Source organism: Collinsella sp. AM44-11 (assembly GCF_003467145.1).
In the GTDB taxonomy this organism is placed as follows: Bacteria; Actinomycetota; Coriobacteriia; order Coriobacteriales; family Coriobacteriaceae; genus Collinsella.
In genome coordinates this window covers 57672-173014 of the sequence record NZ_QSFE01000003.1, presented here as the reverse complement: position 1 = coordinate 173014, position 115343 = coordinate 57672, and the positions used below count along the sequence as shown (strand labels likewise).

At 61.2% G+C, this 115343-nt stretch carries 87 protein-coding genes, 4 tRNA genes, 1 other RNA gene, 1 pseudogene and 1 riboswitch (2 of these 94 cut by a window edge); of the genes and pseudogenes, 74 read left to right on the top strand and 19 right to left on the bottom strand.

Annotated features, from left to right (window positions below):
- Positions 1–58, bottom strand: the start of a protein-coding gene (locus DW943_RS03325) for a DUF47 domain-containing protein (RefSeq protein ID WP_055251695.1). The gene continues 566 nt to the left of window position 1, outside the view; only the first 58 of its 624 coding nucleotides appear in the window; its start codon is at positions 56–58; its stop codon lies off the left edge, out of view.
- A 67-nt stretch (positions 59–125) separates the two neighbouring features.
- Entirely contained in the window at positions 126–1175 is a 1050-nt protein-coding gene (locus DW943_RS03320; RefSeq protein ID WP_055251696.1) for an inorganic phosphate transporter, read from the bottom strand.
- A 250-nt stretch (positions 1176–1425) separates the two neighbouring features.
- Here DW943_RS03320 and DW943_RS03315 point away from each other — a divergent pair, with 250 nt between their 5' ends.
- From DW943_RS03315 to DW943_RS03295, 5 genes are all read left to right on the top strand, one after another.
- Positions 1426–1764 (top strand): hypothetical protein, encoded by a 339-nt coding sequence (locus DW943_RS03315; RefSeq protein ID WP_117757010.1) that lies wholly within the window; start codon positions 1426–1428, stop codon positions 1762–1764.
- 80 nt (positions 1765–1844) lie between these two features.
- Positions 1845–2540, top strand: a complete 696-nt coding sequence (locus DW943_RS03310; protein ID WP_117757011.1) for a Bax inhibitor-1 family protein — start codon at positions 1845–1847, stop codon at positions 2538–2540.
- Positions 2541–2680: 140 nt separating this feature from the next.
- Positions 2681–3814: a TIGR02452 family protein gene (locus DW943_RS03305; RefSeq protein WP_117862182.1), complete on the top strand. Its 1134-nt coding sequence runs from the start codon at positions 2681–2683 to the stop codon at positions 3812–3814.
- A gap of 78 nt (positions 3815–3892) precedes the next feature.
- A complete protein-coding gene (locus tag DW943_RS03300; protein WP_158566081.1) occupies positions 3893–4552 on the top strand; it encodes an SGNH/GDSL hydrolase family protein in 660 nt (219 codons plus the stop codon).
- A gap of 79 nt (positions 4553–4631) precedes the next feature.
- Positions 4632–5243, top strand: coding sequence for a pentapeptide repeat-containing protein (locus tag DW943_RS03295; protein ID WP_117757012.1), 612 nt, complete (start codon positions 4632–4634; stop codon positions 5241–5243).
- A 145-nt stretch (positions 5244–5388) separates the two neighbouring features.
- Here DW943_RS03295 and thiD read toward each other — a convergent pair whose 3' ends face one another.
- Both thiD and thiC read right to left on the bottom strand, forming a co-directional pair.
- A complete protein-coding gene (gene thiD / locus DW943_RS03290; protein ID WP_117757013.1) occupies positions 5389–6219 on the bottom strand; it encodes a bifunctional hydroxymethylpyrimidine kinase/phosphomethylpyrimidine kinase in 831 nt (276 codons plus the stop codon).
- Positions 6220–6397: 178 nt separating this feature from the next.
- Positions 6398–7732 carry a phosphomethylpyrimidine synthase ThiC gene (gene thiC, locus DW943_RS03285; RefSeq protein ID WP_117862180.1) on the bottom strand — a complete coding sequence of 445 codons (1335 nt, stop codon included), beginning with the start codon at positions 7730–7732 and terminating at the stop codon, positions 6398–6400.
- Positions 7725–7840: riboswitch (TPP riboswitch) on the bottom strand. (Overlaps the previous gene by 8 nt.)
- A gap of 63 nt (positions 7841–7903) precedes the next feature.
- On the opposite strand from thiC, the gene DW943_RS03280 reads away from it, so the two are divergent.
- A complete protein-coding gene (locus DW943_RS03280; protein WP_117862179.1) occupies positions 7904–8419 on the top strand; it encodes a hypothetical protein in 516 nt (171 codons plus the stop codon).
- A 40-nt stretch (positions 8420–8459) separates the two neighbouring features.
- Here DW943_RS03280 and DW943_RS03275 read toward each other — a convergent pair whose 3' ends face one another.
- Both DW943_RS03275 and DW943_RS03270 read right to left on the bottom strand, forming a co-directional pair.
- Positions 8460–9269 (bottom strand): YaaA family protein, encoded by an 810-nt coding sequence (locus tag DW943_RS03275; protein ID WP_117862178.1) that lies wholly within the window; start codon positions 9267–9269, stop codon positions 8460–8462.
- Between the two features lie 103 nt (positions 9270–9372).
- Positions 9373–10770, bottom strand: a complete 1398-nt coding sequence (locus DW943_RS03270; protein WP_117862177.1) for an aminopeptidase — start codon at positions 10768–10770, stop codon at positions 9373–9375.
- Between the two features lie 166 nt (positions 10771–10936).
- On the opposite strand from DW943_RS03270, the gene polA reads away from it, so the two are divergent.
- Entirely contained in the window at positions 10937–13681 is a 2745-nt protein-coding gene (gene polA, locus DW943_RS03265; RefSeq protein ID WP_117862176.1) for a DNA polymerase I, read from the top strand.
- Positions 13682–14024: 343 nt separating this feature from the next.
- Here the strand turns inward: polA and DW943_RS03260 are convergent, their stop codons facing one another.
- A complete protein-coding gene (locus DW943_RS03260) occupies positions 14025–14852 on the bottom strand; it encodes a Cof-type HAD-IIB family hydrolase (protein WP_117862175.1) in 828 nt (275 codons plus the stop codon).
- Between the two features lie 554 nt (positions 14853–15406).
- Here DW943_RS03260 and DW943_RS03255 point away from each other — a divergent pair.
- From DW943_RS03255 to ndk, 4 genes are all read left to right on the top strand, one after another.
- Positions 15407–16633, top strand: coding sequence for an argininosuccinate synthase (locus tag DW943_RS03255; RefSeq protein ID WP_117862174.1), 1227 nt, complete (start codon positions 15407–15409; stop codon positions 16631–16633).
- 233 nt (positions 16634–16866) lie between these two features.
- Positions 16867–17037, top strand: a complete 171-nt coding sequence (locus DW943_RS10450; protein ID WP_156058436.1) for a hypothetical protein — start codon at positions 16867–16869, stop codon at positions 17035–17037.
- Positions 17038–17155: 118 nt separating this feature from the next.
- Positions 17156–18586, top strand: a complete 1431-nt coding sequence (gene argH, locus DW943_RS03250) for an argininosuccinate lyase (RefSeq protein ID WP_117862173.1) — start codon at positions 17156–17158, stop codon at positions 18584–18586.
- Positions 18587–18970: 384 nt separating this feature from the next.
- Positions 18971–19375: a nucleoside-diphosphate kinase gene (ndk, locus tag DW943_RS03245; RefSeq protein WP_117862172.1), complete on the top strand. Its 405-nt coding sequence runs from the start codon at positions 18971–18973 to the stop codon at positions 19373–19375.
- 177 nt (positions 19376–19552) lie between these two features.
- On the opposite strand, the gene rpiB is transcribed toward ndk, so the two are convergent.
- Positions 19553–20020: a ribose 5-phosphate isomerase B gene (gene rpiB, locus DW943_RS03240; RefSeq protein ID WP_117862171.1), complete on the bottom strand. Its 468-nt coding sequence runs from the start codon at positions 20018–20020 to the stop codon at positions 19553–19555.
- A 275-nt stretch (positions 20021–20295) separates the two neighbouring features.
- Positions 20296–20913 (bottom strand): TetR/AcrR family transcriptional regulator, encoded by a 618-nt coding sequence (locus DW943_RS03235; protein ID WP_117862170.1) that lies wholly within the window; start codon positions 20911–20913, stop codon positions 20296–20298.
- Between the two features lie 104 nt (positions 20914–21017).
- On the opposite strand from DW943_RS03235, the gene DW943_RS03230 reads away from it, so the two are divergent.
- The 5 genes from DW943_RS03230 to DW943_RS03210 all read left to right on the top strand — a co-directional run bounded on the left by DW943_RS03230 (position 21018) and on the right by DW943_RS03210 (position 26784).
- Positions 21018–21653 carry an HXXEE domain-containing protein gene (locus DW943_RS03230; RefSeq protein ID WP_158566079.1) on the top strand — a complete coding sequence of 212 codons (636 nt, stop codon included), beginning with the start codon at positions 21018–21020 and terminating at the stop codon, positions 21651–21653.
- A 231-nt stretch (positions 21654–21884) separates the two neighbouring features.
- Entirely contained in the window at positions 21885–23207 is a 1323-nt protein-coding gene (locus DW943_RS03225; RefSeq protein WP_117862168.1) for a serine dehydratase subunit alpha family protein, read from the top strand.
- A 369-nt stretch (positions 23208–23576) separates the two neighbouring features.
- A complete protein-coding gene (locus DW943_RS03220) occupies positions 23577–24515 on the top strand; it encodes a sugar phosphate isomerase/epimerase (RefSeq protein ID WP_117862167.1) in 939 nt (312 codons plus the stop codon).
- 7 nt (positions 24516–24522) lie between these two features.
- Positions 24523–25896 (top strand): PTS transporter subunit EIIC, encoded by a 1374-nt coding sequence (locus DW943_RS03215; RefSeq protein WP_117862166.1) that lies wholly within the window; start codon positions 24523–24525, stop codon positions 25894–25896.
- A 150-nt stretch (positions 25897–26046) separates the two neighbouring features.
- On the top strand, positions 26047–26784 hold the full coding sequence (locus DW943_RS03210; RefSeq protein ID WP_117862165.1) for a DeoR/GlpR family DNA-binding transcription regulator: 738 nt from the start codon (positions 26047–26049) through the stop codon (positions 26782–26784).
- A 97-nt stretch (positions 26785–26881) separates the two neighbouring features.
- On the opposite strand, the gene DW943_RS03205 is transcribed toward DW943_RS03210, so the two are convergent.
- Positions 26882–27640 carry an HAD family hydrolase gene (locus tag DW943_RS03205; protein ID WP_117862164.1) on the bottom strand — a complete coding sequence of 253 codons (759 nt, stop codon included), beginning with the start codon at positions 27638–27640 and terminating at the stop codon, positions 26882–26884.
- 315 nt (positions 27641–27955) lie between these two features.
- Between DW943_RS03205 and rpsA the strand changes: the two genes are divergently transcribed.
- From rpsA to DW943_RS03190, 3 genes are all read left to right on the top strand, one after another.
- A complete protein-coding gene (gene rpsA, locus DW943_RS03200; protein ID WP_022095232.1) occupies positions 27956–29122 on the top strand; it encodes a 30S ribosomal protein S1 in 1167 nt (388 codons plus the stop codon).
- Positions 29123–29447: 325 nt separating this feature from the next.
- Positions 29448–29809, top strand: an RNA gene (gene rnpB / locus DW943_RS03195) — RNase P RNA component class A.
- A gap of 311 nt (positions 29810–30120) precedes the next feature.
- On the top strand, positions 30121–30756 hold the full coding sequence (locus DW943_RS03190) for a YigZ family protein (protein WP_117862163.1): 636 nt from the start codon (positions 30121–30123) through the stop codon (positions 30754–30756).
- 67 nt (positions 30757–30823) lie between these two features.
- On the opposite strand, the gene DW943_RS03185 is transcribed toward DW943_RS03190, so the two are convergent.
- The gene (locus DW943_RS03185; RefSeq protein WP_233543587.1) at positions 30824–31270 is read right to left on the bottom strand and encodes a C-GCAxxG-C-C family protein; all 447 of its coding nucleotides are present in this window, start codon (positions 31268–31270) and stop codon (positions 30824–30826) included.
- A 230-nt stretch (positions 31271–31500) separates the two neighbouring features.
- On the opposite strand from DW943_RS03185, the gene DW943_RS03180 reads away from it, so the two are divergent.
- The 4 genes and pseudogenes from DW943_RS03180 to DW943_RS03165 form a co-directional block, all read left to right on the top strand.
- Positions 31501–32784: an O-acetylhomoserine aminocarboxypropyltransferase/cysteine synthase family protein gene (locus tag DW943_RS03180; protein WP_117776343.1), complete on the top strand. Its 1284-nt coding sequence runs from the start codon at positions 31501–31503 to the stop codon at positions 32782–32784.
- 141 nt (positions 32785–32925) lie between these two features.
- Entirely contained in the window at positions 32926–34230 is a 1305-nt protein-coding gene (locus tag DW943_RS03175; protein WP_117862162.1) for an MFS transporter, read from the top strand.
- A gap of 157 nt (positions 34231–34387) precedes the next feature.
- Entirely contained in the window at positions 34388–34966 is a 579-nt protein-coding gene (locus tag DW943_RS03170) for a xanthine phosphoribosyltransferase (protein ID WP_089571612.1), read from the top strand.
- A 156-nt stretch (positions 34967–35122) separates the two neighbouring features.
- Positions 35123–35431, top strand: a pseudogene (locus DW943_RS03165) (peptide chain release factor-like protein); the annotation flags it as partial.
- A gap of 21 nt (positions 35432–35452) precedes the next feature.
- Here DW943_RS03165 and DW943_RS03160 read toward each other — a convergent pair.
- Together DW943_RS03160 and DW943_RS03155 are read right to left on the bottom strand one after the other, a co-directional pair.
- Positions 35453–36415, bottom strand: coding sequence for a diacylglycerol kinase family protein (locus tag DW943_RS03160; protein WP_117862161.1), 963 nt, complete (start codon positions 36413–36415; stop codon positions 35453–35455).
- Positions 36416–36502: 87 nt separating this feature from the next.
- Positions 36503–37924, bottom strand: a complete 1422-nt coding sequence (locus tag DW943_RS03155; RefSeq protein ID WP_199572759.1) for a chloride channel protein — start codon at positions 37922–37924, stop codon at positions 36503–36505.
- Between the two features lie 210 nt (positions 37925–38134).
- Between DW943_RS03155 and glp the strand changes: the two genes are divergently transcribed.
- From glp to DW943_RS03050, 17 genes are all read left to right on the top strand, one after another.
- Complete coding sequence (gene glp, locus DW943_RS03150; protein WP_117800329.1) at positions 38135–39397, top strand: gephyrin-like molybdotransferase Glp; 1263 nt, start codon at positions 38135–38137, stop codon at positions 39395–39397.
- 10 nt (positions 39398–39407) lie between these two features.
- Positions 39408–39887 carry a molybdenum cofactor biosynthesis protein B gene (locus DW943_RS03145; protein WP_117800328.1) on the top strand — a complete coding sequence of 160 codons (480 nt, stop codon included), beginning with the start codon at positions 39408–39410 and terminating at the stop codon, positions 39885–39887.
- Between the two features lie 204 nt (positions 39888–40091).
- Complete coding sequence (gene modA / locus DW943_RS03140) at positions 40092–40964, top strand: molybdate ABC transporter substrate-binding protein (protein WP_117800327.1); 873 nt, start codon at positions 40092–40094, stop codon at positions 40962–40964.
- A gap of 68 nt (positions 40965–41032) precedes the next feature.
- Entirely contained in the window at positions 41033–42475 is a 1443-nt protein-coding gene (modB, locus tag DW943_RS03135) for a molybdate ABC transporter permease subunit (RefSeq protein ID WP_233543586.1), read from the top strand.
- Positions 42476–42478: 3 nt separating this feature from the next.
- Positions 42479–43549: a sulfate/molybdate ABC transporter ATP-binding protein gene (locus tag DW943_RS03130; protein WP_117862159.1), complete on the top strand. Its 1071-nt coding sequence runs from the start codon at positions 42479–42481 to the stop codon at positions 43547–43549.
- A gap of 431 nt (positions 43550–43980) precedes the next feature.
- A complete protein-coding gene (locus DW943_RS03125) occupies positions 43981–45264 on the top strand; it encodes a double-cubane-cluster-containing anaerobic reductase (protein ID WP_117862158.1) in 1284 nt (427 codons plus the stop codon).
- Between the two features lie 154 nt (positions 45265–45418).
- Positions 45419–46582 (top strand): double-cubane-cluster-containing anaerobic reductase, encoded by a 1164-nt coding sequence (locus DW943_RS03120; protein ID WP_117862157.1) that lies wholly within the window; start codon positions 45419–45421, stop codon positions 46580–46582.
- Positions 46583–46632: 50 nt separating this feature from the next.
- Positions 46633–47397, top strand: coding sequence for an acyl-CoA dehydratase activase (locus DW943_RS03115; protein WP_117862156.1), 765 nt, complete (start codon positions 46633–46635; stop codon positions 47395–47397).
- 14 nt (positions 47398–47411) lie between these two features.
- A complete protein-coding gene (locus tag DW943_RS03110) occupies positions 47412–48629 on the top strand; it encodes a glycosyltransferase family 4 protein (protein ID WP_147348621.1) in 1218 nt (405 codons plus the stop codon).
- A complete protein-coding gene (gene selD, locus DW943_RS03105; protein ID WP_117862154.1) occupies positions 48622–49671 on the top strand; it encodes a selenide, water dikinase SelD in 1050 nt (349 codons plus the stop codon). Before DW943_RS03110 ends, selD begins: the two co-directional genes overlap by 8 nt.
- 60 nt (positions 49672–49731) lie before the next feature.
- Positions 49732–50358, top strand: a complete 627-nt coding sequence (yedF, locus tag DW943_RS03100) for a sulfurtransferase-like selenium metabolism protein YedF (protein WP_117862153.1) — start codon at positions 49732–49734, stop codon at positions 50356–50358.
- Positions 50359–50377: 19 nt separating this feature from the next.
- Positions 50378–50629 (top strand): DUF3343 domain-containing protein, encoded by a 252-nt coding sequence (locus DW943_RS03095; protein WP_022095212.1) that lies wholly within the window; start codon positions 50378–50380, stop codon positions 50627–50629.
- Entirely contained in the window at positions 50626–51768 is a 1143-nt protein-coding gene (locus tag DW943_RS03090) for an aminotransferase class V-fold PLP-dependent enzyme (RefSeq protein ID WP_117862152.1), read from the top strand. Before DW943_RS03095 ends, DW943_RS03090 begins: the two co-directional genes overlap by 4 nt.
- 126 nt (positions 51769–51894) lie before the next feature.
- Positions 51895–64698: a leucine-rich repeat protein gene (locus DW943_RS10445; RefSeq protein ID WP_158566077.1), complete on the top strand. Its 12804-nt coding sequence runs from the start codon at positions 51895–51897 to the stop codon at positions 64696–64698.
- Positions 64699–64816: 118 nt separating this feature from the next.
- The gene (gene brnQ / locus DW943_RS03060) at positions 64817–66175 is read left to right on the top strand and encodes a branched-chain amino acid transport system II carrier protein (protein ID WP_117862151.1); all 1359 of its coding nucleotides are present in this window, start codon (positions 64817–64819) and stop codon (positions 66173–66175) included.
- A gap of 91 nt (positions 66176–66266) precedes the next feature.
- A tRNA-Pro gene (locus DW943_RS03055) sits at positions 66267–66343 on the top strand.
- A 6-nt stretch (positions 66344–66349) separates the two neighbouring features.
- Positions 66350–66423: transfer RNA gene (locus tag DW943_RS03050), tRNA-Gly, on the top strand.
- Between the two features lie 728 nt (positions 66424–67151).
- Here the strand turns inward: DW943_RS03050 and DW943_RS03045 are convergent.
- Both DW943_RS03045 and DW943_RS03040 read right to left on the bottom strand, forming a co-directional pair.
- Positions 67152–67607 carry a PIN domain-containing protein gene (locus tag DW943_RS03045; protein WP_199572755.1) on the bottom strand — a complete coding sequence of 152 codons (456 nt, stop codon included), beginning with the start codon at positions 67605–67607 and terminating at the stop codon, positions 67152–67154.
- Positions 67600–67923: a type II toxin-antitoxin system RelB/DinJ family antitoxin gene (locus tag DW943_RS03040; RefSeq protein ID WP_117862150.1), complete on the bottom strand. Its 324-nt coding sequence runs from the start codon at positions 67921–67923 to the stop codon at positions 67600–67602. The genes DW943_RS03045 and DW943_RS03040 overlap by 8 nt, the downstream gene beginning before the upstream one ends.
- Before the next feature lie 427 nt (positions 67924–68350).
- Here DW943_RS03040 and DW943_RS03035 point away from each other — a divergent pair, with 427 nt between their 5' ends.
- From DW943_RS03035 to DW943_RS02900, 29 genes are all read left to right on the top strand, one after another.
- The gene (locus tag DW943_RS03035) at positions 68351–68869 is read left to right on the top strand and encodes a 4Fe-4S dicluster domain-containing protein (protein WP_022095206.1); all 519 of its coding nucleotides are present in this window, start codon (positions 68351–68353) and stop codon (positions 68867–68869) included.
- Between the two features lie 76 nt (positions 68870–68945).
- On the top strand, positions 68946–71168 hold the full coding sequence (fdhF, locus tag DW943_RS03030) for a formate dehydrogenase subunit alpha (protein ID WP_117862149.1): 2223 nt from the start codon (positions 68946–68948) through the stop codon (positions 71166–71168).
- A gap of 78 nt (positions 71169–71246) precedes the next feature.
- Complete coding sequence (locus DW943_RS03025) at positions 71247–71864, top strand: 4Fe-4S dicluster domain-containing protein (RefSeq protein WP_117584077.1); 618 nt, start codon at positions 71247–71249, stop codon at positions 71862–71864.
- On the top strand, positions 71857–73875 hold the full coding sequence (gene hyfB, locus DW943_RS03020) for a hydrogenase 4 subunit B (protein ID WP_117862148.1): 2019 nt from the start codon (positions 71857–71859) through the stop codon (positions 73873–73875). The genes DW943_RS03025 and hyfB overlap by 8 nt, the downstream gene beginning before the upstream one ends.
- A gap of 12 nt (positions 73876–73887) precedes the next feature.
- A complete protein-coding gene (locus tag DW943_RS03015; protein WP_117862147.1) occupies positions 73888–74814 on the top strand; it encodes a respiratory chain complex I subunit 1 family protein in 927 nt (308 codons plus the stop codon).
- A 15-nt stretch (positions 74815–74829) separates the two neighbouring features.
- A complete protein-coding gene (locus tag DW943_RS03010) occupies positions 74830–76287 on the top strand; it encodes a hydrogenase 4 subunit D (RefSeq protein WP_117862146.1) in 1458 nt (485 codons plus the stop codon).
- 13 nt (positions 76288–76300) lie between these two features.
- A complete protein-coding gene (hyfE, locus tag DW943_RS03005; protein WP_117584080.1) occupies positions 76301–76954 on the top strand; it encodes a hydrogenase 4 membrane subunit in 654 nt (217 codons plus the stop codon).
- A 3-nt stretch (positions 76955–76957) separates the two neighbouring features.
- On the top strand, positions 76958–78517 hold the full coding sequence (locus tag DW943_RS03000; protein ID WP_117862145.1) for a hydrogenase 4 subunit F: 1560 nt from the start codon (positions 76958–76960) through the stop codon (positions 78515–78517).
- Positions 78518–78520: 3 nt separating this feature from the next.
- Positions 78521–80293 carry an NADH-quinone oxidoreductase subunit C gene (locus tag DW943_RS02995; RefSeq protein ID WP_117862144.1) on the top strand — a complete coding sequence of 591 codons (1773 nt, stop codon included), beginning with the start codon at positions 78521–78523 and terminating at the stop codon, positions 80291–80293.
- Position 80294: 1 nt separating this feature from the next.
- The gene (locus DW943_RS02990; RefSeq protein ID WP_117862143.1) at positions 80295–81011 is read left to right on the top strand and encodes a formate hydrogenlyase complex iron-sulfur subunit; all 717 of its coding nucleotides are present in this window, start codon (positions 80295–80297) and stop codon (positions 81009–81011) included.
- Between the two features lie 2 nt (positions 81012–81013).
- Positions 81014–81796, top strand: a complete 783-nt coding sequence (locus DW943_RS02985; protein WP_006234107.1) for an NADH-quinone oxidoreductase subunit B family protein — start codon at positions 81014–81016, stop codon at positions 81794–81796.
- Complete coding sequence (locus DW943_RS02980) at positions 81797–82378, top strand: formate hydrogenlyase maturation HycH family protein (protein ID WP_117862142.1); 582 nt, start codon at positions 81797–81799, stop codon at positions 82376–82378.
- A complete protein-coding gene (gene hycI / locus DW943_RS02975) occupies positions 82378–82881 on the top strand; it encodes a hydrogenase maturation peptidase HycI (RefSeq protein ID WP_117862141.1) in 504 nt (167 codons plus the stop codon). The genes DW943_RS02980 and hycI overlap by 1 nt, the downstream gene beginning before the upstream one ends.
- Before the next feature lie 39 nt (positions 82882–82920).
- The gene (locus tag DW943_RS02970; protein WP_117862140.1) at positions 82921–83760 is read left to right on the top strand and encodes a formate/nitrite transporter family protein; all 840 of its coding nucleotides are present in this window, start codon (positions 82921–82923) and stop codon (positions 83758–83760) included.
- 122 nt (positions 83761–83882) lie between these two features.
- Positions 83883–86000 (top strand): molybdopterin-dependent oxidoreductase, encoded by a 2118-nt coding sequence (locus DW943_RS02965; RefSeq protein ID WP_158566075.1) that lies wholly within the window; start codon positions 83883–83885, stop codon positions 85998–86000.
- Between the two features lie 52 nt (positions 86001–86052).
- Entirely contained in the window at positions 86053–87510 is a 1458-nt protein-coding gene (gene selA / locus DW943_RS02960) for an L-seryl-tRNA(Sec) selenium transferase (RefSeq protein WP_199572751.1), read from the top strand.
- Positions 87507–89474, top strand: a complete 1968-nt coding sequence (gene selB / locus DW943_RS02955; RefSeq protein WP_117862138.1) for a selenocysteine-specific translation elongation factor — start codon at positions 87507–87509, stop codon at positions 89472–89474. Before selA ends, selB begins: the two co-directional genes overlap by 4 nt.
- A gap of 36 nt (positions 89475–89510) precedes the next feature.
- Positions 89511–89607 (top strand) — tRNA-Sec (locus DW943_RS10440).
- A gap of 154 nt (positions 89608–89761) precedes the next feature.
- On the top strand, positions 89762–90394 hold the full coding sequence (locus tag DW943_RS02950; protein WP_158566073.1) for a molybdenum cofactor guanylyltransferase: 633 nt from the start codon (positions 89762–89764) through the stop codon (positions 90392–90394).
- Positions 90395–90409: 15 nt separating this feature from the next.
- On the top strand, positions 90410–90805 hold the full coding sequence (locus tag DW943_RS02945) for a DUF3343 domain-containing protein (RefSeq protein ID WP_117862136.1): 396 nt from the start codon (positions 90410–90412) through the stop codon (positions 90803–90805).
- A gap of 256 nt (positions 90806–91061) precedes the next feature.
- Positions 91062–92417, top strand: coding sequence for an NADP-specific glutamate dehydrogenase (gene gdhA, locus DW943_RS02940; protein ID WP_117842548.1), 1356 nt, complete (start codon positions 91062–91064; stop codon positions 92415–92417).
- A gap of 167 nt (positions 92418–92584) precedes the next feature.
- Positions 92585–93487, top strand: coding sequence for a xanthine dehydrogenase family protein subunit M (locus tag DW943_RS02935; protein WP_199572749.1), 903 nt, complete (start codon positions 92585–92587; stop codon positions 93485–93487).
- A complete protein-coding gene (locus tag DW943_RS02930) occupies positions 93487–96318 on the top strand; it encodes a molybdopterin cofactor-binding domain-containing protein (protein ID WP_117862134.1) in 2832 nt (943 codons plus the stop codon). Before DW943_RS02935 ends, DW943_RS02930 begins: the two co-directional genes overlap by 1 nt.
- A gap of 140 nt (positions 96319–96458) precedes the next feature.
- Positions 96459–96542: transfer RNA gene (locus DW943_RS02925), tRNA-Leu, on the top strand.
- An 88-nt stretch (positions 96543–96630) separates the two neighbouring features.
- Positions 96631–97932: a trigger factor gene (tig, locus tag DW943_RS02920; RefSeq protein ID WP_233543585.1), complete on the top strand. Its 1302-nt coding sequence runs from the start codon at positions 96631–96633 to the stop codon at positions 97930–97932.
- 162 nt (positions 97933–98094) lie between these two features.
- On the top strand, positions 98095–98715 hold the full coding sequence (locus tag DW943_RS02915; RefSeq protein WP_022095182.1) for an ATP-dependent Clp protease proteolytic subunit: 621 nt from the start codon (positions 98095–98097) through the stop codon (positions 98713–98715).
- 1 nt (position 98716) lies between these two features.
- A complete protein-coding gene (gene clpX, locus DW943_RS02910) occupies positions 98717–100123 on the top strand; it encodes an ATP-dependent Clp protease ATP-binding subunit ClpX (RefSeq protein ID WP_117862132.1) in 1407 nt (468 codons plus the stop codon).
- 287 nt (positions 100124–100410) lie between these two features.
- Positions 100411–103107: a valine--tRNA ligase gene (locus DW943_RS02905; RefSeq protein ID WP_117862131.1), complete on the top strand. Its 2697-nt coding sequence runs from the start codon at positions 100411–100413 to the stop codon at positions 103105–103107.
- Between the two features lie 246 nt (positions 103108–103353).
- Positions 103354–104697: a folylpolyglutamate synthase/dihydrofolate synthase family protein gene (locus DW943_RS02900; protein ID WP_117862130.1), complete on the top strand. Its 1344-nt coding sequence runs from the start codon at positions 103354–103356 to the stop codon at positions 104695–104697.
- Between the two features lie 351 nt (positions 104698–105048).
- Here the strand turns inward: DW943_RS02900 and DW943_RS02895 are convergent, their stop codons facing one another.
- The 4 genes from DW943_RS02895 to DW943_RS02880 form a co-directional block, all read right to left on the bottom strand.
- Entirely contained in the window at positions 105049–106137 is a 1089-nt protein-coding gene (locus tag DW943_RS02895) for a Xaa-Pro peptidase family protein (RefSeq protein WP_117862129.1), read from the bottom strand.
- Between the two features lie 128 nt (positions 106138–106265).
- A complete protein-coding gene (locus tag DW943_RS02890; protein WP_117862128.1) occupies positions 106266–106664 on the bottom strand; it encodes a DUF1667 domain-containing protein in 399 nt (132 codons plus the stop codon).
- Between the two features lie 4 nt (positions 106665–106668).
- Positions 106669–108057 carry an NAD(P)/FAD-dependent oxidoreductase gene (locus tag DW943_RS02885; protein WP_117862127.1) on the bottom strand — a complete coding sequence of 463 codons (1389 nt, stop codon included), beginning with the start codon at positions 108055–108057 and terminating at the stop codon, positions 106669–106671.
- A 1-nt stretch (position 108058) separates the two neighbouring features.
- Entirely contained in the window at positions 108059–109513 is a 1455-nt protein-coding gene (locus DW943_RS02880) for an NAD(P)/FAD-dependent oxidoreductase (protein ID WP_117862126.1), read from the bottom strand.
- 487 nt (positions 109514–110000) lie between these two features.
- On the opposite strand from DW943_RS02880, the gene DW943_RS02875 reads away from it, so the two are divergent.
- The 5 genes from DW943_RS02875 to DW943_RS02855 all read left to right on the top strand — a co-directional run.
- Positions 110001–110432 (top strand): zinc ribbon domain-containing protein, encoded by a 432-nt coding sequence (locus DW943_RS02875; RefSeq protein ID WP_055251579.1) that lies wholly within the window; start codon positions 110001–110003, stop codon positions 110430–110432.
- Positions 110433–110658: 226 nt separating this feature from the next.
- Positions 110659–112422 (top strand): threonine--tRNA ligase, encoded by a 1764-nt coding sequence (gene thrS, locus DW943_RS02870; RefSeq protein WP_117862125.1) that lies wholly within the window; start codon positions 110659–110661, stop codon positions 112420–112422.
- Between the two features lie 327 nt (positions 112423–112749).
- A complete protein-coding gene (locus tag DW943_RS02865) occupies positions 112750–113340 on the top strand; it encodes a hypothetical protein (RefSeq protein WP_117862124.1) in 591 nt (196 codons plus the stop codon).
- Positions 113341–113538: 198 nt separating this feature from the next.
- Positions 113539–114177, top strand: coding sequence for a sugar transferase (locus DW943_RS02860; protein ID WP_233543584.1), 639 nt, complete (start codon positions 113539–113541; stop codon positions 114175–114177).
- Between the two features lie 38 nt (positions 114178–114215).
- Positions 114216–115343, top strand: the 5' portion of a protein-coding gene (locus DW943_RS02855; protein ID WP_117862123.1) for a nucleotide sugar dehydrogenase. 132 nt of this gene lie beyond the right edge of the window; only the first 1128 of its 1260 coding nucleotides appear in the window; its start codon is at positions 114216–114218; its stop codon lies beyond the right edge, outside the window.

The window sequence follows — 115343 nt, the reverse complement described above, 5'->3', positions numbered from 1 at the left end:
CAAGGTCGGCGCAGGCGACGTAGTTGTCAAAGTAGAACGAATCGGGTTTCTTTGCCATGAGTGGGTCCTTTCGAGGCGAAGACGGGTGGGCGAGGTGTTACGGTCCGGATGGACGTTCGGTTTGACTAGATGAACATCATGAACAGCTTGGCCATGACAAAGCTGATGAGTCCGCAGGCGGGGAAGGTGAAGAACCAGGTGAACATCATGTCCTTGACGACGCCGAAGTTGATGGCCGAGAGGCGTTTGACGGCACCGACGCCCATGATGGCGCAGGTCTTGATGTGCGTGGAGGACACGGGGATGCCGGTAAGGGTGGCAAGCAGCAGGTTCGCGGCGCCCGCCAGGTCGGCGGAGAAGCCCTGGTACTTTTCGAGCTTGACCATGCTCTGGCCAACGGACTTGATGATGCGCTCGCCGCCCACGCTGGTGCCGATGCCCATGGTGGCCGAGCATAGCAGCATAATCCAGATGGGGATGCCGGCATCGCCGACGCTCGTCTGGCCGCTGGCAAAGGCCACGCCTAAAAAGAGCACGCCGATGAACTTCTGTCCATCCTGCGCGCCGTGCATAAAGCTCATGGCCGCAGCGCTCGCGATCTGAGCGTATTTAAAGAAGACATTGGCACGTCGCCTGTTGGCGGCGGCGAAAAGAATCGAGACGAGCTTGCACAGGACCCAGCCCATGACAAAGCCCAGACCGATGGAGAGCGCCAGGCCGTAGATGACCTTCATCCACTCGTGGACGTTGACGCTGCTCGCACCGCCGAGGGCGATGGCGGCACCGGTCAGGCCGGCGATAAGGCTGTGGCTTTGCGAGGTGGGGATGCCAAAACGCGACGCTGTGGCGCCGTAGACGACGATGGAGAACAGCGCCGCGCACAGACAGGCGAGCGCCATGGTGCTGTTTCCGCCAAAGTCGACAATATGGGAGATGGTGTTGGCGACGCTCGCGTTAAAGTGCGTCATGATGAGCACGCCAAGGAAGTTGAATGCGGCACTCATGAGAATAGCGGCGCGGGCGGGCATGCAACGCGTAGTGACGCAGGTCGCGATGGCGTTGGGTGCGTCGGTCCATCCATTGACGAAGATGGCGCCGAGCGCGAGGATCACGGTGACGGCAAGGACTGGGTTCGACACAAGTTGGCCGAGGAAGGTTGAGAACGTTACGTCCATATATGGGCTTTCTCGAAGTTTGCAGGCACGTTACAGAAACATGATAAATCGTATCACCTCCTGCGGGTTTCTTTACCGAGTTCTGATGGGAGCAGTGAATTTTTTGGCACTAAAAATGAATATTAGCCCTGTTGACCGTGGGTGTTCTTTTTGCTAACACACCATGAGGACACGTGCGCGCGCCCCAACACCCCAAAACCACAGTCTGTTCGCTTTACAATATGCAAACATGCGTTCGATAATAGGAGGCATGGAATATCGACAGACAGACGGCAAAACTCGGCGCGTGCACAAGCAGTATGTGGACGTCGTGGCTCGCATTCTCGCGGGCGGACAGGTTGTGCCGGTTACCGTCTGCTGGGTTGACGGTCGCTGCTTTACGATTGACGAGATTGTCTCGTCCACTGGGTTTGGCCTGACGGTTCACGGCATTCGTACGGCGACTTATAAGGTTCGTTTTGGCGGACATGCGACCGAACTGTATCTGGAAGAGCAGACACGCGAGCGACCGGATGGCTCGCAGACTCATCTGATGCGTTGGTGGGTGTGGGCGTTCGACCGAACACTCGAGAGCGAGCGCCGCAGGTAAGAACGCGTGGCGTTCGGGTACAATGGCAAGAAACTTGTCAGCTACGGCGCCGTCGCGGTGCTTTTTGAAAGGACGAAATTATGAACGATATCCAGGGCTATCAGAATGGCCCCATCGAGACCGGCGCAAGCCGTGCCAAGGAGATGTCGCCGCGCGCGTACAACCTTGTCATGTCTGCTCTGATCTTTTTGGGCTTTTGCGCCATGGGCGCCGGTGCTTACTTTACGAGCACCATGTCGTTTGCGCGCATGATGATGAGCGGCGCCGCTTTGCCGCTGGTCTTTGGCTCATTTATTTTGACCATCGTCGGCATGGTCATGATGTCGGCTGCTGCCAGCAAACAGTCCGTGGGCCTGTCACTCGTGGGCTACGTGGTCTTTGCGAGCACCTTTGGCCTGACGGCGTCGTTTGGTCTTGCCAACTACGACCTGCCTACCATTAACACCGCCTTTATCGCCACGGCCGCCATCACCTTTGTCTTTGGTGCGCTGGGCGTGACCTTCCCCAAGTTCTTCCAGCGTGTGTATGGCATTGGTTTTGGCATCCTGCTTGCCACGATTCTGGTCGAGATCGTGCTGATGTTCATGGGCGTTTCGCAGTCCATCACCGACCTGATCGTGATCGTGGTGTTCGCCGGCTTCATCGGCTACGACACCTATGTGGCAACGACGGTGCCGCCCACGCTGCCCAACGCCGTGCTCATGGCATCCAACCTGTTCGTGGACATCATCAACGTGTTCCTGCGCATTCTGAACATCCTCGGCCGTCGCGATTAAAGCGCGGCATTGCGATGCTTCCTGCCGGACGCGGTAAAACGATGTGAAAGGCGGTCCTTCGGGGCCGTCTTTTTTGTACGCGGCGGGGTATCATGGATGGGAAAAGCCGATAGCGGCAGCGACAGGAAAGGTGACCACTTATGGCAGACGTCGACAACAGGAACCGTAACCGCAGGTCCAACCGAGCGGGTCAGCCCAATCCCAAGCGCGAGGCCCGTGCCAAGGCCGCCGAGCGCCATGTGATGACTGTGTCCGAGGCCTGCGCCAAGGATATCGAGCGTTCGCTTGCCGGTGTTCGCGAGTTTGACGGCATGCCCACCGGCTTTGTCGCGGCGATGAAGGCCAAGGTTCAGACTGCTGTGGCCCCCGAAGAGCAGGTCGCCGAGGACGTCGAGAACGCGGAGACTGCCGAGGTCGAGGCAGCGCCCGAGACCGAGGCGGCGCCCGAGCCCGTCGAGGAGCCTGCCGAGGAAATCGCCGAAGCTGAGTCCGCGCCTGCTGAGGAGCCCGCTCCGGTCCTGCCCGAGGTCACTGTGCTTGATGCCTCCGCCACGCAGGCAATCCTCGATAACGGTCGCGGCTATGCGCAGTTCTGCGACATGGCCGTGCTCGCCTTTGCCTCGTTTACCAATCCGGGCGGTGGATATATTCAGGGTTATCTGGGCCAGGAGGCCACGCTGTGCGCCGATTCGTATCTGTACAACGTCCTCGATAAGCAGCGTAAATGGTACGGTGAGAACCGTCGCCGCAACATCAACTGTGAGCTGTACCGCAACCGTGCGCTGGTGGTGCCCGCGGTGCGCTTCGAGCGCAAGCATGTGCACGCCTATGCCGACGTGATCGTCGCCGCTGCACCCAACGCCAAGCGTGCTCGCCAGGAGTACCGCGTGAGCGACGATGCTCTGCTGGATGCCCTGCGCGACCGCATCCGCTTTGTGCTCGCCATCTGCGACGAGTTGGGTCGCGAGAAGCTCGTGCTGGGCGCATGGGGCTGCGACAACAACGGCTTTGATGCCGAGGCCGTGGCCGAGCTCTTCCGCAAGGAGCTCGCATCAGGCGACTTCAAGGTCAAGCAGGTCTTCTTTGCCGTGCCCTCTACGCGCTGGGACGAGGACTTCGCCAAATTCGAGCACGTGCTGGCAAACTTCCCCGAGCGAAACGAGGAGTCCTATGCTCAGGTTGCCGCCCGCGCCGCAGCCGCCCGTGCCGCCGAGCAGGCTCAGGCCGCTGCCGAGGATGACGAGGATGACGACGACTGGCGCAAGTACCTGTAAACGGTGCTCGTGATGCGATATACCGAGCCGACGGGAGAGGCTGCTCCTGTCGGCTTTTTATTGAGTGGGGAGCTTACGATGAAAAACGTTCTGTGCTTTGGTGACAGCAACACCTATGGTTACGATCCGGCGGGCATGCGCGACGGTACCGCGGTGCGCTATGCGCAGGATGTGCGCTGGTGTGGCGTGGTCCAACGTGACTTAGGCGAGGGCTGGCATGTAATTGAAGAAGGCCTCAACGGCCGCACGACGGTACGCGACGACATGTGCCATCTGGACACTAACCTCAACGGCATTCGCGCGCTTCCGATGCTGCTCGAGGCTCATAAGCCGCTGGACGCCATTGTGATCATGCTGGGCACCAACGACTGTAAGACGGTCTTTAACGTGACAGCTTCCGATATCGCCCGTGGCGCCATGGCGCTGATTCGCGCCGTCCGCGCGTTTCCGTGGACCGACGCTGCGCCTTGCCCGCGCATCCTGCTGATGGCTCCTATCAAGATCAAGCCGCAGATCGCCGATGTATATATGACCGATTTTGACGAGCGTTCCGTCGAGGCATCTGAACATTTTGGCGAGTACTATGCGCGCGTGGCCGAGCAGTTTGGCTGCGACTTTTTGAATGCCGCCGAGTTTGCCGAGCCGGGCGATATCGACTATCTGCATATGATGCCCGAAAGCCACGAGAGCCTGGGTCACGCCGTGGCAGCCAAGCTCAAAGAGATGCTCGGTGAGTAGCACGGTCCCAAGCCACCGCAAAGGGGACAGGCACCTTTGTGGTGGTTTTGCCCGGGTAAACGAACGGATTGGCTGCCATATGGGCATGGACGAGCTCATCGACCTCTTTGCCGAGGGCGATGAGCTCGTCTCCAATACCGCTTTTGAGGATTTGGATCTTGCCTACGACGTGGCGAACGGCGCGACCTTCGATGGCGTTGTGTTCCGATCTTGCGAGTTCGATAGCGTTGACTGGAGCGGCTCGACGTTTCGCGACGTGGTGTTTCGCGGTTGCCGCTTTATCCGCTGCAACATGGAAGGCTGCTGGCTCAGCCGCTGCGACTTCGTTGACTGCTCGGCACCGGGACTCAACTTGCTCAAGGCGCGCCTGTCGAGCGTGTCGTTTGGATCGTGCGATTTGAGCTATGCGAACCTTTCGGAGGGACGCATTGGCCCTATGACAGCATGCGATACACGTCTGAGAGAGGCTGCGTTTCAGGGTGCCAAGCTGGGTCAGATACGCCTGGATGGCTGTGACCTGACGCGTGTTGATGTGTTCAAGACGTCGCTTTCCGGCGTTGATGTGTCGCGCTGTACATTTGCAGCGCCCGTTGTTTCGGGCGATTACCATGAGCTGCGTGGCCTGACGGTCAATGCCGAGCAGGCGCTGGCACTCTCGGGTTTGTTGGGAATTCAACTCGCCGACGACTAGACGCCCCGGCCCTTTGCTCGACCGCTATCTAAAATCAAACCGTCGCAACATCCGATGATTTTTCGCGTTTGCACGATTTTCATCGAATGTTGCGACGGTTTTTGGTGCAAGGTAGCCTGTCTCTTTTTGGCAGGTTACTGGCTATTTAGTACTGCCACATGTGGTTGACGGGGCCAGAGCCTTTGCCCATGTCAAAGCCGGCGGCGAGAGCGCCCGTTAGGTAGGCCTTGCCGGCGTTGACGGCGTCGGCAAGATCCATGCCCTGAGCCAGCGCGCAGGCGATGGCGGACGAAAGCGTGCAGCCGGTGCCGTGTGTGTTGTCGGTCTCGATGCGCTTGTGGCGGAACCACGTGGTGAGCGGATCGCCCAGATGGTTGCCCTCGTCATCGAGTGGCGCGGGTTCGGCCAATACATCGTTGGCCTCGTTGACAAGATGCCCACCCTTAACGAGGGATGCGCAGCCAAAGCGGCGGGCGAGGAGCATGGCAGCATTTTGCTGCGTGCGCTCGGAGTCGACCTCGTAGTCGAGCAGGGCCATGGCCTCGGGAATATTGGGCGTGATAACCGTCGCCAGCGGGAACAGGCGGCGGGTGAGCGCCTCGGCGGCATCTTCGGCAATCAGCCGTGCGCCCGAGGTGGCTACCATGACGGGGTCGACTACCACGTTTGTCGCGTTCCAGGCGCTCAGGCGGTCGGCGATAACCTCGATAATCTCGGCAGAGGAAACCATGCCGATCTTGACGGCGCTTGGGCGGATATCGTCAAATACGGCGTCGATCTGCGCAGCGACGATATCAGGGGAGATATTCTGCACGGCGGTGACACCGAGCGTGTTTTGTGCGGTGATGGCGGTGATGGCCGTCTCGGCATACAGGCGGTGCGCCGTGATGGTCTTGATGTCGGCCTGAATGCCGGCGCCACCGCTGGAATCGGATCCTGCGATGGATAAAACGGCAGGTACCTTACTGCGATCCATGTTTGCTCCCTTGTTCGGTCGGAATCAAATGGGTCTTTAAGCCAGCATTATAAAGATGCCCGGGCCGACTCTATGTCGAACCCGGGCGGGCGATGCAATCTTTACGCAAATGTAAGCAAATGTTCACACGTCAACAATTGACGAACACCATGTTACCGATTGTGGCTCCGGTGACGAGTTAGTCCTCCATGCCGAGGTCGATCGTCGTGCCTTCGAACACCTTGTTAACGGTGCGGACGGCGCACATCTTGCCGCACATGGTGCAGGTGCCCTCGGTGGCGGCGGGGGACTCCTCGTAGCGCTTCTTACCGGTGACCGGGTCGAGAGCACACTCCCACATGGCATCCCAGTCGAGCTTGCGGCGTGCCTGACCCATCTTGTCGTCCATATCGCGGGCGTGCGGCACCTTTTTGGCGATATCGGCGGCGTGTGCGGCGATCTTGGTGGCCATGAGGCCGTCGAGCACATCCTGGGCGTTAGGCAGGCATAGGTGCTCGGCCGGTGTCACGTAGCACAGGAAGTCGGCACCGGAGCTGGCGGAGATAGCGCCGCCGATGGCAGCGGTGATGTGGTCGTAGCCCACGCCGATATCGGTCACCAGCGGCCCGAGCACATAGAACGGGGCGTTGTGGCACAGGCGCTTCTGCAGTTTCATGTTGGCGGCGATCTCGTCGAGCGCCATGTGACCCGGGCCCTCGACCATGACTTGGACGCCGGCGGCCCAGGCGCGCTTGCACAGCTTGCCCAGCTCGATCATCTCGGCGGTCTCGGTGGCGTCATTGGAGTCGTAGAGACAGCCCGGGCGGCAGGAGTCGCCGAGCGAGATGGTCACGTCGTACTCGTGGCAGATCTCGAGCAGCTCGTCAAAGTACTCGTAGAAGGGGTTTTCGTTGCCGGTAACCTCCATCCAGCCAAATAGCAGCGAGCCGCCGCGGCTGACGATGTTCATGAGGCGGCCGGTCTCCTTAAAGGTCTTGGTGACCGATTTGTTGATGCCGCAGTGGATGGTCATAAAGTCCACGCCGTCCTCGGCGTGCGCGCGCACGACCTCGAACAGGTCGTCCTTGGTGAGCTTGACCAGCGGCTTTTCCATGTAGCCGATGGCGTCGTACATGGGGACGGTGCCTACCATGAGCGGCGTCTCGTCGATGAGCTGCTGGCGGAACTGGCGCGTTTTGCCCGAGTTGGAAAGGTCCATGATGGCGTCGGCGCCAAAGTCCTCGGCGATCTTGACCTTCTTCCATTCCTCGGCGGCATCGGCCTTGTCGCCCGAGATGCCCAGGTTGACGTTGACCTTGGTGGACAGGCCCTCGCCGACACCAAAGGCGCGCATGCCCTTTTTGATATGCACGATGTTGGCGGGAATGGCGATGCGGCCGTCGGCCACGCGCTCGCGGATGTACTCGGGGTCGCGATGCTCGCGCTCGGCGACTTTCTTCATCTGCGGCGTGATCTGCCCGGCGCGGGCGAAGTCGATTTGCGTGACGAGCTTGGGCTCGGTCTGTGTGCTCATTGGCACGGCTCCCTTCGTTGGCATTACCCATATCAGGTTTGCGGGTCAGGGCGGGCGCGCCCAGTCTCAGCCTGCCGTCTTGTCCTGCAAGCTCCCCGTTTATGTAATGGGCTCAAGTATAGCTCGAATGGGTACGATTGGCCTAACGAGCGTGCCTGTGGGGAGGCGAACATGGAAGACAAGCATCTATATCGAGAGACGCAATGGGATGTATCGGCCGAGGAAAGCCGTGCGCACCATGGCCTTGTCGCGATTGGTTTTGCGGTGCTTGCCGTGCTGGTGATTGCCTTTTGTATCTGGACGTTTGGCGGTCACGGCGGCGCTGCATGGGAGTTCGAGGCCGACGATGCCCTGCCGATCATGACAGTGAAGGTTACGGGCGGCAATACCGTTGCCGCGCCGGGCGACTATTGGTATTCGCGCGACGAGTTTGTGCAGCTGCAGCTGAGCGGTGGCTCCATTCCTGGTGAAGAGATCGAGCGCGTGACCTTCGATGCGTCGCTTAAGACGCTGTCGGTCGAGCTCAAAGATCAGGGGGACGTTCCCACGACCATGGACATTGCGCTGACGGAATGGCGCCTGGAGCCTCCGACGGGTGTTGCGGTGTCCGAGGTTGAGCATGTCAAGATTACCTATCAGGACGGCTCGACAAATGAAATTGCCAAAGCCGACGGCTTGGCGGAATAGACGCCGTGCCTAGGCGGCACATTCAAAAGTAGCGGTGGTCCTACAAGGCCTGCTCGTTCAGGAAGACCAAAGTGTTTTTATTTGAAAGCTCGGGAAAGTGGCGATAACCAACGTCGAACGCGGTAAGTTCGCTTACATCCTCGAGCTTGTTTTCTGCCATCCACCGCACCATGGAGCCGCGCGCCTTTTTGCTGGCGGTCGACCGTTGGATGGGCTTCCCGTTGCGGATACCCTCGCCAAAGAGGCATGTGACGGCCGTGGCGTCGCCCGCGAGATGGGGCAGAACGGCTTTGGCATACTCTACGCTGGCGAGGTTGACGATCGTGGTGTTTGAGCCTGCCGGGGCGATAACCCGCGCGAGCTTGTCGCTCCAAAACGCGTAGAGGTCTCGGGCATCGTCAACGGCGAGCTTCGCGCCCATTTCCAGCCGATACGGTTCGACGGCATGAAAGGGGCGAACGCACCCGTAGAGGCCCGAGAGGATCCACAGATGGTCTTGCAGCCATGCGAGCTGCGCGGAATCCATCACCTCGGGCGCCATGCTCTGGTATTGAATGCCGTGATAGGACATGACGGCAGGGGAGAGGTGACGGGCGAGTGCGGGATTGTCGAGATCGCCGTTTCCCAAGATGGGCCCGAACTCATGCAGGGTGTTGAGGCAAGGCCCCAGCAGTTTGTCACTCACGTTCCATAGCGCCTGCAGACCGCCGCTGCCTTCATTCCGCTCGATATCTTGCAGCGCGCGGTGGATGCGAGCCGTCTCGTGCGCAAAAGGTGGAATGCCCAGGACTTCAAAAGCATCTTGGGCCGAGCGCATTTGCTTGGCGGGTGAAACGATGACCTGGAGCATGAACTCTCCTATGCCAAAAAGGAAGTTGCGGTGGAATACGGTCTGTTTTGGTCGTTTATGGGCCAGTTTAGTCCGTATTTCACCGCAACTGATGAAGGGTTGGTTAGGCGCGCTCGAGGAAGGCCTTGTAGCCGCGATAGGCCTCGTAGATATCGGCCTTGTTAGCGACCTCCCACAGGGCGTGCATGGACAGGACGGCAACGCCAGAGTCGATGACGTTCATGCCGTACTTGGCCATGATGTAGGCGATGGTGCCGCCGCCACCTGCGTTGACGCGGCCGAGCTCGCAGGTCTGGAAGTCAACGCCCGCCTCGTCCATGATGTCGCGGATGAGGGCCACATACTCGGCGTCGGCGTCGTTAGAGCCGCCCTTGCCGCGGCTGCCCGTGTACTTGTTAAAGCACAGGCCACGACCCATGAAAGCTGCGTTCTTGGTCTCGAACTTGCCGGCATAGCCCGGGTCGAAGCCGGCGGACACGTCGGAGGAGAGCATGCGGCTGCGGGCGAGCGCGCGGCGCAGGGCCAGCGGGCTATCCTCGCCGGCGAGCGTCATGATCTCGGCGACGGTGTTCTCGAAGAAGCGGCTCGTCATGCCGGTGGCACCCACGGAACCGATCTCCTCCTTGTCGACGATGAGTGTGATGCTCGTGCGCTCCACGTTGGCGACGTTGATCTGGGCGAGCATGGACGGATAGGCGCAGACACGGTCGTCGTGGCCATAGCCCAGAATCATGGAGCGGTCGAGGCCCATGTCACGGGCGGGGCCGGCGGGCACGACCTCGATCTCGGCGGAGAGGAAGTCCTCCTCCTCGACGTCGTACTGCTCCTTGAGGATATCCAGGAACATCTGCTTGACGGGCTCCTTGGGAGCGTCCTTGTCGTCCTCGTCAAACTTGACGGGGCGGCCGCCCACGATCACGTCGAGGATCTCGGCGTCGACGGCGTCCTTGGCGGGCTTGGCCATCTGCTCGCTCGAGAGGTGGATCAGCAGGTCGGAGATGGTAAAGACCGGGTCGTCGGCCTTGTCACCGATGTTGATGTCGACGGTGGTGCCGTCCTTTTTGCAGATGACGCCCACGAGTGCGAGCGGGGAAGCGACCCAGTGGTAGCTCTTGACGCCGCCATAGTAGTGCGTGTCGAGATAAGCCATGTCGCCGGCCTCGAAGGCGGGGTTCTGCTTGAGGTCCAGGCGCGGCGAGTCCACGTGGGCGCCCAGGATGTTAAAGCCCTGCTCGAGCGGGGCGGTGCCCAGGCTGACGAGCATGAGGTCCTTGCCGTGGTTGGCGGCGTACACCTTGTCGCCGGCCTTGAGCGCGCGGCCCTCGGCGATCACGGTCTCCAGATTGACGTAGCCCGCCTCCTCGGCCATCTTGATACCGGCCTTGACGCACAGGCGCTCGGTCTTGTTCTCACTCAAAAACTGCTTATAGCCGCGGCAAAGCTCCTCGAGCTCCTCGATCTGCTGTGGCGTGTACTTTTTCCATGCGCAGGGACGCTCCATGACGCAGGCTCCTTTCGGATCGATCGTGCTGGTTGATGTACCGTGAGCCATCGTATCACGCGCGGGCCCGCGGCGGCAGGGAAGCCTGATGTGCGGTGGCCGCGGGGCGGGGAGCGTGTAAACTGGTGTGAGCAAACCGTGCCCAGCCCAAAGCGAGGTATTCAATATGTCTGAAAAGCGCCGTACCTTTGCCGTCATCGACGGCAACTCGCTCATGCATCGCGCCTTCCACGCCGTGCCGCCGACCATGAACGCGCCGGACGGTCGCCCCACCAACGCGATCTTTGGTTTTCTGAACATGTTCCTCAAGATGATCGATGCCTTTAATCCCGACGGCGTTGTCGTGGCGTTTGACAAGGGCAAGCCGCGCGTGCGTATGGAGATGCTGCCGCAGTACAAGGCGCAGCGCCCGCCCATGGACCCCGACCTGCACGCGCAGTTCCCCATGATCAAGGAGCTGCTCGCCGCGCTCAACGTGCCCATTTTGCAGTCCGAGGGCTGGGAAGGCGACGATATCCTGGGAACCATGGCGCGCCTGGGCGAGGAGGCCGGCTGCGACATGCTGCTGGTGACCGGCGACCGCGACATGTATCAGCTCGTGACCGAGCACGTCAACGTGGTCTCGACTCGCAAGGGCCTGTCCGACGTGGCGATCATGACGCCCGAGAGCGTGGACGACCTGTATCACGGCATCACGCCGGCGCTCGTGCCCGATTTTTACGGTCTGAAGGGCGATACGTCGGACAACATTCCCGGCGTACCGGGCATCGGCCCCAAAAAGGCGAGTGCGCTCATCGCGCAGTACGGCAGCCTTGACGAGGTCATCGCGCATGCTGACGAGGTCAAGGGCAAGATGGGAGAAAACCTGCGCGCACACATCGACGACGCGCTGCTGAGCCGTAAGGTGGCGACCATCCACACCGATGCACCCGTTGAGCTCGATTTTGAGGCGACGTCCTTCCCGGCGTTTTCCGCCGATGAGGTTTCCGCGGCGCTGGGCACGCTTGGTATCACCGCCATGCAGAACCGTTTCTTGGCGCTGATCGGCGGCGAGGGCGGGGCAGCTGCCAGCACGTTTGAGATTCCCGCCGTTTTGCGCGCAGCCGCCGGCGATGCTGGCGCGCTTGGTGCCGTTGCGGCTGAGGTCTCCCGCGTGATTGATGCCGGCGAGTGGGTCGCCGCCGTGGTGGACGATGACAAGGAAGAGGGCGCGCTCTTTGGGCTGACGCGCACGCTGTGGTTGGCGACGTCCAAGGGCCTGTTTGCGCTCGAGGAGGGCGACAGCGGTGCGGCGGCTGAGGTTGAGGGCTTCAACTTCGCCCACGGCGTGATTGCCGGCGTGCTCGCACGTCTGTTTATGGAAGGCCGTGTGGCGAGCCCGGATATGAAGGCGCTTCTGCATGAGCTTTCGCCCATCGATTCTTCTGAGCTCGAGCTCATGGATCCGCTGACAGTCGATTCCACGCGCATCTTCGATACCGTTGTTGCCGCCTACCTGTTGGATTCCGACCGCTCCGAGTTTGACGAGGTGTATCTGGCCGATACGTATCTGCAGATGGCGCTGCCTGCGGCGCGCGGCGCAGAGGGTGCTGGCGAGGACGCTCCTGCGCCCGCCGCTCGCACGGCGGCCTTGACGCTGGCGCTGGTTGCACCGCTGCGTGACCGCATGGCCCGCGAGAACGCCGCCAACGTGTTCGATGGGATCGAGATGCCGCTCGTGCCGGTGCTTGCCAAGATGGAGCGCGCGGGCATGCTCGTGGACCCCGACCGCCTGCACAGTCTGTCCGAGGGCCTGGCGACCCAGATTGCCGATGTCGAGCGCAGCATTCGCGACCTGGCCGGCGACGAGACCTTTAACATCGGCAGCCCCATGCAACTCTCGCACGTGCTGTTTGATGTTATGGGACTTCCGACCAAGGGCCTCAAAAAGACCAAGCGCGGCTACTATTCGACCAACGCCAAGGTGCTGAGCGACCTTGCCCGCGACCACGAGATCGTGCGCCTGATTTTGGACTGGCGTGAGAAGTCCAAGATTAAGTCGACCTATCTGGACACGCTGGGCCCGCTGCGCCGTGGTGACGGGCGTGTGCACACCACGTACAACCAGACCATCACCGCGACGGGGCGTTTGTCTTCGAGCGACCCCAATCTGCAAAACATTCCGACGCGCTCGGAGCTGGGGCGTACCGTCAAGACGGCGTTCTCGGCGGGCGAGGGCAGCGTCTTTTTGGCGGTGGACTACTCGCAGATCGAGCTGCGCCTGCTCGCGCATCTTTCGGGTGACGAGCACCTGGTGCGCGCCTTCAACGAGGGCGAGGACTTCCATGCCGAGACGGCCGCGCGCGTATTTGGCGTGCCGGTGTCCGAGGTGACACCCGACCTGCGTAGCCGCGCCAAGGCCGTGAACTTTGGCATCGTGTACGGCCAGCAGGCCTATGGACTGTCGCAGTCGCTGCACATCTCGATGGCCGAGGCGCGCGATATGATCGATCGCTACTACGAGGCCTACCCGGGCGTGCGCACGTTCCTCGACAATGTGGTGGCGCGAGCCAAGCAGACGGGCTATGCCGAGACCATGTATGGCCGCAGACGCCATATTCCCGAGCTCAAGGCCAAAAACCCACAGCTCCGCGGCTTTGGTGAGCGTACGGCCATGAACCACCCCATGCAGGGCACCGCCGCCGACATCATCAAGATCGCCATGGCCCGCGTAAGCCGTCGCTTGGAAGAAGAAGGCTTTGCCGCCCACATGATCCTGCAGGTACACGACGAACTGGACTTTGAGTGCCCCGTCGACGAAGTCGAGCGCCTCACCGCCATGGTCCGCGACGTCATGGAACACGTAGTAGACCTCCGCGTACCGTTGATCGCCGAAGCCAGCACCGGCATAACCTGGGCCGACGCGAAATAGGGAAGCACTCCGTAAGGCAAGCTCGCCCAAGACGCAAGCCCCCACATACTTAAGATTTGGGACAAACACTACTGATTAATTTGTCCCACAGTAACCAAAACAGAGGGGAGCCCCTCCCAACAAGGAGCTCCCCTCTGCTCAAATCATTTCAGCTAAGTATCTAGACACTCAAGACGCCATCTTGGCGGCAGGAAAGTAAACCTAGGGCCTGGCCGGGCGGCACGGGTTAACTTTTCGTAGATTCCGCACGCAAAGAAAGCCACTTAATGTGGCTTTCGTCTTGCGCAGGACCTGACCGAGCGAAAAGTTATCCCGTGCCGCCCGGTCAGGCCCGATGGGACGGCTACCGAGCCGCCAGGATGGCGTCGATGAGCGTCAGTACGCCCCCGTCGTTGTTGCTCGGAATGCGCCACTTGGCATGCGCGTTCATGTGCTCCTCGGCATTGTCCACGATAAAGCTATGCCCGACGCGCTCGAGCATGGGAATATCGTTGTAGGTGTCGCCCACGGCGGCGGCGTCGGCGATATCGATGCCCAGGTGGTCGCACAGGTGCGCGACGCCCGACCCCTTGTCGACGCTCAGGTTCATGAAGTCGATCCACTCGCGCCCGGCGTTGGTGACGTAGAGCTTGTCCGAGAACTCGGGGCTGTAGTCCTCGCGAAACGCTGGCTCGGCATCGTAGGCGGGGAAGAAGATCGAAATCTTGTTGGACTCGATATCAAGGCCCTCAAAGCTATCGACGTAGTTGATCGTGTTGTAGTACACGCTGATCTCGTCGTGGTACTGATGGTCGCGGGCGAGCACATAGAACTCGTCGTAGCAGCACAAGACGGGAACGGAACGCGGGTCCTCCGAGGCACGGGCGAGCACCTGCTGATACAGCGCCACATCGATGTTGCTCTTATAGATATAGCTGCCGCGATAGATGACGCAGGCTCCGTTGTCGGGACAAAAAGCAAGGCGGTTCTTAATGCTCTCGAACATTTCCTCGAGTTTGGGGGCGGGGCGTCCGCTGGCGGGGCAGAATACAATGCCTGCGTCGGCGAGCTTGTCCAGGCGCTCATCAAGACCCTGCGGCAACACGCGCTTGTCGGTGAGCAGCGTCTTGTCCATGTCGACGGCGAGAATCTTAATGCTTCCGATATTGGAGTCCGATTCGTAAGTTTGCATAAAAGCGCGCCTTTCGTTTCGAAATTGTTTCAGACGTTATAACCATCAACCAGTAACTGAGCGTATTGTCGCAGGAACGGAGCGTATTTGCACCACGCTTCACAAAGTAATGAAAAAACTTTTCAGAAATTTGAATTTGTCGCTTGTGCTGCGGGCACTTTAGCGTAATATAGCGACCATCGAAAACGGAGACGGAAATACAACCGCTTACCGAAGAAAAGGTACCGTTTACGATATTAGAATTGCGCCCGGCGATAGGTGAAAGGAGAGGCAGATGCAGTTCGTAAAGATCATCACCACTGCAGATAATGCCATCCGACGCCAGCGCGCAATTTCCCGACGACGATAACAATCGTCTCTGTTCGTATGGGGTGAAATGCCCCAACAGAGTCATTTTGAGGTCGTTGGGTTTTAGCACGATATAAACGCATGTTTCTAGAGCATGCTGTGCTGCTTTTTGCTATTTAACCTGATATTGCACGGTTTTTTGACCTCGAAATGACTTGCAACTGACCGATGTTCTAACTAGCTACCAAGGGCGAAAGGAAACAGCCATGAGCAAGGAAAAAGTCGTTCTCGCATATTCCGGTGGTCTTGATACATCCGTATGTGTCAAGTGGCTCCAGGACGAGAAGAATCTCGATGTCGTTTGCGTCTGCGGCAACGTGGGCCAGGAGGAGACCGGCTTGGATGCCAAGAAGCAGAAGGCGCTTAACCTGGGCGTTCTCGATTGCCAGGTGCTCGACCTGCGCGACGAGTTCTCCGATGAGTTCCTGACTAAGGCCATCGCCGCAAACTCCATGTACGAGAACAAGTACCCGCTGCTCTCCGCGCTGTCTCGCCCGCTGCTCGCCAAGAAGCTTGTCGAGGTCGCTCACGAGTTTGGCGCGACCTACGTCGCCCACGGCTGCACCGGCAAGGGTAACGACCAGGTTCGTTTTGAGGCTGCCGTCAAGGCCCTCGACCCCGAGCTTAAGGTTATCGCCCCGGTTCGCGAGTGGGATCTGAAGTGCCGTCCCGATGAGGTTGCCTATGCTCACGCCCACAACGTGCCGGTTCCCGAGGGCGCCAACGACAACCCCTATTCCATCGACGACAACCTGTGGGGTCGCGCCATCGAGTGCGGTCACCTGGAGGATCCCTGGAACGAGCCGCTCGACGACGCCTGGGTTATGACCAAGAACCCCGAGGACACGCCGGACACCCCGACCTACACCGAGATTGAGTTTGAGGCGGGCAAGCCCGTCGCCGTCGATGGCAAGAAGATGAAACTCTCCGAGATCGTCATCGCCCTCAACAAGATTTCGGGTGACAACGGCTTTGGCCGTCTCGACCTGGTCGAGGATCGTCTGGTGGGCCTCAAGAGTCGCGAGTGCTACGAGGTTCCTGGCGCCCTGACGCTCATCACCGCCCACAAGGCGCTCGAGGACATCTGCGTCGAGGGCGACCTGCTCAAGACCAAGATTAAGCTCGAGCAGGATTGGGCCACCGCCGTGTACAACGGCCAGTGGTACAGCCCGCTCAAAAACGCGCTCGATGCCTTTATGGCCGACACCCAGAAGTTCGTGACCGGCACCGTCCGTCTGAAGTTCTTTAAGGGCAACTGCCATGTCGTCGGCCGCAAGAGCCCGTTTAGCCTGTATGACTACGGTCTGGCTACCTACGACCGCGACACTACGTTTGACGAGAAGGCCAGCGCCGGCTTTATCGAGATCGATACGCTGTCGCTCAAGACGTGGGCTAAGGTCCAGGGCCCCAGCTCTGCTGCCGCCCAGGCCTAGCGCCTCCTTCCTTTGGTATCCGCGCGGCCCATCCGCGTGATACATAACGGGCGCATGGGGTCCCTACCTTTCGTTATGCTTGCTGACACTTCTTAACATCGGTGGCCCCTACGTTCCGCCCGCATATATGATGCCGCGTCTGCGGCTGAGTCCGAGCCCCGCCGGGGTTGTCCGGCGGGGCTCCTCCTATCAATTTGACGGCCCTGCGCCTATATATATGGGGAGTATCCATTATGTTCAATGCTATCGCGCATGCTTTACTTGCCCTCGCGCCCGAGTTCGATGCTGCAAAGGTCGAGGACGTTCCTATGAGCCTAAAGGCCTGGATCGATGGTTCGCAGGGCAACATTCGGAGGGAGACGTTGGGCGCCAAGTGCATGGCGCGTCACTTCTTTGCAAATTAGCTATATGGCCTCGCACATGGTGGGGAATATACAAAACTAGCGGTTGAGAAATCGCTTTAGCGACAGGGCGAATTGCTTTGGGCGCTTGTTTTGGGATTTGATGAAAGGGGACGGTTCCATGGCTCTTTGGGGCGGTCGTTTTGAGGCAGGCGTGGCCGAGGTCACGCAGGAGTTTGGCGCGTCGTTGCCGGTTGACAAACATCTCTATAAGCAGGATATCGCCGGATCTAAGGCACATGCCAAGATGCTGGCGGCCCAGGGCATTATCAGCGCCGAGGACGAGCAGGCGATTGCCGAGGGCCTGACCGGAATCGAACAGGATATCGATGCCGGCAACTTCACCTTTGATATCAACGACGAGGACATTCATATGTCCATCGAGAGCGAGCTGACGCGTCGCATCGGCGAGGCTGGCAAGCGCTTGCATACCGGACGTTCGCGCAACGACCAGGTTGCGACCGATACGCGCCTGGGCGTCAAGGCGCTCGCCAAGGAGCTCATGGAGGCCAATCTTTCGCTTCGTCATGTGCTGGTGGATGCCGCTAAGAAGTATGACAAGGTGATTCTGCCGGGCTACACGCATATGCAGCACGCTCAGCCGGTTCTGCTGTCGCATCATCTGCTGGCGTATTCCTGGATGTTCGCGCGCGACTTTACGCGCCTGAAGGCCGCCTTCGATGCCGCCGACAGCTGCCCGCTGGGTGCTGCCGCGCTTGCCGGCACGAGCTATCCGCTCGATCGCCAGATGACGGCTGCCGAACTTGGCTTTGCGGGTGTGATCCCCAACTCGCTCGACGCTGTTTCCGATCGCGATTTCCTGCTCGATCTGCATTACGCTGGCTCCGTTATGGCCATGCATCTGTCGCGTCTTTCCGAGGAGATCGTGCTGTGGTCGAGCTCCGAATTTGGCTTTATCACGCTTTCCGACTCCTACTCCACCGGCTCGTCCATCATGCCGCAGAAGAAGAACCCCGACTTTGCCGAGCTTATCCGCGGCAAGAGCGGCCGTGTGTATGGCAATCTGGTACAGCTACTGGTGACCATGAAGGGGCTGCCGCTCGCTTATAACAAGGACCTGCAGGAGGACAAGGAGGGCGCGCTCGATACCGCCCATACGCTCATGCAGTGCCTGTCCGTTATGGCCGGCATGATTTCGACCTGGACCGTCAACGAGGATGCCATGGCGCGTGAGTGCGGCGTCGGGCACCTTGCGGCTACCGACGTTGCCGATTACCTGGCTAAGCGCGGCCTGCCGTTCCGCGAGGCGCACGCCGTGGTGGGCCATCTAGTCCTGATGTGCGAGAAGCGCGGCTGCAACCTTGAGGACCTGCCGTTCGAGGTGTTCCAGGAGGCAAGCCCGCTCTTTGAGCACGATATTACCGAGGCGCTCGATATCCCGTCGATTGTCGCCGCGCGCACGACCGAGGGCGGTACCGCCCCTGCCGCCGTTGCCGTGCAGCTGCAGCGTGCCGAGGCACAGCTCGTGGCCGACGAGGGCGTGTTTGGATCGCTGACCAAGGTCGTCGAGATGGGCCACGGGGCAAAGTAAGGGTTTGCTTGAGGCTTATTAACCATTTACTGATAAATCGTTTTTGCCTTTACGGGCGTCTGCTGATGCGGGCGTCCGTATTTTGTTGCTATGGGGGAGGGGCTTGTCGAGAACTTCTGTAGGACCTTTGGGCAGGTTGTGAAGGGGACACGTTCACAGGCGGCAACCGACCGTCCGCTCGGTTCGGTGCGGTTGATGGGCAGTCGGATGGTACTCTAGTCGGGCTTCGAAACAGAAGTGACACATATGGAACGCTTCAATTAATTGCAGCGCTTCAATAAACAGCTTTTTGTTTAACTGCAGCTAAAACTCTGTTACGATGCAGTCCAGGCGAGTGCCGGAATGGGACTTGGGCACGCGCGAACCTACTTGAAAGGCTACCTTATGGCTATCGAGAAGACTTTCATCATGATTAAGCCCGACGCCGTGCGCGATCGCAAGATCGGCGAGATCGTTACTCGCATTGAGCGCAGCGGCCTTGTCATCGAGCGCATGGAGATGACTACGCTCGAGCGCGCTACCGTCGAGGAGCACTACGCTCATCTGGCCGACAAGCCTTTCTTTGGCGGTCTCTGCGACTTTATGACGAGCGGTCCGGTCGTCAAGATGGTCGTTTCCGGTCTTTCCGCTGTCTCCAAGATGCGCACCCTTATGGGCGCTACCAACCCGCTTGATGCTGCCCCCGGCACCATCCGCGGCGACTTCGCTGTCGATGTCAACGCCAACGTGATCCACGGCTCCGACTGCCTGGAGAACGCCGAGATCGAGATCAAGCGCTTCTTTGGCTAAACCAGCTTTGACTCCTTAAAGCTGTTAGCGTGTGGCTTGGGCGTCGCGGAACTCCATCCGCGGCGCCCTTTTTATTCCAGTAGGTTTTAAGGCATGTCCCAAAAATCTACGAAAGAGCCCCCGTCCGGATGTGTGTTCCGGGCGGGGGCCTTCGTTAGCGTATGGCGTTGTAGGTCTTTAAGCCTCGTCGACGACCTTGAGGCCGCGGGTCTGGTCGATTTCGTTGAGGAGATTGACGCGGCGCTCGTGGCGGCCGCCCTCAAACTCGGCGTCGAGCCACTCGTCGACGATCATCTTGGCGAGCTCGGATCCCACGACGCGGGCGCCAAAGGCGAGCGCGTTGGTGTTGTTGTGCATGCGCGAGAGCTTGGCGCTAAAGGGCTCGGAGCACACGACGGCACGAACGCCCTCGACCTTGTTGGCGGCCAGGCTGATGCCGACGCCGGTGCCGCAGATCAGGATACCCAGGTCGACGTCGCCGTTGGCAACTGCCTTGCCCACCTTGTAGCCGGCGATGGGGTAATCAAAGCTCTCGGTGGTGTCGGTGCCAAAGTTCACGACCTCGCATCCGCGCTCCTTCAGGTGCTCGGAAATGATGTTCTTGAGCTCGACGGCGGCGTGGTCGTTGCCGATACCGATCTTCATGAGTGGTTCCTCTCTGGTCCGTGCGGCGGAATTGCTAAAGGTTTTACCGCGTTCGACTGCATGATAGCGCGTCTTTTGCCTAAACGCTCGGGCGTTTTTTGGTCAAACGCTTTAGCGGAAGCGAACACTCCGCAACGTCCACCTTCGGCGCACCGTCTTGCAGTCTCTCCTCTTCTTCCAAATCCTCCTATCCCGTCTCTTCGCTTTCCGGGGAGCCCTTGCGCTCTACCCCGCATCGCGCTTCACTCTTAACTAATCCCCATGTGCGAGGCCGGTCAGGACCTCTTCGCTGGCTGCCCCTGCGGAAGCACGTACGAAATGGCGGGAAGGTCGAGTTTCGCGGCGAGGTTAAGCACGATGCTCACGTACTCCTCGGGCGTCTCTTTCATCCCTCCGCGTACCCACTCGCCAAAAAGGCTACCGACAACTCCCTCCATGAGAGCCAGTGCGTAGCGCTGCTCCGGCAAAAGATTGCCAATGTCTCCGAGCATGGCTGCCTTCACTTTGGAGGCGTACTTGGAGAAAAAGAGCGGATCGCACGTGTCGTCCATCAGCAGCAGCACCCGCTCGCGGTTCTCGTAGACGAACCTCGAGCCCGCAATCATGGGGGCAACCATGGAGGGCACCCGGTCCTCGTAAGAGCCGTCAGGCGCGATTGCCGCGCCGCCCATCATCCCCTGGTGCATGCGGTCTTCCACCTGCGAAAGCAGGTCGTATTTGTCCTCGGCGTGCAGGTAAAAGGTGCCACGGTTTATGCCCGAACGCTCGGAGAGGGCGCGTACCGTGACCTTCTGAAAGCCCCTGTCCGCCAAAAGGCCCCAGAAGGCCTCCTCTATGCGCTCCTGCGTTGCGAGGTATCTGATGTCGTTCTTGTTCGGCTTCGTCTTCACCATGAGGTTTCCTGATCGACACTTTCCCGACAGTGCCCATTGAATCTATCGTCTTCGCTCAAGACAATGAACATATGTTGATTATATCTAAGGGAGAGGAGAGGTCGATGGCCTTCGCCGACAGATTCATAGTCCGCAATAGCCTCTACGTTACGACCGTAATAGCGGCCTGCGTCGCGGTCTACATGGTTGTTTTCTGGGAGTCGATGCCCGTGACCCAGGGGATTATAGGGCTCTACTACATCCTGATAGCCGCCCACGAGTGGGAGGAGCTGAAATATCCCGGCGGGTTCGTGGAGCTTGCCATCTCGCTCACCGACATGCCCATGCGCGACATGCGCATCCCCAAGTTCGCCCTCTTCTGCATCACCGTCTATATGCTGCTCATCCCGTTCTGTTTCCCCCAGTTCCACTGGCTCGTGATCGGCGCGCTCGTTCTGGGAATCATTGAGCCGCTCGCGCACATCGTCGCGGGAAGGGCGAACCCCAAGACGAGGATATACTCGCCCGGCATGGTCACCTCGCTCCTGTTCATGCTCCCGCTCGATGCGTTCACCATCTGGCACGTCGTCGCCGTGGAGCCCTTCGCGTGGTGCTGGTGGCTCGCCGCCGCGGCCCTGCTCCTCATACCCCTGTTCGGCACGCAGCGGCTCATCGTGGTGAAGATGATGGGCATGAGCTACGGGGAGTTCATGCGTAACGCGCGCGATTCGATTCTGGGGCGGAGGAAGCTCGGGGATTGACGCGCAGGTTGGCGGACGGCGTCGTGACCTCTGCTTTTGCAAACACAGGCGAGGGTCACACTAAAAAGGTGGCGAGCCAGCGGTTGCGAACATCAGCTCATCACGCAAAATGCCGCCAATTTGCTTCTGGCGGCCGTCTGCCGGAACCCAGCTTGCGGTTTTTGTCGCCTTGTTATCAAATGGAGAAGTTGATTACTTGCGAGAGCAACCCGTTATATGTAGGAGATGGCTATGCCTACCGATTCTATCCGCGATGCCGCATTTTGCGATGTTTTGAACCGCGAGCTTGTCTGTGCGCTTGGCTGCACCGAGCCCATTGCCGTTGCCTATGCGGCGGCGCTGGCGAGCCAGACGCTCGGTTGCGAACCCGAACATATGGATGTTGCCTGCTCGGGCAACATCATCAAGAACGTTAAGAGCGTGACCGTGCCCAACTCGGGCGGTATGCACGGTATTGAGGCCGCGGCCGTGCTGGGTGCGGTGGGCGGTGACGCCAAGAGCGCGCTCGAGGTGCTCGAGAGCGTTGACGATGCGGATCGTGCTCGCGTGACTGAGCTGCTTGTCGACGCCGACTACTGTGATGTGTCGCTCGTCGAGGGCGTGCCCAACCTCTACATCAAGGTGACTGCCACGGCTGGTGGCCATACCGCGGTCGTCGAGATTACCGATCACCACACCAATGTCACGTGCCATACGCTCGACGGTATTCCGGTATGCGGCAAGTCGGCGGGGGAGTGTGCCGCCTGCGCCGAGCGCGTGGTGGCCGAGCGGGCGGCGGATAAGGCCGACACACCCATGTCGATCGAGTCCATCATCGACTTTATCGAGGCCGGCGACATTGAGGATGCCCGCGCGGCCGTCGAGCGTCAGATTGAGCTGAACGGCGCGATCAGTGCCGAGGGCCTCGCGCACGCTTGGGGCGCCGAGGTGGGCCGTACGCTGCTGGGCGCTCGTGCCGATGACGTCGCCTGCCGTGCGCGTGCGCGTGCGGCCGCCGGCTCCGATGCCCGTATGAACGGCTGCGCGCTGCCGGTCGCCATTGTGTGCGGCTCGGGCAACCAGGGCATTACCTGCGCGCTGCCCGTCATGGAATATGCCGACTACCTGCGCTGCGACCACGAGCGTCTGGTGCGCGCCGTGATACTGTCCGACCTTATTGCCGTGCACATCAAGAGCTATATTGGTGCGCTCTCGGCGTTTTGCGGTGCTATTTGCGCTGCGTGTGGTGCCGGCGCTGCGATTTCCTGGCTGTGCGGCGGCACGCGCGAGCAGATCGGTGCGACGGTCTCCAATACGCTCGGCAACGTGGGCGGCATCGTGTGCGATGGCGCCAAGGCAAGTTGCGCCGCCAAGATTTCGGCTGCTGTCGATGCAGCGATTCTGGGCCACGATATGGCCATGCAGGGCCGCGGCTTCCGTGCCGGCGAGGGCCTGATCCAGGATACGGTGGAGGAGACGATTGCCAGCATGGGCTATGTGGGCCGTGTAGGCATGAAGGACACCGACGTCGAGATCCTCAACATCATGATCGGCAAGACCGTCGTCGATTGCTAGGGGCTCCGGATCACTGCATCTTGCTGTTAAAGTCGTCGCTCTTGTGGCCGTAAAGCACCTGCCTGCATAGTGGGCAGGTGCATTTCTTTGCCGGCAAACGGTTAATAATTGTCGGTAAACGGTAGTTAGAATCAGGAATAGTCATTTAGTTTCAAGTAGTGTCAGATGTTTGCATCAACTAAAAGTGCAGGTAAAAGACGGTGTCCTGTTCATTTACTTTGAAAAACTATGAATACATATGAAAAACTATGATTGCGAATGAGAATTACTTGCAATAGACTGTAGTTACGGAAGGGGCACCTGCCCAAACGCGCGCAACGGTCGGGGCTTTCCGTTTGAACGTTTCCTTACAGGAAAGGCAGCTCAGCGATGAAATTCGCAACCCGCATCAACTCCTACTACCGAACCGGTGAGAAGAACATCGACCGCGTCTTCGACCAGTTCCAGCACGTCGGCCTCACCCATGTGGACCTTAATTACCCTGAGCACGTGGTGGACATCTCCGCCGAGGAGATGAAGGCCAAGCTCGACGCGCACGACCTCAAGCTCAACGGCACTGCTCTTCGCTTTCGCAACGACTTTATCAATGGCGACCTGGGCAATCAGGATCCCGCACTCGCTGGGGAGGCGCTTAAGCTCTGCTATGAGGCCTGTGATTACTGTCGCACCTGCGGCGGCGATACCGTGACGATCTGGCTCGGTCATGACGGCTTTGACTACAGCTTCCAGATCGACTACACCCTCGTGTTTGACAACCTCGTTAAGGCGTTCCAGGCGGTTTGCGACTATGCGCCCGATCTGCATATCTCCATCGAGTACAAGCCCTATGAGGAGCGCAGCTACGCCTATATCGATTCGATGGGCCTCACCGGCATGATCCTCAACGCGGTGGACCGCGAGAATCTTGGCGTTACGCTCGATTACTGTCACATGCTCATGAAGCACGAGAACCCCGCGATGGCTACCGATATCTTCGGTCGTGCCGGCAAGCTCTACGGCATTCACCTCAACGATGGCTACGGCGTGATGGACGACGGACTCATGATCGGCATGGCTACGCCTGTCAAGACGCTCGAAATGCTCTTCTATCTCAAGAAATACGCCTTTGACCACGCTATCTACTTCGATACGTTCCCAATTATCGAGGATGCGGAAGGGGAGTGCGCTCATAACCTCGCTATGATGAAGCTTATGAATGACTCCTTGGAAAGTGTGGGCCAGGAAAAGATACAGTCCGTGATTGATGCAAACGATGCACTTGCAGCGGCCGCGCTCGTGCGCGAGCTCTTCTGCGCTATGGGGAGGTAATCATTCTATGAAACGTGATTGGGAAGCTACTGCCGAGGGCATTCTTGCCGCCGTGGGCGGCCCCGAGAACATCTCGGGTATGACGCACTGCGCCACTCGTCTTCGCCTGAACCTGCGCGACGATTCCAAGTGTGACGATGCGGCCGTTAAGGAAGTCGACGGCGTGGTCAACACCGTCAACTCAGCCGGCCAGTACCAAGTGCTGATTGGCACCGAGGTACCCAAGCTCTATGAGAAGTTCGAGCCGCTTGTCAAGGGCTCGGGCGCCGAGGTCTCCACGAGCGCTTCCTCCGATGAGGGCATCGTCTCCAGGATTTTCTCCGCCATCTCGGGTGTCTTTGCTCCGTTGCTGCCCGCCATGGCCGGCTCCGGTATCCTCCGCGGCTTGCTGATTCTTGCGGTTCAGCTTGGTCTTATCACCGAGGGCACGGGTACCTACACCATCCTCTACGCCCTCTCGATGAGTGTGTTCTACTTCCTGCCGGTGCTTCTAGGCTTCTCCTCGGGCAAACGCTTCGGTGCGAGCCCGTACCTTTCGGCCCTGATCTGCGCCTGCTTGCTCTATCCCGATTTTATCGGCTTGATGGGCGATGCGGGCAACGGCGCCATGAGCGAGTTCTTCGGCATTCCTGTGGTGCTCATGAGCTACAACTCCACCGTTATCCCGGCCATCATCGCCATCTGGGTCTACTCGTTCCTCTATAAGTTCCTGGATGAACATGTGCCCGAGACCCTCAAGCTCGTCGTGCTTCCCGCGGTCTCGCTGATAATCATGGTCCCCGCCACCATGCTCGTGATCGGTCCTTTGGGTGTCTATGCCGGCGAGGGCATCGCCTTCGTGGTCAACTGGCTCATCGCCCGCTCCAACGTGCTTGCTGGCATCCTGGTGGGCGGCGGCTGGTCCGTGCTCGTCTCGATGGGTATCCACTGGGCAGTCAACCCCATCATGATTAACAACATCGCCTCCAATGGCTTCGACTACATTTGCCCGGCCACCTTTGCCTGCAACTTCGCTGTTATCGGCTGCGCCCTCGGCGTCTTCCTCAAGGCCCGCGATCAGAAGCTCAAGAGCTTTGCCATGACCGGTGCCGTGACCATCTGCCTCTCTGCCATCATCGAGCCCACGCTCTTTGGCATGCTTGTCAAGAACAAGAAGCTCTTCTTGGCTCAGATCATCGGCGGTGCCTGCGGCGGCGCGTTCCTCGGCCTTTTCAAGGTCGTCACCACGGCCTTTGTCTTTGGCTCCGTCACTACGTTCCCGGCCTTCGTCTCCTCCGATCCGATGAACTTCGCTTTCGCCATGATCGGCATGGTTATCTCGGCTGTTGTCGCCGGCGTACTCGGCTACATCTTCACCGACAAGGACGATCAGCTCGCCTAGTCTTGCTTTGGGGCTACGAGTCATGAGCCCAAGGCTAAGACCGACTTCCATCTAATAAGGGGTCGCTGCTTATATCGCAGCGGCCCTTTTTGCTTTTGTTTGGCTTGATTAGGTTAAACTTTGAAAATAGATGAAAAGGAAGGAACGCCGATGATTCCGTATGAGCGCCATGAACTGATTCTTAATAAGCTAAAGGAGGCTGACCTGCTCAAGATAGATGAGCTCGCGGCCTTTATGCCCGATGTGTCGATGTCTACGCTGCGCCGCGACCTCAAGGAGCTCGAGAAGCGGGGGAGCATCGAGTATCTGACCGGCGGTGCGGTCAAACTGCATTCTGCAGCTCGCGAGGTGAGTGTCTTTGAAAAGGGCGCGCAGCGGAGTAGCGAGAAGGACCTGATCGCGCGCCGTGCGGCAGCGGAGGTCGAGGACGGTGAGACGGTCTATGTCGACTCCGGTACCACCGCGACGGCGCTCCTGAGTCTGCTCGTCGACAAACCAGTGACTATCTACACCACCAACGGCTACGCATGTAGGTTTACGGGCGACCTCGCTGCCAAGGTGGTGGTTATTGGCGGCGACTTTAATCCCGTTACCTGCTCGCTGACCGGGCCAATGGTGGAGAACGCGTTGCGTGAGCTGTACTTTGACCGGGCGTTTATAGGCGTCAACGCGGTGGACGAGGATCGTGGCATCATGACGCCTGGTTATTCCGAGGCTATCAAAAAGCGCATTGTGATGCGGAATTCCCAAGCGAGTTATGTACTCGCCGATAGCTCCAAGTTCCATGTGTTTTCAAATGTAAAGGTGTGCGACCTGGAGGGCTTTACTGTTATCTCCGACAAGCGCGACGCCAAAATCGGCGAGCGTGTCAAGATGATTACGGCCTAGGACGCCGGGGCATCGCATCCTGTCCTCAAGTCGTTGCCTACGTAAGGAAGCATGCGGCAAACGTACCTGACCTTTTGTCTCATTCCAGATTTGTGGACTAGCTTAGTTCGTCGGCTACTTGATGTTCGTAGAAGGCTTCTACTACGGCGTTAAAGTCGCGGGCGAAGTCTTCCATGGTTCCACGCCAGGTGGCACGTCCCGGTTTTCCCTGGCCAACATAGGCAGTTTGAATGCCGCAGTCGGGGCTGGGGAAATCGCGCTTGGGGTCGTTGCCCACCATGAGGACCTCATGTGGCTCGAGCCCCATGACCTGCAGCTGCTCTAGATAATATGTGGCATCGGGCTTGCAGCGCGTGGCGTTGCCCATGTGCGTTACGAGCTCGAAGGGCGCGTCTGTCAGCTCGCCCCAGCCCATGCGGCATTCGATGGCCCCCTGGGGAAAACTGGGGTTGGTGAAGAGCGCGCAGCGCAGTCCTGCATCCTGTACGGCCTGGAGCGCGGCGTGTGCGCCCGGCATGGCTTTCGCATTGATCATGTTATAGTTCTTGTGCGGCAGGACTTCGCGATCGTAGTAGGTAAACGCCTCGTAGATGAGTGGGTCCGAGAGGCAAATGCCGCACCGGCGCTCAACCTCTTCCTGGTAAAACTCAAGATTGGTGCGATTGTCCGTACTGTTGCGACGATTGGCGTTGAGGTCGACCAGGATGGTGCCGAGGCGTGCCATCGTGCCCCCGCGGCTGCGACGTCCGATATCCGCGAGCATCGATGAGACATCCTTAAAATAGCGAAGGATGAACGCATTGAGGTTAATGCTAAGAAGCGTCTCGTCCATATCGAAAACGACTGCTTTGAGCACGCGGGCACCTTTCTCGAAAAATCGTTCCAGAATCGTATGTCTGGGATACTTTACCCCAAAGCAGTATGCTTCACTGCTTATCGTTAACTTGTGGAGACAGTCGTTCACAAGATTGCGAAAAAGTCTCCATACGAGTAAAAAATCGCAGTTCACGCTTGAAATCGAAGTGATTTCCCCGTAATCTATACGGACGTGATTGCATAAGCGTCACATCAGTATCTGTCGGCTCCCGAGTGTTCCTAAACGTTGTGTGCTTGTCGCACCCTTCTGTAGGTCCTAGCAATCGGGGCCCCGTAGTTCGAAAGGGGTCCACCTTTGAGTGAGATTCAGAACTCGTCCATTTTCTCTCTTGACGATGTCAACGAGGAGGAGATGAACAACCTCATCGACGGTACGATTACCGACTTTGATGAGGGCGATCTCGTTAACGGCACTGTCGTTAAGATCGAGCATGACGAGGTGCTCGTTGACATCGGATTTAAGTCCGAGGGCGTTATCCCCGTCCGCGAGCTGTCCATCCGCAAGGACGCTAACCCTGCAGACATCGTTGCACTCGGTGATCCCATCGAGGCCCTCGTTCTCCAGAAGGAGGACAAGGACGGTCGTCTGGTCCTGTCCAAGAAGCGTGCCGAGTACGAGCGTGCTTGGAACCGCATCGAGGAGAAGTTCAACTCCGGCGAGAACGTCGAGGGCGAGGTTATCGAGGTTGTCAAGGGCGGCCTGATCCTCGACATCGGCCTGCGTGGCTTCCTGCCCGCTTCCCTCGTCGACCTCCGTCGCGTCAAGGACCTCACCTCCTACATGGGCACCCGCATCGAGGCCCGCGTCATCGAGATGGACCGCAACCGCAACAACGTCGTCCTCTCCCGTCGCGTCGTGCTCGAGGAGTCCCGTAAGGCCGAGCGCTCCGAGATCCTGTCCAAGCTCAAGTCTGGCATGCGTCTCCAGGGCACCGTTTCCTCCATCGTCGACTTCGGCGCCTTCGTCGACCTCGGCGGCATCGACGGCCTCATCCACATCTCCGAGCTCTCCTGGAACCACGTCAACCATCCTTCCGAGGTTGTCAAGGTCGGCCAGGAGGTCGAGGTCGAGGTTCTCGACGTCGATCTCAACCGCGAGCGTATCTCCCTGGGTCTCAAGCAGACCACCGAGGATCCGTGGCGCGCACTGGTCAAGAAGTACCCCGTCGGCGCTATCGTCGAGGGCACGGTGACCAAGCTTGTCCCGTTCGGCGCTTTCGTCGACCTGGGCGAGGGCATCGAGGGTCTGGTGCACATCTCCGAGATGGCCAACAAGCACGTCGATCAGCCTTCTCAGGTCACCCACGTGGGCGACAAGGTTCAGGTCAAGGTCATGGAGATCGACCTCGACCGTCGTCGTATCTCCCTGTCCATGAAGTCCGCTGCTGAGACTCTGGGCGTCGAGATCGAGGTTACCCCGCTGCCTTCCGAGAAGAAGGACGAGGAGACCGACGCCGAGTAAATCGGTTTGACGATCACTTGTTTTAAGGGATCCGTCCGCAATGGACGGGTCCCTTTTTGCATTTGCAGCTGTGGTGCACGATGATGCCGGGCTATCTGTTTGCTATTTGGTTGTCGGTGCATAAAATATGCCGACATCCCGCCTCGGGGAGGAGGCGGGAACGCACCGAGTAGACGGAGGGGTGCGGAGCGCGGTCGCGTCTCGACTGACGACGTTGCCCATCGACAAGTCTATTGTACTGCATAGCGTGGTTCTTGGTTTATCGTGTCGAACGCTTGTGTTGTGCCATTGCCTGCGGCAACGGTGTGCTACACTCTTGCACTGCTGAGTGGGTCAGACGGTCGCGCGATGTGCTGCTTGCAGCACGCGTGAGGAAAGTCCGGGCTCCAGAGGGCGGGATGCCGGCTAACGGCCGGGCGGAGTGATCCGACGGAAAGCGCCGCAGAAAAGAAGACTCCCACCTGCGCCGCAAGGCGTAAAGGGAAAAGCTGAAACGGTGGTGTAAGAGACCACCAGCGTCGTGGCAACACGGCGGCTTGGCAAGCCCCATCCGGAGCAAGCGCGAATAGGAACGCTATGGGCCGGCCCGGTCCGCGTTCGGGTAGCGTGCGTGGAGCTGCACGGTAACGTGCAGACAAGATAAATGACCGTTCACGACAGAACCCGGCTTATAGGCCCACTCAGCTTTCTTGTTGACGCTGCGACGGCGTCAGCTGGCCGATTTGGCGCTCATTCGTCGGTCGCCGCCATAAGGCGTGCTCCCTCCTCTTTCGGGCCAAATCGACTCAGCTGGCGCCGTCTCGCTGTTTTTGCCTGGTCATCAGCGACCGCATTTTTGTTGCAAACTTGTCTTTCAAGGCACCTTGCTCGCGCTGACGGGTTCTCGCTTTCGTTGACGGATTCATCGGCGGCTCCATTCTTTTCGCCGGGGTTATCGGTACGGCCTTTGCCGTATTATTGAGGCTGTTTATTGCTTTGCTTGTTGTTGAGGGGCTTTTTTGGACAGCTATTTTACTCTGCAATTGAATATTGAGGCTTCGGGCGAGTTTGTGGACCGCAAGAGCCGGTTTATTGCCCAGTTGATCCATATTGAGTCAGAGGACGAGGCGAATGCTTTTATCGAGATGGTTCGCAAGCGTCATTATGACGCTCGGCATAATGTGTTCGCGTGGATTTTGGTCGATGGACGCGAGCGCCAGAGTGATGACGGTGAGCCGAGCCGCACGAGTGGCATGCCGACGCTCGAGGTGCTGCGCGGTGCGGGACTTAAAAACGTATGCTGTGTTGTGACACGTTATTTTGGTGGCACGTTGTTGGGGCCCGGTGGTCTGGTACGAGCCTATACGGCGGCGACACAGGAGGCGGTGGCGGCTGCTCGGGAGGCCGGGCAAATCGTCGAGATGACAAGTGTCGTGCCGGTTGACGTGTATGTTGCCTATCCGCAGTATGAGCAGGTGCTTCGTTTGGCGCAGGATTCGGGTGCCAAGGTTTTGGATACCGATTACGCGGATGCCGTGACACTTCACTTGGTGTTTAAGGCGGGGGAGCAGGAGCTGTTTTGCGCCAAGATGCGCGAGCTTATGGCGGGGCGCGAGGAGATTGAGGTCGGCGCTCCCGAATTTGCTGAGTTCTAATGGCGGCGGCTGGCGTGCTTTTGGATGAATCTCAAGCGCGCCGGCCGTCGTTTTCTGTTGATATCGTTTACTCGGCGAGCTGCTTTAGCATATCGCATGCGATTTCGACGGCATCGTCGATGCAGCCGGGACAGCTGCGCAGCGGTCCCTTATCCGATCCGATGCCCTTGAGCGTGCCGCAGATGGTCGTCGTGTTCTTCTCGCCAAAACGCTTGGCGATCTCGCGCGACAGCTTGTAGGTCTGGCCCTTGGTCTTGGGGTTTTCCATGCCATCGCTCATCACAAAGCCCATGATGGCCACCGCGCCCGAGATGGCGCCACAGGTCTCGGTCATGCCGCCCATGCCGGCGCCAAAGCCCTCGGTGAGGGTGAAGGCGATCTGGGGGTCGAGCCCGACGGCGGGCGCGAGCGTGCAGGCGACGGCCTGGGCGCAGTTAAAGCCACGGGCGTGGTATTCGGCCGCCTGAGCCTGGCAGGCGGTGGTGTCGAGCTGGGTCGTATCGATGTGCTTCATCGTTGTCTCCTTGATTACGGTGTACCCGCCTATGGTACCCTTGCCCGTGCATGTAATCATTGAGAGCTTCACGTATGCCTCATTTATATCCATCGAACAAATGCCTAAGGCTGAGACGAATGCCTCTGATTCATTTGTCACATAACCTACCTTGGGGATGGGTTGAGAGGGGTGCGGGGTAGCGGTATCGTGAACCGAATAAAAACAAAACCCAAGTAAGGGAGTTGGATATGAGCGAGCAGACCATCGGTACTACATGTGTTCAGGGCGGCTATCACCCGGGAGATGCGGAGCCGCGCCAGGTGCCCATCTACCAGTCCACCACGTGGAAATACGACACGTCCGAGCACATGGGCAAGCTGTTTGACCTGGAGGAGTCGGGCTACTTCTACAGCCGTCTGCAGAATCCCACGTGTGATCTGGTTGCCGCCAAGATCTGCGAGATGGAGGGCGGCACCGCTGCGATGCTCACGAGTTCGGGCATGGCCGCAAACTTCCTCGCGATCTTTAACGTGGCCGGTGCCGGTGATCACGTGGTCGCGAGCTCTGCTATCTACGGCGGTACCTACAACCTGCTTGCCCATACCATGGGCCGCATGGGCGTGACTTGCACGTTCGTTGCCCCCGACTGCACCGATGAGGAGCTCGAGGCAGCCTTTGAGCCCAATACCAAGCTTGTCTTTGGCGAGACGATTGCCAACCCCGCCCTTGCCGTGCTCGATATTGAGCGCTTTGCCAAGGCCGCGCATGACCACGGTGTGCCGCTGATGGTCGACAACACCTTCCCGACGCCCGTGATGTGCCGTCCCTTTGAGTGGGGTGCCGACATCGTCACGCACTCCACCACCAAGTACATGGATGGACATGCCGCCTACCTGGGCGGCGTGATCGTCGACCACGGCCAGTTTGACTGGATGGCCCATGCAGACAAGTTCCCGGGTCTCACCACGCCTGACGAGAGCTACCACGGCGTGACCTATGCCGAGAAGTTCGGCCGTGAGGGCGCCTTTATTACCAAGGCCACCGCGCAGCTCATGCGCGACCTCGGCCCCATGCAGAACCCGCAGGCGGCATTCTTCTTGAACAGCTCGCTCGAGAGCCTGCATGTGCGCATGCCGCGTCATTGCGAGAACGGCTTGGCCGTTGCCAAATTCCTGCAGAGCCATCCCAAGGTGCGCTTCGTGAGCTATCCGGGCCTGGAGGGCGATAAGTACTATGACCTGGCTCAGAAGTACATGCCCAACGGTACTTGCGGCGTTGTGAGCTTTGGCTTTAACGGTGGTCGCGCGGCGGCCGAGACCTTTATGAAGAGCCTTAAACTCGCCCAGATCGCCACGCATGTGGCCGATGCTCGCACCTGCTGCCTGCATCCCGCTAACGCCACGCACCGTCAGATGAACGATGAGGAGCTCATCGCCTGCGGCATCTCCGCCGACATGGTGCGCCTGTCGTGCGGCCTCGAGGACACGGCCGATCTGATTGCCGACCTTGAGCAGGCGCTCGAGCAGTGCTAGGCTAGCTTCTCGTATGAAGCGACGGAGCCTCTTGGGGTTCCGGTGACATATAGTTCCGATTCCGTAGGCGGGACCCCAATCGCGACTGTTCGCAGGCGATTGGGGCCCCGTTTTTGCGTTGCACCACTCGAAAGGATGGATATGGAGAAAACTGCAGAGCAGCTGCGCCGCGAACACATTGCCCTTGAGGGCGATACCCATGGCAAGAACAAATGGGCGATTCTGTTTACCGTGCTCATCATGACGTTTATGGTGTGTCTGGATTCGACCGTCGTGACCGTGGCGCTGCCCGTGATGCAAAAAGAGCTGGGTGTGGGCCTCGATCGCATTCAGCTGGTAAGCTCTGTGTATCTGCTTGCGACGTGCGTGGCTATGTTGCCGTTTGGCCGTCTGGGCGACGTGCGCGGCAAGGTGAATGTGTTTCAGCTGGGCGTCACCGTCTTTTCGGTCGGTTCGCTGCTGTGCGGCCTTTCGGCCTCGCTCGAGGTTCTTATCCTGGCACGCATTGTTCAGGGCGTCGGTTGCGCGGCGGCCATGGCTAACAACATGGGTATCATCACCGAGTCGTTTCCGGCGCGCGAACGAGGCCGTGCCATGGGCATTCTCGCGACCTTTGTGGCCCTCGGCATGATGTGTGGCCCCGTGCTCGGCGGCATGCTGGTGGCAAGCTTTCCTTGGGAGAGCATCTTCCTCATCAACCTGCCCATTGGCGTCATCTCGTTTATCGTGGGGCTCTACACGCTGCCGCATGTTAAGCCGGAGGCCGGCGAGCGCCCCATGTCGCTGGCGGAGGCCGCGCGTCGCTGCTTTGCAAATTCGGCCTTCACCATCAATCTTGCCTGCATGCTCATCGTGTTTGTTGGCATTGGCGCATCCGAGTTTATCCTGCCGTTCTATTTTCAGGACGCCCACGGCTTTGGTTCCGACATTTCCGGACTGCTCTTTTTGGCGCTGCCGATGGTGAATGCCTTTATCGGGCCACTTTCGGGTACGGTTTCGGACCGTGTTGGCTGCGAGGGTCCCACGGCGGTCGGCCTGGGTGTGTACGTGTGCGGTCTCTTTGCGGTAAGTACGCTCGACGAGCACTCCTCCATCCCTGTGATCGTGTGCTGTGTCGCGTTTATGTCGTGCGGCACGTCGATTTTCCAGAGCCCCAATAACTCCCTGTACATGGGCTCGGCTCCGCGCGAAGCGCTCGGTTTTGCGGGCAGCTTGGGCAGTTTGGCGCGCTACGCCGGCATGGCACTCGGTATTACGGTGGCGTCGAATATCCTGTATGGGCAGATGAGCGTGGCGATGGGCGAGGCCGTGACCAGTTTCGTTGCAGGCCGTTCGGATGTGTTCTTATTCGGCTTTCGCTCGGTGTTCTACGTGCTCATGGCTGTGGCCGCTGTGGGCTTTGCGCTCGCCATGGTGCGTTTGGTGAAGATGTGCGCCCGCCATTAGCGTGTTGGGAGGCTGTCTGCCACGATTCGCGCCGTCCCAAAAAGACTGGTTTGTGGTGCGATGTGGCTTGTGGGACGGGCGGGGGTCGGTCCGTGGTAGACTATCGAACAACGTTTATTAATCGCGCGGTATCGTTGCCGCGAGAAGGGGTTGCGCCATGCAGGAGCTTGAGGATCGTATTCGCCATGACGGCATCGTAAAGGCCGGTAACGTCCTTAAGGTTGATGCCTTCCTCAACCACCAGTGCGACGTTGAACTGTTCGATCACATGGGCGCTGAGTGGGCCCGTCTGTTCGAGGGCGTCGAGATCAACAAGATCCTGACGATCGAGGCTTCGGGCATTGGCATGGCCTGCATTGCAGCTCAGCATTTTGGCGGCGTGCCGGTGGTCTTTGCCAAGAAGGCCCAGTCCATTAACCTCGACGGCGAGCAGTATGCCACGACCATCTACTCCTTTACCAAGCAGAAGGAGTACCCGGTCATCGTGGGCAAGCGCTTTCTGTCCGAGGGCGATAAGGTCCTAATCATCGATGACTTCCTGGCCAACGGCTGCGCGCTTGAGGGTCTTATCAAGATCTGTGAGGCCGCGGGTGCCGAGGTTGCTGGCATTGGCATTGCGGTGGAGAAAGGCTTCCAGGGCGGTGGCGATAAGCTCCGCGAGCGCGGCTTCCGCGTTGAGAGCCTGGCTCGCATTGCCGATATGGACTGCGAGAACGGCGAGATCACCTTCGCCTAAGCGCGCAACACAAGCGATTGGTATGCGATGTGACAAAGGGACTGTCCTTTTGTCACATTTTTTTGTATGAGGGGAGGTGTTGATATGGATGAGAACAAGATGGGATGGCGCGAGTATGCGCGCTATGCCGCGATGGCGGCCGAAGAGTTGGCGCGCGATTGCGAGGTGCAGGTGTTTCGCGCTACGGGCCCGGGTGGTCAGGGTGTGAACACAACGGACACGGCGGTGCGCATGAAACATATCCCTTCGGGGATTACCGTGACGGCACGCGAGAGCCGCAGCCAGTTCCAAAATCGCTCGAGCTGCCTGCGTAAGCTGCGCGCCGAGCTTGAGCGTCGTGGGCGTCCGCCGCGCCGACGCGTAAAGACCAAGGTGCCCCAGCGCTCTCGTCAGCGCAGACTCAATGACAAGCACTTCAATGCCATTAAAAAGGCCAACCGACGCAAGCCGGGCAGCGACGAGTAGTCGTTTGTTCCACTGGCCTTGCTAGCGGGTAGGGTGCCAAACTTGGAGGGCGCTGCCGAGGACGTCGACCTCGATGCGCGAGGCGTCAACGGGCTCGCCATCGGCTTGGATGGGATAATCGGGCTGCTCGAAGGTGAGCTCGGCATGGCAGCAACGGCGCATACGAACCGGCGGCAGCTTGGTGTGGTGGCCGTCCTTGGCCGAAAGAAACATGGGCAGGGCAACCGCGCGGGGGACGGGGCCGCAGGCGTAGCAGACGTCGAGTATGCCGTCGCAGGGGTCGGCATCAGGGCAGATGCGATAGCCCGAGCCATAGGTGGGGCCCAGCTGAATCGCCATGATAATCGCCCGCACGCGCTCGGCGGGCGCGCCGTCAAAGCTGACCGTCATGGGGTAGTTGCGATAGCGTAGGCCAAACTGCTCAAGTCCCGAGAGGGTGTAGAGCGACGTGCCGGTGAGACCCGTCTTTTTGCGCAGCTCGGTGGTGCCCAGGCCGATGGCGGCGTCAATACCGACGGAGAGCGTCTGGTCGTAATACTCGACGATCGCCTCGCCGCTTCCGCTTGCGGGGTTCCATGAGCGAATACGCCCGATATCCTGGTGCTGCAGCTCGCAGGTGAGCAGCGCGCCAAAATCCTTACCGGAGAAATCGTCGATTCCGAGCGTCTGGGCAAAATCGTTGCCGGAGCCCACGGGCAGGACGGCAAGGGCGGGACGGATGGCCTTTTCCTGCGCCATGAGCCCATTGACGACCTCGTGGATCACGCCGTCGCCGCCAAGGGCGATAACGGTGCGATAGCCCTGAGCCTGTGCGGCAAGCTCCTTGGCGTGCCCCATGCACGCGGTCAGCACTAGGTCAAACTGGGACGTGCGCGCCGTCATGTCCAAAAAGCGTTGCAGGCGCTCGGCAACCTCGCGCGCGGCGCCCGACTGGGCGACAGGATTGGCGATGATGAGCGTGCGACCAAAGTCAGTTGCGTGCATGGGGCGACTCCCGGCGTGTGGCATGACGGTGCGGTCGCGCTCGGGTCGAATTGCCCCCGATTGTGGCTGCACGGCGATTACTTACGTCTACTCTATCAGGTCGTTGTGGCGCTCGATAGCCTCTGCCACCGTTCCGCCCTCGTCCACGATAAGCGAGCGGCGCTTGGGCGACACGATGCGCTGCGCGGGGTACACGCCACGGTGGCCGCCGACGAGATAGCTAATAAACGAGACGATGACAAAGAAGCCCGCGGCTGTCCCATGGAACAGGTCGATAGCCATCATGCAGGTGGTGATGGGCACGTTGAGGCCGGCACAGAAGACGCCGAGCATGCCGAGGGCCGCCATAAAGCTCGGGTCGAGTCCAGCGAGGCAGCCAATCCATCCGCCGAGCGCCGCACCGATGCCAAACAGGGGCGTGACCTCGCCGCCTTGGAAGCCGGCACCCAGGGTGAGCGCCGTTACGACGAGCTTGATGGCGGCGTCGGCGAGGGTGGTGGTGCCGGCAAACCCGGCGCCCGAAAGCCACGTGGAAAGGCCGGCATACTCCCAGGCGTCAAGCAACGCATAGGCCGCAAGCACCACGAGTGCGCCGACGAGCGCACGGACGAGATAGTTGGTGATAAAACGCGCATACAGGTTCTTGACCGTGCGGACCGACCAGGCAAAGAGGCGCGCCGTCAGGCCAAAGACAATGGCTCCGATAACGACGATGGCAACCGTTCTGGGCGTCATGTCGGGAACGCTGGCGATGACGTTGCTCTCGTACTGGGTGCCCAGGGCGAGTGACGTAAAGTAGCCGGTAAACGAGGCGACCAGGCAGTAGATGCCCGCGGTGTAGTCGATCTTGCCGATAAAGCACATCTCCATGCCAAAGAAAGCTCCGGCGAGAGGTGATCCGAACACGGCGCCAAAGGCAGACGAGATACCGGCGAGCATGAGGTCGTGGTGGTCGTGTTTTTTGAGATGGGCAAGGCTCGAGACATTGCTGGCGATGGTACCGCCGATCTGCACCGCGGCGCCCTCGCGGCCGGCCGAGCCGCCCGTCAGATGCGTGAGCGTGGAGCACACAAACGTGAGGATGGCCATGCGCGCATGGATGAGTCGTGTGCCCAGGGCGGAGTCGATGACCAAATTGTTGCCGCGTTTGGCGGCGAGACCGTGGTTCTTGTAGACCCACGCGGTGGCCACGCCCACGACGGGGAGCAGGGCGTAGATCCACGCATGGCTCTCGCGATAATCGGTCGCAATATCCAGCGAGGTCAAAAACGCCCAGGCGGCAACGCCCATGGCGAGCGAGACGATGACGACGAGTGTGAGCAACTTGGCGCTCGCGAGTAGGTTGCGGGCGTTGCGGCGCGTGTCGGCGGCCAAGAGATGCTCGGAGCGGGTGAGCTGATGCCTGCCGGCCATGATGACGTCGTTCAGGGAGAAAAAGCCGCCGTCGTCGAGCGACTGAGAATGATCCTGCGCTTCGTTTGCGCTTTCGGGTTTGTCGGTAAAAGTCATACGTTCCTCTTTTGGGTTGCAACACGAGCATTATAAAACGCGGTAAACGCGACGAGCCGGTGGGTTGGTTTCCATTCTGTTTCGCGGCTTGCAACCGACAGGTGTATTTGCGGGTACAGGCCGAGTCGCGGTCGTGCGTCGGGGGATTATACTGAGACAAGCATAAAGAATCGGCGCTCCTGTTGTGCGCCGTGGCATTAAGAGGTGCATATGGCTGAGAAACTCATTCCGTTGGAGGACGCACAGGCGATCGTCTTGTCGCACGTGAATCGCACCGAAGTTGTCGAGATTCCCGTGTGGCAGGCCGCCGGTCTTCCCTTGGCAGAGGACGCGGTGGCCGATATCGACATTTCGCCGTTTGCCAACAGCGCTATGGACGGATATGCCGTGCGCTCGGCGGACTTGGCGCAGACATCTGGCGAGGCGCCGGTGACGCTCGACGTTATCGGACACGAGGCCGCGGGCCATGTGTTTGAGGGCACAATTGGCGCGGGCGAGACCGTCCGCATCATGACGGGCGCGCCGGTACCCGAAGGTGCCGATGCCGTGGTGAAATACGAGATCGTCGAGGTGCTTGACGGCGACGGCAACGAGGGCTCGCACGTGAGCTTTTCGGCGCCTGCTAAAGTGGGGGAGAACGTTCGCTCTGCCGCCGAGGAGGCCCATGCCGGCGATGTTGTGATGCACGCCGGCGAGGTTGTGGCCCCGGCCGGCGCTGGCCTGCTGGCAAGCGCCGGTTGCGCGAGCGTGAAGGTCCATGCCGCTCCGCGCGTGGGCATTATCTCGCTGGGCACGGAGCTGGTCGCGCCGGGTGAGCTGCCGGCACGCGGGCAGATTCGCGACTCCAACTCGTCGGCGTTGATGGCCGAGGCACTCGATGCCGGCGCCGACCCGGTGTTCTATGGCATTGCGCCCGATGATGAGCAGGCGATTGCCGAGCTGGTGCATCGCGCCGTGCAGGAGTGCGATTTTGTCATTACGAGCGGCGGTGCCTCGGCGGGCGATTACGACTACGTGACGGCGCTGGTCAAGCGCGAGGGCGAGGTGCTCTTCGACCGCATTTCGATGCGTCCCGGCAAAGCCATCACGTTTGGCCTGCTTGGGGGCAAGCCGTATTTGGGGCTTTCGGGCAATCCCGCGGCGGCGTATGTGGGCTTTGAGATGCTCGCCCGCCCCGCGATCCGCAAGATGCGCGGCTTTGCCGAGGGTGCGCGTCCCGTGCAGCAGGCGATATTGACGCACGGCGTAAAGAAGCGCCAGGACCGACGCTTCTTCGATCGCGCCACGGTTTTGCGCGACCCCGAGACCGGTGAGCTGTTGGTGACCGAGGCCAAGACGCAGAATTCGGCGCTGCTCGGCACGATGCAGCGGGCCAACTGTCTACTGCGTATTGACGAAGGACCGTGCGAGCTCAAGGCGGGAGATGTCGTGGACGTTGTTCGCGTCGACCTGCCCGAGGGCGCCGTGTTGTAGGAGGAATGCTATGGAGTTGAAGATTTCGATTGTGACGTGCTCGGATACGCGCGATCTTGCCCAGGACGAGGCCGGAGCCGCACTCGAGGAACTTATCGAGGCACAGGGCTGGACGGTCGCCTCACATGTGGTCGTGCGCGATGACGTCAGCGAGATTGGTGATGCCATTGTGGAAGCCGCCGATGAGTGCCACGCCCATGTCGTGCTCACCTGCGGCGGCACGGGGCTTTCGATGCGCGATGTGACGCCCGAGGCGACGCGTGCCGTCTGCGATCGCGACGTGCCGGGTATTGCCGAGGCGATCCGTGCGTACTCGATGACCAAGACGCGCCGCGCCATGCTCTCGCGCGCCGTGTGCATGCAGCGTGGGCATACGCTTGTCATCAACTTTCCGGGATCCACGAAAGCGGCCCGCGAAAGCTGGGAGGCCGTGAGCGATCAACTGGAGCATGCGGCCCAAATGACGGCGGGCGGCGGGCACGCCAAATAATCGCACTACCTGCGGCGGAGCGACTTTACGAGTCGCTCCGCCTTTTTATGCAGCGACAGCGCGGAACGTCCTGAGACTATCGGCAAAAGAAAATTATCAGACGAGAAATCTTTATCACTTACATTATTCGCGTGAAAGTATAATCTGATTGCAGATTATAGCTCGCGGTGGGGTACCCGGGCACAAGGTCCGAAAGGGTTGAATATGTTCGATATGGTTTCTCGCCGCGGATTCGTCTCGCTTTCTGCTGTCGCCGCTGCCGGCCTTGGTCTTGCCGGCTGCTCGGGCAGCAAGACGTCCGAGCCGGCCGGATCCGATGCCGGTTCTGCCAAGGCATCTTCCAAGAAAGCTGTCGAGCTGCAGGTCTTTGCCGCCAACTCGCTCGAGAAGGCTCTGCCCGAGGTCCAAGAGCTCTACACCGACCAGACCGGCACCACGTTTGCAGACACGCAGTTTAAGGCGTCTGGCGACCTTGTCGAGCAGATGCGCGCCGGCGCCACGGTCGACGTGCTCATCACCGCCTCCAAAGGCACCATGGACGACGCCGAGGCCGCCGAGCTCGTCGATGCCGACACCCGTGAGGATATGTTCGTCAACGACCTTGTGATCATTCGTGCTGAGGGTTCCGACACCAAGATCGAGGCCATCGCCAACGTCGCGAATCTGGACGGCAAGATCGCCATCGGCGACGCCAAGACCGTCCCCGCCGGCAAGTACGCCAACCAGGCCTTAGCTTCTGTGGGTCTCTACACCGGCACCGAGGGCGACGACGGCGAGTATGCACCCGAGCTTGCCGACAAGGTGGCCCTGGCCGACAAGGTCGGCACCGCTGCGTCTTACGTCTCTACGGGCGACTGCGTGGCCGGTTTTGTCTACAGCTCCGATATCTTCCGCTATGACGGCATCGAGGAGGCCTTTGTGTGTCCCGAGGACTCGCATAAGCCCATCGTGTATCCGGGCGCTGTCGCCGATGGCTCCGAGCACGCCGACGAGGCCAAGGCGTTTATCGACTTTTGCCTGTCCAACAAGAAGGCTCAGAAGATTTGGGCTAAGTACGGCTTTGAGCTTTCCGAGTAGTGCGGCTTGGCGCGATAATTCCATCGTTTTGTGTTTCACTCCGTCCTTGTATTCGCTTGGAGCTTTTCGTGCTTAATAGATTCCGCATGCTTGTCGCCTGTGCTTTGACCTTCGCGCTTTGCTGGGTGCCGGGATTTGCGTTTGCTGGGGTCGCTGAGGACGGGGCCCAGGTTGCTGCGACCGCTCATGGGCTTTCCTATGGGATCGAGGGTTTTGAGCGGTTGGCCAAGGGGACCGCTCGTGCCATGGAGGGCCAGCCTGAGGGCTACCGGTTTCCCGTTGACGAGGACGTGGACCTTGTGGTGGCGCCTGCTGCCGATCGCGTTGTGGTGTGGATATCGCCCAGGGCGGTCGAGAAGTATGAATTGGATCCGCAGGATAACGAGTGCGTATCGGGTCTCAAGGCCCTCGTCTGTGAGCTCGACAGCGCAAACTGCATGGGAGGTGCGCAGCTTGGGGACGTGGATCTTCCTTGGTATGTCACGGCGGAAACAACGTTTAATGCCGGCGGGTATACCTATGGCTTTGATGTGCGTGGTGCGGATGGGGACCGCTATGTGGTGATTGCATCGGCCTCGGGTGATGCCAAGGGCGGCGCGCGTTGGCTTGATAGCGCTCAAATGGTAGAAGCATCGTCTGTCGTGTTGCGGGATGAGCAGGGTCCCTTGACCTCTCTGGCCTCCTTTTTGGGCGACATCGACTATCGCCCGCTTTGGGTGTCCATAAAAACGAGCGGCCTTGCCCTGCTGATTTCCTTTGCGCTGGGCCTGTTCGCCGCGTGGAAGACTATGGGTACCTCGAGTCGCATCAAGGGCCTGCTCGACTCGGTCTTTACGATTCCTATGGTGCTGCCGCCCACGGTCTGCGGCTTTCTGCTCCTCATGCTATTTGGCCGCTCGACCGGGGTGGGCCAGTGGCTCATCGCGCACGGCATCTCGATTGTCTTTACGTGGCCGGCGGCGGTCATTTCGGCCGTCGTTGTGTCGTTTCCGCTGGTCTACCGCACGGCACTCGGAGCCTTCGAGAGCCTCGACACGCAGATGCTCGATGCCGCGCGAACCCTGGGATGGTCTGAGCATCGCATCTTTACCAAGCTTATGATGCCGCTTGGCTGGCCCTCGATTGCCGCCGGCGCGGTGCTTGCCTTCGCGCGTGCCATGGGCGAGTTTGGCTGCACCCTGTTCTTTGCGGGCAACTACGCCGGCATTACCCAGACCATCCCTATCGCCATCTACTTTGAGTGGATGGGCGGCAACACCTCGGTGGCCCTCTTTTGGGTCGTCGTCGTGATCGTGTTTAGTTTCCCGGTCATTTTGTTCATCAATATGTACACGGCGCATTCGCAAAAGTACCGCGAGCGCGGCCTGTCCCACGCGGAGCGCAAGCAGGCCAAGCAGCTGGGTAGCCAGATCGATTCGCTCGACCCAGTGGGCGGCGATGCGCTGCGTATCGATCGCGAGGCGCTGGCCGAGCTCATGCGCGATGACGCAGCACCGCAGGGAGGTCGATAAGCTATGTCGCTCGTTTTGGATATCAAAAAACGCTATCCCGGGTTTATGCTCGACATGCAGCTTGAGGCCGGCGAGGAGCGTGTGGCGCTCCTGGGCGCCTCGGGTTGCGGCAAGAGCTGCACGTTGCGCTGCATTGCCGGCGTGGAGACACCCGACGAGGGCAAGATCGTCGTCAACGGCGTGACCTTCTTTGACTCTGCGGCGGGCATCAACCTTTCGCCCCAGGAGCGAAAATGCGCCCTGATGTTTCAAAACTATCAGCTGTTCCCTAATATGACGGTGGCCGATAACGTGTGCGCCGGCGTTGAGGGTGCAGGTGACGCCGCAGCGCGTAGACAACTTGCCGAGCGCTACCTGGGCATCTTTGGACTGGCCGACTTTGCCGACCGTTATCCCGCGCGCCTCTCGGGCGGCCAGCAGCAGCGTGTGGCGCTTGCTCGCATGGTGGCGGCACACCCGGGCATTTTTATGTTCGATGAGCCCATGAGCGCGCTCGACGCGTATCTCAAGAGCGCGCTTGAGCAGAACATGCTCGACCTGTTCGACGTCTGTAACCGTACCGTGCTCTACGTGAGCCACGATATTGACGAGGCATGCCGCCTGTGCGAGCGCATTTGCGTGATGCATAACGGACATGTGGAGGAGATCGGCTCCGTCGAGGACGTGGTCCGCCGGCCGCAATCCTTGGCTGCGCTGCGCCTGACGGGCTGCAAGAATACGAGCCGCGCGCGCAAGATCGGGCTTCAGGAAGTTGAGGCCCTGGACTGGGGCATGACCTTCAACGTGGGCCGTGAGGTTCCCGATAACGTGGCGTACCTGGGTATTCGTGCGAGCTACTTCCATGTGGACAACCGTGCCGAGCGGGGTCGCAACAGCTATGACCTGCACGTGGCCCGAGTGAGCGATTCGCGTTTTGAGCGCCTGGTGCTGCTGGACGCGCCGCGTGCCGATGCGCCGACGCGCCTGCAGTGGAAGGTCAACAAAGTGGGCATGCCTGTCGACGAGCTGCCGCAAGCAGGCGAGACGCTGCGCATGCATTTTGATGCCAGCAGGATCCATTTGGTTTGTCGATAGCGCCGGGTAGTGCCATCGGGGGATATAAGCCTCGGCGGCTTTGTTTTTGCCGTTCGCCGAATGAGGAATGACAAATTCTTATCAATCAAGATAATTATTTATTAAACGACGGCACACGATGCTGTCGTACGAATGTCAACGGTGTTCGCATGGTCGATGACCGTTGATATAGTTGACTTCAACTTGTTAAGGAGGGTGCGCACATGCCGCAGACGACATATATTCGCCGCATTGCCGCGCGCGCCCTCTATATGGCTCGGAGTCGCATATGAGCAGGTATGTTCACGGCTCCGGGAGAGACGACGCACAACTAAATAATCGACCGCAAAGCAGGTTCCCTAAAATTCCGGGTTTGAGCACGGTCGGGCAATCGCCGTCCGTCGTGCATCGATACCGCTGTTATCCGTTTTTGGTTCGAGAGGGGAACCGTTATGGCTGAAGAATTTGATTTCCATCCGATGTGGGAGAGCCTCGGCATGAATCTTGCCGACCACGACATGCTGCTGGGCGCCGTGGGCCAGATGTACGGCGATATGTTCCTGACGCAGAACAATCGCCCCAAGTCCACGTCCTACCTGGATTTTGTCGCCACCAACATCCACAGCGGTCGTATTAAGGAGATGCTCGACAAGAAGGAGGCCGGCGAGGCCACCAAGATCGTGGGCAGCTTCTGCGTCTACGTGCCCGAGGAGATTGTGCTCGCCTGCGACGGTATCCCCGTGGGTCTGTGCTCGGGTGCCGATTGGGCGACCGACAAGGTCGAGGAGCACTTGCCGCGCAACACTTGTCCGCTCATCAAGAGCTTTGCCGGCTTTAAGCTGGGCGAGGTCTGCCCCTACATTGAGTCGAGTGACTTGGTGGTAGGCGAGAACACCTGCGACGGCAAGAAGAAAGCCTACGAGTTCTTTGCCACGCAAAAGAACATGTACGTCATGGATATTCCCAACGTACACGACGAGTCGACGCTTGTGACCTGGAAGGCCGAGGTCAAGAAGCTCGCCGCCAAGATCGAGGAAGAGTGCGGCGTCACGATTACGCTTGAGCGTCTGAAAGCCGCCATCCACGCCGTCAATGAGAAGCGCCGTGCCCTGCAGCGCCTCGCTGCCACGCGCGCTGCCGACCCAGCGCCCATCAGCGGTCTCGACAGCCTGCTGACCGTTCAGGCCGCCTTTATGGACGACACGCCGCGTCTGACCGGGGCCATCAACGATATGGCGGCTGAGTGCGAGCAGCGTGTCGAGGCCGGCGAGGGCGTGGCGCCCAAGGGGACCAAGCGCATCCTGTACACCGGCACGCCCATGGCCGTGCCCAACTGGAAGCTGTTCAACCTCATCGAGAAGGCCGGCGGCGTTGTGGTAGGCGAGGAGTCCTGCACGGGTTCGCGCTATTACAAGGACCTGGTCGACGAGTCCGGTGAGACGGTTGACGAGATGCTCGATGCCATCGCCGAGCGCTACTTTAAGATCAACTGCGCCGTCTTTACGCCCAACGACCAGCGTATGAAGGACATTGTCCAGATGGCCAAGGACCTGCACGCCGACGGCATCGTCGACGTGGCCCTGCAGTTCTGCACGCTCTACGAGATGGAGTCGTTTGCCGTGGAGAAGGCCGCCGAGGAGGCAGGCATTCCATTTATGCACATCACGACCGACTACGCCGGCGAGGATGCAGGCCAACTGCAAACCAGGATTGAGGCTTTCTTGGAAACCATTTAGGACTATTCGTCCCGGCGGCTTCCCCAGGCACCCGATCTTGCTGTTCAAACCGTCGCTTGCGTACCAAAGTACGCGACGCTCCTCTTTCACGGCAACCTCGGGCACTTGGGAAAGCCGTTTCCTTGGTTGGTTAAAAGGTTTGTTAAGGAGTTATATGTCGGATAATATTGAGCAGCCGTTGCCGTCCACGTTTGAGGAGTTCAACGAGCAACGCAAGGCGGCGTTTATTCGCGTCAAGGATTATAAGCAGGCGGGTAATCGCCTGGTCGGCTTTTTGTGCAGCTATACGCCGCTCGAGATTATCGATGCCGCGGGGGCTGCGAGCGTGGCTCTGTGCGGTACGTCCGATGAGGTGATTCCCGAGGCCGAGAAGGTGCTGCCGGCAAACCTGTGCCCGCTCATCAAGTCGACCTACGGTTTTGCCTACTCGCAAAAGTGCCCGTTTACGTACTTTAGCGACATGATCATCGGCGAGACCACCTGCGACGGCAAGAAGAAGATGTACGAGCTACTCAACGAGCTTAAGCGCACGCACATTCTGCATCTTCCGCAGAGTCGCGACCGCGCCTACGAGCGTGAAGGCTGGTACGAGGAGTGCCGCCTGCTCAAGGAGGAGCTCGAGGGCTTCTACGGCATCACGATTACCGACGATGACCTGCGCGCTGCCGTCCGTTGTCGCAACCGTCTGCGTGCGGCCCAGCTCGAGATGTTTGCGCTGCAGGCCAACCAGCCGGCTGCCATGAGCGGCGTCGACCTGATGAGCACTATGTTTGCCGGTACGTTCAGCTTTGATATCGAGGCCTATACGCAGCAGCTGGAGCAAAAGGTCGCCAAGCTGCGCGAGGCCTACGACGCGGGCGAGCGCCCGGTTGCGGCGGATGCCAAGCGCATTCTGATTACCGGCTGCCCGGTGGGCGGCGTGATCAACAAGATCGGCCGTACTATCGAGTCCAACGGCGGTGTGGTCGTGTGCATGGACGATTGCTCGGGCGAGCGCACGGCGGCCATGATGATCGACCCGGAGGCTCCCGATATCCTGCGCGCCATCGCCGACCGCTACCTGGACATCAACTGCTCGATCATGACGCCCAACGACGGTCGTATGGAAAACACGCTGGCCATGTGCAAGAAGTATCATGTCGATGGCGTGGTAGAGAGCGTGCTACAGGCCTGCCACACCTTTAACGTGGAGAGTGCGCGCATGCAGGAGGCTGTCGAGGGTGCGGGTATTCCGTATATGAAGATCGAGACCGACTACAGCAACGGTGACATGGGCCAGATCGAGACGCGCATCGCTGCCTTTATCGAGACCCTGTAGGACAAATGCGGCAAAGGGATAGCTGCCTTGCCGCATAGAAGGAGGATGCCGTGGTTGGCATTGGTATCGACATAGGCTCGACGGCCGCGAAGGCTGCGGTGGTGGAGACGGACAACGCCATTGCGTGGACCTGCGTCATGCCGACGGGGTATTCGTCGGTCGATGCGGCCGAGCGCCTACGCGGTGAGCTCGCCGCAGCCGGCTATGACGTGACGGGCGACGATGTTCGCGTGATCGCGACTGGCTACGGCCGTGTCGCGGTGCCCTATGCCAACAAGGTGGTGACCGAGATCACCTGCCATGGTGCCGGCGCGGTCCGCCTGTTTGGCGAGCAGGGCACGGTGATCGACGTGGGCGGCCAGGATACCAAGGTCATCCAACTCAAGGGCGGCCGCGTGGCCAAGTTCGCCATGAACGACAAGTGTGCCGCCGGCACGGGGCGCTTTCTGGAGATCATGGCCGACCGCCTAGGCATTTCCCAGCAGCAGATGGCCGACCTGGCGCGTTCCGGCGAGCCCACCAAGATCAGCAGCATGTGCACGGTGTTTGCCGAAAGCGAGGTCATCAGCCTGATCGGTCGCGGTGAGCCGCGCGAGAACATTGCGCGTGGCGTGATCGACAGCGTGGTCTCGCGCGTGGCGACCATGGCCGGGCAGGCCGCGGGCGCCCCGTACTACCTGACCGGTGGCCTGTGCGAGAACGCCTTCGTGGTGGAGCGGTTGGGCGAGCTACTGGGGTCGCCGGTGACCACCTCGCCCCAGGCTCGCTTTGCCGGAGCGATCGGCGCGGCTGTCCGCGCCGCCGCCTTGGCCTAGGGGTGTACCGCGACATGCGCATCCTCAATATCTCGGCACAAAAACCAGATAGCACTGGCAGCGGCACCTACCTTGCCGCGCTCGTACACGAGCAGATCGAGACGGGGCATCGCGCCGCCGTGCTTTGCGGCGCGGCACCGGGTGATACCCAAGGCGAGCTGGACCGGCGTGCTGCCGTGTTTGCCGTACCGTTCGAGTCGCCCGAGCTGCCGTTTCCCATCTGTGGCATGTCCGATGTCATGCCCTATCCCTCCACACGCTATCGTGATCTGACGCCTTCGATGCTCAAGGCATTTGAGCGGGCATTTGCTGCTGCAATCGATCGAGCGGTGGCTGAGTTTCGGCCCGATCTGGTGCTCTGCCATCACCTGTATCTGGTGACCGCATTGGCGCGCGAGTGCGTCCGAGGCGTGCCGGTTGTTGCCGTGTGTCATTCGACCGACCTGCGCCAGCTGCGTTCGCATACGCTCGAACGCGATCGCATCGTAAGTGCGGTTCGTCGGCTCGATGCCGTCTTTGCGCTCCATGCTGAGCAGGCTGAGCAGATTGACCTGGTGTGCGGCGTCGATGCCGATCGCATCCACGTGATTGGGACGGGCTACGACCATCGCGTCTTCTGCCGCGATGCAAGCGTGGCGAGGCAGCCGGGATCGCTTGTGTACGTGGGCAAGATTTGCTTTAAAAAGGGCGTCGAGTCGCTGGTTCGATCTGTGTCATTGCCGATTGACGATGGCGTCCGCCCATCTGGCTTGGTACTTGTGGGCGGCCGCGGGGACGATGCCGAGTACGCGCGTATCGAGCGCTTGACCGCGGCCTCGGATGTGCCGGTGACGCTGGCGGGGCGCCTGGATAGCGATGGGCTCGTGCGTGCCTACCGCAGTTCCGACGTCTTTGTGCTGCCTTCGTTTTACGAGGGTCTGCCGCTCGTGACGATCGAGGCCCTCGCGTGCGGCTGCAAAGTTGTGGCGACCGATTTGCCCGGCGTTCGTCCCTGGATGGAGGCGATGCTTCCCGGTGCTCCCGTGACGTGGGTGGCGTCGCCGCGTATGACGGATGTCGACACGCCCGTGGCGGCCGACCTTCCGTTGTTTGAGCGCGCACTGGCAGATGCTATCGCGCAGGCGCTTGCGGCGCCGCTTTCGACGTTCGAGCCGTCGGCGGTCTCTTGGGAAGCGTGCCTGGCGCGTATACTTAAAGTCGTTGATTTGTTGGAAGGGGGTTCGTATGGCTAAGGACACCATGAGGCTCACGTCCATGACGGCCGCGAGCGGTTGAGCCGCTAAGTTGGCTCCCGGAGCCCTCGCCCAGGTCCTGGGCGACTTACCCAATGTGCATAACGACAACTTGCTCGTGGGGTTCGATACCTCCGACGATGCGAGCGTCTTCCGCGTAGGGGAGAACCTGGGGCTCGTGCAGTCCATCGACTTCTTCCCACCGATGGTCGATGACCCGTTCCTGTTTGGCCAGATTGCTGCGGCCAACTCGCTGTCGGACATCTACGCCATGGGCGGGCGGCCGAGCCATGCCATGAACCTGCTTTGCATACCCAGTTGCCTGGGCGTTGAAGTTGCCGGGCAGATTTTGGCGGGTGGCGCCGATAAGTGCGTCGAGGCGGGTTGCTCCATCGCGGGCGGCCACACCATCAACGACGACGAGCCCAAGTACGGTCTGTCCGTGAGCGGTTTTGTGCCACTCGACCACATGCTCGCCAACAGCGGCGCACGCGTGGGCGATGTTCTGCTGCTGACCAAGGCGATCGGCTCGGGCATCATCACCACGGCCATTAAGGGCGAGCTCATCGAGCAGGACGAGGCCGCAGCCATGTTTGACTCGATGCGTACCCTCAACGAGGCCCCGATTCGCCTGGCCGAGGGACTCGAGCTTCACGGCTGCACCGACATCACGGGCTTTGGCCTGATCGGGCATGCGTGCGAGATGGCCGAGGGTTCGGGCGTGCAGATTGAACTTGCGTCGGGGGCGGTGCCGCTCTTTGACCAGGTGCTCGATATGGCGCGTCTGGGCATTATTCCTGCCGGTGCCTACCGCAACCAGGACTTCTTTGGCCCGCGCGTGGCTGTCGACGAGGACCTGGAGCCGGGTATGTTGGATGCGCTGTACGATCCGCAGACCTCGGGCGGTTTGCTCATCGCGGCGCCTGCTGCCGATGTGGATGGGCTTGCGCGTCGCCTGCATGCCGAGGGGCGCATCGCGGCCGTTGTCGGGCGCGTGTTCGAGGTAGCGCCGGGTGGTCCTGCCGTTCGCGTTGTGCGTTAAGAAAAACTGTCTATGCGACCGCCCGTCTATCCGGGCGGTCTCTTTCGAAAGGATGTAGCTATGTCTACCAAGATTGAAGTCAATGCCATGGGCGATGCCTGCCCGCTGCCCGTCGTCAAGACGCTTAAGGCACTCAAACAGCTTGACGGCGAGGGTGCCGTGGTGACCTCGGTCGATAACGAGACCGCCGTCAAGAACATCTCCAAGATGGCGCAGGAGAAGGGCTGCACGGCCTCGGTCGAGAAGATCTCGGACGTCGAGTGGCACGTGGCTGTCGCGACCGCTGGTGCCGTGGCCGTTGCGGACCCCGAGCAGGACGGTGCGGCTTTCTGCGACGCCAGCGCCGGCAAGGGTAAACTCGTCATTTCCGTCTACACCGATTGCATGGGTCGTGGCGACGACGAACTGGGGCACAAGCTCATGAAGGCGTTTATCTTCGCCGTGACGCAGCAGGAGGAGCTGCCCGCGACCATGCTGTTCTACAACGGCGGCGCCAAGCTCACCGTTGAGGGCTCGCCGGTGCTCGACGACCTGAAGGGCCTGGCCGAGCAGGGTGTCGAGATTCTCACTTGTGGTACCTGCCTCGACCACTATGGCATTAAAGACCAGCTTGCGGTGGGCGAGGTCACCAACATGTACGTGATCGTGGAGAAGATGGAGCAGGCCGTGCGCGTCGTGCGCCCGTAGCGTATTGGTTGGAGTTGCCATGAGGGAGAAGCGCCCGGCGCTTGTCATCACGTTTCCCACCACGGCGGCCGCCATGGGCTGCGAGTCCCTGTGCATCGAGCGCGGCCTTCCCGGGCGAACGATTCCCGTGCCCGGGGAGGTCGCTGCCGGCTGTGGTCTGGCGTGGAAGGCGTTGCCTGCCGATGAGGAGCTGCTGCGCGGCGAACTCGCCGCGGCGGGCGTTCCCACCGAGGGCTATACCGTGATTGATATGTGGGAGGTCGTGCGATGATCTACCTGGATAACGCGGCGACGACCATGCACAAGCCGCAGACGGTCATCGATGCCGTGACGCAGGCGATGTGCTCGCTCGGCAATGCCGGGCGCGGCGCCACGTCGGGTGCCCTCGATGCCGCTCGTACGATTCACGGTTGCCGTGCCAAGCTCGCGCGCCTTTTAGGTTGCCCGAGGGCGGACCATGTGTGCTTTACGCCCAACTCTACGGCGGCGCTCAACACCGCCATCTGTGGCGTGGTGCGCCCCGGCGACCGCGTGGTCACGACGGTGCTCGAGCACAACTCCGTGCTGCGTCCGCTCAACCGCCTGGCAGCGGAGCGGGGTGTGACCGTTGAGCATGCGGGCTGTGACGCGAACGGCGTGCTCGACTATGACGAGCTCGAGCGGCTGGTCACGCCCGGTACGCGTGCCGTGGTGGTGACGCATGCCTCTAATGTGACCGGCAACGCGGTCGACATTGCGCGCGTGGCTGCCATCGCCCATGCGGTCGGCGCGTTGGTGATCGTCGATGCCTCTCAGTCTGCCGGTACGGCGCATATCGATATGCAAGCCATGGGGTTCGACGTCGTGTGCTTTACCGGCCACAAGGGGCTCATGGGACCCCAAGGCACCGGCGGGCTGGCCGTGGCGGAGGGCATTGACGTGGCGCCGTGGGCCATGGGCGGCACGGGCGTGCACAGTTTCGATACGCTGCAGCCGCTTGAGTGGCCCACGCGCCTTGAGGCGGGCACGCTCAACGGCCACGGCATCGCGGGCCTTTCTGCCGGCCTCGACTTTATCGAGGCCCAGGGTGGGGTCGAGGCGATTGCTGCCCACGAGCGTGCGCTCGCCGATCGCTTCCTTGCCGGTGTGTGCGAGATTCCGGGGATTAAGCTCTACGGTGCCTTTGACCAGCCGGCGCACTCTGCGATCGTGTCGCTCAACGTGGGTGATATCGACTCTGCCGAGATCTCGGACGCGCTCATGCAAGGGTGGGGGATTGCGACGCGCCCCGGCGCCCATTGCGCTCCGCTCATGCACCGTGCGTTGGGAACCGAGCGCCAGGGCGTGGTTCGGTTCTCGTTTGGTTACTTCAACACGGCCGAGGAAGTCAACATGGCGATTGAGGCTCTGCGCGATTTGAGCTGCGATTAGACCAACCTTTTGCGCCCTTAGATAAACCGTTTACGCTACCTTCCCGTATTGTCGCTTATACAGGGTAATGTGAAATGATGGCCCACACTGGGACTCTGTATCTTTGCGAATTGCGGGAAGGTTCCTATGAACAGGATCACTGCTGCCCTCTATAGGTTTTTGGTTGTCTATCTTTCGGTTGCGATGGTCGTGACCTCGATACCCCTTGCGCCCCGCGCGGCCTATGCCGATGATGCCGGGGCGGTCGCCGTCGAGAGCGAGGCCCAAGAGTCCGACTCGAGCTCTGACGCTGATGTCGATGCGGTCGATAACGCGTCGTCTTCGAGCGAGGGCAGCTCATCCACAACTTCCGACCAAACGAATAACGCTCAGGACGAATCGTCCAGCTCGGATACCAGCACTTCCACGTCGAGCTTGGCCCAAGACCTTTCGAGCTCCGCGACCAACTCCGATGCTGCAAAGAGCTTGGCTGCTACGGCGGAACCCTCGTCCGATGACAGCGAAGTCGATTCCCTCGTGTATGAGGACCCAACGGTCTATGAGTATGCCAAGCTTATGCCGAACGGCTATGTGTATCCGTGTGATGCAAGCGGAAACGTTACGGTAGAGATCGATGGAAACGACCCGTATGAGAACTCTGTCGATGGTAAATTGGCGACCAACCTGATCGTTGATTACGGAGTGGATGGGGTCCCCGGATATATTTGTGAGTACTCCTCCAGTCTGCGCTCGGTACGTTTTGAGAACAGCTCTATTTCTTCAATTGGACTACACGCCTTTTCTGGTTGCTCGAATCTCGCCGATATCAGTTTTTCCGGCATGACCATTGGGGGCATCGGAACAGAGGCGTTTTCTGGGTGCGGATCGCTTACGAGCCTGAACATTAATGACGTTGCTACCATCGGCTCTATGGGCGATGCCGCGTTTGCCTGGAGCGGGCTGCGATCTACGGGTCTCGACAAGGTCGTTGGTCTCAGTTCGATTCCTGAGAACGCTTATAATGGCTGCAGCGCTCTGACCGATACCGGTCTGGGAGGGAACGCATCTATCACATCAATCGGCGTTAATGCGTTCAAAAACTGCTCTCGCCTTGCGACGACGGGACTCGAGAACAATACGACGATCAAGACGCTCCGCGAAGGTTGTTTCTCCGGGACCAATATGAGCGGCGGGCTGACGCTGCCCCTTTATTCCAAGATCGAGGAACTGCCGGGTCGTGCGTTCTATGGCTCTAAGCTTGAAACTGTGTACTTTGGATGCGACCATGTGGTGCTCATTAATTCCACCACGTTCCCCAAGCAAAACATGACTGTCATGGTCCCTGCCAAGATGGTTTCGCAATACGCAAGCGGTCGCCCCAAAGAGGTTTGGGAGAGTTGCAATGGCAGCCTGCCCGTCCCCGTGGGCAAGATGCTTCAAAAGATTAAGGTCTCGCGTGATCCCGACAAGATGGCCTATCGGCAGGGTGACACCATTTCGCTCGAGGGCATGAGCGTCACGTTTCAATATCCTCATTCGACGATGGATAGCGACTACGAAGCGCTCATAAAGGACGAACTCGGCGAATACCTTACGGCGACCCCCTGCGATGGTGATGTCTTCGACGAGTCGATGGACGGAGAACCTATACAGCTCGTGTACGACGATGGCTACACGCGCCTTGTCGCGTACAGCAAGGGCAACCTGCAGCAGGCGGCCTACGAGTATGCCAAGCTCATGCCCAACTACTATCTGTATCCGTGCGACGCAAGCGGAAATCTTACAGTAGAAATCGATGAGAACAGCCCGCGCGAGAACTCCGTCGACGGTCGAATGGTAACGAATTTGATTGTCGATTACGGGGTGGATGAAGTCGACGCACAGCTCTGTGCCGACTCTACCAATCTGCGTTCAGTGCGCTTTGAGAACACTTCCATTTCCAAAATCGGATTGCACGCCTTCTATAACTGCCCGAATCTCACCGATATCAGCCTTTCCGGTATGACCATCGGCACCATCGGGAAAGAGGCATTCTATGGCTGCAAGTCGCTTGCGAGCCTGAACATCAGCGAGACTACTACCATTGGCTCGATGGGCTATGCCGCGTTTGCCGGCAGTGGGCTGGTGTCCACGGGGCTCGACAAGGTTGTCGGCCTCACATCGATTCCCGACAGAGCCTACGAAGGCTGCAAGGCTCTGACCGATACCGGCCTGGACAAGAATGCCTCCATTACATCGATTGGCGTTTGCGCGTTCAGGTTCTGCTCGAACCTTGCTACCACAGGGCTCGAGAGCAACACAACGGTCGAAACGCTTGGCCACACCTGCTTCTACGGCACCGACTTGAGCGGCGGGCTGACGCTGCCATATAACTCCAAGATCGAGGAGTTGCCGGAAAAGGCGTTTGGCAGTACCAATCTCGAGACCGTGTTCTTTGGGTGCAACCATGCGGTGCTCATTAACACCGACACGTTCCCCAAATACAACATGACCGTCATGGTCCCCGCAAAGATGATTCCAAAGTACAGCAAGGGAGAGCCCAAGGCTGTTTGGGAGAGGTGCAACGGCTGCCTGCCCGTCCCGGTGGGCAAGGTGCTCGAGAACGTTGAGATCTCATGCGACCCCAACAACATGACCTATGAGCCGGGGGACACCATTTCGCTCGAGGGCATGAGCGTCGAGCTCGATTACCCGCATTCGGTATCGATTTGGGACTACGAGGCGCTCATAAAGGAAGAACTGGGTGAGTACCTAACGGCAACTCCCCGTGACGGCGACGTCTTCGACGAGTCGATGGACGGACAACCCGTAAAGCTCGTGTATGACGACGGCTATTCACATTTTGAAACCCAGACCAAGGGCACGCTACAGCTTAAGAAGCCTGAGCCGACGTCGTTCCAGATCTCCTATGCCCAAACGATCGATAAAGGCGAACACAAACTGATGGACGGCGTTGAGCTGCCCGATGTTTCCGGCGCGACGACGATCGATGCGGGCGCCGAGGTCACGCTCGATGCCGGTGCTTTGGGGATGCTCAATGACAACATCACGTTTAAGGGCTGGTATGACACCGAGTCCGGCAAGTACATCTCCAAGGAAGCGGTTTGCACGTTTACGCCAGATAAGGACCTGCCCCTGGAGGCTCGCTTTAAGCTCAAGGACTATGCGGTGCATGCCAACGATGCGCAGGCGACCGACTCGTCGCAGGACTTTGCGCACCTGAGCGTTACCGCGCAAAACTGCTATCGCAATGCCGGCGAGACGGTTGAGCTTTCCGCCGCCACGGATAACGCTCTCTTCCTGGGCTGGTATCTGGGCGAGGGCGATGATGCGTATGCCGTGAGCGATCAGCTCGACTTTACTTATACGGTGGACAAGGCAGATGCGATTGTGCCCGAGGACAAGACTGACGCTAGGATCGAGATCACTCCGCGCTACTGCGCTCCGCAGGCGAACGTTGTGCTGAGTGTGGACGGGGTCGATGAGAACGGGCAGCCGCTCGGACAGTTCCTCTCTACCGGTCTGTACGGTATCGGGTCGCGCGTAACGGTCGTGGCGGTGCCAATGCCTGGCTATGTGTTTGACTACGCGACCGATGCCCTCGGCAACGTTGTCTTTACCGGCGACGATGGTCCGTCCTACACGTTTGTGCTCGAGGGGGATGTGCAGTACACCGCGCATTTCCGCGAGGCGACTGACCCCGACGAGTCACTCGCGGCGCTTAAGGCCGCGCTCATCGCCGCGATTACGGCTGCGGCCGTTCTCGCTACCATGTATGGCTTGGGCGAGATCGTCGACCCCATCGCGGCCGATGCAGTGATTGAGATCGGTATGGCCGACAACATCGAGGATGTTGCCGCTGTGGGCACCAAGGTGCTCAAGGAGATTAAGGACATCATCGACGACCACAAGAAGCCCAAGCCTCATGGCGACCATAAGATTGAAATAATTGCCACCGCGCAGCCCGAGGCGGGCGGCGTCGTTACCGGAGGCGGTATCCACTATGAGGGGACGGTCGCCACGCTCGAGGCTGTCGCAAATCCCGGCTATCGCTTCGTATGTTGGAAAGAGAACGGCGTCGAGGTCTCGACATCTCCTCTCAAGACGATGACGATCACGGACCGGACGCCCGAGGTCGTAAAAATGACGGCCGTTTTCGAGAAAAAAGTCGAGATTACGGCGGTTGCCGAAGCCGATGGCATTCAGGCCGATTTTTCGACAGGCTGCACCGCAAGCCCCGTAAAGCAGAGCATTACGCGTGGCGATCAGGCTATGGTCACCGCGAGTGAGGGTCCTGACTATGCCTTTGTGGGATGGTTTGAGGACGGCATCGAGGTTTCGCCCGAGCGCACGTATATCTTCAAGGCCGAGGTCGACCGCCATCTGGTTGCGCGCTTCCGCAAGGCGGATAAGACCATCCTGGTGAATACCGATCCCTTCGACAGCGCCGAGGTTCTGCGCGATGGCGTACCGGTCGTGGACGGCAAGGTTCGCGCGAAGGATGGCGACATTCTCACGTTTACGATGCGGCCCAAGGTGCGCCCCGACAATCCAGAGAAAACGTACCGGTTTGTAGAGTGGCGCGAAACCGATGCGCAGGGCATCACGATTGCCAACAAGCAGGAAGTTTGCGAATACCGCGTTAACGGGAATGCCCGAATTGAGGCTGTAATGGACGGCAGGGATGCGCATACTGTGCGTGCCGAGGCTGACCCGCTCGAGGGCGGCACCGTTACGCTGAAGCGCGGCGAGACTGCCGGCATGGTTCTCGAGGTCCCCGAGGGTGAGCGCGTGACCGCGGAGGCTACGCCATCCGAGGGCTATATCTTTGACGGTTGGTATCTGAGCAATGGTGGCTCGGATACTACGTCGACGCTGGTTTCGAGCGAGCGTTCGTATACCTTTGAGCCCATTACCGACTGCGTGGTCCAGGCGAAGTTTACGCGTGCCTGCAAGGTGGACGTTGTCGTTGAGCCGGCCGCGGCCATGGCGGGCAAATATATGGTGCACGGTGAGGGCTACTGCATGAAGGGCGAGCCTGCCACGCTGAGCATTGAGCTCACGGCGGAGGCGAGCAAACAATTTACCTTTAAGGGCTGGTACGACGCCAAGACGGACCTGCTTTTGGGTACCGACCCCAGCTATCTCGAGTTCTATCCCGAGGACGTGGAATGCACCGTGCGCGCGGTGTTTGAGGAAAATACCTATACCGTGACGGCGAAGGCCAAGAAGACCTTTGTGGAGCGCGGTACGGTTGAGATTGAGGGGCACCCGGGGGTATCTTCGGTTGCCTGCGGATATGGCGACACGGTGATGCTCAAGGCGCAGGCCAATGACGGCTACCGCTTTGACCATTGGAAGGATGACTCCGGTAAGGAGTACGAATCTGCCGAGCTAGTCGTTAAGGTCACCAAGAGCGATACCTATACCGCGATCTTTACCGACTCAAAACCCGAGGTCATGGTCACGGCCGATTCGTGGCTCGGCGGTACCGTGACGTGTAATGGGACCGTGGTGAAGCCTACGACCGATACGTTCAAATTAGGGGAGACCCTTCATCTGACGGCTAAGGCCCATCCTGGTTTTTTGTTCTGGGGTTGGTACGTCAATGGTCGCCTGAAGAGCCTTAAGCACGAGACCTCGTTGGTTGCGAAGGCTCGCGGTAAAACCGGACACTGCGTTATTACCGCGGCCTTTGTGCCGATCGATACCGTCTGCGTGCCTCTCGCCGATCCTGCGGAGGGCGGCACCGTCAAGGCGAGCCGAATCCTTGCCGACCGCGGCGCGGAGGTTGCCCTTAAGGCGACGCCCAATCCCGGTTACGTCTTTACTGGTTGGTATACGGCCGACGGCACGTTTGAGTCTGCCGATGCGGAGTTCACCTGCCACCAGGAACGCAGCCATGTGCACGTCGCTCGCTTTATGGCAAAAAGCTATGAAGTCGACGCCACGGCGGTAGTCGATTCCGGCACCGGTTCGCTGGTCGAATCGAGCGTCGCCGGCTGGGTCGAGGGCACAGGTACCGTTGAGGCGGGGCATGCCGCCACGCTGACCGCGCATGCGCTTTCGGGCTATGCGTTTGGGTATTGGGCCGATGCCTCGGGCGCCGTGGTAAGCCGCGACATCACCTATCACGTGGTGCCGACGTCTGACACGGCGCTCCAGGCCGTGTTCTCGGCAAAACAATATACGGTGGACGTCTCGTGTGAAGAGAGCATGGGCACGGTCGAGGGCGCGGGGGCGTATGCCGCTGGACAGGTCGTAACCGTGCGTGCGGTCGCCGCCGAGGATACGGCTTTTGTGGGCTGGTTCCGTAACGGCACATGCGTGAGCTCCAAGAAAACCTATCGATTTACCGTGCGTGAGGATACGTCGCTCTATGCCGTCTTTGCGTCGGGTTCGTATGTCGTGCATACCGTTGCTTCGCCTGCCGAGGGCGGAGCCGTGAGCGGCTTTGGTGGCTATGAGGTTGACGACCGTGCGACGCTTCGCGCGATCGCCAACACTGGGTATTCGTTTGCGGGCTGGACGGACGGCAAGGGCGAGACAGTCAGCGAGAACGCCGACTATACCGTTAAGGTTACGGGCGACGCTACCTACACGGCGACCTTTGCGCCTAAGTCCTATCAGGTCGTTTTGAGCGCAAGTGACGATGGCGTGGGCACCCTGAGCGGCGAGGGCTCCTATCAATTCGGTGATACGGTCGAACTCAACGCTACGCCTATGGGAGCCAAACGTTTTGTCGGCTGGTATGTCCTGGATGCCGAGGGCAACAAGTCGCTGCTGAGCTGCGACGCCCATTGTTGGGTTAAGCTCGACAAGGATATGGTCGAGGGGCTCGAGGACGATACGTTGGAGCTCCAGGCCGTGTTTGCCGATCCGTACGAGGTGACCGTTACGGGCGAGGTCGTGGTGAAGGACAAGGCTTCGAACAGGGGCTGCCGTGTTACGGGCGGCGGTAGCTTTGCCGTGGGCGATCGGGTGGAACTGGCCGCTGTTGCCGGTATGGGCTATCGCTTTGTGGGCTGGAGCACCGATAGGGAGGGCACCTCGATTGTCGAGACCGCGACGACCCTCGATGTGACCGCCGCGCAGGACATAACGTACTACGCGCAGTTCGAATCCGATGGACAAGTGACCATCAGCGTCACGGGGTCGTCCATCTTCCGTGGTACGGCCCTTCTGGTCGACGGCATTCCTGCCGGTAGCAGGTCGTACGACAGGGGTGACATGTTTATGGCCATCGCGATCCCGTGGAAGAAGTACCACTTCTCGCATTGGGTCGACGATGCGGGTGTTACGGTGAGCTACAGCGCTTTCTATATCGGTACCGCCAAGGAGAATAAGCAGCTTACGGCCGTGTTCTACGAGACGGGCTGCGATGTTCAGGTCGCTACGTATCCCAAGGACGCGGGCTTTAGCATGGTTGCGCTTGGTACCGGCGGCTCCTACCACTCCGCGGCGATTATGTTTACCGTGCCGCACGAGGGTTGGAAGTTTAAATACTGGGTCGACGAGAACGGCATGCCTGTGGGCGCCACGCCGGTGATCAACCGTGTAGTGTTTGGCAACCGTACTTTTACGGCCGTTTATGAGCGGGCGTCGATGACGGTTACGGCGGTGGATTCGCGTCAGGGCGGACACGTCGAGGGTTCCTCCGAGGACGAATCTCTGGGCTATGCCGTGACCAACGAAGTCGAGAACGGTGAGTCCACGACCCTGACTGCCGTTCCCGATGCGGGGTATGTGTTTGATGGGTGGTATGCGCGCAATGATGACGGGTCGTTGGGCGATGAGCCGCTGAGCACGGATGCTACCTGGACGTTTGTCCCCGGGGACAACATGACCGTCGAGGCGCGCTTTGCGGAGGCGCCTAAGTACAAGGTGACGGCCCGAGCGGTCAACGGATCGGTTGATTCGGAGTCTGCTTTGGTCGCTACGGATGGTAAGGTGACGCTTTCGGCGACGCCCGATGAGGGCTGCTACCTGCCGCGCGTGACCGTTGCCGAAGAGGCCGGTGATGATGGTTCGGCCGGTAATGCCTATGACCTTGATATTTCTGACTATAAGGGCGGGGCGTACGAGGTCACACTGAGTGGCGTGAGCGCTCCGCAGCAGGTCACGTTTGAATTCGCGAAGGCTGCGGCTCCGGAGGTGCTCGCTCAGCCGCAGGATGCGAGTGCTTACGAGGGTGATCCGGTTGAGCTTTCGGTCGTCGCCGAGGCGGGGCGCAACGTTCGCGTCCATGCGGCCGTGTCTCCTGGATCCGCTGCAGACGCCAAGCTGAGCTACCAGTGGTATCGCGTGTCTGACGATGGCGGCAAGGCGGTGGCGCTGAAGAGCGAGACGAGGAAGACTCTTTCGATCGCCCAGCTCGACAGCGACGGCGAAGGCGAGTACTTCTGCCGCATTACGCAGAACTACCTGGGCACGGTGACAAAGACGGATACCGAACATGCGAAGGTATCCATCGTGCCCCGAGAAGCACTTGTGTTTAATGGGCGTGTGCTGCCGGTGGCGACCGCTCATGATGAGTACCGTGCAGAGATTGCCGGCGCTACGGGCGGCAAGGCACCGTATGCGTACAACTTGGATGATGTTGAGGTTCCTGAGGGCATGCAGCTGACGCTGGCAGATGACGGATCGGGCGCCTTGGTGCTCTCGGGCGTGCCTGCGGCTACGGGTGTTTGTCGCTTTAAGATTTCGTGCACCGATGACCTGGGCGACAAGTGCGATGCACACTTCGCGCTGCTCGTGAAGGCGAAGAAAGCCCCGCTTGCATTTGAGGGCCAGACCTTTACCTACAACGCGACGGCGCAGGCCCCGGAACTTTTGGGCGTGCCCGAGGGTTGCGAGGACGATGTCAAACTGACCTATGTTGGCACGGGTGACACACATTACTCGTCGGATCAGGCGCCGGTGGATGCCGGCACGTATCGTGCGGTGGCGACGCTCGACGCCAAGGGATATGTTGGTAATTCCTCCTGTGACTTCACGATCGAGAAGGCCCCGGTCGATATTTCGATCGAGACGTCTGATGTGACATACGATGGCGCACGACACGTTGCGGCGGTTGCGGTTGCCGGTCTTGATACGTCTGCCTATTCCGTTGCCTATCGCGGTATAGATGGAACGTCCTATGGTCCGACGGCGCTGGAGCCGTGCGACAGTGGCAACTACCGCGTCACGGTTACGGTGACTGACCCCAACTATCAGGGTAAAAAGTCCGCCGAGTTCTCGATTGCAAAGGCAAGCCAGGTTATTACGGGAACGACGAGCTATTCGGGTGTATACGGTGGAGACCCCATTGTGTTTAACAACGTTGCCCAGACTCCCGTGAGCTTTGAGCTGGTCGATTCCGATGACGATGCGAGCCCGGTTTCGATTAAGGGACGCTGCGCGACGGTGAAGGCTGCCGGTACGGCACGTGTTGTCGCCCATGCCGCTGCCTCGCGTAACTATCTTGCTGCCGAAGACGTTGAACTGACGGTTGCTGTTGCACCGGCTCAGCTGCTGGTGAAGGTCGACGATGCCGAGCGCTTTGAGGGTCAGAAGAACCCCGAGTTTACCTCCAGCTTGGTGAGTCGTTGCGACACGTCGGACGTAAAGGTTACGTACTTCTGCTCGGCGAATGAGAAATCGCCGGCGGGTGAGTACCAGATCGACGCGGCGGTCGCCGATCCGAACTTTGATGTCGCGGTCGACCCCGGCACGCTGACGGTCAAGAAGAAGCCCGAGCACTACAAGGTGACGGCGAAGGCAGTCAACGGTTCGGTCGACAATGCTTTGGTTTCGGTTGTTGAGGGCGGGGACGCGACCCTCTCGGCGACGCCCGACGAGGGCTGCTACCTCGAGCGCGTGACGGTCGTGCAGGCCGGCTCGGATGCGACCGTTGACCTCGACATTTCTGATTACAAGGGCGGGGCGTACGAGGTCACGCTGAGCGATGTCACCGCATCGCAGGAGGTCACGTTCGAGTTTGCGAAGGCGGACGCTCCGCGTGTGGTCGCGCAGCCGCAGGACGTGAGCGTCCACGAGGGCGATGCCGTCGCGCTCTCGGTCGCTGCCGAGGCAGGCAAGAACGTCGTCGACCACGCGGCCTCGTCCACGGGTTGCGCTGCCGAGGTTGAGCTTTCCTACCAGTGGTTCCGCATGGCGAATAGCAAGGCTGTGGCGCTCGATGGCGAGACGGGGGAGACGCTCTCGCTCGCGGATCTCGATGACGAGAAAGCAGGCGAGTACTTCTGCCGCATCACTCAACGCTACCTTGGTGCTGAGAAGCAGGCGGACAGTGATTGTGCTTCCGTCTCCGTCGTTGCCTGGGACACCCTTGTGTTCAACGGCGACCTGCTACCGGCAGCGAGTGCGCACGGCACGTACATCGCCACGATTGCCGATGCCGCGGGCGGCAAGGCTCCGTACGAGTACGCATGGGATGAGACGAAGCTCCCCGACGGGCTCAAGCTTTCCCGTACACCGGGCGGTCTGACGCTCTCGGGCATCCCTTCCAAGACGGGCGTTTCCGCCTTTGATATCACGTGCACGGATGCTCGTGGCGAGGCCGCGACCGCCCACTTTGCGCTCGTTGTCCAGGCAAAGCACGTAATACTTACGTTTACGGATGGCGACTATACCTTTAATGGCGCACCGCAGACGCCTGAAGTTTCCGGTGCCCCTAAGGTCTGCAAGGGCGACCTTAGGGTCTGGTACTTCGGTACCGGAAGCACGCAATATTCCTCGACGGAGGCCCCGACCGATGCCGGCACGTACCGCGCTGTCGCCACGCTGCGCAGCCACGGCTACATCGGTGCCGCTACCTGTCAGTTCGAGATCGCTCCGGCAAAGCTCAAGGTGAAGGTTGACGACGCCGAGCGCTTCGAGGGAGAGGCGAACCCAGCGTTTACCTCGAGCCTGGAGAGTGCGGTTGACACTTCGCGTGTGAAGGTCGAGTACTCCTGCGATGCCGATGAGAGCTCTCCTGCTGGCGAGTACCAGATCGGCGCGACGGTCGCCGACCCGAACTTCGATGTCGAGGTCGTGCCCGGAACGCTGACGGTGAAAAAGAAGCAGGAGCCCGTCAATCCCAACCCGGTGGTTCCGGACCCGGACAATCCGGATAACCCCGAGCCCGATAACCCGGACAAGCCAGAGCGCTTTGAGGTGACGGCAGAGGCGGTCAACGGTTCGGTTGACAACGCTTCCGTCACCGTTGATGCGGGCGGAGATGTGACGCTCTCGGCGACGCCCGACGAGGGCTGCTACCTCGAGCGAGTGACGGTCACGGAAGCCGGCTCGGACAAGGCCGTCAATCTCGATATCTCCGACTATGAGGGTGGAGCGTACGAGGTCACGCTGAGTGGCGTCACCGCGTCGCAGGAGGTCACATTCGAGTTCGTGAAGGCGGACGCTCCGAAGATGATCGCCCAGCCGCAGGATGCGAGCGCCCACGAGGGCGATGCTGCCGTGCTCTCGGTTGCTGCCGAGGCGGGCAAGGGCGTCCTCGACCACGCGTCCTCGTCCACGGGTTCCGCCGCCGATGTCGAACTTTCCTATCAATGGTTCCACATGGTGGGCGGCGGGGCCGTGGCGCTCGAGGGCGAGACGGGGGAGTCGCTCCTCATCGAGTGTCTCGATGACGATTGCGCTGGCGAGTATTTCTGCCGCGTCACTCAGCGCTATCTCGGCACCGAGGCGCAGGCGGACAGCGATCGCGCCGTCGTTTCCGTTGTGCCCCGGGATGCCCTCGTGTTCAACGGCGGTCTGCTGCCGGTCTCACGTGCGCATAGCACGTATCGCGCGACGATTTCGGGTGCCGCGGGTGGCGAAGCTCCGTACGAGTACACGTGGGACGACGCTAAGCTCCCCGACGGGTTTAAGCTCACCCGCACGGTGGGCGGTCTGACGCTCTCGGGCACCCCGTCCAAGGCCGGGGCGTCTACCTTTGACATCACGTGCAAGGACGCTCATGGCAAGACCGTGACCGCGCACTTCATTCTGGTCGTTCAGGCGAAGCGGGTCGAGCTTGCATTTGAGGGCGGCAACTTCGTCTATAGCGGTGATGCTCAATCGCCTAAGATCACGGGGGTTCCCAAGGCCTGCGAAGGTGACCTGAGGGTCGGGTATTACGGGACGGGCGGCACGCACTATTCGTCGAGTGAGGCCCCGACCGATGCCGGCACGTATCGCGCCGTTGCCACGCTGCGAAGCAACGGGTATATCGGCGCCGCCTCGCGCAAGTTCAAGATTGCGCCGGCGAAGCTTAAGGTGAAGGTCGACGATGTTGAACGCTTCGAGGGAGAGATGAATCCCGCCTTTACCTCGAGCCTAAAGAGCTCGGCGGATACCTCGGGCGTGAAGGTCGAGTACTCCTGCGTCGCCGATGAGAGTTCCCCGGCGGGCGAGTACCAGATCGGGGCGACGGTCGCCGACCCGAACTTCGATGTCACGGTTGAGCCCGGTACGCTGACGGTGAAGAAGAAGCAGGAGCCTGTCGACCCGGACCCGGTGGTTCCCGATCCGGACAAGCCCGATGGACCCGATCCGGACAAGCCGGACCCGGACAAGCCCGAGCCTGACCAGCCTGATCCGGGCAAGCCTGGGCCCGACAAACCGGAGCCTGATCAGCCGGACAAGCCGGACCCGGATAACCCGGATAAGCCTGAGCCTGACAACCCGAGCAAGCCAGAGCCGGAAAAGCCCGGAACGCCCGATTCCGACCAGCCGGATTCAAAGGATCCGACAAAACCCGGTAGTTCGGATGACTCCGCAGCTGATAAGGCAAAGGCATCGGGCGCGGAAAACTCCGGCAAGAAGGAATCTTCCAAGTCGAGCGCTCAGCAGCTCGCCGACATGGGCGATCGTGCGCCATTGGCCGTCGCCGTCGCTGCAGGCGCCGCTGCGCTTGTCGCGCTGGGGCTCGAGCTGCTGCGTCGCCGTCGCTCGGACGCGTAACGGCTCAAAAGGGGCAGCTAGATTGAAGCTTTGCGCGATTTAGTCTGCTAAAGCGTATATACTTGCGGGACGGGTCTTTTGCCCGTCCCGTTTTTGTTTTGACTCGAAAGGTGGTCCCATGGCTTCATCCGCTCCGCGCGGTCTGCGCTCCGACCATGTCGTCACCGTCGGCATCGCCCTGTTCTCGATGCTCTTTGGTGCCGGTAACCTTATTATTCCGCCGCTGTTGGCGCTGCAGGCAGGTTCTGCCACGCCGGTCGCCATGCTTGGCTTTCTCGTTGCCGCCATCGGCCTGCCCGTCATGGGCTTTATCGCCGTGGCACTTGCCGGAACGGCGCGTGAGCTTGCCGGCCGCGTGCACCCCAAGTTTGGCGAGTTCTTTGTCGCGGCGGTGTATCTGGCTATCGGCCCGTGCCTGGCCATTCCGCGCACGAGCTCCACGGCCTTCGAGATGCTGGTGCCGCTGCTGCCCGAGGGCGTCTCGCTCGGCACGGCTCGCCTGGTGTTTGCCGTCGGCTTCTTTGTTGTCGCGTTTGCGCTCACGCTGCGCCCGGGCGTCATCACACGCGTGCTCGGCCGCATTACGGGCCCCGCGCTCATTGCCCTTATCGTATTGGTCGTGGGTGCCGCCATGGTCTCGCCGCTGGGCCCCGCCGCCGCGCCGCAGGCTCCCTATGATGCCGGTGCTGCCGTGCAGGGCTTTTTGACCGGCTACCAGACCATGGACCTGCTCGCGTCGCTCGCCTTTGGCATCATCATCGCCGAGACCATCCACGAGCTGGGCGTTACCGATGACAAGCGCGTGGCCTTCGAGATTTCGCGCTCCGGCGTGATCGCCGGCGTGCTCATGGCCATCATCTACTGCGGCTTGGGCCTTGCCGGTATGCAGCTCGGCACCGTGATGCCCGACGCTACCAACGGCGCCGCCATCCTCGCCCGTTCGGCCTCCATGCATTTTGGGCTTGCCGGCACGGTCGTGGTCTTCGCCATCTTCTTCCTTGCCTGCATGAACGTGTGCATCGGCCTCATCAGCTGCTGCTCGCGTTACTTCTGCGAGACGTATGTGGTCGAAGGGGGAGCGGAGGCCTCCGAGGAGGCCATGCGCCGTCCCTTTGCGGTTCTCGCCTTTGTGTTCGCGGCGTTTTCGTGCGTGCTTTCCAACGTGGGTCTCGACGTGATCCTCATGTTCTCGGTGCCTATGCTCAACGCTTTGTACCCCGTTGCCATTGTGCTGGTGCTTATGGGCCTGGTGCACGGCTTTTGCGACGCTCATCCGCAGGTGTGGGTCTGGGTCGGCGGCGTCGTTGCTGTGCAGAGTGTGATCACCTCGGTCCGCGATGCGTTCTTTGCGGGCACGTGGCTGCCGTTTGATGCGCTACCCCTTGCAGACATCGGTGCCGCGTGGGCGCCGGTCGCCGTAGTTGCCTTTGTGATCGGTCTGCTCCACAGCAAGTTTGTTGCACATTCGAGGAGCTAAGACATCAATGCTTGCACAGGCGGGGAGTCTCCCCTATAATTTCCTTCGCTTTGGGACACGCAAGGTTTAGACCTTAGCTGCTCAACACCTTCGGGACGTGGCGCAGTTTGGTAGCGCGCCTGCTTTGGGAGCAGGATGTCGCAGGTTCAAATCCTGTCGTCCCGACCATATCTTGCGGGCGTAGTTCAATGGTAGAACCCCAGCCTTCCAAGCTGATGACGCGGGTTCGATTCCCGTCGCCCGCTCCATAAGAATTGTTTTAACGGCTTTGGTTTTCTTTGGGGATCAGAGCTGTTTTCGTTTACGCGCCGGGCGACGGGAATCGAACCCGCCAGGGTGCGGAGCTGAGAAAATGCGTGAGCATTTTCCAGCGCAGCACGCAAGGGCCGAAGGCCCGCAGCGAAACAAGGATTTGCGAAGCAAATCCTTGGACTTCCCGTCGCCCGCTCCATAAGATAGACGAATGGCTCTGCTCCCTTTGGGACCAGAGCCATTTTCATATACATGCCGGGGACCCCACATCCCCACCTAAGTTGCGGTGAAATACGGACTGTCTTTTGGCTTTTGCGGGCCCATTAAAGGCCGGGGTAGCTAATTTGGAGCGGGCTTTTTGACTGCTCTAGCGATCGGCTGGGAAATGTGGTCAAAAAAGCCCTGTCACAAAATGACCGGTCTGGTGCTGAGCCACGAAAGCGGCCCATCTACTACGTTTGGCCCGCAGGGGTCGACCATAGCAGCAGTTTCGGAAAATCGGCAAGCCGTCTACCAGCTGTTTTGATATTTCGGATTTCTGTATGGTCGAGGGTAATCGGTTAAACGTAGTAGATAGGCCCATTTTGTGGCGAACAGTAGGATTCGCGGTCCAAGGCTGCCAGTTTCGGATGGCCAACCTGGAAGTTGCGGTGAATTAATTTCTGAAAAGCGCGAATAAGCCTAATCTAGGAACTATTTCACCGCAACTTAGGAGGGGATGGGGTTAGCTGCGGGGGCGGTGGCGGAGCTTGTCGATGGTGGAGTCGATGCTTCGGCTGCGGGCTTCGGCTGCGGTTTGGCGCTTGCGGCGGTAATCGATCATGCCTTGGATGATGGGCTTGCCAAAGCTCACGACATCATCGTTGTAGATGGCGGTTCGGGCTGCGAGGAGGCAGTCGGTAAAGTCCATATGGGTCTTGCCAAAGAGTTTGATGGCAAGGGCGACAACGGTGGGCTCGTCGACCATGACGTCATCGAGCAGCCTTTTCATGGCCGCAGCAATCTCAACGCGGGGAACCTTATAGACGTCGCGCAGCGTGACCACGACGCGCGTGATGATTTCGGGGTAGACACGAGCGGTGCGGGTGGCGATGACCTTGGCGGCGCGCGGTGACAGAACTTCGTCGTCGTCAAGCAGGTAGCGTAGGATGACGGTCTCGTCGATGATGGTGCTACTCATGGATATCTACTTCCTCGGGACCCAAAATCGAATCGTCGCTTTCTGTAGCAAGGTATCCAATCCAGGCATTGCGCTCCTTGGAGCGGCGATTGGGGTCCCCATATGCTTTGAGCGATCCATAGGCGGCGGTGCCGTCCTTTGAGCGCACAGCGACCGGCTGAAAGGGGAGCTTGCGCATCAAAATGCTCTGCGCGACAAATAGACGTACGGCCTCGGCGAGCGATGTGCCCATGGCGTCGTAGAGACGTTCGGCATGCTGCTTGTCTTCCTCGCGAATGCGCACCTGCAGGATGGCTCGTTTTTGAGTCGATGACATCACTGGCCTCCCTTAATGAGCGTGCAGTATGAATAGTCAAATACAGCTTCGGCTAGTAATAGCCAATCTTATAACTCCTACTTTATTGCACTAGAGTAATTGAGTGCGATCAACATTACAAACGTACTACATCCTGCATAAACGAGCGTGAAATCTTTCTTGGCGTACGCGTGTAATACACTTATCTTTATAGCTACCCAAGAATAATTCTAACCAGCCCAAACCCCTGCAATACACCCGTATTGCAGGGGTTACGCTCAAGTTTACCCCCTGCAACTGCGTATATTCAATCTGTATACCGTTGGAGAAATTCTACCGAGTGCCTGTTTCGCCGCATGCATTCGATACGCCGATGCCAGGCCACGGGCGGCTTGGGACAACGTCGACAGGGTCTCTCCGGCATGGGATTCAGGAGGGAGTGAACAACATGGGCAATAAACGAGTCGTAGCCGATTCCTCGCGCTGCATTGGGTGTCAAACCTGCATGGCGGCGTGCATCGAGGCGCACGACATCCCCGGTAACATCGCCGCGCCGCGCCTGCGCGTGACGCGTACGTACGAGATCTCCGCACCGGTGGCTTGCCATCACTGCGAGGACGCCCCGTGCGCCAAGGCCTGCCCCACGGGTGCCTTGTTCTTTGATCCAAAGAACCATCGTATCGGCGTTAACGAGGACAACTGCATCGGCTGCAAGAGCTGCGTCATGGCTTGTCCCTTTGGCGCCGTGAGCGTGGCGACCACGCAGGTCCCCGTCTTGATGGGCGACGTGCGCGTGGGTTCGCAGACTAAGAGCTTCGTGCTCAAGTGCGACCTGTGCGTGGACCGTCCCGGCGGTCCGGCGTGTGCCGAGGCGTGCCCGACCAAGGGCCTCACCCTGGTAGACGAGGAGCGCCTGGCGGAGCTGACCGCCGAGCGTGCCCGCGCCACCATCGAAAACGAGGCGTAGGCGGGCGGCCATACAGGCCCAACGATTGTCAAATACGTACCGATTAATCGGTAGCAGAGAAAGGAAGGAGGGTGTCATGGAGAAGCATAAAGTGATCTGCCCGTACTGCGGCGCCGGTTGCCAGTTTAACCTCCTGGTCCAAAACGGCCAGGTCGTGGGTACCGAACCGCTCAACGGCATCACCAATCAGGGCGAGCTGTGCCTTAAGGGCATGAGCGGCTACGACTTCATCAACGACACCAAGATCTTGACTCCTCGCGTACTGCACCCGATGATCCGCCGCACCAAGGGCGCGGATCTTGAGCGCGTAAGCTGGGACGAGGCACTGGATTTCACCGCATCTAAGATGCAGGCCATAATTGACGAATATGGTCCTAACGCTGTCATGACCACCGGCTCTTCGCGAGGCGGCGGCAATGAGGCGAACTACGTCATGCAGAAGTTTACGCGTGCGTGCATCGGCACCCACAGCGTAGACAACTGCGCCCGTACTTGACACGGCCCTACTGTCCTCGGTCTGATGGACACGGTTGGTTCAGGTTGCATGTCATGCTCCATCCCCGGTATGGAGGATGCGGGCTGCATTTTCCTCTTCGGCTATAACCCTGCCGATTCGCACCCCATCGTCGCAAGGCGTATCGTGCGAGCCAAAGAAAAGGGTTGCAAGATCATCGTCGCCGACCCGCGCCATATCGAAACTGCGCGTATCGCCGATATCTACCTTCCGATCAAGAACGGTTGCAATGTCGCGTTCCTCAACGCCTTTGCCAACTGTCTGGTCAACGATGGCCTCTATGACAAGGAATTCGTCGCCGAGCACACGAACGGCTTTGACGAGTGGTGGGAGACCATCAAGAACTACACTCCCGAATCCGTACAGGACATCACGGGTGTCGATCCCGCGCTGATCCACCAAGCTGCCGAGATGTACGCCACGGCGAAGCCTTCTGCCATCATTGGCTGGGGCATGGGCGTATGCCAGCAGAAGCAGAACCTGAAGACGGTGCACACCATCGCCTCCATCGCCTGCGTTGCCGGCCAGATCGGCAAACCCAACTCCGGCCTCGCGCCCGTGCGTGGCCAGAACAACGTCCAGGGCTCCTGCGATATGGGCATGCTGCCCAACCTGTACCCTGGCTACCAGAAAGTCACCGACCCCGCCGCTCGCGCCAAGTTTGCCAAGGCTTGGGGCGTGCCCGAGGAAAAGCTCCCCTTGGAGGAGGGCTACAAGCTCACCGACCTGGGTCACCTGGTCGACGAGGGCAAGGTGCACTGCTTCTACAACTACGGCGAGGACCCGGTGCAGACCGAGCCCGATTCGGCCGGTATGCGCAAGACGCTCTCCGAGCTGGATCTGTTCATCTGCCAGGACATCTTTATGACGCAGACGACCATGCTCGCCGACGTCATCCTGCCTGCCACCTCTTGGGGCGAGCACGAGGGTGTCTTTACCGCATCCGACCGTAGCTTCCAGCACTTTGACGCGGCCGTTCCGCCCAAGGGCGAGTGCCGCCACGACTGGGAGATCTTCGCGGACCTGTCCACGCGCATGGGCTACCCCATGCACTACGACAACACCGAGCAGATCTGGAACGAGTGCATTAGCCTGTGCCCCAACTTTGTGGGCGCAACCTACGAGAAGATGGCTCCCGAGGGCGGTTACGCTCAGTGGCCGGTCAAGAGCACCGATGTGAACGATCACGGTACGCCCGACATGTTCGCTGGTGGCAAGTTCACCACCAAGGACGGCCGCGCCAACCTGATGGCGCACGACTGGGAGGCGCCCTCCGAGCTTCCCGACGATGAGTACCCGCTCATCCTGTGCACCGTCCGTGAGGTCGGCCACTACAGCTGCCGCTCGATGACTGGCAACTGCAAGACGCTGGCGCTGCTCGCCGACGAGCCCGGCTTTGTCCGCATGAATCCCGCGGACGCCCAGGCGCGTGGTATCAAGAACGGCGACATCGTCTCGATTCACAGCCGCCGCGGCCAGGTATACAGCCGCGCCGACGTGAGCGACCGCATCAACAAGGGCACGGTATATATGACCTACCAGTGGTGGATCGGTAAGTGCAACGAGCTGACCATGCACAAGGTCGACCCGGTCTCGCATACGCCCGAGGACAAGTTCTCCGCCTGCCAGGTCGACGCCATTGCCGACCAGGTCTGGGCCGAGGGCGAAGTCGAGCGTCAGTACACCGAGCTCAAGCAGGCTCTGGTGGACGCCGCCGCTCCCCAGGACGTTGAGCCCGGTGCCGCCAAGTTCGACGACGAGACGCACGTGAATCAAATCGTGTAGTCCCGTTCTCGTTGGCTTTTTGGGCCGGGCGTCCCGTACGTTCGGGAGCCCGGCCCGTTATTTTGAAAGGAAGTGGGGATGAACCGCTTCATCGACATCAACCCGGAGAGGTGCATCGGCTGCGGAACATGCCAGTCCGCCTGTGCCGACGCTCACCGGATGCAGGGTCTTCAGGATACGCCGCGCCTGGCGCTCGTGAAGACCGGCGGTATTTCGGCCGCCCTTGCCTGCCACCATTGCGAGGGTGCCCCCTGCGCCGAGGTCTGCCCGGTGAATGCCATCGAGCACGATGGCGACCGCATCCACGTCAAGGAGCAGGAGTGCATCGGGTGCAGGCTGTGCGCCATCGCGTGCCCCTTCGGAGCCATCCATCCCGATGGCACGTCTATCGCCGGTGTCGCAGGCATGTGCGACCCGACGCCTTCGTATCCTAAGTCCCTGAGCAGCCTGCTTACGTGGGCTCCTGGCCAGTACACCTGCGCCGTTAAGTGCGACCTGTGCGCCTTCGATCCGGACGGCCCGCATTGTGTGGCGGCGTGCCCCACCAAGGCGCTGACCGTCATGGGCGGCGCGGCCGATCGCGAGCTCGACGAGGCCAAGCGCCTGCGCTCGATCGAAAACGGTCCGGCCGTCGACGTTACCGCCGTGGCCCAGGGCCTGTCCGAGAAAGCAGAAGGGAGCGTAAACAATGGATAGCATGACGCTGTTTATCGCATCGCTTGCCGTCTCGTGCATCGGTGCGCTCGCCTCGGTTCTGCTGATCAAGGCCGATAACGCCGCCAAGACCGCCGGCTGCCTTATCGGCGCCGTCGCCGCGGTGCTTTCGTTTGTGGCCGGTATCCAGGCCGTGCTGGGCGATGTCACGTCGGTCGACACCATCGTGTTCTTCCCGTTTGCCCATTTCCAGCTGCTGCTCAATCAGCTGTCCGGCCTGTTCGTGGCGCTCATCTCGGTGCTCGCGTTTGCCGGTTCGATCTACGGTCTCAACTACTTTGATGAGTACCCGGGCAAAAAGGGCCGCGCCGGCTTCTTCTTTAACACCTTTGTGGCGTCCATGATGCTCGTCATCACCGCCGACAACGTGTTTTGGTTCCTGGTCGCCTTTGAGCTCATGTCGCTGACCTCGTACTTCCTGGTCGTGATCGAGGAGAACGAGAACTCCATCCACGGTGGTTGGCTCTACTTTGTGATCGCTCACGTGGGCTTTGTGCTCATCATGGCGAGCTTCCTCACCATGACCAACTTCGCCGGTGGCTCGTTTGCCTTTGCGGATTTCCGCGCCACGCAGTTTAGCCCCGCGGTCGCATCCGTGTGCTTCGTGCTCGCCTTCTTTGGCTTTGGCGCCAAGGCCGGTATCATTCCGCTGCACGGCTGGCTGCCCAAGGCACATCCCGAGGCGCCGTCTAACGTGTCGGCTCTTATGTCCGGCGGCATGATCAAGATCGGTATCTTCGGCATCCTCAAGGTGGGCCTCGACCTGCTCTCCGCCTCGGGCGTTCAGGTCTGGTGGGGCCTTATGGTCATGGTCTTCGGTGCGATCTCGTCGGTCCTCGGCGTGGCCTTCGCCCTGCAGGAGCATGACATCAAGCGCCTGCTGGCCTATCACTCCGTCGAGAACATCGGCATCATTCTGCTCGGCGTCGGCGCCTCCATGGCCGCCATGGCGCTCAATTCGGTCGGCATCGCCGTCCTGGCTCTGATGGCCGCCCTCTACCACACGTTTAACCACGCGATGTTTAAGGGCGAGCTGTTCTTGGGCGCCGGTGCGCTGCTGTTCTCCACGGGTACGCGCAATATGGAGAAGATGGGCGGCCTGTTCCGTCGTATGCCGGCAACGGCCATCTGCTTCCTTATTGGCGCGCTTGCCATCTCGGCCATCCCGCCCTTCAACGGCTTTGTGTCCGAGTGGTTTACCTATCAGTCGCTGTTTAATGCCGCCATGCAGGGTGACAAGGCCGTCATGATCGTGGCCGTGTTCGCTGCCGTCGCGCTTGCCATTACCGGCGCGCTGGCCGTCACGTGCTTCGTCAAGGCCTATGGCGTCTCCTTTGCCTCCGCGCCCCGCTCCGAGGCCGCGGCCAATGCCAAGGAGGTTCCCGCCCCCATGGTGTTTGCGCAGGGCCTGCTCGCGGCTATCTGCGTCGTGCTGGGCATTGGCGCTCCCGTGATCGCGCCCGTGCTGGTCGATGTCGCCGCGTCCGTGCTGCATCCGTACGGTGGCGTGTTTGCCGCCGAGGGCATGGAGCTCATGAACCAGTACTCCGGCGCTGCCACCTCCACGCCCGCGATCGCCATTGCGCTCGTGGTGCTCGTCGGCCTTGCCTGCGGTTATCGCAAACTCAAGACCGTCGGCAAGGTGCAGAAGTCCCAGCCGTGGGCATGCGGCTATGCTCCCAACGAGCATATGCCCGTCGTGGCCACGACCTTTGCCTCCGAGGTTTCCTGGTTTATGCAGCCGCTCTACACGCTGCGCGACCGCTGCACGGCCGTCTGCTGGTCCATCGCGCACTTCTTCCAGAAGCTCACCGGTGTGGCCGAGGCTGTGGAGCCCGTACCCGACAAGGTTCTCGTCGATGCCCCGCATAAGGGTGTCGAGAAGCTCGCCGACCTCGCGACTAAGCTCGAGGGCGGCAACTACAGCATCTATATCTGCTACATCGTCGCGGCACTCGTGGTGTTCCTCGTGCTCGCCGTGCAAATGGGTTAAGGAGGGGAGAGCATGAACAACATCGTACTTGCCGTTCTGCAGGGCGTGGTCGTCATGGCCGTCGCGCCGTTCTTCTCCGGTCTCGGCCGCGTGATTCGCGCCAAGATGCACAACCGTCGCGGCCCCAGCATCATGCAGGACTACCGCGACCTGGCCAAGCTCTTTGCGCGCCCCGAGTCCCAGAGCGAGGACGCGAGCTTTGCGCTGCGCATTATGCCGCCGCTGTTCTTTGCCGTCGCCTTTATGCTTGCGATGGGCTTGCCGCTCTTTACGGCACAAAGCCCCATCCCGGTCTTTGGTGACGCCATCACCATCATGTACAGCCTGGCGCTCGCCCGCTTCTTCTTCGCCCTCTGCGGTGTGGATTCGTCCAACGCCTACGCCGGTATCGGCGGCGTTCGAGAGCTGCTCATGAGCGTGCTTATCGAGCCGTCCATGCTGCTGGCGCTGTTTGCCGCCGCCCTGGTGTGCGGCTCCACCGACATCGCCACCATGGGTCAGCACATCATGACGGGCGCCATCGACGCGCCGGTCGCCGTGATCCTCGCCGGCATCGCCTTTGCGATCGCCTGCTATATGGAGCTCGGCAAGCTGCCGTTTGATCAGGCCGAGGCCGAGCAGGAGCTTCAGGAAGGTCCGCTCGCCGAGCTATCCGGACCGTCGCTTGCGATGGCCAAGCTCGCCATGTCCATGAAGCAGGTTCTGGTCGTCGCCTGGTTCTGCGCGATCTTCGTCCCCTGGGGCGAGCCCGCGACCGTGGGCATCGCGGCCGTTCTGGGCGCGGTCATCTTCCTGGTGAAGTGCCTGATCGACTTTGTCGTATGCGGCGTGATCGAGAACTCTTGCTCGCGTTCGCGTTTTAAGGTGCTCGGCAATCAGACCTGGGCCGTCGTGGGCATCGCCGTTCTGGCGTTTGTCTTCGTGGTCGTCGGCGTGTAGGAGAAGGGAGAAACAATGTCATTTGCAGTCAGTCTGTCCCTTCTCGGCTTGGTCGCGATCGCGGCCCCGATGGTGGCCTCGGTGCTCGTCGCCCTGTTCCCCCGTCCGTACGCCAAGTGGTTCAGCGTTTTGGGTGCCGCCGTCTCGACGGCCTGCACCATCGCCCTCGCCGCGAATTTCGCCGGCGCCGGCATGCCCGACACGCAGGTCCCCCTGATCTCGTTTGGGCAGACCCTCGTCATGGGATTCACCTTCGATCGCATGAGCACGCTGCTCGCGCCCGCCTTTGTGGGTATCGGCCTGCTTGTCGTGATCTATTCGATTCCCTATATGAGCGAGAATAACCGTGAGCATCCCGACGCACCGCGTCGTCGCTTCTACGCGTACCTCGCGACCTTCATCGGTGCCATGGCCGGTCTCGTGTACAGCTCGACCCTTTTGGGCCAGCTCGTGTTCTTTGAGATCACGGGTGCGTGCTCTTGGGGCCTCATTAGCTACTACATGTCGCCTACGGCCAAGAAGGCCGGCATGAAGGCCCTGATCATTACGCATATCGGTGCGCTCGGCCTGTATCTGGGCGCCGCCATCGTGTTTGCCCACACCGGCACCTTCGCCATTACCGCGATTGCCGGCCTCGACGCCAAGCTCAAGGCCATCGTCCTTTTGCTCGTGCTGTTTGCGGCCTGGGCCAAGTCCGCACAGGTTCCCATGTACATGTGGCTGCCTTCGGCCATGGAGGCGCCGACGCCTGTTTCGGCCTACCTGCATGGCGCCTCGATGGTTAAGGTCGGCGTGTGCGTGTTCGCGCGTGCGCTCGTCTCTGCCGGCGAGGTTCCCGAGATCGTGGGCTGGGTCGCCATTATCGACGCCATGGTCACCATGCTCTTTGGTTTCCTTATGTACCTGCCGCAAAAGGACATGAAGCGCCTGCTGGCCTTCTCCACGATCGCCCAGCTCTCCTATGTGTTCTTTGGTCTGGGCCTTTCGGTCTTTGGCAGCCAGCTGGCCTTTGATGGTGCCGTGTGCCACATCTTTAACCACGCTTTCGCCAAGACGCTGTTCTTCCTGATCGCCGGTTCGTTCTCCTTTACGCTCGGCACGCGTATGCTGCCCAAGCTTCGCGGCATCGTAAAGAAGTACCCGATCTCGGGCGTGGGCTTTGGTGTCGCGGCACTCGCCATTGCCGGCGTGCCGCCCATGAACACGTTCTTCTCGAAGTTCCAGATCATCGCCGGCGGCTTCTCTGTGGGTGCCGGCAACGTAGCGATCCTGGTGCTCGTGTGCATCATGGTTGCCGAAACCGTCGCCACCTTTGCCTGGTTCCTCAAGTGGATGGGCTATTGCCTGCCCGGCGAGCCGAGCGAAGAGGTTGCTGCGGGAGCCCCGCTTCCCCGCGCGATGGCGTTCGTGTTCATCGTGCTCATCATCATGGTCATTGTCAGCGGCCCGCTTTCGGCCAGCTGGATCGGTTAGGAGGTAGAACGACATGGGTTATTCGATCGTCAACATCCTTGGCGGCCTTCTGATCGTCACGTCCACCATGGTGGTCGTCTCCAAGAACATCAAGCACGCCATCCGCTGGTATGCGGTGCAGTCGCTGGTGCTCGTGGGACTGCTCGCCACGCTCGGTGCCACCACCGGTGCGCAGGAGCTGCTTATGTGGGCTGGATCTGCCTTTATCACCAAGGTCGTCCTGGTCCCTTATATCCTCAACCGCGCATACAAGAAGATGGGCGAGCCGAGTGACGCATCACTCAAGGCCGGCCTTAAGCCCGCGTGGGCCATCTGCATCATCGCCGTGGAGGTCGCGATCTGCTTTGCCGTCGTGACGCAGATCAGCCTGCCCACGGCCGAGGTCGCAACGCCTGCGCTCGCCATTAGCTTCGCTCACTTCTTTGTGGGCCTCACCTGCATCATTTCGCAGCGCAACATCATGAAGCAGATCTTTGGATACTGCCTTATGGAAAACGGCAGCCATGTGACGCTCGCGCTTTTGGCCCCCACCGCCCCCGAGATCATCGAGATCGGTATCGCCACCGACGCCATCTTTGCCGTCATCATCATGTCCATCGTCGTGCGTCGCATTTGGGACGACTCCCACTCGCTCGATGCGCGCGACCTGTCCGAGCTGAGGGGGTAGTCCATGGAAACGTTGATTCTCGCCCTGCTCGCGACTCCTTTGGTGTTTTCGCTGGTCATGGCGTTTTTGCCCAAGAACACGTCCTATAACGTGTTTGCCGGTCTCAACCTGGTCTCCGTCGCAGCCGTCCTGGTGCTGTCGATTATGACGGCCGGTGACGTCCTTATGAGCGGCGACGCCGCGAGCGCTCTTGGCCTGTGGTTTCACCTCGATTCGCTGGGCGCCATCTTTGTGCTGCTCATCGGCTTTATCGGTTTTCTTACGGGGCTGTTCTCGCTGCCTTATGTAAAGGCCGATATCGAGGAGGGCTCCATGCCCGCCGAGCGCGCCAAGCAGTATTTTGCGCTGTTTAGCCTGTTCGTGTTCACCATGCTGCTCGCGTGCCTGTCCAACAACATGATCCTCACGTGGGCCGCCGTGGAGGCAACCACGCTTTCCACCGTGTTCCTCGTGGGTATCTACAAGAACAAGACGGCCCTCGAGGCTTCTTGGAAGTATGCGATGGTCTGCACCGCCGGCGTGGCCTTTGGCCTGTTCGGTACGCTGCTGATCTACGCCAACGCCGCCGACGTGATTCCCAACGCCCACGAGGCCGCATTCCTGTCGTGCGTGCTGCCGTATGCCGACCAGTTCGACCCGACGCTCATGCGCCTCGCCTTTGCGTTTGTCGTGATTGGCTTTGGCACCAAGGCCGGCCTGTTCCCCATGCACACTTGGCTGCCCGATGCCCACTCCCAGGCCCCGAGCCCTGTCTCGGCCCTGCTCTCGGGCGTGCTGCTTAAGTGCGCCATGCTTGTGATCATGCGCTTCTACGGCTTTACTATCCAGGCCGTGGGTGCCGAGTATCCGCAACTTTTGCTGCTGATCGTCGGCACGCTGTCCATTTTGGTGGCGGCACTCTCGATGTTTCGCCAGGACGACCTCAAGCGCCGCTTTGCGTATTCGTCTGTGGAGAACGTGGGCGTTATCGCCCTGTGCCTGGGTATCGGTGGTCCGCTGGGTATCGCCGCGGCCCTGCTGCACTGCGTGTTCCACGGCTTTACCAAGACGCTTGCCTTCTGCGTTTCCGGCAACATCCAGCACGCCTTTGGCACGCGTAGCCTGGCCAAGATCCAGGGCGTCGTCGAGGTTGCACCCGCAACCGCCGCACTCGCCATCCTGGCGCTGCTCGGCCTTGCCGCTTTCCCGCCCTTTGGCATGTTTATCTCCGAGTTCCTGACTTTTGTCGCCGGTGTTACCGCCGGCCCCATGTGGCTGGTCGTCGTGGTCGCCCTCGGTCTTACCGTGGCCATCTCCGCGCTCACCCGTATCGCGCTCAAGTCGGTATTCGGCCATGCGCCCCAGGGCATGGGCAAGCATGAGGCCCCGGCGCTCATGCTTATCCCCGAAATCATCTTGGCTGTCATGATCTTGTGGTTTGGCATCGCCACCCCGCTGCCTCTCGTGCACGGTGTGGAGACCGCGACCGGCATCGTGCTCGAGCAGAGCACCGAGGAACTTCACGCGACGCCGATGTACCGCGCTGTGTTCGGTACCGAGACCGCTCAGAGCGAGGTGGAGTAACGAATGATTGAAACTGAGAACAAGGTGTATGCCCGTCGCTGCGAGAGCCATGTCGAGGCCCTGCGCCGCGCCGTTCCGGGCTGCATCGAGAAGGTCGAGTGGCAGTGCGAGGACCAGCTGACGATTACCGTCAAGCAGGACAAGCTGCCCGAGGCCGTCCACTACCTGTATTACGAGCGCTACGGTTGGATTCCCGTGATCATCGGCAACGATGAACGCAGTCTGTGCGGCCGTTACGCCGTGTACTACGTCATCTCCATGGAGGGGGAGGACCCCGGCTGGGTGACCGTGCGCACCGAGGTCGATCCCGCCAAGATGACGTTCCCGTCCGTGACGCCGTTCGTCCCCGCCTGCGTGTGGGGCGAGCGCGAGCTTCGCGACATGTTCGGCCTGATCCCCGAGGGCCTGCCCGATCGTCGTCGCCTGGTGCTTCCCGATGACTGGCCCAGCGGCCTGTACCCGCTGCGCAAGGACTCCATGGACTACCGCTTCCGTCCCGCTCCCGCGAGCGACATGGAAAACTACGAGTTCTTGGCCGATACCAAGGGCAAGGAGACGACGCTCGTCCCCATGGGCCCGTTGCACATTACCTCCGACGAGCCCGGCCACTTCCGCCTGTTCGTTGAGGGCGAGACGATCGTGGACGCCGACTACCGTCTGTTCTACGTGCACCGCGGCATGGAGAAGGTCGCCGAGACGCGCCTGAACTATGACGCCGTGACGTTCCTCGCCGACCGCATCTGCGGCATCTGCGGCTGCGCCCACTCGGTGGCCTATGCCGAGGCCGTCGAGCGCGCCCAGGGCATCCGTGTCCCGCCGCGCGCCCAGTACATCCGCGCCATCATGCTCGAGGTTGAGCGCCTGCACTCGCATCTGCTCAACATTGGCCTGGCGTCGCACTACACGGGCTTCGACTCCGGCTTCCAGCAGTTCTTCCGCGTCCGCGAGAAGTCCATGGACCTGGCCGAGAAGCTCTCCGGTCACCGTAAGACCTACGGTCTCAACGTGATCGGCGGCGTGCGTCGCGACATTTTGGCCGAGCAGAAGCTCTCCACGCTCACGACCATCCACCAGCTGCGCTCCGAGGTTCAGGAGCTCGTCGACGTCTTGCTCTCCACGCCCAACTTTATTGAGCGTACGAGTGGCATTGGCATCTTGGACCGCAAGATCGCACGCGACTTCTCGCCGGTCGGCCCGCTTATGCGTGGCTCGGGCTATGCCCGCGACGTGCGTTTTGACCATCCCTTCGACGGCTACGCCGATCCGGACGTCCAAAAGATGCACGCCGCCACGGCCGACACCTGCGATGCCTTCGGCCGTACCGCCGTTCGCATCCAGGAGGTCTACGATTCGATCGACATGATCGAGACCATGCTCGAGAACTGCCCGTCGGGCCCCATCCTCACCACGGATTGGGAGTACACCCCGCACAAGTACGCCATCGGCGCCACCGAGGCGCCGCGCGGCGAGGACGTGCACTGGGCGATGCTCGGCAACAACCAGAAGTGCTACCGCTGGCGCGCCAAGGCCGCCACGTACAGCAACTGGCCGGTCCTGCGCTACATGTTCCGCGGCAACACCGTGGGCGACGCGGCGCTGATCGTCGGTTCGCTCGACCCGTGCTACTCCTGCACCGACCGCGTGACGGTGACCGATGTCGCCGCCAAGCGCGACCACGTGCTCGACAAGGAGCAGTTCGAGAACGTCTGGCGCGACAAGTCGCCGCTTGCGGGCGAGGGCACCATGGCCGCTCCGCTCGATGAGGAGGCGCTCTAATATGCTGAAGCTTTGGAAAGTCAACGCCAAGGCCGGCGACGCGACGGTCAAGTACCCGTTTGCGCCGTTTCCCACCAACAAGGACATGCGCGGCAAGCCCGAGCACAACGCGGAGCTCTGCATCGCCTGCGGTGCCTGCGGCGTGGCGTGCCCGGCCGATGCCATTCGCATGGACACCGACCTTGCGGCCGATACCATCACCTGGTCGATTGACTACGGTCGCTGCATCTTCTGTGGCCGCTGTGAGGAAGCCTGCCCCATGGAGGCCATCAAGCTCACCGAGGAGTTTGAGCTGGCCGTCATGAGCAAGGACGACCTCACCAGCAAGAGCGTCTATACGCTCGAGCACTGCTCGCGTTGCGGTAAGCCGTTTGCCCCGCACAAGGAGATCGACTACGCCAAGCGCCTGCTGCAAAAGGCCGGCGGCATGGAGGCCATCCAGGCCGCCCGTACCGTTGGTATGTGCCAGGAGTGCAAGCGCGAGCTCGACGCCCTGCGCGCCGCCTCGGCCGTCAAGACCGGTAACGCGCGCGGCATGGCTGCCAACGAGACGCTTGTGTCCGGTGAGCCCCAGGGCCCCGGCATGGAGTATCTGGGCGGCCACGGTGTGAATCCGGAGTATGTCGACCGCGAGCTCAACCCCGATGCGCCCGAGATCCCCGCTGGACCTGCACCGGTCGAGGGCGTCATCATGGATTTTGAAACGAAGGAGGAGTAACCATGGCCGAACCCACGCTTTTGCCCGAGCGGCTCCAGTACCGCCCGACCAAGATCGAGCTCGACGAGAGCATCGAGAAGGCCAAGGCGACCCTTCTTAAGAAGATCAAGCGCTCGGTGTACGTCTACCGTGTTGACTGCGGCGGCTGCAACGGCTGCGAGATCGAGATCTTCGGTTCCATCACGCCCGTCTTCGACGTCGAGCGCTTTGGCATCAAGGTCGTGCCCTCGCCCCGTCACGCCGATGTGCTGCTGTACACCGGCGCCGTGACGCGCGCCATGCGCATGCCGGCGCTGCGCGCCTTTGAGGCCGCACCCGATCCCAAGATCGTGGTGTCCTATGGCGCGTGCGGCTGCACCGGCGGCATCTTCTACGACAACTACTGCGTCTGGGGCGGCACGGACAAGATTCTGCCGGTCGATGTCTACATCCCCGGCTGCCCGCCCAGCCCCGCGCAGACCGTCTACGGCTTTGCCATGGCACTTGGCCTGCTGGACCAAAAGCTCCATGCCGAGACCACGGTGGAGGCCGCTGGCGAGCAGGCCGATATCCTGCACCCCGGCGTGCCGTACAAGCTGCGTGTTGCCATCGAGCGCGAAGCTCGCGCCATGAGCGGTTACCGTTATGGCCGCGACCTGGCCAACGAGTTTATGGATACGCTCGAGGGTGCGCCCAAGGGCGATATCCGCGGTGCCATGGCGCTGCTCATCGACAAGCAGGACGATCCGCGCCGCGTCGAGGTGTACTCGGCGCTGCAGGATCTGGTGCTGGCCGGAGGTCGCTAGATGGAACTCACGGACCGCTCTGGTTACTTTGCGGGCCCCGGCATGCTCGGCGGCTCCTTTGGCGATGCCTCGCGCGCAAGCGACGAGGCCGCCGAGGGCGTCGTCGACCCCTCCCTGGGCCATGCGCCCGACCAGGTGGTCTTTTACGAGCTCACGCGTAAGTTTGTGGAGACCGAGGAAGACGTTCCCCAGGAGGCCTGCGACGTGCTGTACTACACGCTCGCCGTGGGCCACCACACCGGCGTGCTCGACTGCTTTGAGCCGCGCCTGTCGGTGCCGGTGAACGTCTTCTGTTCGCTCGTCGACGCGCTGCCGGAGGGGGAGGCCAAGACCAAGTTTGAGGCCATCCGCTCCTTTGGTGAGTGCCAGCTCGACAAGGCGGCGGTGCCGTCGCTGCTCGAGGCCTGCGATGCGCTGCTCGACGAGCGCGGTTTTCGCGGGTCGGCCAAGGCCGGCATCTCGGTGTTCGACGACGACTTTGGCTTGCATGCCCAGCAGGTCGCGTTTCTGATGAAGTTTCGCGATCTGGTGGAGCGCGTGCGCGATGTGTCGGGCGTGTATCTGACGGGGAAGTTGCAGTAATGGGTTGCGTTGTGGATGGACGTGTGAACGGCGCCCCGTTTGCGGGCATCGTGCTCACGGCGGGAAGCGTGCTGCGTGCCGACGATGCCGCCGGCCCCGTGCTCTCCAAAAAGATGGAGGACGCGCCGCTTGCCGGCTGGTATACCATCGATGGCGGTCAGACACCCGAGGACGACATCATCGAGGTCAAGCGCGAGCGTCCGCCGCGTCTGGTCTTGGTCGATGCTGCCGACATGGCGCTGCCCGTCGGGTCCATCCGTTTGCTCGACAAGCGCGATGTGGCCCGCAAGTCGATGTTCACCACGCATTCGCTTCCTTTGTCGATTCTGATCGAAGAGATTGAGCAATCGTGCGATGATATCGTCTTCGTCGGGATTCAGCCGGGCGACACGGAGTTCTACAACCCCATGTCCCCGGAAGTCTTTGACGCCGTCGACGCCGTGTACGACGCCGTGGCCGCCAACGACTTTTCCCACTTTGTCCGCTTGGGGCAAGAGCAGTAGGAGCACTTGTTCCATTTTGTTAGGAAAGAAGTGATTGACATGGCAGATTCCAAGGTGGAGTATCCCGCTCCCGATTGCCTGGCGCCCGCCGCGATCGAGGCCAAGACCGAGGCCGCCGGCGTGACCAAGGCCAACCTGCCGGTCGCTAAGGCCTTTCTGTTGGCAATGTTCGCCGGTGCGTTCATTGCCTTCGGCGGTCTGTTCTTTACGGTGTTTTTGAGCGACAACACGCTGGGCTGGGGTGCCCAGCGCGTCGTGGGCGGCCTGTGCTTTTGCCTGGGCCTGGTGCTGGTACTGGTGTGCGGCGCCGAGCTGTTTACTGGCAATTCGCTTATGGTCTGTGCGCTCAAGAGCAAAAAGATCACCCTGGCTCAGATGCTCAAGGCCTGGGTCGTCGTGTGGGTCGGCAATTTTGTCGGCGCCCTGTTCATCGTCTTTTTGGTGTACATGGCCGGCATTTACAAGCTCAACGGCGAGGCGGTCGCCAATTCCATGGTGAGCGTCGCCGCCGGCAAGGTGACGATCGACTGGGTGACGATCTTCTTCCGCGGCATCCTGTGCAACATCTTTGTGTGCCTGGCCGTGTGGATTGGTACCGCCGGCAAGACCGTGGTCGATAAGGTTGTGGGCATTCTGCTGCCCATCGCCGCCTTTGTGGCCTGCGGTTTTGAGCACTGCGTTGCCAACATGTACTTTTTGCCCATGGGTGCCGTGATGCACGCGTGCGGCTATGGTGCTGACGTCGCCGGCGCCGATGCGCTCAACGCTGCGGGCATTGCGTTTAACCTGTCCGCCGCCACGCTGGGCAACATCGTGGGCGGCGCGGTTCTGGTCGCGCTCGGCTACTGGTTTATCTACGCCAAGAAGTCCGAGGCGTAAGGTGCCGTCTGTTTGACGTTGGGCCTCCCGCGGGGCGTTGCCGTGCGGGAGGTTTTTTTGGCCTGGGACTCGTTGCCGGGCTTTTGGCCTGTTGTGTTTGGCTGATGAAAGGGGTAATCGAGATGGCATCTGCTGTGAAGCGTAACGGTCGCGCCGTGGTGACTACATGCGGGGGATGCTATGCCGATTGCGCCTTTGCGGCACGCGTTGAGGTCGGTCGCGTGGTGGCCGAGCTGCCGGTTGTGGGGCATCCGTGCGCGGCGCGTGCCCTGTGCGCCCGCGGTCGGCATCGCCTGTCGATGCCGTTTGACGAGCGCGATCGCATTGTGCACCCCATGCGCCGACGAGCTGATGGCTCGGGGTTCGATGCGATTTCGTGGGACGAAGCGTTTGCCCAGATTGCCGAGCGTCTTTTGGGGATTGTTGACGAACGTGGCCCCCGTGCGCTGGGCATGACGCTCGGAGTGCCCTCGTTCGACCGCTACTGGGCATATCGCCTTATGCATGCGCTGGGCTCGCCCAACGTGTATGGTGCCGACGGTGCCTGCGAGGTAAGCCGTCTCACCGGCTGGGAGCACAGCCTGGGTTACAGCCCCGCCTCCGACCTGTCGCATACCGATTGCATCATGTATCTGGGGCGTTCCATCGTCGATTCGTCGACGATGGGGGCTGTTGATGCGCTCAACGATGCCCGTCGCCGTGGGGCGAAGATTATCGTGGTCGACCCCCGGCGCAGCGGCTCGGCCGCGCTTGCCGACCGCTGGCTGCGCGTGCGCCCGGGCTGCGACCTGGCCTTGCTGCTGGGCATTGCGCATGTCTTGATTGCCGAGGACCTGTATGACCACGAGTTTGTTGCCCGCTATACCACGGGCTTTGACGAGTTGGCGCAGGCGGCTCGTGCTTGGACGCCCGAGTGGGCCGAGTCGATGTGCGACGTGCCGGCCGCAGAGATTGTCGCCACGGCGCGCGATCTCGCTGTCGCCGCGCCTGCCGCTGTGGTGGATGCGGGCTTTCATGGTGGCATCGGTATCGCGTATGCCAATAGCACCCAGACCGCACGCGCTATCTGCCTGGTGGATGTACTGTTGGGCTGCATCGGACGCGCGGGCGGTGCCCTCAACCCGCCCGCACCGCTTGCGCTGGGCGACTTGGACCCCGCGCGTTTCGCGACGCCGTTAACGCCGCGTGGGCCCAAGCTGGGGTCCGAGCGCTATCCACTGGTCGATCCGGTGCGCGGCCTGTGCACGACCATTGGTCAGTCGATTCTGGCCGGCGATTTGCGCGGGCTCATCGTCTATGCCAGTAACCCCGGTGCGGGCTATGGCAATGCGCAGGCTTGGTTGGGTATTTTGCAACAGCTCGACTTGCTCGTGACGATTGATATTCGCTGGTCCGAGACAGCGCGCGCTTCTGACTTCGTGCTGCCCGATGTGACGTATCTGGAGGCCGACCGCGGCGTGGGAACGGTGATGGGCTTTAACGATGCGCGTGTGTTCTACCGCAACGCCGTGCTGCCCGCGCTGCATGACGACACGCGTCCCGGTCGGGAGATCTTTGCCGGTCTGGCGCAGGCGTGTGGCGCGGGCGAGTACTTCCAGTTTACGTCTGACGATCTGGCGGCTGCCCAGGTGGCGCCTTTTGGGATCAATCTGGACGAGCTCAAGGAGCGCGGCTGGGCCGACACGGGTGTTGCGTTGCCGTCGCGTACGGGCGAGCCGGCGATTCCCTTGGATGGCGGCAAAATTGCGCTGGCAAGCGACGTATGGGAACGAGCCGGTCTGGGTCGTGTGCCCAACTGGATCGCTCCCATGGTGGAGCCTGGCCCGGGGATGTTTCGCCTCATTAGCGGCAACCGTCCCTTTGAGTCGCATACCTCGCGAAGGCTTGCAGCCCAAGGTGCCGCTGAGGCTGGGTCGGACCTGGATGCCGTGCAGATGAATGCCGATGCTGCTGCGCACATGGGCATCGCCGACGGCGAGATCGTCGAACTCGTGAGCGATATGGGCCGCGACCGCGCGCGTGTGGAGACGACGCCGTATCTGCATCCGGCGTGCATCTTCACCTCGGCCGCCCCCGGTGGGCGTTCGTTTGACGCCGATGCCGGTGGCGCTCAAGGCTTGGGCGTGGGCCCGCTCGACCATACGCCGTTGCGTTGGGACCCGTTGACGGGTGCCGCGCTCACCCAGGAAAACGCCGTTCGCGTGGAAAAGATCGCGGCGCGCGGGGATAATGACGAGTAATTGACTCAGCTGATGTATTCGACTGATCCACGTTTCTTTTGAAAGGCCGCACATGAGCGATAGCCAGAACATGTCCGATGAGGTGCGCGCCCGCCTGCGCGCCATTCCTTCCGTCAACGAGCTGCTTGCCGAGTGGCCGGTGGTGAAGGCTGCGGGGGAGACCTGCGACGCGGTGGTGCATGCCGCCGTGACGGCTGAGCTCGACGAGGAGCGCGCCGCGATTCGTGCCGGTGCCGCCCCGCGTTCCAAGCGCGAGCTGGCCTCGGCCATCGAGTGGCGTGCGCATCGCTCCGCACTGCCGAGCCTGCGCCCCGCCGTCAACGCCACGGGTGTGGTCATCCATACCAATCTGGGCCGCGCCCCACTTGCGGAGTCGGCGGCAAAGGTCGTGGCCGAGGTTGCGCGCGGGTATAGCACGCTCGAGTACAGCGTCGACACCTGTTCGCGCGGGTCGCGCAAGGAGCACGCCGCGCAACTGATCCGCTCGCTCACCGGTGCCGAGGACGCGCTGGTCGTTAATAACAACGCCGCCGCTGTGCTGCTGGTGCTGGCGACCCATGCCGCAGGCAGGGAGGTCATCGTCAGCCGCGGCGAGCTTGTCGAGATCGGCGGCAGCTTCCGTATCCCCGATGTTATGGAGGCCTCGGGTGCCAAACTCGTCGAGGTCGGCGCCACCAACCGCACGCATTTGGGCGACTACGAGCGCGCCATCACGTCCGATACGGCGATGATCCTTAAGGTCCATCCTTCCAACTATCGCATCGAGGGTTTTCACGAGGAGGTGGGTTCTCGGGAGCTTGCGGCGCTTGCTCACAAGCATGGCCTGCTGTTCTACGAGGACCAGGGCTCGGGCGCGCTGTTGCCCGACGACATCTTGGTGCGCGGCGGCGAAGAAACCACGCCGGCTTCGGTTTCGGCGGGGCTCGATCTGGTGTCGTGCTCGGGCGATAAGCTGCTCGGTGCCGCACAGGCGGGCATTATCATGGGTCGTCGCGATCTGGTCCAGGCCTGTGGGTCGCATCCGCTTATGCGCGCCCTGCGCCCGGGCAAGTTGGCACTCACGGCGCTCGAGGCCACGCTGCGCATCTACATGGACGGCGACGACGTGGCCCATCGTGATATTCCGGTGCTCAGCATGCTTACGCTGCCGCAGGCCCATTTGGAACGACGTGCCCGCAAGCTGCGCGATCGTATGGTCTCCGGGCTCGATAAGGCCGGTTGCCCGTGCGCCGTTCAGGTGGAGATCGTCGAGGAATCGTCGACGCCCGGTGGCGGCTCGCTGCCTACCGTGGAGCTGCCCACGATGTGCGTTGCCGTGCGTCTTGTTGACGAGCGCCTGACGGTCGATGCGCTCAAGCGCTCTCTTGTCCAGGACTTCGACACGCCGGTCGTCACGCGAACCTCGCACGATCGCATTTTGTTTGACGTCCGTACGCTCGTGGGCGATCGCGATATCGAGACGGCGGCATCGACGCTCGTCGCGTGCGTTGAGAAGGCGATTGTTCGATGAGTGAGGTTCAAGCGCTGGTGGAGTGCTCCGTTATCGTTGGCACGGCGGGTCACGTCGACCACGGTAAGTCGGCACTGATTGAGGCGCTGACCGGCAAGAATCCCGATCGCCTGGAGGTCGAGCGTCGCAGGGGCATGACGGTGGAGCTGGGCTTTGGCGAGCTGGCGCTGCCGAGTGGCAAGATCGTTGGCCTGGTCGACGTGCCAGGCCATGCGCATTACTTGCGCGCCATGGTGCAGGGCGCCACGGGTATCGACGTGGCCGTGCTGGTGGTTTCGGCCGTGGAGGGCGTGATGCCGCAGACCCGCGAGCACGTGCATGTGCTGGAGCTGCTGGGCGTCACGCACATGGTGGTCGCGCTGACGATGTGCGACCTGGCCGATAGCGAAATGATTGAGCTGGCCGAGCTCGACGTGGACGATTTTCTTTCGGATACCGTGTTTGCCGACGCGCCGATCGTGCCCGTGTCGTCCAAGACCGGCGCGGGAATCGATGACCTGCTGGCTGCGCTCGACGAGCAGGTTGCCGCTTGCTGGGATGCCTGCCGTGCCCGTGCCGAGGCCACCGATGCCGCGCCGCGTCTGCCCATCGACCGCTGCTTTACGATCAAGGGCGCAGGTACCGTGGTGACGGGAACGTTGCACGATGCGCCGGTTGCGGTGGGCGACGAGCTGATGGCTTTGCCGTCGCGTACGGTCTGTCGCGTGCGCGGGATTCAGGTGCATGGCGATACGCAGCGGGCGTTGCCCGGCCAGCGTGTGGCGCTCAACTTGGTGGGCGATGCTGTCGCCGCGCTCGATCGCGGTGAGATGCTCGGCGTGCCGGGCCGCTTTGGCCAGTCGATGCGCTTTATGATGACGTTTACGTATTTGGGCCGCGAGGGCGCCAAGCCGCGCGTGCTCGAGTCGGGCGCGCGCGTGCATGTGATGGCGGGTACGGCCGAGGTTGTCGGTCGCATCATGCTTTTGGAGGGCGAGGCCCCCATGGCGGTGGGCGAGACCCGTACCGTACAGGTGCGCTTGGAGGAGCCGCTGCCGCTGCGAGCCGGAGACCATGCCGTGGTGCTGTCCTATTCGCCCGTGATGCTTATTGGCGGCGGGCGCGTGCTGCTTTCGCGCTGCCGTCGCTCGCGCGAGCTTTCTGCCGGCGAGCGCGCACTGTTTGCGGCGCTCGAGTCCGGCGATATCGCGGGCGGTGTGGGCGCTTGGCTGGCGCTGCAGATGCTGCCGGTTATGGCGGTTGATGTTGCCGTGGCTTTGGATCTTGGTGTCGGCGAGGTCGATGCCGCACTGCGCGGGTTGGTGGCGCAGGGCTCCGTTCGCAAGCTTGCCGCGGGCGATGCGGACCTCTTGGCGGACGCCGCGGTGCTCGACGGCGCGATGGATGCCCTGGCGGCGACCCTGTCAGCCATGCATGCGGCGGCTCCCAAGGAGACGGGCTTTACGCCCGGCGCCGTTGCCCATGCTGCGTGGCCTGCCGCTGATGATACGGTTGCCGCAGCCCTGATTTCCGAGGGCTGCTCGCGCGGCGTGTGCGCCGCCGAGGGCGCCGAGGTATTCGATCCGCATTCGGCCGCCGCGGCGGCACGCGTGGTGCGAGAGGCTTGCGAGCGCATCGTTTCCTTGCTGGACGAAGCTGGCCTCGATGCGCCGATGTTGCCCGAGGTGGGCGAGCAGTTGCAGCTCGATCGCGACACCATGACGCGTGCCCTGCGCGAGCTTTCGCTCAACCGTTCCATCGTGAAGGTCGAGCGCGACGTTGCCCTGTCCGCTGCCGCCGAGGCCCATGCGCGCGAGCTCGTTGCCGCCGCTATCGCCGATGCCGGTGGCGCTGCCACCACGAGTGTGTTGCGCGAAGCCCTGGGTGTGTCGCGCAAGCGTGCCATCAGCATCTTGGAGCACCTGGATGCCGTGCGCTTTACGGTGCTCGACAAGGAAGCCGGCGGCCTGCGCTCCCTGCGCTAGGTTGGCTGCTCGGTTTGGTAAAATACCGGCGCACTTGGGAACGGATGGGCTCCGGTGGGCTCCGCGGTCCTCAAAACCGTTGCGAGGCGTGCAAAACGTCTTGGATGTGTTCGATTCACATACGTTCCCGCCATACACTACCAGCGCTTTTGTGCTCGCGGTCTTGCTGCGTGCCGCAAAGGCGCTGTTTTGTTTTTGCACGAGCTTTTTGTAGCGCCGCTATTTCGGCGGCTGTATTTAGCTTCGTGCACCGGGTTTCGAGCATGCCGATGGAGGTGTTTTGCCGTATGACTACCGTAAGACGTGCCGATCTTTCTTGTGTCGTCCAGGCGGGCGGGCTGTCCTCGCGCATGGGCTGCGATAAGGCACGCATGGCGTTTTGCGGCGAGCCGCTCATCGAGCGCGTGCTGGGTCGGCTGGCGCCAGTTGCCGGCGAGTTGGTCGTGACGACTTCGCGTCCCAGCGAACTTGCCTACCTTGAGGAGCACATGTTTGGCGGCCTGGTGCCGCGTGTGGTGGCGGATCTTGAAGGGTCGGCGGGCGCCATGCGCGGCATCGCGAGCTCGTTGGCTGCGGCTCGGCTGCCTCTCGTGGCGATCGTTGCCTGCGATATGCCGTTTGTCTCGCCGGAACTCATCGGCGCGCTTGCCGATCGTGTTGAGGCCGAGGCGCTTGACGTGTGCGTGCCGCGCGAGGAGCGGGGAATTGAGCCGCTTTGCGCCGTCTGGCGCCGTGACGCGTGCGCGCCGGTTGCCCAAGAGCTGCTCGCCTGCGACCGCCAGCGCATTCGCTGCCTGATCAATCGCGTTCAGGCCGGTTATATGGATGAGTCGCAGATCGTTAAGGCCGCGGGCTCCACGCTCTGCTTCGAAAACGTCAATACACCCGAAGAGTTTGCGGCAGCCGAGCTGCTTGCCTAGACGATTGGAGTTGCCATGTCTCACGATATTTGTCCCGACACGGGAGAACCTTGCACTTGCGACGGGTCCGAACCCTGTACCTGCGGCTGCGGAGGCTGCGGGCATACCGCGGAAGAGGAAGCGACCGCCGCGGCGTATCGTGAGGCACACCGCGAAGGCCCGTCCGGTGATGCCCTCGACCACGAACGCAAGATCATCGTATCGTTCGACAGCACGTTCGATGTGATGGAATGCGAGCAGCTGTGCCTTGCCGCCGGTGTTCCCGGGCGCATCATGCCGCTGCCCGGCTCCATCACCGCCGGCTGCGGACTGTGCTGGGCCATGCCGTTCTCGGGCGATGCCCTCGCCGCCTTCCGCGCCGCCACCGAAGGCCGCATAACTCCCGCCGACTACCATCAGCTCGTCCTTTAACCACCAACACCACCACATTGGGGACAGGCCCCTTTGCGGTGGTTTCGAAACGCGCGAGAAACAGCTTCGAAACACGCAATTTGTACGTCAGCTGTTCAAAAACGCTTCTACCTGCATCGTAATCAAAACGAAACATCCGCCCGCGGTCTTATTCGTAACTTTGCCGCAACAGTGCGATATTATCCATACTCGATAAAGCTCGGGGCGCATGGGGCGCCTCGAACGACACTTTTCTTTTCCATCAATTGGAGGAAGCATGAGCTACACGCAGAAAGTTCTCGACGAGCTCAAGGCCCGCTATCCCGAGCAGCCTGAGTTCATCCAGGCCGCGACCGAGATCCTCGGCACCATCCAGCCGGCGCTCGACGCCCATCCCGAGTACGAGGAGGCCGCCCTGCTTGAGCGCCTCGTCGAGCCCGAGCGCATCGTTATGTTCCGTGTCCCCTGGGTCGATGACCAGGGCAAGGTCCAGGTCAACCGCGGCTATCGTGTCGAGTTCAACTCTGCCATTGGACCCTACAAGGGCGGTCTGCGCTTTAACCCGACGGTCACCCTGGGTATGCTCAAGTTCCTGGGCTTGGAGCAGATCCTCAAGAACAGCCTGACCACCCTTCCCATGGGCGGCGGCAAGGGCGGCTCCGACTTTGACCCCAAGGGCAAGTCCAACAACGAGATCATGCACTTCTGCCAGTCCTTCATGACCGAGCTCTATCGCCATATTGGCCCCAATACCGACGTTCCCGCCGGCGACCTGGGCGTTGGCGGCCGCGAGGTTGCCTACATGTTCGGTCAGTACAAGCGCCTGACCAACGAGTGGACCGGCGTCCTTACCGGCAAGGGCCTCTCCTTTGGCGGCTCGCTCGCCCGTACCGAGGCCACCGGCTACGGTCTGGTCTACTTTGTGGACGAGTACCTCAAGAGCCGCGGCGAGTCCTTCGAGGGCAAGAACGTCGTCGTTCACGGCTCCGGTAACGTCGCCATCTACGCGGTCCAGAAGGTCGCCCAGCTCGGCGGCAAGGTGCTGGCCTGCTCCGACACCCACGGCTGGGTCGAGGACCCCGACGGCATCGACTACACCGTGCTCGAGCATGTCTATAACAAGAAGCGCTCTGGCCACGACAAGGGCGTCACGCTCGCTATGTACGTCGACGAGAAGCCCAATGCCACGTGGCACGAGGGCGACGGCCGTGGCGTGTGGCAGCTTCCCTGCGACATCGCGCTGCCCTGCGCTCGCGAGAACACGCTGCTGCTCGAGGACGCCCAGGCGCTCGTCGCCAACGGCTGCAAGGTGGTCGGCGAGGGCGCGAACATGCCCACGACCATCGAGGCCACGACCTACTTCCAGGAGAACGGCGTCGCCTTTATGCCCGGCAAGGCTGCCAACGCCGGTGGCGTGCTCGTGTCCGGCCTGGAGATGAGCCAGAACGCCGAGCACCTGTCCTGGACCTTCGAGGAGGTCGACGGCAAGCTCGAGCAGCTCATGCGCGGCATGTTCCACAACGTGGACGACACCGCCAAGGAGTACGGCGAGGAGGGCAACTTCGTCATGGGCGCCAACATCGCCGGCTTCCTGAAGGTCGCCGACGCCATGCTCGCCCAGGGCGTCTGCTAAATTGTCGCTCGACATAGCATCGCAGAAGGCTCCCAGTCATCTTGGCTGGGAGCCTTTTTTGATCCGCATGCGACGGAGGAAAACGGTTCATTTTGTCCCGACACGAGCTGTGCCCCCTCGTTTGGTACACTTAAAGGTACTGGACAAGTGGAGAGATGGGGGAGAACGTGCTCAAGTTCGGTACCTACGTCCGTGTTGGAAACGCGGCCGAAGCCTATGAGCTCTTGCAGAAGAACCGCAACAACAAGATTGTGGGCGGCGGCATCTGGATGCGCCTGGGTTCGCGTCGTGTGGCGACGGCGATTGACCTTTCGGCCTGCGGACTCGATCATATCGAGGAGACCGAGACCGAGTTTCGCATCGGTGCCATGTGCACCCTGCGCCAGCTCGAGCGTCATGCCGGGCTCAACGCGCTTGTCAATAATGTCTTTGAGTTCGCCGTCCACGACATCGTGGGCGTGCAGCTGCGCAACACCGCCACGGTGGGCGGCAGCATCTACGGCCGCTTTGGCTTCTCGGACGTTCTCTCCGCCTTTCTCGCGCTCGATTCCTATGTTGAGCTGACGGGCGCCGGTCGCGTGCCGCTCGCGGAGTTCGTGGATATGGGCTATGTGCGCGACGTGATCGAGCACGTCGTGGTCGTCAAGCATGATTACCGCGCGAGCTACGAGGCCGTGCGCAAGGCCGCGACCGACTTCCCCTCGCTGAACGTCACCGCCGCCTGGTGGGACAACACCTGGCACGTCACCGTGGGCGCCCGCCCGCTGCGCGCGACTCTGCTGCAGGGCGAGGCGTGCGGCCTGGTGAACGAGCATCCTTCCGAGGACGAGCTTCGCGCCCTGGCCGCATCCGTGCGCTCGCTGAGCTACGGCACCAACCTGTGGGGCTCGGCCGACTACCGCCGCCGCATCTCGGCCCCGCTGGCGATTCAGGCTGTGCGTCGCGCCGCCGGCATCGAGCTTTCGGCCGCGCTTGCCCGCGAGCTCGAGACCGTGCAGATCCCTAAGTTTGCCACGGACGAGTATTCCTGCCGCCGCGTGCCCGGCGTCGATTCTAGCGAGGTGCGCTAATGGCTGCCAAACTCATCGATCTTTCCTTTACGCTCAACGGCCGCAAGGTCAAGGTTCAGATTGCCCCCGACACCATGCTCTTTTCGCTTTTGCGTGAGCAGGGTTGCGCGTCGGTGCGCTGCGCCTGCGAAACCACCAACTGCGGTCTGTGCACGGTGTGGCTCGACGGCGACCCGGTGCTGAGCTGCTCGGTTCCCGCCGCGCGCGTCGAGGGCCGCTCCGTCACCACGCTCGAGGGCCTCAAGGCCGAGTCCGAGGCGCTTGCCCGCGCTATGGCCGCCGAAGGCGCCGAGCAGTGCGGTTTTTGCGCCCCCGGCCTCATCATGAACGTGCTGGCGCTCGCCCGCGCCGCCAAGGAGGACCCGAGCCTCGTCGCCACGCGCGAGGAGCTCTCGCGCCAGCTGGCCGGCAACCTCTGCCGCTGCAGCGGCTACGAGAGCCAGCTGCGCGCCATCGTCCGCTTCCTCAACGAGTCCGGCGTGCAGGTGGGCTTTGAGATGCCCGAGCTGCCGGTCAACGACACCAGCTGCGACGGCGTCGCGTACAAGCAGATCACCCATAAGCAGCCCAAGAAGGACTCGAAGGCGCTGCTCGAGGGTCGTCCCGTCTACACGGGCGATATGGTGCCCGCCGGCGCTCTGATCGTCAAGCTAAAGCGCAGCCCGTACGCCCGCGCCAAGATCCGCTCCATCGATACGTCGCGCGCCCTGAAAGTGCCCGGCGTCGTGGGCGTCTACACCTATGAGGACGTGCCCAAGCGCCGCTTTACCATCGCCGGCCAGAGCTATCCGCAGCCGAGTCCCTATGACCGCTTGATCCTCGAGAATCTCGTCCGTTACCAAAACGAAGAGGTGGCAATCGTCGCCGCCGAGACCGAGGAGGCTGCCGACAAGGCGCTCAAGCTCATCAAGGTAGACTATGAGGTGCTCGAGCCGCTGCTCGACTTTACCAAGGCACTCGATAACGACATCCTGGTCCACCCCGAGGGCGACGTGACCTTTATGTTCCCACAGGGCGGGGATGTCTCGCGCAACCTGGTGTGCAGCGGTACCAGCGATTATGGCGACCTGGACGAGGCCTTCGCCCAGAGCGACATCGTCTTTGAGCGCACCTACACCAGCCAGGCCACGCAGACCGCGCCCATGGAGACCTTCCGCGCCTTCGCGACGACCGACGCGTTTGGGCGCATCTCCGTGACCACCTCGACGCAGGTGCCCTTCCACGTGCGCCGCATGGTCGCGCAGTCGCTCGACATTCCGCAGTCGCAGGTGCAGGTCATTAAGCCGCGCATCGGCGGCGGCTTTGGCTCCAAGCAGACGGGCTGCTGCGAGATCTTCGTGGCGTTCGTCACCCAGCAGACTGGCCGTCCGAGCTACTGCTGCTACACCCGCGAGGAGACCATCACCGCGGGCAACTCGCGCCACCAGATGCAGATGACCGTCAAGTTGGGCGCCATGAACGACGGCACCATCACGGCCATCGACCTGCACACGCTGTCCAACGCCGGAGCGTACGGCGAGCACGCCACCACGACGATCGGCCTTTCGGGCCACAAGAGCCTGCCGATTTACAACCATGTGAAGGCGAGCCGCTTTAGCTGGGACGCCGTCTACACCAACACCAACCGCGGCGGCGCGTATCGCGGCTACGGTGCCACCCAGGGCCAGTTTGCCGTGGAGAGCGCCGTCAACGAGCTCGCCGACATGCTGCACATGGACCCCGCCGACCTGCGCCTTAAGAACATCGTGCGCGAGGGCGAGATCATGCCGCAGTACTACAACGAGAAGCTCAACGCCTGCGCGCTCGACCGCTGCCTGCTGCGCGCGATGGACATGATCGGCTGGCGCGACAAGCCGCTGGCCGTTGACCTGGGCGACCGTGTGCGTGCTCTGGGCTGTGCGCTCACCATGCAGGGCTCGGGCATTTCCAACGTGGATATCGCCGGCATCGACATGCGCCTGGAAGAGGACGGCTTCATTACCATCGGCACCGGCGCCACCGATAACGGCATGGGCGTCGACACGATCTTGGCGCAGATTGCCGCCGAGGAGCTGGGCGTGGAGAGCTCGCTGATCGTGGTGCGCGGCGTGGACACCGACGTGTCGCCGTTCGACGCCGGCTCGTACGCGAGCTCGGGTACGTACGTGACGGGCCTTGCCGCTAAGAACGCCGCGACCGAGCTGCGCGAGAAGATTTGCGCCAAGGCCGCCCAGATGTGGGACGTGGACGCCGCCGACGTGGTCTTCGATGGTCAGTACGTGCGCCTGTCCGACGAGCGTGCCGCGCGCGAGCAGAACCGCTACCTCACGCTGCGCGACTTTGCCAACCTGTGCGTCAAGAACATCGCGGGCGGCGACGCGCTCACCTCGCACGCCTCTGCCTGCCTGCCCGTTTCGCCTCCGCCGTTTATGGCCGGCATTGCCGAGGTCGAGGTCGACAAAGCCACCGGCAAGGTGACTGTGGTGGACTATGCGGCGGCCGTCGACTGCGGCACCGTGATCAACGAGGCGCTCGCGCGCGTTCAGGCCGAGGGCGGCATTGCCCAGGGTATCGGTCACGCACTTTACGAGATTGTCGAGCACGATGACCGCGGCCGTCTGCGCACCGGCAACTTTATGAGCTACAAGCTGCCCACGCGCCTGGATATCGGCAGCATCCGCGTGGCCTTTGAGCCGAGCTACGAGCCGACGGGCCCGTTTGGCGCCAAGTCGATCGGCGAGGTCGTCATCAACACGCCGCTCGCCGCCGTGGCATCGGCCGTGGCACACGCCACCGGCCATCAGGTACGCTCGCTGCCCATCACGCCCGAGAAGGCCCTGTTGGGGGAGTAGCGGGTCGGCGAACAAGTCGTAATTGGCGGGGTGGGGCAACTCGCCCCGCCTTTCGTACTCGTGGTGAGGTCGTGAGCCTGTAAAACGTGTGCGTGCGCTTGCCGTTCGTATCTGCTATCATTCCTAGTCTGTGCGCTCATGCGGGCGTGGCGGAATTGGTAGACGCGCCAGATTTAGGTTCTGGTGGGATTCCCGTGAAGGTTCGAGTCCTTTCGCCCGCACCAACGCATCTGCGTCGGCTTCGGCCGTCGCGACTCTTTGTTGCATAAAGGTACCAGCACCTCAGATAAGCTGGGCAGTATGAGGAGGAACGTGTTGAACATCACCGCTTCTGACGTCAAGGACGCCAAGCTCACCGCTACGGTCACCATCCCGGCCGCCGACGTCGACGCCGCGATCAAGAAGGCCTACAAGGACACCGCCAAGAAGTACCGCTTCCCGGGCTTCCGCGCCGGTAAGGCTCCCCGTCCGGTCATCGACTCTGCTCTTGGCGCCGAGGCTACCCTCGCTCAGGCCACCAACGACCTGATCGCTGCCAACGAGCCCGTCGTCCTCAACGAGCTGGACATCGTCCCCACCAAGAACGGTGACTACAAGGAGCTCGACCTCGCCAAGGATCACGAGGACTACACCTACACCGTCGAGTTCTCCCTGCGTCCCGCCGCTGAGCTCTCCTCCTTCGACGCTGTCGAGATCGAGATGCCCCCTGCGGAGGTCACCGAGTCCGAGATCAACAACCAGGTCGAGATGCTTCTCAACTACCGTGCCACCTTCGAGGACGTCGAGGGTCGCGCCGTCGAGGCCGAGGACTACGTTACCGTCGACCTCAAGGCCGTCGAGAACGCCGACAACTTTGCCGCCGAGGGCCGTATGCTCATCGCCGGTAGCGACAGCAACCCCGCCGAGTTCAACGAGGCTCTGATCGGCGCCAACGTTGACGACGTCAAGTCCGTCACCTGGACCGACGAGGCCGAGGAGGGCGAGGAGGCCGAGACCCACACCGTCGAGGTCACCGTCAAGGGCATCAAGGTCCGCAACACCCCCGAGCTCACCGACGAGCTCGTCAAGTCCGACTTTGGCTTTGACAGCATCGACGCTATGCGCGACGCCATCAAGATCGAGATCGAGCAGGACAAGGCTTCCCGCCTCCCGGCCGAGAAGGAGAACCGTTGCGTCTCCGCTCTCGCCGAGCGCCTGCAGCTCGACGAGATGGATGCCGACTACGAGCAGTCCGTCTTTGAGGAGCTTGGCCAGAACTTCCTGTCCAACCTCGCTGCCCGCGGCATGACGCTGGACACCTGGCTGCCCGCTTCCGGCCTGACCATGGAGCAGTTCATCGGCGACCTGCACAAGCAGGCCAACGACGTTGCCCGTGAGTCCCTGGCGCTCGACGCCCTCGCCCGTGAGCTCAAGATTGAGGTCACCGAGGACGACATCAACGCCGAGTTCGAGAAGGCCGGCGTCAAGGACGTCGAGGCTTCCAAGGCCGAGTTCATCGCCGATGGCCGCATGCCTGCCGTCCGTGAGTCTATCCGTCGCTCCAAGGCCGTCGACCACCTGGTCGAGAACGCCAAGGTGACCGAGGTCGACGAGACCGCCAAGGACGCCGAGTAATTCTCGCCACCTTGCCCGCGAGCGCATGTATGTGCCCGTGATGGGGTAAAGTTATAAGCCGGTTATCCGGTTGCTTCGTACGGTGCCAGCCAATGCATAGCATGCGGGCACCGTACGTTTGTCTAGAACCACTATTGGTCCGTAAGAGAAATGGAGATGCGTATGATCGCTAAGTTCGATTCCGCCCTCGTGCCATACGTTATCGAGCAGACGCCGCGCGGCGAGCGCAGCTACGATATCTATTCGCGCCTGCTCAACGACCGCATCATCTTCTTGGGCGAGGAGATTAACTCCGTCAGCGCCAACCTGGTCGTTGCCCAGCTGCTGCATCTTGAGAGCCAGGATGCCGAGAAGGATATCTCGCTCTACATCAATTCGCCCGGTGGCGAGGTTTACTCTGGCCTGGCGATTCTTGACACCATGAACTTCATCAAGCCGCAGGTCTCCACCATCTGCGTCGGTATGGCCGCGTCTATGGCTGCCGTGCTGCTTTCGGCCGGCGCCAAGGGCAAGCGCTTCTGCCTGCCGCACTCCAAGGTCATGATTCACCAGCCCAGCGGCGGTGCCCAGGGCCAGCAGACCGAGATTGAGATCGTGGCCGAGGAGATCAAGAAGACCCGCCGCGAGCTCAACCAGATCCTGTCCGACGCCTCGGGCCAGCCCATCGAGAAGGTCCAGGCCGATACCGAGCGCGACAACTACCTGACCGCTGCCGAGGCCCTCGACTACGGCCTGATCGACCGTATCGTCACCTCGCGCGATTTAGCCGCGAAGGACGCCTAGGATGGCAGGAAACATGCAGGACAACTTTGACGAGAACGGCAACCCCATCCGCTGCTCCTTCTGCGGAAAAGAGCAGGGCCAGGTCCGTCGCCTCGTAAAGGGCCCGACCAACATCTTTATCTGTGACGAGTGCGTCGCCGCCTGCTCCGAGATTCTGGAGGAGTCGCTGGCTTCGGACTTTATGGACGCTGCCCGCAACGGCAAGCTGCCGGGCTTCCTCAACGACCACGGCCAGGCTGCATCCCAGCCCGCCGCGGACCCCGAGACCGAGGGTTTTGAGCTCGAGGACGATCGCCAGGTCATCACGCACGTGCCGACGCCGCACGAGATCTATGACGAGCTTTCGGCCTATGTTATGGGTCAGGAGGACGCCAAGCGCGCCATGTCGGTGGCCGTGTACAACCACTATCGCCGCGTGATCGAGGGTGGCGCCGCGGTGTCTGCCTTTGACGGCGGCATGGGCTCGCAGTTCGACGACGATATGGACGAGGTGGAGCTCGCCAAGTCCAACATCCTGCTGCTCGGTCCCACCGGTACCGGCAAGACCCTGTTGGCCCAGACGCTCGCGCGCATCCTCGAGGTGCCGTTTGCCATCGCCGATGCCACCGCGCTTACCGAGGCAGGCTACGTTGGCGAGGACGTGGAGAACATCCTGCTCAAGCTTATCAATGCTGCCGATGGCGACATTGAGCGCGCTCAGGTTGGCATTATCTACGTGGACGAGATCGACAAGATCGCCCGCAAGGCCGAGAACCTCTCCATCACCCGCGATGTCTCGGGCGAGGGCGTTCAGCAGGCACTGCTTAAGATTCTTGAGGGCACGGTGGCCAGCGTTCCGCCCACCGGCGGCCGCAAGCACCCCCAGCAGGAGCTGCTGCAGATCGACACGACGAACATCCTGTTCATCTGCGGCGGTGCCTTTGTGGGTCTGGATAAGATCATTGCCGATCGAGTGGGCAACAAGGGCGTGGGCTTTAACTCCGAGATCGCCGGCCCCACCTCGGTCGACGAGAACGACCTGCTGCGCCAGGTGCTCCCGCAGGATCTCAACGCCTTTGGTATGATCCCCGAGTTTGTGGGACGCACGCCCGTCGTCACCCAGACGCAGGCGCTCGACGAGGACGACCTGGTGTCGATCCTGACCGAGCCCAAGAACGCCGTGGTGCGCCAGTACCGCAAGATGTTCCAGCTCGAGGATGTCGATCTTGAGTTTGAGGACGCGGCCCTGCACGAGATCGCCCGCATGGCGCTCGCCCGCAAGACCGGCGCCCGCGGCCTGCGCGCCATCTGCGAGGACGTGCTGCAGCAGACGATGTTCGACCTCCCCAGCGAGGAGGGCGTCGCCAAGGTCATCGTGACCGAAGCCTCCGTAAAGGGCACCGAACAGCCCCAGCGCATCTACGGGTAAACGAGCCAAATACGCGCTTCTAAATAGCCTCCGACCATTCGCGGTCGGAGGCTATTTTATATATACGCAATAACCCCAACTACCTGTGTTATTCTGTGTGTTTGTTTAAGCCTCAGCGAAGTCATATCAGACTGAAGTAATCGATACCTAAGGGGAGGAATGTAGGCCCGATTTTCGTAGATTCCGCACGAGCCGAAGACCACTTAATGTGGTCTTCGAGCGAGCCCAGGACTTGACCGAGCGAAAATCGGGCCTACATTCCTCCCCGATGGGCAAGGGAGAGATATATGGAAGAAATGCCCAAGAACTACGATCCGTCGACCAACGAGCCGGCGATCCTGCAGAAGTGGCTCGACGGCGGCTACTACAAGCGCCGCGAGGGCGTGGGCGACTGCACCGTCACCATTCCGCCTCCCAACGTGACCGGCAAGCTCCACATGGGTCACGCTACCGACGACTCCATCCAGGACGCCATCATCCGTATGGCCCGCATGCGCGGCAAGTCCACGCGCTGGGTGCTGGGCACCGATCACGCCGGTATCGCCACGCAGACCAAGGTCGACAAGAAGCTCAAGAGCGAGGGCATCAGCCGCCTGGAGATTGGCCGCGATAAGTTTGTCGACGCCTGCTGGGACTGGACCCACGAGTACGGCGGCATCATCGTCGAGCAGATCAAGCGCATGGGCTGCTCCGTCGACTTCGACAACGAGCGCTTCACCATGGACGAGGATTACGCCCAGGCCGTGCGTAAGGTCTTCTGCGACTGGTACCACGACGGCCTGATCTACCGTGGCAAGCGTATCGTCAACTGGTGCCCCAACTGCACCACCGCCATCTCGGACGACGAGGCCGAGTATAAGGACGAGAAGGGCCACCTGTGGCACCTGCGCTACCCGCTGACCGAGCCGGTCAACGGCCAGGACTACATCGTCGTCGCCACCACGCGCCCCGAGACCATGCTCGGCGACACGGGCGTAGCCGTCTCCCCGAAGGACCCCGAGAAGGCCGCCTTTGTGGGTAAGACCGTCAAGCTCCCCATCGTCGGCCGCGAGATCCCCATCTTTGAGGATTGGCACGTCGACGCCAACTTTGGCTCCGGCTTCGTCAAGGTCACCCCGGCCCACGACCCCAACGATTACGTCATGGGTCAGGCCCACGACCTGCCGCAGATCAATATCTTCGACGAGCACGCGGTGGTCGTCGAGGGCTACGGCGAGTTCACCGGCATGAACCGCGACGAGTGCCGCGAGGCCGTCATCAAGTGGTTCGACGAGCACGGCCTGCTCGACCACGTCGACGAGCACGACCACTCCGTCATGCACTGCTACCGTTGCGACTCCGCCCTGGAGCCGTGGCTGTCTGAACAGTGGTTTGTGGCCGTCGACAAGCTCAAGGGGCCGGCGCTGGACGCCGTCAACTCCGGCAAGGTCACCTTCCATCCCGCGCGCTGGACGCAGACCTACACCACCTGGATGGAGAACCTCAAGGACTGGTGCATTAGCCGCCAGCTGTGGTGGGGTCACCGCATTCCCGTGTTCTACTGCGAGGACTGCGGCTGGGAGGACGCCCTTACCGAGGACACCGACGTGTGCCCCAAGTGCGGCGGCCATCACGTCCATCAGGACGAGAACGTGCTGGACACCTGGTTCAGCTCGCAGCTGTGGACCTTCGCCACGCAGGGCTGGCCGCAAAAGCCGGAGCTGCTCGAGGGCCATCACCCCACGACGGCGCTCGTCACCGCTCGCGACATCATCGCGCTGTGGGTCGCCCGCATGGTCATGAGCTCGCTGTACTTCTTGGACGAGGTGCCGTTTAAGGACGTCGTCATCTACCCGACGATCCTGGCCAAGGACGGCAGCCGCATGTCCAAGTCCAAGGGCAACGGCGTTGACCCCATGGACCTCATTGGCATGTATGGCGCCGACGCCATGCGCTACAACCTGCTGACGCTGTGCACCAACAACCAGGATGTCAAGTTTGACGCGAACATCGACAAGAAGACTAAGCAGCTCATCGACAGCCCGCGCACCGAGCAGGCCAAGTCGTTTGTGACCAAGATCTGGAACGCCAGCCGCTTCCTGCTTATGAACATGGAGGGCTACACGCCCGGCGAGCCCGTCGTGGAGACGCCGGCAGACGCCTGGATGTTCAGCCGTCTGGCAAAGGCCGTGAAGATGGTTACCGAGGGTATCGAGAACTACACCTTTGGCGATATGGCTCGCGGCGTGCAGCAGTTCTTCTGGAACGAGGTCTGCGACTGGTACGTCGAGGTCACCAAGGCCCGCCTGAAGGGCGAGGGCCGTCTGCAGGCTCAGCGCAACCTGATCTTTGTGCTTGATACCTCCATTCGCCTGATGCACCCGCTCATGCCGTTTGTTACCGAGGAGATCTGGGACAACATGCCGGCGAGCGTGCTCGACCTGGACGCCGAGGATAACGCGAACCGCGCCGAGGCGCTCATGATCGCCAAGTGGCCGGAGCCTGCCGACTACGCCAAGTATGTTGACGAGGACGCCGAGCGCGCGTTTGAGCTGTGCCGCACCGTTGTGTCCGCCGCCCGCGCCACGCGTTCGCGTTATCGCTTGAGCCCCAAGGCCGAGCTCGACGTGGTCGTGCGCGCCGGCGCCGAGGACATCGAGAAGCTCGAGAGCCTGCGCTCGACCATCGAGCCGCTGGCGAACACCGCCTCTCTGGTCATGGGTACCGACGTTGAGAAGCCGGCAGCGAGCATCGCCGTGGTCGACAGCGGCGTCGAGGTCTTTGTGGTGCTCGAGGGCAAGGTTGACCTTTCGGCTGAGAAGGCACGCCTGGAGAAGGAGATCGCCGCGGCCCAGAAGGAGCTCGCCGGCTGCGAGAAGACCCTTGCCAACGAGGGCTTTGTGGCCAAGGCCGCGCCCGCGGTGGTCCAGAAGAAGAGGGACCGTGCAGCTGAGCTCAAGGAGATTCTGGCGGCGCTGACTGCTCAGGTTGCTGACTTCTCGTAAGGTTTACTCTGGGGCGCGTCCCGACGCTTTGCTCGCTACTGCGGACACCTATTCCGCCGTTCTAACGAACGGCGGCTGACTCGACGCTGCAAACGCCTCTGATGGCCAATCTGCCGTTCAACTTCGGGCGCATGGGCATAAGCCCTATGCGCCCTTGTTTCACGGCATCTTGGCTCATCAGAGGCGTTTTCGCTGACTATCCTCAACCTATACTGTTTTATTTTTCTATGAATGGCGGTTCTAAAAATGCCTAAGCGTTCCGGCTTGTATACCGTTCCTTTTGAGTTTGATTTGCTTTCGTTTAATGAGGCTGTGGGGCTTGCTGCCGACACGGGGCGGATTTCTGGGGATGCTGGTCCTTTGCTTGAGACGGTTGTCGATATGCTTGATGAGCTGGGGCGTCCGGACGAGTATTTTGATTGCATTCAGGTTGCCGGTACCAATGGCAAGACTTCGACCACGCGTTTTTCGGCTGCCATCTTGCGTGGTGAGGGGCTTAAGACGGCGCTGTATACGTCGCCGCAGCTTGTGCGCTATCCCGAGCGCATGGAGGTCGATGGGCGCGTCGTGAGCGATGATGCCTTTGCCCGTGGTGTTTCTGCCGCTGTTGAGGCGGGACATCGCGTGAATTCCCGTCGTGTGGCGGCGGGGGAGCGCGCCTATTCCATCACGCCGTTTGACCTGCTGACGGCTGCCGCACTTGTCGTGTTTGCCGAGGCTGCGGTTGATGTTGCTGTGCTCGAGGTCGGCATGGGCGGACGCTGGGACGCCACGAGTGCGACCGATCCCGTCGCCGTTGCCATTACGGGCATTGGACTCGACCACACACGCATTTTGGGCGATACGCTCGAGGCCATTGCGGGGGAGAAGGCTGCGGTTATTAAGCCTGGACGCCTGGTTGTTTTGGGCGAGGGCACGCACGAGGCGAGCGTTCAGCGCGTGATGGATGTCCGTTGCCGTGAGTGCGGTGTGGTGCCGCTGGTGGTGAGCCATGCCACGACCAAGGTGCCGGCGCATGTGGGCGATACGGTGGAGTTTAGCTGCACCACGCCGCGTGCGATCTATACGTCGAGCATGGTCAAGCCGGCGTATCAGCCGCAGAATGCCGCGTGCGCGATTATGCTGTGCGAGGGGTATCTGGGCCGCGAGCTTGACCACGATGCGCTGGATGCATCGCTTATGGGTTGCCCCACGCCGGGTCGCTTTGATGTGCTGGGAACCGATCCGCTCAAGCTGATTGACGCCTGCCATAACCCCCAGAGCTGCGAGAACTTTGTGAGCGCGCTGGACGAGATCGATCCGTGCGTGGAGAACCGCCCCACGCTGCTGTGTGCCGCGCTGGCCGACAAGGACGTGGCGGGTATCGTCGACGTGCTGATTCCAGCTTTTCCGCGCGTGGTCGTGACACAGACCGATTCCGACCGCGCCCTGCCGGCAGAGGAGCTTGCCGCCCTAGTGGACGCCGATAAGCTCGCGGGCGTGTACGCGAGCGTGCCCGAGGCCCTCGCTGCCCTCGATGCCGCGGGCGAGTCCTTCGTAGCAGCCGGCACCATCACCCTAGCCGGCGAAGTAGCCGGCCTGCTCCGCTAACCCATCCCCTCATCAGTTGCGGTGAAATACGGACTGTTTTACAAGCCAGAAGCCTCAAACAGTCCGTATATCACCGCAACTCAAAAGCAGCTAATTTGGGACGGGGCTATTTTGACTACCCTGCGCCTCGAGTTGACTTGCTCGCCACGAAATGGGCCTATTTACTACGTTTGACCGGTAACCCTCGACCATACCGAGAATTGCGAAATCAAAACCGCAGGTAAAGGGCTTGCCATTTTTAAAAAAAGACCCGCATGGTCGACCCATGCGGGTTAAACGTAGTAGATGGCCCGTTTTCGTGGCACTGCGTTAACGGGATGTGCCAAAGGGACTGTCCCTTTGGCACATTGGCTAGTCTAGGCGGACCGGATCGTGGGGGTAGGCGTTGAGAATCTCGACGCCGGACTCGGTAACTAGGGCCAAGTCCTCGATGCGGACGCCGGTGCGACCGGGGAGGTAGATGCCCGGTTCAATGGAGAACGTCATGCCTGGCTCTACGACCTGCTCGTTGACCAGCGAGACATCGCCCGGCTCGTGGTCCTGTAGACCGATCGAGTGACCCAGGCGATGCGTGAAGTATTCGCCGTAGCCCGCGTCTTCAATCACATCGCGTGCGGCGCGGTCCAGGTCGCACATGCGCACGCCCGGTGCGATGAGCGCTTCGGCGGCCTCGTTGGCGCGGCGCACGATGTCGTAGATGCGTGCCGTCTCCTCGTCCGGCTCGCCCCAAAAGAACGTGCGCGTCATGTCCGAGCAATAGTTGCAGCGGCGTCCGCCAATGTCGAACAGCACCACGTCGCCGCGCTTGAGCACGGTGTCGTCGGGTTCGTGATGCGGGTCGCCGGCGTTGGCGCCAAAGCTCACGATGGGCGGAAAGCTAAAGCCCTCGCAGCCGTGCTTGCGATACAGGCTGAGCATCTGGTCGGCAATCTCGCGTTCCGTCACGCCCTCGTGGACAAGCTTAATAGCATCGGCCATTACAGCGTCGTTAGCGGTCGAGGACGCACGCATGAGCTCCTGCTCGGTGGCATCCTTGTGGGTGCGTGCGGCGGTGACGGCAAAGTCACCCAGGAAAAACTCGCTTGCGGCGTGGCGCTCCATGAGCGGCATCAAAAAGCCGGAGCGCATGACGGTGTCGATGCCGAGCGGTTTGGTCGGATCGACCTCGCGAGCGATGGCGTCGGCCACGACATCGGTATCGGTGTGATAGGCGACGCGGGCATTGTCGTACTCGGGCAGTTGATGCAGTGCGTTGACCAGGATCACCGGCTCGGCATCGCGCACGAGCAGCACGCCGCAAAAACGCTCGAACATATCGGCATAAAAGCCGGTCAGGTAATAGATCGACCATGGGTCGTTTACGAGCAGCTGTGCGCCGGGGTGCTGAGCCTCGAGCGCATCGAGCACGCGCGCCACGCGCTGGTCATCGACATGTGCCATGAAACATCCTTTCGCTAGGCTGCCACCATGGTATCCCAAGCCCGGCACATAGGGACGTTCCTTTTATGCCGGCACCTGGGGACACTCCTTGCAAAAGCAGCTAAAAGAGCCCGTCCCAAATTAGCTGCTTAGGCTGGATCGATGTTCATGCTGGCGACTAGGTCAATGTTGGTGCCGAGAAGATCTTCCAGCACGACGTCGCCCATGCGGATGGGGGCGTTGACGACTAGACCTCGGATGAGGGCCATGGCTTGGGCGTGGAGTGCCAGCGGGATGGCTTCGGCCGTGCGCACGGGGAGCAGGGCTTCGTCGCCGCCGGAGACGGCCACGGTCGTCGTGAGCACGCGCATGGGGCAGGTGAGCTCCTGATGCGCGAACTTATCGCCACGCGGACAGCTGTTGCCGGTTACGGAGCGCACCTCTACCACGGCGCCGTCTGCGCTGCGCTCGACCTCCACGGTCAGGAGGCACTCGGATGGGCAGGTGGTGCAGTTGAACTGCAGCGTTTCAATCGCGTTTGTGCTCATGACTCTACGCCTCCTCAACGGGGTCGACGGACAGGACAATCTCGTTAACACCCAGGTCGAGTGCGCGCTGAATTACCTTTGCCGGTAGTGGGAAGCTCTCCATTACGCTCGGTTTAAACGGGCGGACCTTGCCTGCAAACAGCTCCTCGTCGCCAGCGAGGATGCGCACGCGGGCGGCATTGACTGGCCGGCGCACGCGGAAGTTGAGCTTGGTGAGCGCCACGGTCGTAATGCGGCCCGGCAGTGCGTAGCCTGCGATGCCGGCGGGGGAGACCATGAGCTCGCAGCCCGTGCCCGCAGCGCCCACTTCGTCATCCGCGCCGTTCCCCAGCGCGTACGCCGCCGCGGCTGCACCGGCGCGTTCGGACTCGGTCGTCACGTTGTCGGCCAGGTCGTGCACGTGCAGCACGTTGCCACAGGCAAAGATGCCCGGCACGCCCGTTTGCAGACTCTGGTCCACCACGGCGCCGCGCGTGTGCGGGTCAAGCTCAACGCCCGCGGCAACCGAAAGCTCGTTCTCGGGAATCAGGCCCACCGAGAGCAGCAGTGTGTCGCACGAAACGATGCGCTCGGTTCCCGGAATGGGCGCCAGGTGCTCGTTGACCTGACTCACCTCGACGGCCTCCACGCGGTCGTGCCCGATCACGCTCGTCACCGTGGTGGACAGGTGCAGCGGAATGCCAAAATCGTCCAGGCAGTTCTTGACATTGCGGCGCAGGCCGTTGGCGTACGGCATGAGCTCGTACACGCCCTCGACCGAAATCCCCTCGAGCGTGCAGCGGCGCGCCATGATCAGCCCGATGTCACCCGAGCCCAAAATGACGGCACGCGAGCCGGGCTTGAGATTTTCGATATTGATGTATCGCTGCGCCAGGCCCGCCGTAAACACGCCGGCGGGACGGCTACCTGGAATCTTGATCTCGCTGCGGGTGCGCTCGCGGCAGCCCATAGCAAGGACGACCGCTCGCCCGGTGAGCTGTAGCATACCGGCGGGGCTCATGAGCGTGACGGTATGGACCGCGACGGCTCCCGCACCCTCGTCCACGCTCGACGCGCCCGCGCCCTCGCTCGAATCGATCCCAAGTACCATGCTGTCCAAGAACAGCGTGATTTCGGTCTCGCGCACCTGGTTGATAAAGCGCTGCGCGTACTCGGGACCGGTGAGCTCCTGCTTAAAGTGTGAAAGGCCAAATCCGGGGTGGATGCACTGGCGCAGGATGCCACCCAGATGCTGCTCGCGCTCCACGATGGCCACGCGTGTGCCGGCCTTGTGCGCGGCAAGCGCGGCCGCCATGCCGGCGGCGCCGCCTCCGATAACGACCACGTCGAACGCCCGCGTTTGCACGGTCTCAACGGCGTCGGTATTAATCGCGCTCGATCCGAATTCCGCCATCCTAGCGCACCCCCTTCAGCAGTCCCTCAACCAACCAAGATCCGGTATCCTCCAACAGCACCTCGCTGGGGTCACACCCCAGCTCGCGGGCCAGAATCGCCACCACGCGGCTTTGACAGAAACCACTCTGGCACCGACCCATGCCGGCACGACAGCGGCGCTTGACGCCCTCGACCGAAACCGCGCCCGGGCGGCGCCGAATCGCGGCCACAATCTCGGCCTCGGGCACCGTCTCGCAGCGGCAGACAATCTGTCCCCACGCGGGATCGGACTCGATCAGCTCCTCCTTACGCGCCAGCGGTGCGCGGTCAAAGTCGTCCGGCTCGCGGCGAATTGGGTTCCAGTCCGTCCGCTCGTGCAGCTCCACGCCCGCCTCACGCATCACAAGCTCCATGCGCTCGGCAATGGCCGGCGCGCTCGCCACGCCCGGCGACTGAATGCCCGCCGCCTGGAAAAGCCTTGGCACCACGGCCGACTGCCCAATAAAGAAGTCGTTCGTCCCCTGAATGACCGGACGCCCGCCGGCAAACGCGCGCACCACGCGGCGCGTGTCCAGGTCGGGCACCAGCTTGCGCGCGCCGGTCAGCAGCGCGTTCACATCGCTCGCATAGGTCTGCGTGTCGCCCGGCTCGCGCACAGCAGCCGTGGCGGTGATCACGGTGTTGCCATGCACGGTGCCTGTCACGATAACGCCCTTCGACACCGGCGTCGGCACGGGGTAGAGCGGCATGAGCGTGCGCGGTTCCTTGTCCAGCACCACGATGTTGCCCTGGCGCCAGACCATCTGGAACTCCTCGGCGCCCGCCATATGCGAGATGTCGGCGGCGCCGTTGCCCGCGGCGTTGATCAGGTAACGGCAGCGCACGTTGCCAGCGGGGGTCGCCAGCGTAAAGCGCGCGTCGTCGACCGAGCCCGCGACTTCAATCGCCTCCACGGGTGCGGAGCGCATAAACGTCACCCCGTTGGCCACGGCGTTCTCCAGTGCGGCGATGGCAACCTCAAACGGGTCGACAAACCCAGTCGAGGGACACCACAACGCGCACGTTGCATCGGCACTGGCGCGTGGCTCTAATTCGTGGATGCGGTCGGGTCCGACGATCGACAGCTCGGGCACACCGTTGACATGGCCGTTGCTGAGCAGCTGCTCCAGATGCGCACGGTCCTCGTCGTTAAAGCCCAGCACCATCGAACCGGTGCGGCAGAACAGAAAGCCCAGCTCCTTCGCCCACGTACCGTACAACTCGCAGCCACGGGCGTTGACCTGCGCCTTAACCGTGCCCGGTGCCGGATCGTAGCCGGCGTGCACCAGGCCGCCGTTGGCCTTCGACGCGCCCAGCGCGATATCGTTGGCCGCCTCGACCACGCAAATGGACAGGTCATAGCGCGCGAGCTGCCGCGCGATGGCGCACCCCGTAATGCCCGCGCCCACAATTGCGATATCAAACGTTTCTGTCACAGTGCCTCCCAGACGAGTTGACAGGCTGTCAATAAGACTATCCTACGGTCTGCACACCCCCAGCGCGGCGGCAATGCGGCGAACAGCCCCGCAATACCCGCCAACGGCAGGCGAGGGAAGACCCAGCAACGTTGACAAGCTCGTCTGCCGACAGCTACGGCAACCGTTTGTCTCGACCTGTAACAGTTAGACGAGGATTTGGGTTCTAGATGTTACAGATCGAGACAAACCTTCCGGCGGATTTTGAATGTCTTGATCTGTAACAGTAAGAGGGGTTTTGGGGCCCAAGATGTTACAGATCGAGATTGAAGTCTGGGAGGGTCCTCCGTTTGTCTCGATCTGTAACATCTAGACCCGGATTCCGCCTCCACCTGTTACAGATTGAGATGTTTGTGTCCGCGCCGGCCCCGTACCCAGCCGTAGTCCCATATAAACAAACCCCGTGGTAAACTTGACCGGACTGTTAATATTCCGAAAGGTACCCGTAATGTCCAAGTACATCTCCGAGCTCATGTCGCCGCAGCTTATGGGCGTCGTCTATGCCTTCGTTGGCTTTATCATCGCCCTGTATGTGCTGTCGGTCGTCTATGTGTTCATCGACGCTCGCCGCCGCGGCGCCAGCGCCTACGTGGCATGGGGCATCATCGCCCTCATCCCGTTTGTAGGCCTCATTGCCTACCTGGTCCTGCGCCCGCACTCCTACGCCTCCGACCGCGAGGAGCAGGAGCTGGACATGGCCCTGCGCGAGCGCCAGCTTGCCCAGTACGGCACCTGCCCGCAGTGCGGCGCGCCCATCGAGAAGGACTTTGTGGTCTGCCCGGTGTGCGATACCCAGGTTCGCAACGTGTGCCCCAGCTGCCATCGCCCGCTCGATGCGCACTGGAAGGTCTGCCCCTACTGCCGAACTCGCATCCAGTAACGCATCCATCGCCGGGCCGGCCGCAAACCACGGGCGCGCCGCAAGCCGCGCGCGCCCCACACCCCGCCCCCACACGATGAAGCATGCGTAGAAAATCGCCCGCCGTGCCATTAAGGTGCGGCGGGCGCTTGTATACCAAGGCAACCTGCCTATAATGATGCAAGTCAAAAACGCCGAGCGCATCGCACGCACTTGCATCAGGCATCCGAGAGGAGAAAACATACCCATGAAGGCACTCTACAATGACGGTTCGGTGGCCGAGCTCCCGCAGGACGAGGTCACGCACGTCATCCGCCACTCCGCCGCGCACATCATGGCGCAGGCCATCAAGCGCCTGTACCCCGAGGCCGACTTTGCCTACGGCCCCGCGACCGACAACGGCTTCTACTACGACGTCGACCTGCCCGAGGGCGTCAAGATCAGCGAGGACGACTTCCCCGCGATCGAGGCCGAGATGAAAAAGATCGTTAAGGAGAACCTCAAGTTCTCCGTGTACGAGAAGCCCCGCGCCGAGGCCATCGCCCTTATGGAGGAGCGCGGCGAGAAGTACAAGGTCGAGCACATCGGCGACCTGGACGACGACGCCCGCATCACCTTCTACCAGCAGGGCGACTACATCGACATGTGCGTCGGCCCCCACATCTGCTACACCAAGGCGCTCAAGGCCTTTAAGCTCACCGGCGTCTCGGGCGCCTACTGGAAGGGCGACAAGGACAACAAGATGCTCACCCGCATCAACGGCGTCGCCTTTGCCACCAAGGAAGAGCTCGACGAGCACATGCATATGCTGGAGGAGGCCAAGAAGCGCGACCACCGCAAGATCGGCCGCGAGATGGACCTCTTTATGATGCGCGACGAGGCCCCCGGCTTCCCGTTCTTCCTGCCCAACGGCATGATCCTTAAAAACACGCTGCTGGACTACTGGCGCGAGATTCACCGCAAGGCCGGCTACGTGGAGATCTCCACGCCGCTCATCATGAACAAGCAGTTGTGGAAGACCTCGGGCCATTGGGACCACTACAAGGACAACATGTACTCCACCGTTATTGACGACGAAGAGTACTGCATTAAGCCCATGAACTGCCCGGGCGGCGTGCTGGTGTACGCCTCCAAGCCGCACTCCTACCGCGAGCTGCCCATCCGCGCCGGCGAGATTGGCCTGGTGCACCGCCACGAGCTGCGCGGCGCCCTGCACGGCCTGTTCCGCGTGCGCTGCTTTAACCAGGACGACGCCCACCTGTTTGTCCGTCCCGACCAGCTGACCGACGAGATCGTGGGCGTGGTCAACCTTATCGACTCCGTGTACCAGAAGTTTGGCTTTAAGTATCACGTCGAGCTTTCCACCCGCCCCGAGGACTCCATGGGTTCGGACGAGGACTGGGCTCGCGCCGAGGAGGGTCTGCGCACCGCTCTGGAGAAGCTGGGTATGGACTACGAGGTCAACGAGGGCGACGGCGCCTTCTACGGCCCCAAGATCGACTTCCACCTGGAGGACTCGCTCGGCCGCACTTGGCAGTGCGGTACCGTGCAGCTCGACTTCCAGATGCCGCTCAACTTTGACCTGGAGTACGTGGACGCCGACGGCACCAAGAAGCGCCCCATCATGCTGCATCGCGTGTGCTTTGGCTCCATCGAGCGCTTCATCGGTATTCTGATTGAGCACTTTGCGGGCAAGTTCCCCACCTGGCTGGCCCCCGTGCAGGTCAAGGCACTTCCCGTCTCCGAGAAGAGCCGCGACTACGCCCACGAGGTGTGCGCCAAACTGGAGGAAGCCGGCATTCGCGTGGTCTGCGACGACCGCGACGAGAAGATTGGCTACAAGATCCGCGAGGCCCGCAGCATCGACCGCGTGCCCTACATGCTCATCCTGGGTGAGAAGGAGGTCGAGGCCGGCAACATCTCCGTCCGCGATCGCTCCAACGAGACCGTTCAGATGAGCGTTGACGAGTTTGTTGCCAAGGTTCTCGAGGAGATCAAGACTCGCGCCTAAGGCAAACTTCACAACAATTAACAAAGGCGACCGTCCACACAGGGCGGTCGCCTTTTTTCTTACCAAAATTAGAAAAGCCGCTGGTTGAGCGGCTTTTTTTGTTGCACAAAAAGGTACAGGTTTTTATAGAGGGGTATGGAGATGTACCTACTAGCAGTACATTTTGCGTAATCTGGGCAAACGCTGATTAATTGCTCGTATAATGTCGTCTGTCGAAAGATACAAAAACCTGTACTTTTGCGACTGCGCCTAGCTGCGAGCGAGAAGCCTGTTCTAAACGCCCCTGCATTTGCGTGCATCGCAAAGCCAAAAAGAGGGGGCGAGAACATGGAACAGACGGCACGGCGCCAAGAGCAGCTGCCGGGCGCATTTAACGGCGCCACCACCAACAGCCAGCACGGCCGCGTTCGCTGGTATCTGGTCCACACCCCTCATGGAAAAGAGCGCGAGACCTGCGAAAAGGTCCGCCGGATTATCCCGCACGAGCTGATGCAGGACGCTTTTGTGATGCAAAAGGAGTTCTGGTTTAAGCGGGACGGTGCATGGTCGCTCCAAACCAAACCCATGTACAAGGAATATTTCTTCGTCGCCACGCACGATGCCGCTGCGCTCGATAGGGCTTTGGCCCAGTTGAGCTTTGGCTGTCGCATCGCCGGCAGTAGGGAGCGGGCATACATGCCCATGCCGGACGATGCGCAGGATTGGTACCGCAGTGTGCTGGACAACGACGGCGTGGTGCGCAACAGCGTCGCACGCATAGAAGACGGCGTGTTGCACATAGAACAGGGTCCCTTGGTGGGGCAAGAGGCCCGAGTTAAAAAGATCGACCGTCATAAGCGCTGGTGCCTGGTGGACGTAGGCGAAGGCGACTCCGCATTTAGGGAGCTGCTTGCGCTCGACGTGCCCAGCAAAACGTAAGGGAGACGTTGCACCGGCAAATCATTCGTTTTTTGAATTCACGGACGGGGGGGGGTTCCTGGGGACAGGGACGTAAGTTTTATCGTGACTGCTAATAAAGAAGTGACAGAGAGCAATGCGCCCGTAGGGGCGGCGCTGATTGCTCAGGCCATGGACCGGCGTGAAGGCGCCGGTCGATATAAGGCCATGCAATCCATCATGGACTGGGACAACTCGCGCCTGGCCTACCGCGCCGTCAAGCGCGCGTTCGACATCGTTTTCAGCGGCTGCGCGCTGGCCGTCATCGCCATACCCAGCCTGGTGCTGGCCACGGCCATCCGCCTGGAGAGCGAGGGCAACCCCTTCTACAGCCAGATCCGCGTGGGCCAGACCCACCGCGACGGCAGCCTGTCAACCTTTCGCATGTGGAAGTTCCGATCAATGTACAGGGACGCCGACGAGCGCCTCGCCGAGCTCAGGGAGCAGAACGAGATCGCCGGCGCCATGTTTAAGATGAGGGAGGACCCCCGCGTCACCAAGATCGGCAGGTTCATCCGCAAGCACTCCATCGACGAGTTCCCACAGTTCCTCAACGTGTTCCTGGGTCAGATGTCCGTCGTCGGCCCGCGCCCGCCGCTGCCGAACGAAGTCGCGGAGTACACCGAGTACGACCTGCAGAGGCTAGCGGTGAAGCCAGGTATTACGGGGCTCTGGCAGGTTACGGAGCGAAACTCCACCGGGTTCGACGGCATGGTCCGCCGTGATCTCGAGTACATAGCCAAGCGCGGAATCGTCATGGATCTCAAGATCGTCCTCCTCACGGTTCTGGAGGTCTTCAACGGAAGCGATGCGTACTAATGCCTAACTCTAATGCTCGATTCGAATCGGAGAAGAAAATGAAGATCGCTGTCGCCGGTACCGGCTACGTCGGCCTGTCCCTCGCCGTCCTGCTCTCGCAGCACAACGAGGTCCATGCGCTGGACATCGTTCCCGAGAAGGTCGAGAAGATCAACAACTTCGTGTCGCCCATCCAGGACAACGAGATCGAGCGCTTCCTAGCAGAGGCAAAGGCGGGGGAGCGCGAACTCGACCTGCACGCCACCGTCGACGTGGCCGAGGCCTACGCTGGCGCCGACTTCGCCGTCATCGCTACGCCCACCAACTACGACAGCGACAGGAACTTCTTCGACACGAGCTCCGTCGAGGCCGCCATCGCCGCCGTGCGCTCGGTGAACCCGGACGCCTGGATCGTCGTCAAGTCGACCATCCCCGTGGGCTACACCGCGGGCCTTCGCGAGAGGTTGGGCGACAGCAAGATCTTCTTCAGCCCGGAGTTCCTGCGCGAGAGCAAGGCGCTCTACGACAACCTGCACCCCAGCCGCATCGTGGTGGGCGCGCCGAAGGACGACGCGGAGGCCGTCGCGGCCGCCGAGCGCTTCGGGCGTCTGCTCGCGCAGGGCGCCGACCCCGCCGAGCTGGAGCGCGTGAACGCCGACGGTTCCAAGGGTATCCCCGAGCTCGTGCTGGGCACCACCGAGGCCGAAGCCGTGAAGCTTTTCGCCAACACGTACCTTGCGCTGCGCGTGGCCTACTTCAACGAGCTCGACACCTACTGCGAAGTCCGCGGCCTCAACACCCGCGACGTCATCGACGGCGTCTGCCTGGAGCCGCGCATCGGGTCGCACTACAACAACCCCAGCTTCGGCTACGGCGGCTACTGCCTGCCCAAGGACACCAAGCAGCTGCTGGCCAACTACAGGGACGTGCCCCAGAACCTGATCGAGGCCATCGTGGACGCCAACCGCACCCGCAAGGACTTCGTCGCCGACGAGGTGCTGCAGATGGTGTGGGACCGCGTCTACGAGGGCAAGCCGAAGCCGGTCGTGGGCGTCTACCGCCTGACGATGAAGTCCAACTCCGACAACTTCCGCGCGAGCTCCATCCAGGGCGTCATGAAGCGCGTGAAGGCCAAGGGCGTGCCCGTGGTGGTCTACGAGCCCACGCTGGACGCGCCGGAGTTCTTC

What these genes read in the sequence shown, in the direction of transcription:
- DW943_RS03320 (WP_055251696.1), bottom strand. Translation starts at nt 1,175, where the DNA reads ATGGACGTAACGTTCTCAACCTTCCTCGGCCAACTTGTGTCGAACCCA.
- DW943_RS03315 (WP_117757010.1), top strand. Translation starts at nt 1,426, where the DNA reads ATGGAATATCGACAGACAGACGGCAAAACTCGGCGCGTGCACAAGCAG.
- DW943_RS03310 (WP_117757011.1), top strand. Translation starts at nt 1,845, where the DNA reads ATGAACGATATCCAGGGCTATCAGAATGGCCCCATCGAGACCGGCGCA.
- DW943_RS03305 (WP_117862182.1), top strand. Translation starts at nt 2,681, where the DNA reads ATGGCAGACGTCGACAACAGGAACCGTAACCGCAGGTCCAACCGAGCG.
- DW943_RS03300 (WP_158566081.1), top strand. Translation starts at nt 3,893, where the DNA reads ATGAAAAACGTTCTGTGCTTTGGTGACAGCAACACCTATGGTTACGAT.
- DW943_RS03295 (WP_117757012.1), top strand. Translation starts at nt 4,632, where the DNA reads ATGGGCATGGACGAGCTCATCGACCTCTTTGCCGAGGGCGATGAGCTC.
- thiD (WP_117757013.1), bottom strand. Translation starts at nt 6,219, where the DNA reads ATGGATCGCAGTAAGGTACCTGCCGTTTTATCCATCGCAGGATCCGAT.
- thiC (WP_117862180.1), bottom strand. Translation starts at nt 7,732, where the DNA reads ATGAGCACACAGACCGAGCCCAAGCTCGTCACGCAAATCGACTTCGCC.
- DW943_RS03280 (WP_117862179.1), top strand. Translation starts at nt 7,904, where the DNA reads ATGGAAGACAAGCATCTATATCGAGAGACGCAATGGGATGTATCGGCC.
- DW943_RS03275 (WP_117862178.1), bottom strand. Translation starts at nt 9,269, where the DNA reads ATGCTCCAGGTCATCGTTTCACCCGCCAAGCAAATGCGCTCGGCCCAA.
- DW943_RS03270 (WP_117862177.1), bottom strand. Translation starts at nt 10,770, where the DNA reads ATGGAGCGTCCCTGCGCATGGAAAAAGTACACGCCACAGCAGATCGAG.
- polA (WP_117862176.1), top strand. Translation starts at nt 10,937, where the DNA reads ATGTCTGAAAAGCGCCGTACCTTTGCCGTCATCGACGGCAACTCGCTC.
- DW943_RS03260 (WP_117862175.1), bottom strand. Translation starts at nt 14,852, where the DNA reads ATGCAAACTTACGAATCGGACTCCAATATCGGAAGCATTAAGATTCTC.
- DW943_RS03255 (WP_117862174.1), top strand. Translation starts at nt 15,407, where the DNA reads ATGAGCAAGGAAAAAGTCGTTCTCGCATATTCCGGTGGTCTTGATACA.
- DW943_RS10450 (WP_156058436.1), top strand. Translation starts at nt 16,867, where the DNA reads ATGTTCAATGCTATCGCGCATGCTTTACTTGCCCTCGCGCCCGAGTTC.
- argH (WP_117862173.1), top strand. Translation starts at nt 17,156, where the DNA reads ATGGCTCTTTGGGGCGGTCGTTTTGAGGCAGGCGTGGCCGAGGTCACG.
- ndk (WP_117862172.1), top strand. Translation starts at nt 18,971, where the DNA reads ATGGCTATCGAGAAGACTTTCATCATGATTAAGCCCGACGCCGTGCGC.
- rpiB (WP_117862171.1), bottom strand. Translation starts at nt 20,020, where the DNA reads ATGAAGATCGGTATCGGCAACGACCACGCCGCCGTCGAGCTCAAGAAC.
- DW943_RS03235 (WP_117862170.1), bottom strand. Translation starts at nt 20,913, where the DNA reads ATGGTGAAGACGAAGCCGAACAAGAACGACATCAGATACCTCGCAACG.
- DW943_RS03230 (WP_158566079.1), top strand. Translation starts at nt 21,018, where the DNA reads ATGGCCTTCGCCGACAGATTCATAGTCCGCAATAGCCTCTACGTTACG.
- DW943_RS03225 (WP_117862168.1), top strand. Translation starts at nt 21,885, where the DNA reads ATGCCTACCGATTCTATCCGCGATGCCGCATTTTGCGATGTTTTGAAC.
- DW943_RS03220 (WP_117862167.1), top strand. Translation starts at nt 23,577, where the DNA reads ATGAAATTCGCAACCCGCATCAACTCCTACTACCGAACCGGTGAGAAG.
- DW943_RS03215 (WP_117862166.1), top strand. Translation starts at nt 24,523, where the DNA reads ATGAAACGTGATTGGGAAGCTACTGCCGAGGGCATTCTTGCCGCCGTG.
- DW943_RS03210 (WP_117862165.1), top strand. Translation starts at nt 26,047, where the DNA reads ATGATTCCGTATGAGCGCCATGAACTGATTCTTAATAAGCTAAAGGAG.
- DW943_RS03185 (WP_233543587.1), bottom strand. Translation starts at nt 31,270, where the DNA reads ATGAAGCACATCGATACGACCCAGCTCGACACCACCGCCTGCCAGGCT.
- DW943_RS03180 (WP_117776343.1), top strand. Translation starts at nt 31,501, where the DNA reads ATGAGCGAGCAGACCATCGGTACTACATGTGTTCAGGGCGGCTATCAC.
- DW943_RS03175 (WP_117862162.1), top strand. Translation starts at nt 32,926, where the DNA reads ATGGAGAAAACTGCAGAGCAGCTGCGCCGCGAACACATTGCCCTTGAG.
- DW943_RS03170 (WP_089571612.1), top strand. Translation starts at nt 34,388, where the DNA reads ATGCAGGAGCTTGAGGATCGTATTCGCCATGACGGCATCGTAAAGGCC.
- DW943_RS03160 (WP_117862161.1), bottom strand. Translation starts at nt 36,415, where the DNA reads ATGCACGCAACTGACTTTGGTCGCACGCTCATCATCGCCAATCCTGTC.
- DW943_RS03155 (WP_199572759.1), bottom strand. Translation starts at nt 37,924, where the DNA reads ATGACTTTTACCGACAAACCCGAAAGCGCAAACGAAGCGCAGGATCAT.
- glp (WP_117800329.1), top strand. Translation starts at nt 38,135, where the DNA reads ATGGCTGAGAAACTCATTCCGTTGGAGGACGCACAGGCGATCGTCTTG.
- DW943_RS03145 (WP_117800328.1), top strand. Translation starts at nt 39,408, where the DNA reads ATGGAGTTGAAGATTTCGATTGTGACGTGCTCGGATACGCGCGATCTT.
- modA (WP_117800327.1), top strand. Translation starts at nt 40,092, where the DNA reads ATGTTCGATATGGTTTCTCGCCGCGGATTCGTCTCGCTTTCTGCTGTC.
- DW943_RS03130 (WP_117862159.1), top strand. Translation starts at nt 42,479, where the DNA reads ATGTCGCTCGTTTTGGATATCAAAAAACGCTATCCCGGGTTTATGCTC.
- DW943_RS03125 (WP_117862158.1), top strand. Translation starts at nt 43,981, where the DNA reads ATGGCTGAAGAATTTGATTTCCATCCGATGTGGGAGAGCCTCGGCATG.
- DW943_RS03120 (WP_117862157.1), top strand. Translation starts at nt 45,419, where the DNA reads ATGTCGGATAATATTGAGCAGCCGTTGCCGTCCACGTTTGAGGAGTTC.
- DW943_RS03110 (WP_147348621.1), top strand. Translation starts at nt 47,412, where the DNA reads ATGCGCATCCTCAATATCTCGGCACAAAAACCAGATAGCACTGGCAGC.
- yedF (WP_117862153.1), top strand. Translation starts at nt 49,732, where the DNA reads ATGTCTACCAAGATTGAAGTCAATGCCATGGGCGATGCCTGCCCGCTG.
- DW943_RS03095 (WP_022095212.1), top strand. Translation starts at nt 50,378, where the DNA reads ATGAGGGAGAAGCGCCCGGCGCTTGTCATCACGTTTCCCACCACGGCG.
- DW943_RS03090 (WP_117862152.1), top strand. Translation starts at nt 50,626, where the DNA reads ATGATCTACCTGGATAACGCGGCGACGACCATGCACAAGCCGCAGACG.
- DW943_RS10445 (WP_158566077.1), top strand. Translation starts at nt 51,895, where the DNA reads ATGAACAGGATCACTGCTGCCCTCTATAGGTTTTTGGTTGTCTATCTT.
- brnQ (WP_117862151.1), top strand. Translation starts at nt 64,817, where the DNA reads ATGGCTTCATCCGCTCCGCGCGGTCTGCGCTCCGACCATGTCGTCACC.
- DW943_RS03045 (WP_199572755.1), bottom strand. Translation starts at nt 67,607, where the DNA reads ATGAGTAGCACCATCATCGACGAGACCGTCATCCTACGCTACCTGCTT.
- DW943_RS03040 (WP_117862150.1), bottom strand. Translation starts at nt 67,923, where the DNA reads ATGTCATCGACTCAAAAACGAGCCATCCTGCAGGTGCGCATTCGCGAG.
- DW943_RS03035 (WP_022095206.1), top strand. Translation starts at nt 68,351, where the DNA reads ATGGGCAATAAACGAGTCGTAGCCGATTCCTCGCGCTGCATTGGGTGT.
- DW943_RS03025 (WP_117584077.1), top strand. Translation starts at nt 71,247, where the DNA reads ATGAACCGCTTCATCGACATCAACCCGGAGAGGTGCATCGGCTGCGGA.
- hyfB (WP_117862148.1), top strand. Translation starts at nt 71,857, where the DNA reads ATGGATAGCATGACGCTGTTTATCGCATCGCTTGCCGTCTCGTGCATC.
- DW943_RS03015 (WP_117862147.1), top strand. Translation starts at nt 73,888, where the DNA reads ATGAACAACATCGTACTTGCCGTTCTGCAGGGCGTGGTCGTCATGGCC.
- DW943_RS03010 (WP_117862146.1), top strand. Translation starts at nt 74,830, where the DNA reads ATGTCATTTGCAGTCAGTCTGTCCCTTCTCGGCTTGGTCGCGATCGCG.
- hyfE (WP_117584080.1), top strand. Translation starts at nt 76,301, where the DNA reads ATGGGTTATTCGATCGTCAACATCCTTGGCGGCCTTCTGATCGTCACG.
- DW943_RS03000 (WP_117862145.1), top strand. Translation starts at nt 76,958, where the DNA reads ATGGAAACGTTGATTCTCGCCCTGCTCGCGACTCCTTTGGTGTTTTCG.
- DW943_RS02995 (WP_117862144.1), top strand. Translation starts at nt 78,521, where the DNA reads ATGATTGAAACTGAGAACAAGGTGTATGCCCGTCGCTGCGAGAGCCAT.
- DW943_RS02990 (WP_117862143.1), top strand. Translation starts at nt 80,295, where the DNA reads ATGCTGAAGCTTTGGAAAGTCAACGCCAAGGCCGGCGACGCGACGGTC.
- DW943_RS02985 (WP_006234107.1), top strand. Translation starts at nt 81,014, where the DNA reads ATGGCCGAACCCACGCTTTTGCCCGAGCGGCTCCAGTACCGCCCGACC.
- DW943_RS02980 (WP_117862142.1), top strand. Translation starts at nt 81,797, where the DNA reads ATGGAACTCACGGACCGCTCTGGTTACTTTGCGGGCCCCGGCATGCTC.
- hycI (WP_117862141.1), top strand. Translation starts at nt 82,378, where the DNA reads ATGGGTTGCGTTGTGGATGGACGTGTGAACGGCGCCCCGTTTGCGGGC.
- DW943_RS02970 (WP_117862140.1), top strand. Translation starts at nt 82,921, where the DNA reads ATGGCAGATTCCAAGGTGGAGTATCCCGCTCCCGATTGCCTGGCGCCC.
- DW943_RS02965 (WP_158566075.1), top strand. Translation starts at nt 83,883, where the DNA reads ATGGCATCTGCTGTGAAGCGTAACGGTCGCGCCGTGGTGACTACATGC.
- selA (WP_199572751.1), top strand. Translation starts at nt 86,053, where the DNA reads ATGAGCGATAGCCAGAACATGTCCGATGAGGTGCGCGCCCGCCTGCGC.
- selB (WP_117862138.1), top strand. Translation starts at nt 87,507, where the DNA reads ATGAGTGAGGTTCAAGCGCTGGTGGAGTGCTCCGTTATCGTTGGCACG.
- DW943_RS02950 (WP_158566073.1), top strand. Translation starts at nt 89,762, where the DNA reads ATGACTACCGTAAGACGTGCCGATCTTTCTTGTGTCGTCCAGGCGGGC.
- DW943_RS02945 (WP_117862136.1), top strand. Translation starts at nt 90,410, where the DNA reads ATGTCTCACGATATTTGTCCCGACACGGGAGAACCTTGCACTTGCGAC.
- gdhA (WP_117842548.1), top strand. Translation starts at nt 91,062, where the DNA reads ATGAGCTACACGCAGAAAGTTCTCGACGAGCTCAAGGCCCGCTATCCC.
- DW943_RS02930 (WP_117862134.1), top strand. Translation starts at nt 93,487, where the DNA reads ATGGCTGCCAAACTCATCGATCTTTCCTTTACGCTCAACGGCCGCAAG.
- DW943_RS02915 (WP_022095182.1), top strand. Translation starts at nt 98,095, where the DNA reads ATGATCGCTAAGTTCGATTCCGCCCTCGTGCCATACGTTATCGAGCAG.
- clpX (WP_117862132.1), top strand. Translation starts at nt 98,717, where the DNA reads ATGGCAGGAAACATGCAGGACAACTTTGACGAGAACGGCAACCCCATC.
- DW943_RS02905 (WP_117862131.1), top strand. Translation starts at nt 100,411, where the DNA reads ATGGAAGAAATGCCCAAGAACTACGATCCGTCGACCAACGAGCCGGCG.
- DW943_RS02900 (WP_117862130.1), top strand. Translation starts at nt 103,354, where the DNA reads ATGCCTAAGCGTTCCGGCTTGTATACCGTTCCTTTTGAGTTTGATTTG.
- DW943_RS02895 (WP_117862129.1), bottom strand. Translation starts at nt 106,137, where the DNA reads ATGGCACATGTCGATGACCAGCGCGTGGCGCGCGTGCTCGATGCGCTC.
- DW943_RS02890 (WP_117862128.1), bottom strand. Translation starts at nt 106,664, where the DNA reads ATGAGCACAAACGCGATTGAAACGCTGCAGTTCAACTGCACCACCTGC.
- DW943_RS02885 (WP_117862127.1), bottom strand. Translation starts at nt 108,057, where the DNA reads ATGGCGGAATTCGGATCGAGCGCGATTAATACCGACGCCGTTGAGACC.
- DW943_RS02875 (WP_055251579.1), top strand. Translation starts at nt 110,001, where the DNA reads ATGTCCAAGTACATCTCCGAGCTCATGTCGCCGCAGCTTATGGGCGTC.
- thrS (WP_117862125.1), top strand. Translation starts at nt 110,659, where the DNA reads ATGAAGGCACTCTACAATGACGGTTCGGTGGCCGAGCTCCCGCAGGAC.
- DW943_RS02865 (WP_117862124.1), top strand. Translation starts at nt 112,750, where the DNA reads ATGGAACAGACGGCACGGCGCCAAGAGCAGCTGCCGGGCGCATTTAAC.
- DW943_RS02860 (WP_233543584.1), top strand. Translation starts at nt 113,539, where the DNA reads ATGGACTGGGACAACTCGCGCCTGGCCTACCGCGCCGTCAAGCGCGCG.